108 protein-coding genes, 1 tRNA gene, 3 pseudogenes and 1 riboswitch (1 of these 113 cut by a window edge) are annotated in these 113,612 nt (G+C 71.3%); of the genes and pseudogenes, 49 read left to right on the top strand and 63 right to left on the bottom strand.

Features of this window, described 5'->3' with window-relative positions:
• Positions 1-20: 20 nt before the first annotated feature.
• Both VM636_RS07620 and VM636_RS07615 read left to right on the top strand, forming a co-directional pair.
• A complete protein-coding gene (locus VM636_RS07620) occupies positions 21-1,547 on the top strand; it encodes an RNA polymerase sigma factor (protein ID WP_030422956.1) in 1,527 nt (508 codons plus the stop codon).
• Between the two features lie 223 nt (positions 1,548-1,770).
• Positions 1,771-2,607, top strand: a pseudogene (locus tag VM636_RS07615) (serine protease); the annotation flags it as partial.
• Positions 2,608-3,087: 480 nt separating this feature from the next.
• On the opposite strand, the gene VM636_RS07610 reads toward VM636_RS07615, so the two are convergent.
• On the bottom strand, positions 3,088-3,318 hold the full coding sequence (locus tag VM636_RS07610) for a hypothetical protein (RefSeq protein WP_030422954.1): 231 nt from the start codon (positions 3,316-3,318) through the stop codon (positions 3,088-3,090).
• A gap of 442 nt (positions 3,319-3,760) precedes the next feature.
• On the opposite strand from VM636_RS07610, the gene VM636_RS07605 reads away from it, so the two are divergent.
• The 3 genes from VM636_RS07605 to VM636_RS07595 all read left to right on the top strand — a co-directional run bounded on the left by VM636_RS07605 (position 3,761) and on the right by VM636_RS07595 (position 8,239).
• Positions 3,761-5,884, top strand: coding sequence for a DNA topoisomerase IV subunit B (locus VM636_RS07605; protein ID WP_030422953.1), 2,124 nt, complete (start codon positions 3,761-3,763; stop codon positions 5,882-5,884).
• A gap of 217 nt (positions 5,885-6,101) precedes the next feature.
• Positions 6,102-6,650, top strand: coding sequence for a DUF485 domain-containing protein (locus VM636_RS07600; RefSeq protein WP_030422952.1), 549 nt, complete (start codon positions 6,102-6,104; stop codon positions 6,648-6,650).
• Positions 6,647-8,239 carry a cation acetate symporter gene (locus VM636_RS07595; protein WP_053914406.1) on the top strand — a complete coding sequence of 531 codons (1,593 nt, stop codon included), beginning with the start codon at positions 6,647-6,649 and terminating at the stop codon, positions 8,237-8,239. Before VM636_RS07600 ends, VM636_RS07595 begins: the two co-directional genes overlap by 4 nt.
• 24 nt (positions 8,240-8,263) lie before the next feature.
• Here VM636_RS07595 and VM636_RS07590 read toward each other — a convergent pair whose 3' ends face one another.
• The 3 genes from VM636_RS07590 to VM636_RS07580 form a co-directional block, all read right to left on the bottom strand.
• Complete coding sequence (locus VM636_RS07590) at positions 8,264-8,944, bottom strand: response regulator (protein ID WP_030422950.1); 681 nt, start codon at positions 8,942-8,944, stop codon at positions 8,264-8,266.
• Complete coding sequence (locus VM636_RS07585; RefSeq protein WP_078962777.1) at positions 8,941-10,704, bottom strand: sensor histidine kinase; 1,764 nt, start codon at positions 10,702-10,704, stop codon at positions 8,941-8,943. The genes VM636_RS07590 and VM636_RS07585 overlap by 4 nt, the downstream gene beginning before the upstream one ends.
• Positions 10,705-10,862: 158 nt before the next feature.
• A complete protein-coding gene (locus VM636_RS07580) occupies positions 10,863-11,834 on the bottom strand; it encodes a sucrase ferredoxin (protein ID WP_053914407.1) in 972 nt (323 codons plus the stop codon).
• Positions 11,835-12,046: 212 nt separating this feature from the next.
• Here VM636_RS07580 and VM636_RS07575 point away from each other — a divergent pair, with 212 nt between their 5' ends.
• On the top strand, positions 12,047-13,351 hold the full coding sequence (locus VM636_RS07575; RefSeq protein ID WP_199825511.1) for a GTP-binding protein: 1,305 nt from the start codon (positions 12,047-12,049) through the stop codon (positions 13,349-13,351).
• Positions 13,352-13,560: 209 nt separating this feature from the next.
• Here VM636_RS07575 and VM636_RS07570 read toward each other — a convergent pair whose 3' ends face one another.
• Positions 13,561-16,017, bottom strand: a complete 2,457-nt coding sequence (locus VM636_RS07570) for a DNA topoisomerase IV subunit A (protein WP_053914408.1) — start codon at positions 16,015-16,017, stop codon at positions 13,561-13,563.
• A 285-nt stretch (positions 16,018-16,302) separates the two neighbouring features.
• Here VM636_RS07570 and VM636_RS07565 point away from each other — a divergent pair, with 285 nt between their 5' ends.
• From VM636_RS07565 to VM636_RS07555, 3 genes are all read left to right on the top strand, one after another.
• Positions 16,303-17,664, top strand: a complete 1,362-nt coding sequence (locus tag VM636_RS07565; protein ID WP_078856251.1) for a pitrilysin family protein — start codon at positions 16,303-16,305, stop codon at positions 17,662-17,664.
• Positions 17,661-19,049 carry a pitrilysin family protein gene (locus VM636_RS07560; RefSeq protein WP_053914409.1) on the top strand — a complete coding sequence of 463 codons (1,389 nt, stop codon included), beginning with the start codon at positions 17,661-17,663 and terminating at the stop codon, positions 19,047-19,049. Before VM636_RS07565 ends, VM636_RS07560 begins: the two co-directional genes overlap by 4 nt.
• Before the next feature lie 194 nt (positions 19,050-19,243).
• Positions 19,244-19,408: riboswitch (cyclic di-AMP (ydaO/yuaA leader) on the top strand.
• 12 nt (positions 19,409-19,420) lie between these two features.
• Positions 19,421-20,185 carry a M23 family metallopeptidase gene (locus VM636_RS07555; protein WP_030422943.1) on the top strand — a complete coding sequence of 255 codons (765 nt, stop codon included), beginning with the start codon at positions 19,421-19,423 and terminating at the stop codon, positions 20,183-20,185.
• A 103-nt stretch (positions 20,186-20,288) separates the two neighbouring features.
• Here the strand turns inward: VM636_RS07555 and VM636_RS07550 are convergent, their stop codons facing one another.
• A complete protein-coding gene (locus tag VM636_RS07550) occupies positions 20,289-20,570 on the bottom strand; it encodes an HPr family phosphocarrier protein (RefSeq protein WP_030422942.1) in 282 nt (93 codons plus the stop codon).
• Between the two features lie 179 nt (positions 20,571-20,749).
• Between VM636_RS07550 and VM636_RS07545 the strand changes: the two genes are divergently transcribed.
• From VM636_RS07545 to VM636_RS07530, 4 genes are all read left to right on the top strand, one after another.
• Positions 20,750-23,590 (top strand): bifunctional GNAT family N-acetyltransferase/acetate--CoA ligase family protein, encoded by a 2,841-nt coding sequence (locus tag VM636_RS07545; protein ID WP_053914410.1) that lies wholly within the window; start codon positions 20,750-20,752, stop codon positions 23,588-23,590.
• Positions 23,591-23,661: 71 nt separating this feature from the next.
• Positions 23,662-24,249 (top strand): DUF5998 family protein, encoded by a 588-nt coding sequence (locus VM636_RS07540; RefSeq protein WP_053914440.1) that lies wholly within the window; start codon positions 23,662-23,664, stop codon positions 24,247-24,249.
• Entirely contained in the window at positions 24,249-25,442 is a 1,194-nt protein-coding gene (locus VM636_RS07535; protein WP_030422559.1) for a nucleotide pyrophosphatase/phosphodiesterase family protein, read from the top strand. Before VM636_RS07540 ends, VM636_RS07535 begins: the two co-directional genes overlap by 1 nt.
• Positions 25,443-25,489: 47 nt before the next feature.
• Positions 25,490-26,140, top strand: coding sequence for a thymidine kinase (locus VM636_RS07530; RefSeq protein WP_030422558.1), 651 nt, complete (start codon positions 25,490-25,492; stop codon positions 26,138-26,140).
• On the opposite strand, the gene VM636_RS07525 is transcribed toward VM636_RS07530, so the two are convergent.
• From VM636_RS07525 to VM636_RS07510, 4 genes are read right to left on the bottom strand one after another with little or no spacing between them, the layout of a single operon-like run.
• Entirely contained in the window at positions 26,130-26,327 is a 198-nt protein-coding gene (locus VM636_RS07525; protein WP_078962778.1) for a DUF397 domain-containing protein, read from the bottom strand. The two genes, VM636_RS07530 and VM636_RS07525, sit on opposite strands and share 11 nt — an antisense overlap.
• A 9-nt stretch (positions 26,328-26,336) precedes the next feature.
• Entirely contained in the window at positions 26,337-26,534 is a 198-nt protein-coding gene (locus VM636_RS07520) for a DUF397 domain-containing protein (RefSeq protein WP_078962779.1), read from the bottom strand.
• Positions 26,535-26,571: 37 nt separating this feature from the next.
• Positions 26,572-26,784 carry a DUF397 domain-containing protein gene (locus VM636_RS07515; protein WP_053914411.1) on the bottom strand — a complete coding sequence of 71 codons (213 nt, stop codon included), beginning with the start codon at positions 26,782-26,784 and terminating at the stop codon, positions 26,572-26,574.
• A complete protein-coding gene (locus VM636_RS07510) occupies positions 26,781-27,707 on the bottom strand; it encodes a helix-turn-helix transcriptional regulator (protein ID WP_053914412.1) in 927 nt (308 codons plus the stop codon). Before VM636_RS07510 ends, VM636_RS07515 begins: the two co-directional genes overlap by 4 nt.
• A 322-nt stretch (positions 27,708-28,029) precedes the next feature.
• Between VM636_RS07510 and VM636_RS07505 the strand changes: the two genes are divergently transcribed.
• On the top strand, positions 28,030-28,377 hold the full coding sequence (locus VM636_RS07505) for an ATP-binding protein (RefSeq protein ID WP_234340476.1): 348 nt from the start codon (positions 28,030-28,032) through the stop codon (positions 28,375-28,377).
• Positions 28,378-28,385: 8 nt separating this feature from the next.
• On the opposite strand, the gene VM636_RS07500 is transcribed toward VM636_RS07505, so the two are convergent.
• Positions 28,386-29,180: a VOC family protein gene (locus VM636_RS07500; protein ID WP_338484105.1), complete on the bottom strand. Its 795-nt coding sequence runs from the start codon at positions 29,178-29,180 to the stop codon at positions 28,386-28,388.
• Positions 29,181-29,418: 238 nt separating this feature from the next.
• Between VM636_RS07500 and VM636_RS07495 the strand changes: the two genes are divergently transcribed.
• A complete protein-coding gene (locus tag VM636_RS07495) occupies positions 29,419-30,261 on the top strand; it encodes a sulfurtransferase (protein WP_053914414.1) in 843 nt (280 codons plus the stop codon).
• A gap of 74 nt (positions 30,262-30,335) precedes the next feature.
• On the opposite strand, the gene sepH is transcribed toward VM636_RS07495, so the two are convergent.
• Positions 30,336-31,355 (bottom strand): septation protein SepH, encoded by a 1,020-nt coding sequence (gene sepH / locus VM636_RS07490; RefSeq protein WP_030422551.1) that lies wholly within the window; start codon positions 31,353-31,355, stop codon positions 30,336-30,338.
• A 467-nt stretch (positions 31,356-31,822) separates the two neighbouring features.
• Here sepH and VM636_RS07485 point away from each other — a divergent pair, with 467 nt between their 5' ends.
• Positions 31,823-32,647 (top strand): hypothetical protein, encoded by an 825-nt coding sequence (locus VM636_RS07485; RefSeq protein ID WP_030422550.1) that lies wholly within the window; start codon positions 31,823-31,825, stop codon positions 32,645-32,647.
• On the opposite strand, the gene VM636_RS07480 is transcribed toward VM636_RS07485, so the two are convergent.
• Both VM636_RS07480 and VM636_RS07475 read right to left on the bottom strand, forming a co-directional pair.
• The gene (locus tag VM636_RS07480; protein WP_030422549.1) at positions 32,571-33,908 is read right to left on the bottom strand and encodes a D-arabinono-1,4-lactone oxidase; all 1,338 of its coding nucleotides are present in this window, start codon (positions 33,906-33,908) and stop codon (positions 32,571-32,573) included. The genes VM636_RS07485 and VM636_RS07480 overlap by 77 nt on opposite strands.
• Entirely contained in the window at positions 33,850-35,109 is a 1,260-nt protein-coding gene (locus VM636_RS07475; RefSeq protein WP_053914415.1) for an MFS transporter, read from the bottom strand. The genes VM636_RS07480 and VM636_RS07475 overlap by 59 nt, the downstream gene beginning before the upstream one ends.
• Positions 35,110-35,256: 147 nt before the next feature.
• Between VM636_RS07475 and VM636_RS07470 the strand changes: the two genes are divergently transcribed.
• The gene (locus VM636_RS07470) at positions 35,257-36,384 is read left to right on the top strand and encodes a ferrochelatase (RefSeq protein ID WP_030422547.1); all 1,128 of its coding nucleotides are present in this window, start codon (positions 35,257-35,259) and stop codon (positions 36,382-36,384) included.
• An 8-nt stretch (positions 36,385-36,392) separates the two neighbouring features.
• A complete protein-coding gene (locus VM636_RS07465) occupies positions 36,393-37,211 on the top strand; it encodes an inositol monophosphatase family protein (RefSeq protein WP_030422546.1) in 819 nt (272 codons plus the stop codon).
• Between the two features lie 99 nt (positions 37,212-37,310).
• Here the strand turns inward: VM636_RS07465 and VM636_RS07460 are convergent, their stop codons facing one another.
• Complete coding sequence (locus tag VM636_RS07460; RefSeq protein ID WP_199809444.1) at positions 37,311-37,484, bottom strand: hypothetical protein; 174 nt, start codon at positions 37,482-37,484, stop codon at positions 37,311-37,313.
• Between the two features lie 454 nt (positions 37,485-37,938).
• Between VM636_RS07460 and VM636_RS07455 the strand changes: the two genes are divergently transcribed.
• The 4 genes from VM636_RS07455 (at position 37,939) to VM636_RS07440 (ending at position 41,499) form a co-directional block, all read left to right on the top strand.
• The gene (locus VM636_RS07455; RefSeq protein WP_004982445.1) at positions 37,939-38,592 is read left to right on the top strand and encodes a response regulator transcription factor; all 654 of its coding nucleotides are present in this window, start codon (positions 37,939-37,941) and stop codon (positions 38,590-38,592) included.
• A 6-nt stretch (positions 38,593-38,598) separates the two neighbouring features.
• Positions 38,599-39,846 carry a HAMP domain-containing sensor histidine kinase gene (locus VM636_RS07450; protein WP_030422545.1) on the top strand — a complete coding sequence of 416 codons (1,248 nt, stop codon included), beginning with the start codon at positions 38,599-38,601 and terminating at the stop codon, positions 39,844-39,846.
• A gap of 407 nt (positions 39,847-40,253) precedes the next feature.
• Positions 40,254-40,550 (top strand): DUF4193 domain-containing protein, encoded by a 297-nt coding sequence (locus VM636_RS07445; RefSeq protein ID WP_003993510.1) that lies wholly within the window; start codon positions 40,254-40,256, stop codon positions 40,548-40,550.
• Positions 40,551-40,563: 13 nt separating this feature from the next.
• Entirely contained in the window at positions 40,564-41,499 is a 936-nt protein-coding gene (locus VM636_RS07440; RefSeq protein WP_030422544.1) for a hypothetical protein, read from the top strand.
• 35 nt (positions 41,500-41,534) lie between these two features.
• Here VM636_RS07440 and VM636_RS07435 read toward each other — a convergent pair whose 3' ends face one another.
• Positions 41,535-41,996: a DUF3093 domain-containing protein gene (locus tag VM636_RS07435; protein WP_030422543.1), complete on the bottom strand. Its 462-nt coding sequence runs from the start codon at positions 41,994-41,996 to the stop codon at positions 41,535-41,537.
• A 56-nt stretch (positions 41,997-42,052) separates the two neighbouring features.
• Between VM636_RS07435 and VM636_RS07430 the strand changes: the two genes are divergently transcribed.
• The 8 genes from VM636_RS07430 to VM636_RS07395 all read left to right on the top strand — a co-directional run bounded on the left by VM636_RS07430 (position 42,053) and on the right by VM636_RS07395 (position 49,694).
• Entirely contained in the window at positions 42,053-42,637 is a 585-nt protein-coding gene (locus VM636_RS07430) for a PaaI family thioesterase (protein ID WP_030422542.1), read from the top strand.
• A complete protein-coding gene (gene dut, locus VM636_RS07425; protein WP_030422541.1) occupies positions 42,634-43,176 on the top strand; it encodes a dUTP diphosphatase in 543 nt (180 codons plus the stop codon). Before VM636_RS07430 ends, dut begins: the two co-directional genes overlap by 4 nt.
• Before the next feature lies 1 nt (position 43,177).
• Positions 43,178-43,933, top strand: a complete 756-nt coding sequence (locus VM636_RS07420) for a DUF3710 domain-containing protein (RefSeq protein ID WP_030422540.1) — start codon at positions 43,178-43,180, stop codon at positions 43,931-43,933.
• Positions 43,934-44,086: 153 nt separating this feature from the next.
• Positions 44,087-44,782: an ABC transporter ATP-binding protein gene (locus VM636_RS07415; RefSeq protein ID WP_053914416.1), complete on the top strand. Its 696-nt coding sequence runs from the start codon at positions 44,087-44,089 to the stop codon at positions 44,780-44,782.
• Between the two features lie 244 nt (positions 44,783-45,026).
• Positions 45,027-47,633 carry a sensor histidine kinase KdpD gene (locus tag VM636_RS07410; RefSeq protein WP_051821524.1) on the top strand — a complete coding sequence of 869 codons (2,607 nt, stop codon included), beginning with the start codon at positions 45,027-45,029 and terminating at the stop codon, positions 47,631-47,633.
• A complete protein-coding gene (locus VM636_RS07405; protein ID WP_051821523.1) occupies positions 47,630-48,346 on the top strand; it encodes a response regulator in 717 nt (238 codons plus the stop codon). The genes VM636_RS07410 and VM636_RS07405 overlap by 4 nt, the downstream gene beginning before the upstream one ends.
• 61 nt (positions 48,347-48,407) lie before the next feature.
• Complete coding sequence (locus tag VM636_RS07400) at positions 48,408-48,806, top strand: OB-fold nucleic acid binding domain-containing protein (protein WP_078856198.1); 399 nt, start codon at positions 48,408-48,410, stop codon at positions 48,804-48,806.
• 3 nt (positions 48,807-48,809) lie between these two features.
• A complete protein-coding gene (locus VM636_RS07395) occupies positions 48,810-49,694 on the top strand; it encodes a DUF3159 domain-containing protein (RefSeq protein ID WP_053914417.1) in 885 nt (294 codons plus the stop codon).
• Between the two features lie 149 nt (positions 49,695-49,843).
• Here the strand turns inward: VM636_RS07395 and VM636_RS07390 are convergent, their stop codons facing one another.
• Positions 49,844-50,515, bottom strand: coding sequence for a TrkA family potassium uptake protein (locus VM636_RS07390; RefSeq protein ID WP_030422534.1), 672 nt, complete (start codon positions 50,513-50,515; stop codon positions 49,844-49,846).
• Positions 50,515-51,186 (bottom strand): TrkA family potassium uptake protein, encoded by a 672-nt coding sequence (locus VM636_RS07385; protein WP_030422533.1) that lies wholly within the window; start codon positions 51,184-51,186, stop codon positions 50,515-50,517. The genes VM636_RS07390 and VM636_RS07385 overlap by 1 nt, the downstream gene beginning before the upstream one ends.
• A gap of 649 nt (positions 51,187-51,835) precedes the next feature.
• Here VM636_RS07385 and VM636_RS07380 point away from each other — a divergent pair.
• The 5 genes from VM636_RS07380 (at position 51,836) to VM636_RS07360 (ending at position 62,577) form a co-directional block, all read left to right on the top strand.
• Complete coding sequence (locus tag VM636_RS07380) at positions 51,836-53,902, top strand: APC family permease (protein WP_030422532.1); 2,067 nt, start codon at positions 51,836-51,838, stop codon at positions 53,900-53,902.
• Positions 53,903-54,583: 681 nt separating this feature from the next.
• Entirely contained in the window at positions 54,584-55,927 is a 1,344-nt protein-coding gene (locus VM636_RS07375) for a class I SAM-dependent RNA methyltransferase (protein ID WP_338484072.1), read from the top strand.
• Positions 55,928-56,396: 469 nt separating this feature from the next.
• Positions 56,397-58,139: a class I SAM-dependent DNA methyltransferase gene (locus VM636_RS07370; RefSeq protein WP_338484070.1), complete on the top strand. Its 1,743-nt coding sequence runs from the start codon at positions 56,397-56,399 to the stop codon at positions 58,137-58,139.
• Positions 58,140-58,174: 35 nt separating this feature from the next.
• Positions 58,175-59,434, top strand: coding sequence for a restriction endonuclease subunit S (locus VM636_RS07365; protein WP_338484068.1), 1,260 nt, complete (start codon positions 58,175-58,177; stop codon positions 59,432-59,434).
• A complete protein-coding gene (locus VM636_RS07360; RefSeq protein WP_338484067.1) occupies positions 59,434-62,577 on the top strand; it encodes a DEAD/DEAH box helicase family protein in 3,144 nt (1,047 codons plus the stop codon). Before VM636_RS07365 ends, VM636_RS07360 begins: the two co-directional genes overlap by 1 nt.
• 291 nt (positions 62,578-62,868) lie before the next feature.
• On the opposite strand, the gene VM636_RS07355 is transcribed toward VM636_RS07360, so the two are convergent.
• The 3 genes from VM636_RS07355 to VM636_RS07345 all read right to left on the bottom strand — a co-directional run bounded on the left by VM636_RS07355 (position 62,869) and on the right by VM636_RS07345 (position 66,895).
• Positions 62,869-64,632 carry an ATP-dependent helicase gene (locus VM636_RS07355; RefSeq protein ID WP_338484065.1) on the bottom strand — a complete coding sequence of 588 codons (1,764 nt, stop codon included), beginning with the start codon at positions 64,630-64,632 and terminating at the stop codon, positions 62,869-62,871.
• Positions 64,629-66,251 carry an AAA family ATPase gene (locus tag VM636_RS07350; protein WP_338484063.1) on the bottom strand — a complete coding sequence of 541 codons (1,623 nt, stop codon included), beginning with the start codon at positions 66,249-66,251 and terminating at the stop codon, positions 64,629-64,631. Before VM636_RS07350 ends, VM636_RS07355 begins: the two co-directional genes overlap by 4 nt.
• A gap of 521 nt (positions 66,252-66,772) precedes the next feature.
• Positions 66,773-66,895 carry a hypothetical protein gene (locus VM636_RS07345; protein ID WP_338484061.1) on the bottom strand — a complete coding sequence of 41 codons (123 nt, stop codon included), beginning with the start codon at positions 66,893-66,895 and terminating at the stop codon, positions 66,773-66,775.
• Positions 66,896-67,044: 149 nt separating this feature from the next.
• Here VM636_RS07345 and VM636_RS07340 point away from each other — a divergent pair.
• Positions 67,045-67,844 (top strand): IS5 family transposase gene (locus VM636_RS07340; RefSeq protein ID WP_338486324.1). Its coding sequence is split into 2 segments (ribosomal slippage): positions 67,045-67,384 and positions 67,384-67,844, totalling 801 coding nucleotides; the frame shifts between segments, so codons are not numbered across the junction.
• Positions 67,845-67,883: 39 nt separating this feature from the next.
• On the opposite strand, the gene VM636_RS07335 is transcribed toward VM636_RS07340, so the two are convergent.
• Positions 67,884-67,956 (bottom strand) — tRNA-Arg (locus VM636_RS07335).
• A 210-nt stretch (positions 67,957-68,166) separates the two neighbouring features.
• Between VM636_RS07335 and VM636_RS07330 the strand changes: the two genes are divergently transcribed.
• Positions 68,167-69,063 (top strand): DUF5655 domain-containing protein, encoded by an 897-nt coding sequence (locus tag VM636_RS07330; RefSeq protein ID WP_338484059.1) that lies wholly within the window; start codon positions 68,167-68,169, stop codon positions 69,061-69,063.
• 373 nt (positions 69,064-69,436) lie between these two features.
• Here the strand turns inward: VM636_RS07330 and VM636_RS07325 are convergent, their stop codons facing one another.
• Positions 69,437-70,105, bottom strand: coding sequence for a DUF1524 domain-containing protein (locus tag VM636_RS07325; RefSeq protein ID WP_338484057.1), 669 nt, complete (start codon positions 70,103-70,105; stop codon positions 69,437-69,439).
• An 871-nt stretch (positions 70,106-70,976) separates the two neighbouring features.
• On the opposite strand from VM636_RS07325, the gene VM636_RS07320 reads away from it, so the two are divergent.
• Positions 70,977-71,255, top strand: a complete 279-nt coding sequence (locus VM636_RS07320) for a hypothetical protein (RefSeq protein WP_338484055.1) — start codon at positions 70,977-70,979, stop codon at positions 71,253-71,255.
• A gap of 840 nt (positions 71,256-72,095) precedes the next feature.
• Entirely contained in the window at positions 72,096-72,884 is a 789-nt protein-coding gene (locus tag VM636_RS07315) for an SAM-dependent methyltransferase (protein WP_338486322.1), read from the top strand.
• Here the strand turns inward: VM636_RS07315 and VM636_RS07310 are convergent.
• From VM636_RS07310 to VM636_RS07160, 31 genes and pseudogenes are all read right to left on the bottom strand, one after another.
• A complete protein-coding gene (locus tag VM636_RS07310; RefSeq protein WP_338484053.1) occupies positions 72,881-73,771 on the bottom strand; it encodes a helix-turn-helix transcriptional regulator in 891 nt (296 codons plus the stop codon). The genes VM636_RS07315 and VM636_RS07310 overlap by 4 nt on opposite strands.
• A 178-nt stretch (positions 73,772-73,949) precedes the next feature.
• A complete protein-coding gene (locus VM636_RS07305; RefSeq protein WP_338484051.1) occupies positions 73,950-74,183 on the bottom strand; it encodes a DUF397 domain-containing protein in 234 nt (77 codons plus the stop codon).
• Positions 74,184-74,919: 736 nt separating this feature from the next.
• Positions 74,920-75,384, bottom strand: a pseudogene (locus tag VM636_RS07300) (hypothetical protein); the annotation flags it as partial.
• Between the two features lie 65 nt (positions 75,385-75,449).
• Complete coding sequence (locus tag VM636_RS07295; protein ID WP_338484049.1) at positions 75,450-76,565, bottom strand: DnaB-like helicase N-terminal domain-containing protein; 1,116 nt, start codon at positions 76,563-76,565, stop codon at positions 75,450-75,452.
• Positions 76,565-77,836: a DNA cytosine methyltransferase gene (locus tag VM636_RS07290; protein WP_338484047.1), complete on the bottom strand. Its 1,272-nt coding sequence runs from the start codon at positions 77,834-77,836 to the stop codon at positions 76,565-76,567. The genes VM636_RS07295 and VM636_RS07290 overlap by 1 nt, the downstream gene beginning before the upstream one ends.
• Positions 77,833-78,795 (bottom strand): hypothetical protein, encoded by a 963-nt coding sequence (locus VM636_RS07285; protein ID WP_338484045.1) that lies wholly within the window; start codon positions 78,793-78,795, stop codon positions 77,833-77,835. Before VM636_RS07285 ends, VM636_RS07290 begins: the two co-directional genes overlap by 4 nt.
• Positions 78,796-78,808: 13 nt before the next feature.
• Positions 78,809-79,255 (bottom strand): hypothetical protein, encoded by a 447-nt coding sequence (locus tag VM636_RS07280; protein WP_338484043.1) that lies wholly within the window; start codon positions 79,253-79,255, stop codon positions 78,809-78,811.
• On the bottom strand, positions 79,248-80,132 hold the full coding sequence (gene trpA, locus VM636_RS07275; RefSeq protein ID WP_338484042.1) for a tryptophan synthase subunit alpha: 885 nt from the start codon (positions 80,130-80,132) through the stop codon (positions 79,248-79,250). The genes VM636_RS07280 and trpA overlap by 8 nt, the downstream gene beginning before the upstream one ends.
• A gap of 158 nt (positions 80,133-80,290) precedes the next feature.
• Positions 80,291-80,983: a hypothetical protein gene (locus VM636_RS07270; protein ID WP_338484040.1), complete on the bottom strand. Its 693-nt coding sequence runs from the start codon at positions 80,981-80,983 to the stop codon at positions 80,291-80,293.
• Between the two features lie 62 nt (positions 80,984-81,045).
• Positions 81,046-81,636 (bottom strand): hypothetical protein, encoded by a 591-nt coding sequence (locus tag VM636_RS07265; RefSeq protein WP_338484038.1) that lies wholly within the window; start codon positions 81,634-81,636, stop codon positions 81,046-81,048.
• A gap of 41 nt (positions 81,637-81,677) precedes the next feature.
• A complete protein-coding gene (locus VM636_RS07260) occupies positions 81,678-82,136 on the bottom strand; it encodes an XF1762 family protein (protein ID WP_338484036.1) in 459 nt (152 codons plus the stop codon).
• A complete protein-coding gene (locus VM636_RS07255; protein WP_338484034.1) occupies positions 82,133-83,923 on the bottom strand; it encodes a TraM recognition domain-containing protein in 1,791 nt (596 codons plus the stop codon). Before VM636_RS07255 ends, VM636_RS07260 begins: the two co-directional genes overlap by 4 nt.
• 31 nt (positions 83,924-83,954) lie before the next feature.
• On the bottom strand, positions 83,955-84,731 hold the full coding sequence (locus VM636_RS07250) for a DUF317 domain-containing protein (protein WP_338484032.1): 777 nt from the start codon (positions 84,729-84,731) through the stop codon (positions 83,955-83,957).
• Between the two features lie 2 nt (positions 84,732-84,733).
• Positions 84,734-85,093, bottom strand: coding sequence for a hypothetical protein (locus tag VM636_RS07245; RefSeq protein WP_338484030.1), 360 nt, complete (start codon positions 85,091-85,093; stop codon positions 84,734-84,736).
• A 239-nt stretch (positions 85,094-85,332) separates the two neighbouring features.
• Positions 85,333-86,154, bottom strand: a complete 822-nt coding sequence (locus tag VM636_RS07240) for a DUF317 domain-containing protein (protein WP_338484028.1) — start codon at positions 86,152-86,154, stop codon at positions 85,333-85,335.
• Positions 86,145-86,498, bottom strand: coding sequence for a hypothetical protein (locus tag VM636_RS07235; protein WP_338484026.1), 354 nt, complete (start codon positions 86,496-86,498; stop codon positions 86,145-86,147). The genes VM636_RS07240 and VM636_RS07235 overlap by 10 nt, the downstream gene beginning before the upstream one ends.
• Before the next feature lie 26 nt (positions 86,499-86,524).
• Positions 86,525-87,328: a DUF317 domain-containing protein gene (locus tag VM636_RS07230; protein WP_338484024.1), complete on the bottom strand. Its 804-nt coding sequence runs from the start codon at positions 87,326-87,328 to the stop codon at positions 86,525-86,527.
• Positions 87,325-87,711 carry a hypothetical protein gene (locus tag VM636_RS07225; RefSeq protein WP_338484022.1) on the bottom strand — a complete coding sequence of 129 codons (387 nt, stop codon included), beginning with the start codon at positions 87,709-87,711 and terminating at the stop codon, positions 87,325-87,327. Before VM636_RS07225 ends, VM636_RS07230 begins: the two co-directional genes overlap by 4 nt.
• A 22-nt stretch (positions 87,712-87,733) precedes the next feature.
• Positions 87,734-88,393: a hypothetical protein gene (locus tag VM636_RS07220; protein ID WP_338484020.1), complete on the bottom strand. Its 660-nt coding sequence runs from the start codon at positions 88,391-88,393 to the stop codon at positions 87,734-87,736.
• A gap of 17 nt (positions 88,394-88,410) precedes the next feature.
• Entirely contained in the window at positions 88,411-89,070 is a 660-nt protein-coding gene (locus VM636_RS07215; RefSeq protein WP_338484018.1) for a hypothetical protein, read from the bottom strand.
• Positions 89,067-89,825: a hypothetical protein gene (locus VM636_RS07210; RefSeq protein WP_338484017.1), complete on the bottom strand. Its 759-nt coding sequence runs from the start codon at positions 89,823-89,825 to the stop codon at positions 89,067-89,069. Before VM636_RS07210 ends, VM636_RS07215 begins: the two co-directional genes overlap by 4 nt.
• Before the next feature lie 26 nt (positions 89,826-89,851).
• Positions 89,852-90,556 (bottom strand): hypothetical protein, encoded by a 705-nt coding sequence (locus tag VM636_RS07205; RefSeq protein WP_338484015.1) that lies wholly within the window; start codon positions 90,554-90,556, stop codon positions 89,852-89,854.
• A 13-nt stretch (positions 90,557-90,569) separates the two neighbouring features.
• Positions 90,570-91,418 carry a relaxase/mobilization nuclease gene (locus VM636_RS07200; protein WP_338484013.1) on the bottom strand — a complete coding sequence of 283 codons (849 nt, stop codon included), beginning with the start codon at positions 91,416-91,418 and terminating at the stop codon, positions 90,570-90,572.
• On the bottom strand, positions 91,415-92,020 hold the full coding sequence (locus tag VM636_RS07195) for a hypothetical protein (protein WP_338484011.1): 606 nt from the start codon (positions 92,018-92,020) through the stop codon (positions 91,415-91,417). Before VM636_RS07195 ends, VM636_RS07200 begins: the two co-directional genes overlap by 4 nt.
• Positions 92,017-92,454, bottom strand: coding sequence for a hypothetical protein (locus tag VM636_RS07190; protein WP_338484009.1), 438 nt, complete (start codon positions 92,452-92,454; stop codon positions 92,017-92,019). Before VM636_RS07190 ends, VM636_RS07195 begins: the two co-directional genes overlap by 4 nt.
• A 99-nt stretch (positions 92,455-92,553) precedes the next feature.
• Positions 92,554-93,045, bottom strand: a complete 492-nt coding sequence (locus VM636_RS07185; protein ID WP_338484007.1) for a hypothetical protein — start codon at positions 93,043-93,045, stop codon at positions 92,554-92,556.
• 135 nt (positions 93,046-93,180) lie between these two features.
• Positions 93,181-94,980: a hypothetical protein gene (locus VM636_RS07180; RefSeq protein ID WP_338484005.1), complete on the bottom strand. Its 1,800-nt coding sequence runs from the start codon at positions 94,978-94,980 to the stop codon at positions 93,181-93,183.
• On the bottom strand, positions 94,977-96,119 hold the full coding sequence (locus VM636_RS07175) for an AAA family ATPase (RefSeq protein ID WP_338484003.1): 1,143 nt from the start codon (positions 96,117-96,119) through the stop codon (positions 94,977-94,979). The genes VM636_RS07180 and VM636_RS07175 overlap by 4 nt, the downstream gene beginning before the upstream one ends.
• A 134-nt stretch (positions 96,120-96,253) precedes the next feature.
• Positions 96,254-96,475, bottom strand: coding sequence for a hypothetical protein (locus VM636_RS07170; RefSeq protein WP_338486320.1), 222 nt, complete (start codon positions 96,473-96,475; stop codon positions 96,254-96,256).
• A 37-nt stretch (positions 96,476-96,512) separates the two neighbouring features.
• A pseudogene (locus tag VM636_RS07165) lies at positions 96,513-97,476 on the bottom strand (hypothetical protein).
• The gene (locus VM636_RS07160) at positions 97,473-97,931 is read right to left on the bottom strand and encodes a hypothetical protein (protein WP_338484001.1); all 459 of its coding nucleotides are present in this window, start codon (positions 97,929-97,931) and stop codon (positions 97,473-97,475) included. Before VM636_RS07160 ends, VM636_RS07165 begins: the two are co-directional and overlap by 4 nt.
• Positions 97,932-98,134: 203 nt before the next feature.
• On the opposite strand from VM636_RS07160, the gene VM636_RS07155 reads away from it, so the two are divergent.
• Positions 98,135-98,326, top strand: coding sequence for a hypothetical protein (locus tag VM636_RS07155; protein WP_338483999.1), 192 nt, complete (start codon positions 98,135-98,137; stop codon positions 98,324-98,326).
• 23 nt (positions 98,327-98,349) lie between these two features.
• Here VM636_RS07155 and VM636_RS07150 read toward each other — a convergent pair whose 3' ends face one another.
• The 9 genes from VM636_RS07150 to VM636_RS07110 form a co-directional block, all read right to left on the bottom strand.
• Positions 98,350-98,928: a hypothetical protein gene (locus VM636_RS07150; protein ID WP_338483998.1), complete on the bottom strand. Its 579-nt coding sequence runs from the start codon at positions 98,926-98,928 to the stop codon at positions 98,350-98,352.
• 912 nt (positions 98,929-99,840) lie between these two features.
• The gene (locus VM636_RS07145; protein ID WP_338483996.1) at positions 99,841-101,355 is read right to left on the bottom strand and encodes an ATP-binding protein; all 1,515 of its coding nucleotides are present in this window, start codon (positions 101,353-101,355) and stop codon (positions 99,841-99,843) included.
• Between the two features lie 28 nt (positions 101,356-101,383).
• A complete protein-coding gene (locus VM636_RS07140; protein ID WP_338483994.1) occupies positions 101,384-101,845 on the bottom strand; it encodes a DUF6238 family protein in 462 nt (153 codons plus the stop codon).
• Positions 101,846-101,945: 100 nt separating this feature from the next.
• Complete coding sequence (locus tag VM636_RS07135; protein WP_338483992.1) at positions 101,946-103,418, bottom strand: SCO6880 family protein; 1,473 nt, start codon at positions 103,416-103,418, stop codon at positions 101,946-101,948.
• 82 nt (positions 103,419-103,500) lie between these two features.
• Positions 103,501-104,880 (bottom strand): ATP-binding protein, encoded by a 1,380-nt coding sequence (locus VM636_RS07130; protein WP_338483990.1) that lies wholly within the window; start codon positions 104,878-104,880, stop codon positions 103,501-103,503.
• A gap of 36 nt (positions 104,881-104,916) precedes the next feature.
• Positions 104,917-105,609: a hypothetical protein gene (locus VM636_RS07125; RefSeq protein WP_338483988.1), complete on the bottom strand. Its 693-nt coding sequence runs from the start codon at positions 105,607-105,609 to the stop codon at positions 104,917-104,919.
• Positions 105,609-105,923, bottom strand: coding sequence for a DUF6112 family protein (locus VM636_RS07120; RefSeq protein ID WP_052836973.1), 315 nt, complete (start codon positions 105,921-105,923; stop codon positions 105,609-105,611). Before VM636_RS07120 ends, VM636_RS07125 begins: the two co-directional genes overlap by 1 nt.
• 214 nt (positions 105,924-106,137) lie before the next feature.
• Positions 106,138-106,503, bottom strand: a complete 366-nt coding sequence (locus VM636_RS07115) for a hypothetical protein (protein ID WP_338483984.1) — start codon at positions 106,501-106,503, stop codon at positions 106,138-106,140.
• Positions 106,504-106,679: 176 nt separating this feature from the next.
• Positions 106,680-107,813: an NlpC/P60 family protein gene (locus tag VM636_RS07110; RefSeq protein WP_338483982.1), complete on the bottom strand. Its 1,134-nt coding sequence runs from the start codon at positions 107,811-107,813 to the stop codon at positions 106,680-106,682.
• Between the two features lie 519 nt (positions 107,814-108,332).
• Between VM636_RS07110 and VM636_RS07105 the strand changes: the two genes are divergently transcribed.
• From VM636_RS07105 to VM636_RS07065, 9 genes are all read left to right on the top strand, one after another.
• The gene (locus VM636_RS07105) at positions 108,333-109,085 is read left to right on the top strand and encodes a site-specific DNA-methyltransferase (protein WP_338483980.1); all 753 of its coding nucleotides are present in this window, start codon (positions 108,333-108,335) and stop codon (positions 109,083-109,085) included.
• 250 nt (positions 109,086-109,335) lie between these two features.
• Entirely contained in the window at positions 109,336-109,887 is a 552-nt protein-coding gene (locus tag VM636_RS07100; RefSeq protein ID WP_338486318.1) for a DUF4913 domain-containing protein, read from the top strand.
• Entirely contained in the window at positions 109,884-110,369 is a 486-nt protein-coding gene (locus VM636_RS07095; protein ID WP_338483978.1) for a hypothetical protein, read from the top strand. Before VM636_RS07100 ends, VM636_RS07095 begins: the two co-directional genes overlap by 4 nt.
• Before the next feature lie 18 nt (positions 110,370-110,387).
• Positions 110,388-111,086: a hypothetical protein gene (locus VM636_RS07090; protein ID WP_338483976.1), complete on the top strand. Its 699-nt coding sequence runs from the start codon at positions 110,388-110,390 to the stop codon at positions 111,084-111,086.
• Positions 111,087-111,103: 17 nt separating this feature from the next.
• Positions 111,104-111,847, top strand: coding sequence for a hypothetical protein (locus VM636_RS07085; RefSeq protein ID WP_338486316.1), 744 nt, complete (start codon positions 111,104-111,106; stop codon positions 111,845-111,847).
• Positions 111,848-112,027: 180 nt separating this feature from the next.
• On the top strand, positions 112,028-112,348 hold the full coding sequence (locus VM636_RS07080; protein WP_338486314.1) for an SH3 domain-containing protein: 321 nt from the start codon (positions 112,028-112,030) through the stop codon (positions 112,346-112,348).
• Positions 112,349-112,443: 95 nt separating this feature from the next.
• Entirely contained in the window at positions 112,444-112,926 is a 483-nt protein-coding gene (locus VM636_RS07075) for a hypothetical protein (protein ID WP_338483974.1), read from the top strand.
• Positions 112,923-113,366 carry a hypothetical protein gene (locus tag VM636_RS07070; RefSeq protein ID WP_338483972.1) on the top strand — a complete coding sequence of 148 codons (444 nt, stop codon included), beginning with the start codon at positions 112,923-112,925 and terminating at the stop codon, positions 113,364-113,366. The genes VM636_RS07075 and VM636_RS07070 overlap by 4 nt, the downstream gene beginning before the upstream one ends.
• Before the next feature lie 10 nt (positions 113,367-113,376).
• A protein-coding gene (locus VM636_RS07065; RefSeq protein ID WP_338483970.1) for a hypothetical protein crosses the window boundary here: on the top strand, positions 113,377-113,612 show its 5' portion. 178 nt of this gene lie beyond the right edge of the window; 236 of the gene's 414 nt are visible here — the first part of the coding sequence; it begins with the start codon at positions 113,377-113,379; its stop codon lies off the right edge, out of view.

Below are 113,612 nucleotides of genomic sequence, written 5' to 3'. Positions count from 1 at the left end.
AACGTTCCGAGAGGTTGTTCGTGTCGGCCAGCACATCCCGTACGCTCCCGCCGGAGATCGCCGAGTCCGTCTCTGTCATGGCGCTCATTGAGCGGGGAAAGGCTGAGGGGCAGATCGCCGGCGATGACGTGCGTCGGGCCTTCGAAGCTGACCAGATTCCGGCCACTCAGTGGAAGAACGTACTGCGCAGCCTCAACCAGATCCTCGAGGAAGAGGGTGTGACGCTGATGGTCAGTGCCGCAGAGCCCAAGCGCACCCGCAAGAGCGTCGCAGCGAAGAGCCCCGCCAAGCGCACCGCCACCAAGTCGGTCGCCAAGGCGGTGACCAGCAGGAAGGCAGCCGCTCCCGCCGCTCCGGCAGCGCCCGCCGCCGAGGCCGCCGAGGAAGAGGCGCCGGTCAAGAAGGCCGCTGCGAAGAAGACGACCGCCAAGAAGGCGGCGGCGAAGAAGACCACCGCCAAGAAGGCGGCGGCCAAGAAGGCGACCGCCAAGAAGGACGAGGCGGACCTTCCCGAGGACGAGGCGATCGAGGAGCCGAAGGCCGCCGCAGAGGAGCCCGAGGGCACCGAGAACGCCGGGTTCGTCCTCTCCGACGAGGACGAGGACGACGCCCCCGCGCAGCAGGTCGCCGCGGCCGGCGCCACCGCCGACCCCGTCAAGGACTACCTCAAGCAGATCGGCAAGGTCCCCCTGCTCAACGCCGAGCAGGAGGTCGAGCTGGCCAAGCGCATCGAGGCGGGCCTCTTCGCCGAGGACAAGCTGGCCAACTCCGACAAGCTCGCCCCCAAGCTCAAGCGCGAGCTGGAGATCATCGCCGAGGACGGCCGCCGCGCCAAGAACCACCTCCTGGAGGCCAACCTCCGCCTGGTGGTCTCCCTGGCCAAGCGCTACACCGGCCGCGGCATGCTCTTCCTGGACCTCATCCAGGAGGGCAACCTCGGTCTGATCCGCGCGGTGGAGAAGTTCGACTACACCAAGGGTTACAAGTTCTCCACGTACGCCACCTGGTGGATCCGGCAGGCGATCACCCGCGCCATGGCCGACCAGGCCCGTACCATCCGCATCCCGGTGCACATGGTCGAGGTCATCAACAAGCTGGCCCGCGTGCAGCGCCAGATGCTCCAGGACCTGGGCCGCGAGCCCACCCCGGAGGAGCTGGCCAAGGAACTCGACATGACCCCCGAGAAGGTCATCGAGGTCCAGAAGTACGGGCGCGAGCCGATCTCCCTGCACACCCCGCTCGGCGAGGACGGTGACAGCGAGTTCGGTGACCTCATCGAGGACTCCGAGGCGGTCGTGCCGGCCGACGCCGTCAGCTTCACGCTCCTCCAGGAGCAGCTCCACTCGGTGCTCGACACCCTGTCCGAGCGCGAGGCCGGCGTCGTCTCCATGCGCTTCGGCCTCACCGACGGCCAGCCGAAGACCCTGGACGAGATCGGCAAGGTCTACGGCGTGACGCGCGAGCGCATCCGCCAGATCGAGTCGAAGACCATGTCGAAGCTGCGCCACCCCTCGCGTTCGCAGGTCCTGCGCGACTACCTCGACTAGGTGTGCTGTCCGGACAGGTTGGTGACGCGGCTCGCGGGGTCCGGCCTGATCCAGACGAAAGACCCCAGGACCGCGGGCCACGCTCCGGCCACGGCCCGGTTCCCCCTCGCGGGGAGCCGGGCCGTGCCGCGTGCGGGGCCGGACACGGCACGGCGCGGGTGCGAGGCGGGACGAAGTGGATCACTCTGGGTGTTTGCTGGACACCCGGGAGTGAGGAGCCCGCATGTACCGTCTGCCCGTTCGCGCACTGGCCCGGCCCCTGGCCGGGCCACTGGTCCTGGCCGCCGCCGCGACCGCGATACCGCTGGCCTCCGCCGCACCCGCCTCGGCCAAGGGCGTCGTCGTCGGCGGGTTCCCGGTGGACATCGCGGACAGCCCGTGGACGGTGGCCCTCTCCAGCCGTGACCGGTTCGGCGGAACGCGGGCCGGACAGTTCTGCGGGGCGGCGGCCGTCGGACGGACCACCGTCCTCACCGCGGCCCACTGCCTGGGCGACCAGGTCCTCGGGTCCTCGCCCGAGCGGGTGAAGGACCTGAAGGTCATCGCGGGCCGCACCGATCTGCTCTCCGGCAAGGGCCGCGAGATCCCGGTACGGCGCATCTGGGTGAACCCCGACCACGATCCCGCGACCAACTCCGGCGACTTCGCCCTGCTGACCCTGTCCGAAGCCCTCCCCGCCGGATCGGCCATCGGGATGGCCGCCGAGGGCGACGACGCCTACGCCCCGGACACGGCGGCGCTGGTGTACGGCTGGGGCGACGACTCGGGCACCGGGGACTACGCGAACGGGCTGCGCGCGGCCCGGGTGCGGGTGCTGCCGGACGCGCTGTGCGAGCGGGCCTACCCGGGCGACGGCCGGGGCGGCTACCAGGCCCGGACGATGCTGTGCGCCGGCGACCAGGCCGGCGGGCGGGACGCCTGCCAGGGGGACAGCGGGGGTCCGCTGGTCGCCCGGGGCAGGCTCATCGGCCTGGTCTCCTGGGGCAGCGGCTGCGGACGCGCCGACAGTCCCGGCGTGTACACCCGGATCTCGGCGGTCCTGCGCGCACTGGGCTGGGACACGCCCTCGGAGGCGGCCGACGACGGAGCCTCGGACACCGCCCCGGACGCGGCGGGCAAGGGGACGGGTACCGCGACGCGGCCGGCGGACACACTCGCCGGCAGCGCCTCCGGCGCCCCGGCGAACGGCCCCGCCGCTCCCGGCGCGGGCCCGGCCACGCCGCCGTCCGCGGCGGTCCCCCCGGACCTGTCGACGCCGGCTCCGGGCGCCCCGCGGGAGGACGCCCCCTCGGACCCGGACGGGGGGGCTCCCGGCGGGCGGCCCGCCGAGGTCCCCGCGAACCCGCCCGCGAACGGCCCCGAGGGCGCCTCCGCGGCTCCCGGAGCGGGTGCCGCGAGCGAGGCTGCCCCGGCCCGGCGGCAGGGCGCCTGACGGGCCTGGAGCGCCTACGCACACGAGTGACGGGCGGCCGCCTCTGGGATCCAGAGGCGGCCGCCCGTCAGGCCAGAGGCGGCTCGCTCGTCGTGGGGGCGCGGAAGATCAGCGCTCGTCCTGGGGGGCGGGAGCCGACGTCGACGTCAGCCGCTCCGTCTCGTCCTGTATCTCAGCGGCGATCTTCTTGAGTTCCGGCTCGAACTTGCGACCGTGGTGGGCGCAGAAGAGCAGTTCTCCGCCGCTCAGCAGGACGACGCGCAGATACGCCTGGGCGCCGCAGCGGTCGCAACGGTCAGCGGCCGTCAGCGGGCTCGCGGAAGTCAGAACAGTAGTCACGTCGCCTCTTCTCTAGCTCGACGAGCTGTCGTACCAGGGTCAACATCCAACCAGCCTCGAAACGTTCCCGCTCGGGGCTTTTCCTCGAAAAAATCTTTTCCGTGGGGCTGGCTGCTGCCGGTTGGCGGCGAATGTGCCGTAGTGCGTGTCTCTGTGTCGTACGGTTTCGCGCGGTCGGTCGGTGTGGGTCCCGCCGGCTGGATTGCCGGTGTGTTCATGAGGACGTGCCCGGAGCCTAAATGGTTCATGCCTCGAAGGGAACGTGATGTGTACTTCACTCCCCCGGGGGATCGAACAGGTATGCGACTCTGGACTAGGGTGGGTTCCGGGCGAGGGTGGTGTGACAACGGCTCTACCAGGGCTCGGTACCCTCCTACCGGTGAACGAAGCCACGGCCTTACCCAGTGGGGCCCCATCGGAAATTCAGCGAGGAGCGAACCGCGTGACCGCCGAGACGTCCGTGCCGTCCACTGCGCTGCTGGCAGGAGCAGACCGGGACGGGTCCAACTACACCGCTCGGCACCTGCTCGTCCTGGAAGGGCTCGAGGCCGTGCGCAAGCGGCCCGGCATGTACATCGGATCGACCGACAGCCGCGGTCTGATGCACTGCCTGTGGGAGATCATCGACAACTCCGTCGACGAGGCCCTCGGCGGCTACTGCGACCACATCGAGGTCGTCCTCCACGACGACGCCTCGGTCGAGGTCCGGGACAACGGGCGCGGCATCCCCGTCGACGTGGAGCCCAAGACCGGTCTGTCCGGCGTCGAGGTCGTCATGACCAAGCTGCACGCCGGCGGCAAGTTCGGCGGTGGCTCCTACGCCGCCTCCGGCGGCCTGCACGGCGTCGGCGCCTCCGTGGTGAACGCCCTCTCCGGCCGGCTGGACGTCGAGATCGACCGGGCCGGCCACACTCACGCCATCAGCTTCCGCCGCGGCGTCCCCGGCGTCTTCGCGGCCATGGGGCCGGACGCGAAGTTCGAGGCCAAGGGCGGACTGCGCAAGGGCAAGAAGATCCCCAAGAGCCGCACCGGCACGCGCGTGCGGTACTGGGCGGACCGGCAGATCTTCCTCAAGGACGCGCGGCTCTCCCTGGAGAACCTGCACCAGCGCGCCCGCCAGACCGCCTTCCTGGTGCCCGGCCTGACCATCGTCGTCCGCGACGAGATGGGCCTGGGGGACGGCGGCAGCAAGGGCGAGGAGTCCTTCCGCTTCGACGGCGGCATCAGCGAGTTCTGTGAGTTCCTCGCCACCGACCGGCCCGTCTGCGACGTGCTCCGCTTCAGCGGGCAGGGCGCCTTCAAGGAGACGGTCCCGGTCCTGGACGAGCACGGCCAGATGACGCCGACCGAGGTCACCCGCGAACTCGGCGTCGACGTCGCCATGCGCTGGGGCACGGGGTACGACACCACGCTCCGCTCCTTCGTCAACATCATCGCCACGCCCAAGGGCGGCACCCACGTCGCCGGCTTCGAGCAGGCCGTCGCCAAGACGGTGAACGAGGTGCTGCGCGCCAAGAAGATGCTGCGTGTCGCCGAGGACGACATCGTCAAGGACGACGCCCTGGAGGGGCTGACGGCGGTGGTGACGGTCCGCCTGGCCGAGCCGCAGTTCGAGGGCCAGACCAAGGAGGTGCTCGGCACGTCGGCGGCCCGCCGTATCGTGAACAACGTCGTCACCAAGGAACTCAAGGCGTTCCTGACCTCCACCAAGCGTGACGGCGCCCAGCAGGCCCGTGTGGTCCTGGAGAAGGCGGTCGCCGCCGCCCGCACCCGTATCGCCGCCCGTCAGCACAAGGACGCCCAGCGTCGCAAGACGGCCCTGGAGTCGTCCTCGCTGCCCGCGAAGCTGGCCGACTGCCGCAGCGACGACGTCGACCGCAGCGAGTTGTTCATCGTCGAGGGGGACTCCGCGCTCGGCACGGCCAAGCTCGCCCGGAACTCCGAGTTCCAGGCGCTGCTGCCGATCCGCGGCAAGATCCTCAACGTGCAGAAGTCGTCCGTGACGGACATGCTGAAGAACGCCGAGTGCGGCGCGATCATCCAGGTCATAGGAGCCGGGTCCGGGCGGACCTTCGACATCGACGCGGCCCGGTACGGCAAGATCATCATGATGACCGACGCCGATGTGGACGGCTCCCACATCCGCACGCTGCTGCTGACCCTCTTCCACCGCTACATGCGGCCCATGGTCGAGGCCGGCCGGGTCTTCGCCGCGGTGCCGCCGCTGCACCGCATCGAGCTGGTGCAGCCGAAGAAGGGCCAGGACAAGTACGTCTACACGTACTCGGACCGCGAGCTGCGCGACAAGCTCATGCAGTTCCAGGCCAAGAACGTCCGCTACAAGGACTCCATCCAGCGGTACAAGGGCCTGGGCGAGATGGACGCCGACCAGCTCGCCGAGACCACCATGGACCCGCGCCGCCGCACGCTGCGCCGGATCAACCTCACCGACCTGGAATCCGCGGAGAACGTCTTCGACCTGCTCATGGGCAACGACGTCGCCCCCCGCAAGGAGTTCATCTCCAGCTCGGCGGCGACGCTGGACCGCTCGCGCATCGACGCGTAGCCGCCACCGCGACCACCCGGCAGGGGCCACGGGAGACTCCCGTGGCCCCTGCCGCGTGAGTGAGCCGTGGGACGGAAGGGGTCCAACAGTCCGGAGCGGCCCGCCCGTTACGGGAACGGAGGGGCCGGTGGGATCACCGACGACCTACGTCACCTGATGGGGTGAAGTGCGGGGGGATGGGACGCGGGGGATCTTTCGGTTCTGCCCATCCTTGGACATGCAGCCACGCAACGATCTCCACCATGCCGCCGGAGGGGGACCCGCGCACCCGGCCGGCCGGGACCGGTCCCTCGCCGAGGCACCCGCGGACCCGGGGTACGACGACCCCTGGTACGACGCCCTCGCCTCCAACTGGGGCGAGGCGGTGGCCCCGGGCACCCCCGCGGCGGCGGCGCCGTCGACCCGCCCGGACGGGGAGCCGGCCCCCCGGGGCGCGGCCGACGTGTACCTGGAGGTCCAGCGTTCCACCGCCTTCCGGGAGGTGCGCGGCCGGTACCGGGGATTCGTCGTCCCCGCCGTCACCGGCTTCTTCCTCTGGTACGTCGCCTACGTGGTGACCGCCACCACCGCCCCCGGCCTGATGGCCCGCCCCGTGGCCGGCGCGGTCAACGTGGCGATGATCGCCGGGCTGGGTCAGTTCCTCACCACGTTCCTGCTCACCTGGGCCTACGCCCGCCACGCGCGGCTGCGCCGGGACAAGGCCGCCCTCGACCTGCGCTGGGACACCCAGGAACTGACCCGCGCTCTGCGGGGCGGGACCTCGTGAACGCCGACCACGAGAGACTGGCCCTGGTCCTCTTCGGCAGCTTCGTCGCCGTCACGTTGGCGATCACCGCCTGGGCCGGACGCACACGCCGGGGCTCCACGGAGGAGTTCTACGCCGGCGGGCGTCTGTTCACTCCGATGGAGAATGGTTTTGCCATCAGCGGCGACTACATGTCGGCCGCCTCCTTCCTCGGCATCTCCGGCCTCATCGCCCTCAACGGCTACGACGGCATGCTGTACTCGGTGGGTTTCCTGGTGGCCTGGCTGGTCGTGCTGATGCTCGTCGCCGAACTGGTCCGCAACTGCGGCCGGTTCACCCTCGCCGACGTCGTCGCCGCGCGCATGCGCGAGCGGCCGGTGCGCCTGGCCACCGGCACCTCCTCGGTCACCGTCTCGGTCCTCTACCTGGTCGCCCAGATGGTCGGCGCCGGCAGCCTCGTCGCGCTGCTGCTCGGCGGCACCGGCGAGGCGGCCCGCACCTGGACCGTCATCGGCGTCGGCGCGCTCATGGTGGTCTACGTGTCGCTGGGCGGGATGCGGGCCACCACCTGGATCCAGATCGTCAAGGCCGTCCTGCTGCTCGGCGGCACCCTCACCCTCACCGCGCTCGTCCTGGTCCGCTTCCACGGCGACCTGGACCGGCTGCTGCGCGCCGCGGCCGAACGCAGCGGGCACGGGGAGGCGTTCCTCGCGCCGGGCCTGGCGTACGGCGGGGACTGGACCTCACGCATCGACTTCGTGAGCCTCGGACTCGCCCTCGTGCTGGGCACGGCCGGGCTCCCGCACATCCTGTCCCGCTTCTACACCGTGCCCACCGCCCGCGCGGCCCGGCGCTCGGTCGTCTGGTCCATCGGCCTCATCGGCACCTTCTACCTGATGACCATCGTGCTGGGTTTCGGCGCCGCCGCCCTCGTCGGACCGGACGCCGTCCGGGCCTCCCACGCCGCCGGGAACACGGCCGTCCCGCTGCTCGCGCTGGACCTGGGTGGCGGAGCCGACTCCACCGGCGGCACGGTGCTCTTCGCGGTCGTCGCCGCGGTCGCCTTCGCCACCATCCTCGCGGTGGTCGCGGGCGTCACGCTGGCCTCCTCCGCCTCCGTCGCCCACGACCTGTACGCGAGCCTGCGCCGCCGCTCCGGAGGCCGCTGGGGCGAGGTCGCCGTGGCGCGGATCGCCGCCGTCGGCATCGGCGCGGTCGCCATCGGCCTCGGACTGCTCGCCCGCGACCTGAACGTCGCCTTCCTGGTGGGCCTCGCCTTCGCGGTCGCCGCCTCCGCCAACCTGCCGGTGCTGCTCTACTCGCTGTTCTGGTGCCGTTTCACCACCCGGGGTGCCGTGTGGGCGGTCTACGGCGGGCTCGTCCCGGCCATCGTCCTCGTCCTGCTCTCGCCCGTGGTCTCCGGCAGCCCGGAGTCCCTCTTCCCGGGCGTCGACTTCCATCTCTTCCCGCTCCGGAACCCCGGCCTGGTCTCCATCCCGCTGGGCTTCGCCGCGGGCTGGATCGGCACGGTCACCTCGGCCGAGCCGCCGGACGAGGCCCGGCACGCCGAGGTCGAGGTGCGGTCCCTGACCGGCGCGGGGGCCGTGTAGCGGCGGATTGCCGCGGGGGGCGGGTCAGGCGCCGGACGCCCACTCGTAGAGGTGCTCCGGGCGGCCGGCCTCGCCGTACTTGAGGGTGAGCCGTGCCCGGCCGGTGCGTTCCAGGAGCCTGAGGTAGCGCTGGGCGGTCTGGCGGCTGACCCCGGTCCGGTCGGCGATCTCCTGCGCGGAGAGCGGTCCGCCCGCCTTCACCAGGCACTGCCGTACCAGTTCGGCGGTGGTGGGGGAGTGCCCCTTGGGCAGCCCCGGCTGCGAGGGCGCCGACAGCGCGCCGAAGATGCGGTCCACCTCGGCCTGCTCGGCCTCGCCGCCGCCCTCCAGCGTCCGGTGCAGCCCCGCGTACGCCTCCAGCCGGGACCGCAGCCCCGTGAACGTGAACGGCTTGACCAGGTACTGCAACGCCCCGTGCCGCATCGCGGCCCGGACGGTCGACACGTCCCGCGCCGCCGTCACCATGATCACGTCGGTCTGGAGGCCGCGCCGCCGCATCTCCCGGACCACCTCCAGTCCGGTCCGGTCGGGCAGGTAGTGGTCGAGCAGGACCAGGTCCACCCGTGGCAGTGTCTCCAGTGCGCGCAGGGCCTCCCCGGCGTTGTGCGCCTCCCCGGCGACGCGGAAACCGGGCACCTTGCCGACATAGGCGGTGTTGACCCGGGCGACCCGTGTGTCGTCGTCCACGACCAGCACCTCGATCATCGGGAACCCTCCTCGGCGGCGGTACGGAACACGGCGGTGGTGGTGGCGTCGGTGGTGGCGGGGCCGGTGCCGGCCGCACGGACCGGGGCGGTCGGCGCCTGCTCCGCCTCGGGGACCGGCTCGGGGACCGGCTCGGGGACCGGCTCGGGCTCCGGTGGGGCGAGCGCCTCGGGCAGGACCACGACGAACTCCGCGCCCCCGCCGGGTGCCCCGGCCGCCACGGCGCTGCCGCCCTGCCGTTCGGCGAGCCGGCGGACCAGACAGAGCCCGATGCCGCGCGGGCGGTGGGCGGGGGGCTCCTTCGTGGACCAGCCCTCCGTGAACACCAGTTCGCGGTGCTCGGGCAGGATGCCGGGCCCGGTGTCGCGCACCCGCAGCGTCACGGACCGCCCCTCGGTCCGCACCTCGACCTCCACCCGTGCGTGTGGCGTGCCCGCGACCGCTTCCCACGCGTTGTCGACGAGGTTCCCGACGATGGTGGCCAGCCCGCGGGGATCGACGAGGCGGTCCGGCAGCCGGGTCCGGTCGGAGACCCACAGCGCCACCCCGCGCTCGGCCGCGACGGTCGCCTTGCCGACCAGCAGCGCGGCGAGCAGCGGGTCCCGGACCCGCTCGGCGATCTGTTCCGCGGTCGCCCGGTGGTCGCCGACGGCCTCGCCGACGAACTCCACGGCCTCCTCGTACATCTCCAGTTCGAGCAGGCCCAGCAGGGTGTGCATGCGGTTGGCGTGCTCGTGGTCCTGGGCGCGCAGGGCGTCGATCAGGCCGCGGGTGGAGTCCAGTTCCCGGCCGAGCCGTTCCAGTTCGGTGCGGTCGCGCAGGGTGGCGACGGCGCCGCCGTCGTCGGTGGGCATCCGGTTGGCAACCAGGACGCGCCGGCCGCGCACCGTCAGCAGGTCGGTGCCGGTCACCCGGCCGGCCAGGACGTCGGCGGTGCGGCCCGCGCCGAGCGCCTCGTCGGGTACGCGGCCCACCGCCTCGCCGCCGATGTCCAGGAGGCGCTGCGCCTCGTCGTTGAGGAGGCGGATACGGCCGCCGCGGTCCAGAGCGACGACGCCCTCCCGGATGCCGTGCAGCATGGCCTCCCGCTCGGCGAGCAGCGAGGCGATATCGGAGAAGGCCAGGTCACGGGTCTGTCGCTGGACCCGGCGGGAGACGAGCCAGGCGGCCAGCGCGCCGACGGCCAGGGCGCCGCCCGCGTAGGCGAGCAGCCCGGGGATGGCGTGGACGAGCCGTGCCCGCACGCTGTCGTAGGCGATGCCGACCGAGACGGCGCCCACGATCGTGCCGTCGCCGTCCCGCAACGGCACCTTGCCGCGGGCGGAGCGGCCCAGCGTCCCGCTGTCGATCTCCATGACCTCGTGCCCGGCCAGCGCGTCGCCGGGGTCGGTGGAGACCACCTCGCCGATCCGCCCGGGGTCGGTGTGCGACCAGCGCACGCCGCGCAGGTCCATCACGACGACGTACTCGGCCCGCGTGGCCTTCCGGATCCGTTCGGCCTCGCGCTGCACCGGCCCGTCGGGCGTCGGCGGGGTGCGCAGGTCCCGCACGATCTGCGGCTGCTGCGCGGTGGTCTGCGCGATGGCCAGGGCGCGGCGCATTGCCTGGTCGTCGAGCTGATCGCCGAGCGGCGCGAGGAAGAGGCCCGTGGCGAGCACCGTGACCCCCGTGGCCACCGCGAGCTGCATCAGCAGCACCTGCGAGAAGGCCCGGCGGGGCAGGCACAGGCGCAGGCGCCCGGCGGGGGGTGTGGCACTCATAGCCCTGAACCGTACGTGGGTGCGGGCGTCGGGGCGTAGAGGGGTGCAGGGCCGTCTCCCGGGGTTCTTCCCGGGGTTCTTCCCAGGTCTTCTTGCCAAGGCGCGTGGCGGTCCGGTCCCCTCTCCGTGCCGTGGTCCTCGCACGGGGCGGCGACCGGTCAGCCCGCCAGGGCCGCCGTCACCGTGAGTTCGCGTACCGCGGTGACCTCCATGCGGGCGGGGGTGCCGAGGACCGACGCCCCGCAGCTCTCCGGGCGTGGCGGCCGTGCGGTGCCCTGGGCGACGCGGACCCGCCAGTGCCGGCCGTCCACGTGGGCCACGGTGACCTTCCAGCCCGGCGCGTCCCCGCCGCCGTGGGCCCCGTCCCGGACCACCTCGGTGCGGACGACGGCCAGTGCCTCGGCGGCGTCCACCCCCGCCGCGGAGCGCACGGCCAGTTCGGCGGCCTGGCCGGGGCGCTCCCACGCGGAGTTCCCCCGGCAGCCGTCGGCCACGATCCGCGCCTCCCGCGCCCCGCGCAGGATCTCCCGCACGTCGGCGGCCGTGATCCGGCCGTAGACGTAGCCGTACGGGAGCACGAGCATCGTGGGCGAGAAGCGGTGGCCGCCCAGGTGGGTCACCTCCCAGACGCCCTCGACGCCGGAGGCCGCCAGTTCCGCCGCCAGCGGACGGCCGAGCAGCGCGCAGCACCGGTCGCGCTTGCCGTTGGTGCAGACCAGGGCCAGCGGATCACCGGTGTGGGGGCCGCCGCCCAGCGCGGTGTCGAAGGTACGGCGGTCGCCGCGGCCGAGGGCGGCGAAGTCCAGCCCGAGCAGCAGGCGCGGGTCGGTGATCGTGGCGCTGCGCACCCAGACGCCGCCGGGCGTGGTGTGCGCCGCGTACACGCGGCGCTCGGCGCCGGTGCCGCGGTCGGCGGGACGGCCGGGACGCCGGATGAGCGCGACGCGCACGCCCGTCCCCTTCGCGGCGTTCTCCAGCGCGCGGCCCACCACCGGGTCCAGGTGGCTGGAAGTGAGCGCCTTGGCGCCCCACGGGCCGGGCTGTTCGACCAGGAGCCACGTCCGCGCGCTGGGCGCGGTGCCCGAAAGTGGCTCGTCGAGGTCCTGGGAGACGGTTGAGCACGTACTCACACAGGTGAGCCTAACCTGAGTTGCGGCGCGGTGGGTTCCGGCCGCGCCCGGCCACTCCTCCGCGGGGGTGGCCGTACGCGTACCCCCGCGAGCCCGTACGCCCTCGTCAGAGGCCCTGTCCGGGGCTCCGGGGAACGGGCCGGCCCGTATGCTGAACAGGTGGTTCCGCGAGGGCCGGGACCGGAACGCACGGGTGAGAGAGAGGTCGCACGGTGGGGCAGCGCCCGACTCCGCAGCAGATCCCGGTGGTCGTCCTCGCCGGATTCCTCGGCTCCGGGAAGACCACCCTGCTCAACCACCTGCTGCACCGCAGCGGGGGCAGCCGGATCGGCGCCATCGTCAACGACTTCGGCTCCATCGAGATCGACGCGATGGCCGTCGCGGGCGCGCTCGGCGACTCCACCGTCTCGCTCGGCAACGGCTGCCTGTGCTGCGCCGTCGACGCGAGCGAACTGGACGTCTACCTGGAGCGGCTGGCCCGCCCCGACACCGGCATCGACGTGATCGTCATCGAGGCGAGCGGCCTCGCCGAACCGCAGGAGCTGGTGCGCATGCTGCTCGCCAGCGACCAGCCCCGGGTGGTCTACGGCGGGCTCGTCGAGGTCGTCGACGCCGCGGAGTTCGACGCCACCCGCGCCCGGCACCCCGAGATCGACCGGCACCTGGCGCTGGCCGACCTCGTCGTGGTCAACAAGACCGACCGGGCCCCGGACGCCGAGCGCGTCCTCGGCCTGGTCCGTTCCCTCGCCGACGGCGCCGCCGTGGTGCCGGCCACCTACGGCCGGATCGACCCGGACTTCCTCTTCGACTGCAAGCCGAGCGAGGAGCGCGTCGGCCAGCTCTCCTTCGACGACCTGCACGAACCCGGCGCGGACGACGACCACGCCGACCACCTGCACGCGGCCTACGACACCCTGTCGTTCGTCTCCGGCCCGCCCCTCGATCCGCGGCGGCTGATGCGGTTCCTGGACGGCCGGCCCGACGGCCTGTACCGGATCAAGGGGTACGTCGACTTCGGCCCGCACGACCCCCGCAACCGCTACGCCGTGCACGCCGTGGGACGCTTCCTGCGCTTCCGCCCCGAGCCCTGGCCGCCCGGCGAGCCCCGCCGCAGCCAACTGGTGCTCATCGGCACCGGCATCGACGGCCCCGCCCTCGCCGGGGAACTCGACGCCTGCCGGAGCGAGGCCCCCGAGCCCGACGAGCACGCCATGTGGGGCGTCCTGCGCTACGTCCCCGACCCGGAGGACGAGGACCCGGCCCCGTCGACGGCCGGACCGGAGTCCGACGGGGCCTACGGGACCGCTGGGACCGGCGCGCCGTACGAGACCGCCGCGTCGTACGAGACCACAGCTCCGTACGCGACCGCTTCGTACGACACCGGCCCCTACGGCGACGCCGCGCCTCGCGGCACCGGGGCCCCCGACGGCCCCGCCCGGCCCCGCGGCACCGTCGTGCCCTCCGGCCCGCCCGGGGACCCCGAGGTCCGCGAGGACCCGGAGGACTACGGCTTCTAGCACGGTTGCCCGGTTGCCCGGTTGCCCTGGCCGCCCGGCCCGCTGCCCCCACGGACCGCTGTCGGAGCTGTGCCTCACGGACCGACGGGGCCCGCCGGCTCACCGGAACCGGCGTGGGACCACCGGCGGCGGGAGCCCCCCACCAGCGCACCGGTGCCCCGACTTCCCCGGGCCGCCGAGGCCCCACGCCACCGGCGGCCCGGCCCCGCCTACACCGCCCCCGTCACCGCTCCCACTGTCTGCGGCAGCGACACGCCCGAGCCGTCGCGGCGCGGGTCGAGGTCCGGGAGCCGTGCCGGGGAGCCGTTCTTCTGCGCGGCCTTGACCGGGGACGGGCCCGCCCAGGCCAGGGCGAGGCAGTCCTCGCCCTTCAGGAAGCGCTGGCAGCGCACCCCGCCGGTGGCCCGGCCCTTGCGCGGGTACTGGTCGAACGGGGTCAGCTTGGCCGTGGTCTGGACGGAGTCGTCGAGCGTGCCGCGCGAACCCGCGACCGTGAGGACCACCGCGTCCGCCGCCGGGTCGACCACCGTGAAGGAGATGACCTTCGCGCCCTGGGAGAGCTTGACGCCCGCCATGCCGCCCGCGGGCCGGCCCTGGGGACGGACCTGGGACGCCTGGTAGCGCAGGAGGTGGGCGTCGTCGGTGATGAAGACGAGGTCCTCCTCACCGGTGCGCAGCTCGGCCGCGCCGATGATCCGGTCGCCCTCCTTGAGGGTGATGACCTCCAACTCGTCCTTGTTCGACGGGTAGTCGGGCACCACCCGCTTGACCACGCCCTGTTCCGTGCCGAGGGCGAGTCCGTGCGAGGACTCGTCCAGCGTGGTCAGGCAGACCACGCTCTCGTCGCCCTCCAGGGACACGAACTCGGCGAGCGGTGCCCCGCCCGCCAGGTTCGGGGTGGGCATCGGCTCGGGGAGCTGCGGCAGGTCCACGACGTTGACCCGCAGCAGCCGCCCGGCGGAGGTGACCACGCCGATCTCGCCCCGGATGGTGGCGGGCACGGCGGAGGTGATCAGGTCGTGCGGGACGCGCTCGCCCCCGGAGCCCGGGGCCGCCGGGCGGGCGTCGGCGGTGCGGGCGAGCAGACCGGTGGAGGAGAGCAGCACCCGGCACGGGTCGTCGGCCACCTGGAGGGGCACGGCGGTCACCGCGACACCGGCGGACTCCTGCAGGACCGTACGCCGGTCGGTGCCGAACTTCTTGGCCACCGCGGCCAGTTCGCCCGAGACCAGCTTGCGCAGCTCCGTGTCGGAATCGAGGATGCGGGTCAGCTCCGCGATCTCCTCGGTGAGCCGCTCCTTCTCCGCCTCCAGCTCGATCCGGTCGAACTTGGTCAGCCGGCGCAGCGGCGTGTCCAGGATGTACTGGGTCTGCACGTCGCTCAGTCCGAAGCGCTCGATCAGGCGCTCCTTGGCCTGTGCCGAGTTCTCGCTGGAACGGATCAGGCGGATGACCTCGTCGATGTCGACGAGCGCGGTGAGCAGGCCCTCGACCAGGTGCAGGCGGTCGCGGCGCTTGCCGCGGCGGAACTCGCTGCGGCGCCGCACCACCGTGAAGCGGTGGTCGAGGTAGACCTCCAGCAGTTCCTTGAGGCCCAGGGTGAGCGGCTGGCCGTCCACCAGGGCCACGTTGTTGATGCCGAAGGACTCCTCCATGGCGGTCAGCTTGTAGAGCTGTTCCAGGACCGCCTCCGGCACGAAGCCGTTCTTGATCTCGATGACCAGGCGCAGGCCGTGCTCGCGGTCGGTGAGGTCCTTGACGTCGGCGATGCCCTGGAGCTTCTTGGAGCCCACCAGGTCCTTGATCTTGGCGATCACCTTCTCCGGGCCGACCGCGAAGGGCAGCTCCGTGACGACCAGGCCCTTGCGGCGGGCGGTCACCGTCTCCACCGACACCGTGGCACGGATCTTGAAGGTGCCGCGGCCGGTCTCGTAGGCGTCCCGGACGCCGGAGAGGCCGACGATCCGGCCGCCGGTGGGCAGGTCGGGGCCCGGCACGTGCTTCATCAGCGCGTCGAGGTCGGCGTGCGGGTAGCGGATCAGGTGCCGGGCGGCGGCGATGACCTCGCGCAGGTTGTGCGGCGGCATGTTGGTCGCCATGCCCACGGCGATGCCGGAGGCGCCGTTGACCAGCAGGTTGGGGAAGGCGGCCGGCAGGGCCCCCGGTTCCTGCTCCTGGCCGTCGTAGTTGGGGGCGAAGTCGACCGTGTCCTCGTCGATGGACTCGGTCATCAGACTGGTGGCCGCGGCCATCCGGCACTCGGTGTACCGCATCGCGGCCGGCGGGTCGTCGTTGCCCAGCGAACCGAAGTTGCCGTGGCCGTCCACCAGCGGCACGCGCATGGAGAAGGGCTGCGCCATGCGCACCAGCGCGTCGTAGATCGAGGCGTCGCCGTGCGGGTGGAGCTTGCCCATCACCTCGCCCACCACGCGGGCGCACTTGACGTAACCGCGCTCGGGGCGCAGGCCCATCTCGTTCATCTGGTAGACGATGCGGCGGTGCACCGGCTTGAGGCCGTCGCGGGCGTCCGGCAGGGCGCGGGAGTAGATGACCGAGTACGCGTACTCGAGGAAGGAGCCCTGCATCTCGTCGACGACGTCGATGTCGAGGATCTTCTCCTCGTACGCGTCGTCGGGCGGCGGGGTCTTCGTACTACGGCGGGCCATCGCTGCCGGCTCCTTGCTGAAGCGTGGACGGGGATCTGACGCGGACCATTGTGGACCGGGGCACCGACAGGGACAGACGGGGTGGGGTCACGGTCGGCCCGCCCGGCGCCGATCCGCAGCGTACGCCCTCGGCACCGGCGCCCTCGCCACGGTCATCTCGCTGAGGGCGTACGAGGAGCGGGAACTCCACCGGCCGCCCGCGCGCTTGCATACAGTGGCGGGAACGGCGGGAATGCCGCAGTTCCACGCGGTTCCGCACGAGATTTCGCGAGCGAAGGGACGTACATGCCCATGGGTCACACGGCCACAGCCCAGGCAGGCTCCGGGGGCCTGACAGCGACCGAGCACCGCCTGGCCAACGGCCTGCGCGTGGTGCTCTCCGAGGACCACCTGACCCCGGTCGCGGCGGTGTGCCTCTGGTACGACGTCGGTTCGCGCCACGAGGTCAAGGGGCGCACCGGTCTGGCTCACCTCTTCGAGCACCTGATGTTCCAGGGCTCGGGTCAGGTCAAGGGCAACGGGCACTTCGAACTGGTGCAGGGGGCCGGCGGCTCGCTCAACGGCACCACCAGCTTCGAGCGCACCAACTACTTCGAGACCATGCCGGCCCACGAGCTGGAGCTGGCGCTCTGGCTGGAGGCGGACCGGATGGGCTCCCTCCTCGCCGCCCTGGACGAGGAGTCGATGGAGAACCAGCGCGACGTCGTCAAGAACGAGCGCCGCCAGCGCTACGACAACGTGCCCTACGGCACCGCGTTCGAGCGGCTGACCGCCCTCTCCTACCCGGAGGGCCACCCCTACCACCACACGCCGATCGGCTCGATGGCCGACCTGGACGCGGCGACGCTGGAGGACGCGCGGGAGTTCTTCCGCACCTACTACGCGCCGAACAACGCGGTGCTCTCGGTCGTCGGCGACATCGACCCCGAGCAGACCCTCGCCTGGGTCGAGAAGTACTTCGGCTCCATCCCCTCCCACGACGGCAAGCCCGCCCCCCGGGACGGCGCGCTGCCCGACGTGATCGGCGAGGAGCTGCGCGAGGTCGTCGAGGAGGAGGTCCCGGCCCGTGCCCTGATGGCCGCCTACCGGCTGCCGCACGACGGCACGCGGGAGTGCGACGCGGCCGACCTCGCCCTCACCGTCCTGGGCGGCGGCGAGTCCTCCCGCCTCTACAACCGCCTGGTGCGCCGCGACCGCACGGCCGTCGCCGCCGGCTTCGGCCTGCTGCGGCTGGCCGGGGCGCCCTCGCTGGGCTGGCTGGACGTGAAGACGTCCGGTGACGTGGAGGTCCCGGTGATCGAGGCCGCCGTCGACGAGGAGCTGGCCCGCTTCGCCGCGGAGGGCCCCACCGCCGAGGAGATGGAGCGCGCCCAGGCCCAGTTGGAGCGCGAGTGGCTGGACCGGCTCGGCACGGTCGCCGGCCGCGCCGACGAACTGTGCCGGTACGCCGTCCTGTTCGGCGACCCGCAGCTCGCCCTCACCGCCGTCCGGCGGGTGCTCGACGTGACGGCCGAGGAGGTGCGCGAGGTCGCCGCGGCCCGGCTGCGCCCCGACAACCGCGCGGTCCTCGTCTACGAGCCCACCGCAGCCGACAGCGACGCCGCCGAGACCGGCGCCACCGACGAGAACGAGGAGGCGGCCCAGTGACCGACCTGGCCACCATGGAATTCCACCCCCGCCCGCAGTCCGGCGCCGCCCGCCCCTGGGCGTTCCCGGCCCCCGAGCGGGGCTCCCTGGGCAACGGCCTGACGGTGCTGCGCTGCCACCGCCCCGGCCAGCGGGTCGTCGCCGTGGAGGTGCTGCTCGACGCGCCGCTGGAGGCCGAGCCGGCCGGACTCGACGGCGTCGCCACCATCATGGCGCGGGCCTTCTCCGAGGGCACCGACAAGCACACCGCCGAGGAGTTCGCGGCCGAGCTGGAGCGCTGCGGCGCCACCCTCGACGCCTACGCCGACCACCCCGGCGTCCGGCTGAGCCTGGAGGTGCCGGTCTCCCGGCTCGCCAAGGCGCTCGGCCTGGTCGCCGACGCCCTGCGGGCGCCCGCCTTCGCCGACGGCGAGGTCGAGCGGCTGGTGCGCAACCGGCTCGACGAGATCCCGCACGAACTGGCCAACCCCGCGCGCCGCGCCGCCAAGGAGCTGTCCAAGGAGCTGTTCCCGGCCGGCTCGCGCATGTCCCGGCCGCGCCAGGGCACCGAGGAGACGGTCGCCGCCGTCGACTCGGCCGCCGTCCGCGCCTTCTACGAGCGCCACGTCCGCCCCGCCACCGCCACGGCCGTGGTCGTCGGCGACCTCACCGGCATCGACCCGGACGCGCTGCTCGCCGACACCCTGGGCGCCTGGACCGGCTCCACGACCGAGCCGCGTCCGGTGCCGCCGGTGACCGCCGACGACACCGGCCGGGTCGTCATCGTGGACCGTCCCGGCGCCGTCCAGACCCAGCTCCTCATCGGCCGCACCGGCGCCGACCGGCACGACCGCGTCTGGCCGGCGCAGGTGCTCGGCACGTACTGCCTCGGCGGCACCCTCACCTCCCGCTTGGACCGCGTCCTGCGCGAGGAGAAGGGCTACACCTACGGCGTCCGTGCCTTCGGCCAGGTGCTGCGCTCCGCGCCCGACGGCACCGGCGCCTCGATGCTCGCCATCAGCGGCTCCGTCGACACGCCCAACACCGGCCCCGCCCTGTCGGACCTGTGGACGGTGCTGCGCACGCTCGCCGCGGAGGGGCTGACCGACGCCGAGCGGGACGTGGCCGTGCAGAACCTGGTGGGGGTGGCGCCGCTCAAGTACGAGACGGCGGCGGCCGTCGCCGGCACCCTCGCCGACCAGGTCGAGCAGCACCTGCCCGACGACTACCAGGCCGCCCTGTACCGGCAGCTCGCCGCGACGGGCACCGTGGAGGCCACGGCGGCGGTCGTCAACGCCTTCCCGGTGGACCGCCTGGTGACCGTCCTGGTCGGCGACGCCGCCAAGATCAAGGCCCCCGTGGAGGCCCTCGGCATCGGCGAGGTGACGGTCGTCCCGGCCGAGTGAGCGGTCCCGGACGCGTGCGGCGGCCCCGGTGGCAGGACGTCACCGGGGCCGCCCCGTGTCCGAATTGAGGGGGAGGCTGCCCGTCTGCCCTGTGGCGTACGCTACAAAAACCTTGGTGCGTTTGAGGATTGACGCCGGGCCCGTTTAGCTTCGTCCGGGCTGTTCGTCAGGCAGTGCGCCGCGCCCGCGGCACCGGACAGCCATCGCCGAGTCCCCGTACGGCGCGAGCCAGGGGAGCCGGGGACCCGTGTGCAGTCCCTGGGGTGAATCGGACGCCCGCGCGCAGGCGAGGGGGTCCGTAGGAGACCTTCCTGCTCCGAACCCGTCAGCTAACCCGGTAGGCGAGAGGGAAGGAAAGGACCAGCCTCCACATGGCGTTCACGCGCGCCACCGGGAAGCATCGCCGCCCCGGCAAGATGCACCGCACCACCGCCCGCGCGGCGGGTGTCGCCGCCCTCGCCACCGGCGGAGTGGTCGGGAACCTCGCGGCCCCGGCGCTCGCCGACGAGCCGTCCCCGGAGCAGACCGGGCTCACCCCGGTCGTCACCATCGGTGACTCCGTCGCCGGGGAGATCGACGCCCAGGCCGAGTCGCAGAAGCAGGCCGCGCAGCACGCCGCCGCCCGGGAGGCCGCGCAGAAGGCCGCCCGCGAGCGGGCCGCCGAGGCCGCCGCGGAGGCCCGCGAGGCCCAGGAGCGCGCCGCCCGGGAGGCCGAGCGCGAGCGTCTGAACACCTTCGTGGCGCCGATCGCCGGCTCCTATGTCTCCACCGCCTACGGGGCCGGCAGCGCCCTGTGGTCCTCCGGCAGCCACACCGGCATCGACTTCCACGCCGCCACCGGCACCCCGGTGCGGTCGGTCGGCACCGGCACGGTCGTCGAGGCCGGCTGGGGCGGCGCGTACGGCTACCAGGTCGTGATCAAGATGCACGACGGCACGTACACCCAGTACGGGCACCTGTCGTCCATCGGCGTCTTCGCGGGCCAGGCGGTCACCCCCGGCCAGCAGATCGGCCTGGCCGGCGCCACCGGCAACGTCACCGGACCCCACCTGCACTTCGAGGTCCGTTCGGGCGCCGACTACGGCACCGACATGGACCCCGCCGCCTACCTGCGCGGCCACGGCGTCGCGATCTGACGCCGCGGACCGCGCCGGCGCCCGGCGAAGCGAGGGCCCGCCCGAGTCTCCTCGGGCGGGCCCTCGCGTGTCGTGGGGGCGGCGCGGTCCGCGGCGTCCCGGGTCAGACGGTCTCGGGAAGCTCCTCGAGACCCTCGGCGACCAGCTTGGCCAGCCGGTCCAGGGCGATGTCCGCGCCCTCGGCGTCGGAGGCGAGGACGATCTCCTCGCCCCCCTGGGCGCCCAGGCCCAGGACGGCCAGCATGGAGGCCGCGTTGACGGGGTCGCCGTCGGCCTTGGCGATCGTCACCGGGACGCCTGTGGCCGTGGCGGCTCGGACGAAGAGGGAGGCGGGGCGGGCGTGGAGGCCCTCGGCCCAGCCGACGTTGACGCGGCGCTCAGCCATGTGATGCTGCCCTTCGGAGTTCAGGGGTTGTCTAGACCAGTTTCCCATATCGTGAAGCGGCTCCGGACGGGCGTGCGGCGCCCGCCGGGGTGGCGCCCGGACCGCGGCCTCGGTCCGGTCTTCCGTCCTCCACGGCCTGCCCGGCGCCCCTGTCGTACGCGAGCCGTACGCTGGGGCCCATGCAGACCTCGCCGGACCGGCACGAGTACCCCGCCCACTGGGAGGCCGACGTGGTGCTGCGCGACGGCGGCACCGCACGCGTCCGCCCCATCACCGTTGATGACGCGGAGCGCCTGATCAGCTTCTATGAGCAGGTCTCCGACGAGTCGAAGTACTACCGCTTCTTCGCGCCGTACCCTCGCCTGTCCGCCAAGGACGTCCACCGCTTCACCCACCACGACTTCGTGGACCGGGTGGGACTCGCGGCCACGATCGGCGGCGAGTTCATCGCCACCGTACGCTACGACCGGATCGGCGCCGGCGGAACACCCGCCTCCTCCCGCCCCGCCCCCGGCGGCGGTCCCCCGCCCCCCGTCTCCGACGAGGCCGAGGTCGCCTTCCTGGTCCAGGACGCCCACCAGGGCCGCGGCGTCGCCTCCGCCCTGCTGGAACACATCGCCGCCGTCGCCCGCGAGCGCGGCATCCGCCGCTTCGCCGCCGAGGTGCTGCCCGCCAACACCAAGATGATCAAGGTGTTCACGGACGCCGGCTACACGCAGAAGCGCAGCTTCGAGGACGGCGTCGTCCACCTCGAATTCGACCTCGAACCGACCGACCGCTCCCTCGCCGTGCAGTACGCGCGCGAGCACCGCGCCGAGGCCCGCTCCGTGCAGCGCCTGCTCCAGCCCGGCTCCGTCGCCGTCGTCGGCACCGGCCGCGCCCCCGGCGGCGTCGGCCGCGGCCTCCTGGACAACCTGCGCGGGGCCGGCTTCACCGGCCGCCTGCACGCGGTGAACCACGCCTTCCCCGAGGACCTGGAGGAGCTGGACGGCGTCCCCGCCCACCGCTTCGTCCGCGAGATCGACGGCCCCGTCGACCTCGCCGTGATCACCGTGCCCGCCGCCCAGGTCCCCGAGGCCGTCGCCGACTGCGGTGAACACGGCGTCCAGGGCCTCGTCGTGATCTCCGCAGGATACGCGGAGAGCGGACCCGAGGGACGCGAGCGCCAGCGCGCCCTGGTGCGCCAGGCGCGCTCGTACGGCATGCGCGTCATCGGGCCCAACGCCTTCGGCGTGATCAACACCGCCCCCGGCATCCGGCTCAACGCCTCCCTCGCCCCCGAGATGCCCCGCGCCGGCCGCATCGGCCTGTTCGCCCAGTCCGGCGCCATCGGCATCGCCCTGCTCTCCCGCATCCAGCGGCGCGGCGGCGGGGTGACCGGCGTCACCGGCGTCTCCACCTTCGTCTCCTGCGGCAACCGGGCCGACGTCTCCGGGAACGACGTCCTCCAGTACTGGTACGACGACCCGGACACGGACGTCGCCCTGATGTACCTGGAGTCGATCCGCAATCCCCGCAAGTTCACCCGCCTCGCCCGGCGCACCGCCGCCGCCAAACCCCTGGTGGTGGTGCAGGGCGCCCGGCACGGCGGCGCCGCGCCCCAGGGCCACGCCGTGCGCGCGACCCGGCTGCCGCACGCCACCGTCTCCGCGCTGCTGCGGCAGGCCGGTGTGATCCGCGTCGACACCATCACCGAGCTGGTCGACGCCGGCCTCCTCCTCGCCCGGCAGCCGCTGCCCGCCGGCCCGCGGGTGGCGATCCTCGGGAACTCCGAGTCGCTCGGCCTGCTCACCTACGACGCCTGCCTCTCGGAGGGACTGCGCCCGCAGCCCCCGCAGGACCTGACCACGGCCGCCTCGCCGGCCGACTTCCACGCCGCGCTCTCCCGGGCCCTCGCCGACGACACCAGCGACGCCGTGGTGGTCACCGCCATCCCGACGCTGGGGGAGGGCTCGGCCGGGGACGCCGCCCTCGCCGAGGCCCTGCGGTCGGCCGCGGCCACCCTCCCCGGCAAGCCGGTCCTCGTCGTCCACGTCGAGCTGGGCGGCCTCGCCGAGGCCCTGTCCGCCGCCGCGAGCACCGCCCCGCAGGCCGCCGCCCCCGACGACTCCCGCCCCGCCCCCGCCGGGCACCCCGCCGTCCCCGCCCCCGACGGCGCCCACCTCATCCCGGCCTACCCCGCCGCCGAACGCGCCGTCCGCGCCCTCGCCGAGGCCGTCTCCTACGCCCGGTGGCGGCGCGAGGCCGCCGACCCCGGCAAGGTGCCGGAGTACGAGGACATCGACGAGAAGGGCGCCGCCGCCCTGATCGAGGGCCACCTCGCCCGCGGCCAGGGGCTCACCCTCTCCACCGACCAGACCTGCGACCTCCTCGCCCGGTACGGCGTCCACGTCCACCGCGCCCTGCCCGCCCCCGCCCCCGACGCGGCCGTCGCCGCCGCCCGCGCCCTCGGCTACCCGGTCGCCCTCAAGGCCACCGCCCCGCACCTGCGCCACCGCGCCGACCTCGGCGGCGTGCGCCTCGACCTCGCCGACGAGGAGCAACTGCGCCGGGCGTACACCGAGCTGACCGAGCTGTTCGGCCCGCCCGGGGAACTGCGGCCGGTGGTCCAGCGGATGGCCCCGCGCGGCGTGGACACCGTCGTCCGCGCCGTCATCGACCCCGCGGCCGGGGCGGTGCTCTCCTTCGGCCTCGCCGGGGCCGCCACCCAGCTCCTCGGCGACACCGCCCACCGGCTGATACCGGTCACCGATCGGGAGGCCGCCACCCTGGTCCGCGCCGTCCGCACCGCCCCGCTCCTCTTCGGCTGGCGCGGCTCCGCCCCCGTCGACACCCCCGCGCTGGAAGAGCTGCTGCTGCGCGTCTCGCGGCTGGTGGACGACCATCCGGAGGTCGTCGCGGTGACCCTGGAGCCCGTCGTCGTCGCCCCGCACGGGCTGAGCGTCCTCGGCGCCGCCGTCCGCCTCGCACCCCCGCCGGCCAGGGACGACCTCGGTCCCCGGACCCTCCCGGCGTACTGAGCGCACACGGACGGGCACGGAGACGGCACGAGCGTCCCGCGCAGTCGGCACGCCACCGTAGGATGGACCGCATGGCCAAGACCAGTACGACGACCCAGGGGCTGCGCGCGGCGATCGAACGCAGTGGTTACTACCCGGCCCTCGTGGCCGAGGCGGTGGAAGCCGCCGTGGGCGGCGAGCCGGTTCGGTCGTACCTGGTCCACCAGGAGACGACGTTCGACCAGAACGAGGTGCGCCGTCACGTGACGGTGCTCGTGCTCACCGGCAACCGCTTCATCGTCAGCCACACCGACGAGCAGGCCGCCGACGACACCTCGCCGACGCCCTACGCGACCACGTCCACCGAGTCGGTCAAGCTCGGCCGGATCTCGTCCATCGTGGTCAGCCGCGTCGTCGCCAACCCCGAGCAGTACACCCCGGGCACCCTGCCCCGGGAGATCGTGCTCACCATCGGCTGGGGCGCCGTCTCCCGCCTCGACCTGGAGCCCGCCGCCTGCGGCGACCCCAACTGCGAGGCCGACCACGGCTACACCGGCAGCTCCACCGCCGACGACCTCAGCCTGCGCGTCAGCGAGGCGGGCGACGGGCCGGAGACGGTGCGCCAGGCGCTCACCTTCGCCCAGGCCCTGTCCGAGGCGACCACGGACCCCGCCCGCTGATGGCGCAGCCCGCCGCCTGGGACACCCACCCGGAACCGCTGCCCGTCGCCTCGGCCCCGGTGCCCGAGTACGGCACCGGCTCCCTCGCCGACCTGCTGCCGACGCTCGCCGCCGGCATGGGCGTGCCCGGCATGACCGCTGGCATCACGGACCTGGCCCCCGCCGACCGCAACTGCGTCTTCCTGATCGACGGCCTCGGCTGGGAACAGCTCCGCGCCCACCCCGCCGAGGCCCCCTTCATGACCTCGCTGCTGGCGAGTTCCCGGGGCGGCACCGGCCGGCCGGTCACCGCCGGGTTCCCGGCGACCACGGCGACCTCCCTCGCCTCCGTCGGCACCGGCCAGGTGCCCGGCGCGCACGGCCTGCTCGGCTACACCGTGCGCAACCCGGACACCGGCGCGCTGATGAACCAGCTCCGCTGGCAGCCGTGGACCGAGCCCGCCCTCTGGCAGCCCCACCCCACCGTCTTCCGGCTCGCCCACGCCGCCGGGGCGCACGCCGCCCAGGTCTCCTCGCCCGCCTTCGAGACCACCCCGCTCACCCGGGTCGCGCTCAGCGGCGGCACCTTCCACGGCCGCCTCTCGGGCGAGGACCGGATGGATCTCGCCGCCCGGCAACTGGCCGACGCCGACCGCGCGTTGGTCTACACGTACTACGCCGAGGTGGACGGCGCGGGCCACCGCTACGGCGTCGACTCCGACGAGTGGCGCGGCCGGCTCTCCCACGTCGACGGACTGGTCCGGCGCCTCGCCGAGCAACTGCCCCCGCGCAGCGCGCTCTACGTCACCGCCGACCACGGCATGGTCGACGTGCCCTTCGACGAGGACCACCGCCTCGACTTCGACGAGGACTGGGAGCTGCGCGCCGGCGTCGCCCTCCTCGGCGGCGAGGGCCGTGCCCGGCACGCCTACGCGGTACCCGGTGCCGCCGGCGACGTGCTGGCCTGCTGGCGCGAGGTGCTCGGCGAACGCTTCTGGGTCGCCTCCCGCGACGAGGCGATCGACGCGGGCTGGTTCGGCCCGCGGGTCGAGGCGCGGGTCCGCGACCGGATCGGCGACGTGGTCGCCGCCGCCCGCGACGACGTCCTGATCATCGCGTCAGAACGGGAGCCGAACGAGTCGGCGATGGTGGGCAACCACGGCTCGATGACCCCCGCCGAGCAGTTCGTCCCGCTGCTCGAAGTACGCTCCTGACCCTGCCCCGGCCGTCCCCTCCCACGCCGAAAGGTGCCCGACCTGTCATGCCCGAGCTGGTGTTCTTCTCCGGAACGATGGACTGCGGGAAGTCGACACTGGCTCTCCAGATCGAGCACAACCGCTCCGCGCGCGGACTGGCCGGGCTCATCTTCACCCGCAACGACCGCGCGGGCGAGGGCAAGCTCTCCTCACGCCTCGGTCTGGTCACCGACGCGGCGGAGGTCGAGGAGGGCCAGGACCTCTACGCCCACGTCGTCGACCACCTCTCGCGGGGTGGCCGCGCGGACTACGTGATCGCGGACGAGGCGCAGTTCCTCGCGCCGGACCAGATCGACCAGCTCGCCCGCGTCGTCGACGACCTCGACATCGACGTCTACGCCTTCGGCATCACCACCGACTTCCGCACCAAGCTGTTCCCCGGCTCCCAGCGGCTGGTCGAACTCGCCGACCGTGTCGAGGTGCTCCAGGTGGAGGCCCTGTGCTGGTGCGGGGCCCGCGCGACGCACAACGCCCGTACGGTCGGCGGGGTGATGGTGGTCGAGGGCGCGCAGGTGGTGGTCGGGGACGTCACCGACTCGGTGGACGAGATCGGCTACGAGGTCCTGTGCCGCCGCCACCACAGCCGCCGCACCACGGCGGCCACGGCGCGGGCGGCGGCCCTCTCCCCGGACGTCCTCCCCATCGTCACGGACTGACGGGCCCACCCACCGCGAGCCGGAGAAACCGACGCCACACATTCCGCGAGACGACGAGGACGGGCCCGCCGACATTCTTGGAATCCCGCACACGGACGCCCACTCCGGCGGCGACCTCGACACAATCCCCACCTTCGGTGCCGCTGTGGCTGCTCTTGAACCAGGACGTACCTTCGGCGGTCTCCATACCTCTCCCTCACCCGCGCGGCTGCGACGACACAAGCCCGAGGAACCCCGCCCAGGCGCTACGCGAGACGGCAACAACGGGCCCACCGACGGCTTTGGAGTCCCGGACATGCACAACCGCCGTGGCAGCCGCAACCTCTACGCATTCGCCGCCTTCGGTGCCGCTGTGGCTGCTCTTGAACCATGCTGAGGGCTCGGTGGTGTTCATGACTTCCTCCGGAGCGTTTCGGCGGACGCCGCGTGTCTCAGTCGCGGTGCGGTGGCGGTATGAGCGCGAGGAATCCCGTCCAGGCGTCCCGCGAGACGGCGACGACAGGCCCGCCGACGTCCTTGGAGTCCCGCACACGGACGTCCGCTCCGGCGGCGACCTCCACGCAATCGCCCCCTTCCGCTCCGCTGTAGCTGCTCTTGCACCAGGTGGGGCCGGAGGCAACTGTCGAGGACTCAGCGGTGTTCATAGCTCTCCCAGCAACCCTTCGATGAACTTCAGCGACTCTCGCGGGCTGAGAGCCTGCGATCGGATGATCCCATAACGGGCGGCGGCAAGAGCCGCCTGATCCTGGTCGGTCTGAAGAGCACCGTTTCCTTGGGCTTCTGCGTACACGAACTTCTTGCCGCCCTTCTGCGTGACAACCGTGAACGGACCGTCGACGCCTGCGCTTTCCTCGCTGTGCAGTGGCATCACTTGGATCTCGACGTTGCGCTTCTGGCCACTCAGGAGCAGATGCTCCAATTGACCCTTCAACACGTTCCGTCCGCCGTACCACCGTCGTAACACCGACTCGTCCATCACGAAGCTCAGGAGCGGAGCCGGCTGCCGCTCGAAGATGACCTGCCGAGCGACTCGGGCTGCTACTCGCTGTTCAATGGTCTCCTGGGGCAAAGGCGGACGTCGCATATTGAGCAGCGCCCGCATGTAGTCCTCCGTCTGAAGCAGCCCCTTGACCACCAAGGTGTCGTAGGCGACCAGCTCGATGGCCTCCTTCTCCAGCGCCGCCATGCCCTGGAAGAACACCGGGTACTGGGCCCGCTCCACCTGTTCCTTCCACACGCACAGCAGGCCGCCGGCCTCCAGGACCTCGTCGGCGCGTTCGATCGTGCGGGGCGACGGGATGCGCCGCCCCTGCTCGAACGCGGCCACCGTGGACGCCGAGTAGCCGAGCCGTCTGCCGAACTCCTCGCGTTCCAGGCCCTGGCGGAGCCGCAGCGTCTTCATGGTCCGCCCGAAGGCCGCGACGACGCCCCGGCCTGTCTCGTCCTCCGGGCGCCGCGCGGCGCCGCCGTCGTTGTCCCAGCCGTCTCCGGCGCTCACCAGCGCGCCGTCACCGCGCTCCGCCGGAGCCGTCCCGGCGCCCGCTGCCGTATCCCCGTGTCCCGTCATGTCCTCACCGCCTCCTCGGCCCAACGCCCCCGTGCCGAACGCGTCACGGCCCACCGCTCCTACGACCCGGCGCACCCCGCCTACAGACGGCGGATGTCGCTGCGTAATCACTGGTCACGCTACGCGACCGGCGGGACCGTGGTCGGCATGACGACCGAACCCATGAACCCCGTAGACCTCACCGGCATCACCGGCCCCGCCGATCACACCGAGGGCCCGGCCGCCGGTTCCGCCCCCGCATCGGACCGCAGCTTCGGGATGCGCTTCACGTCGACCCCGCGCGGGGCCCGGCTCGCGCGGCGGCTGGCGGCGGCTGGCGGCGGTGCGGCTGGAGGCGTGGGGGGTCCCGTACGGCACCGTCCCGCACGACGCGGTGGTGCTGATCGTCGCGGAGCTGACGGCGAACGCCGTGCGCCACGGGTGTGTCCCGGGCCGGGACTTCCGCCTCGCGCTGGAGATCCCGCCGGGAGGCCGGCTCGTACGGATCGAGGTCACGGACGCCCGCGCCGAACGCCTGCCCCGCCGTCCCGGCGCTCCGGGGCCCGCCGAGGAGCCCGTGGAGGGCGGGCGGGGCCTGCTGATCGTGGCGCACCTCGCCACCCGGTGGGGGTGCGACCCCCGGCCCGGCGGGCCCGGGAAGGTCGTCTGGGCCGAGTACGCCCTGCCCTGACCGCCGCGTCAGCGGCCCGCGCTCTGGAGCAGCACGAAGCGGGCGCCCTCCGGGTCGGCCGCCCTGGCGAGGAGGCCGCGCGGGGTTTCGGTGACCGGGGTGAGGACCCGGCCGCCGAGGTCGAGGAGGCGGCGGACGGCGTCGGCGGCGTCGGCCACCTCGAAGTACGTCACCCAGTGCGGCCCCCGGTCGCGGGGCAGGCCGGAGCCGATGCCGCGGATGCCCGCCACCGGACGGCCGCCGAGGCGCAGCGTCACCGCGTCGTCGCCGAGCGAGCGCTCCGCCTCCAGGCCGAAGACGCGCTCGTAGAACTTGGCGACGCCCGCCGACTCGAAGGTCAGCAGTTCGTTCCAGACCGGCGCCCCGGGCACCCCGGAGACGTCGGTGCCCAGGTGCGCCGCCGCCTGCCAGACGCCGAAAACCGCACCGGAGGGATCGGAACCGATCAGGAGGCGACCGGCTTCGTCCGCGTCCAGTGGCCCCACGCCGACCGTGCCGCCGCACACGCGGACCGACTCCGCCGTCTCGTTGACGTCGTCGGAGGCGAGGTAGGGCGTCCAGGCGACCGGCAGCACGCGGTCCGCGGGGAGCCGGCCGATCCCGGCCACCACCCGTCCGTCCAGCACGGCCCGCGCGTACGGCCCGAGGCGCTGCGGGCCGGGCCGGAACTCCCAGCCGAACAGGGCCCCGTAGAACTCCCGGGCCGCGGCGGGCCGGTGCACCATCAGGCTCACCCAGCAGGGCGCGCCGGGCGCGCGCCGGGCGGGTGCCCCGTCGCCGGCCGGTTCCCGTGCGTCGGTCATCGTCACTCTCTTCCCGGCCCCGCGCGGGCCGTGCGTCCGCTTCCGCCGTGCCGGAGCCCCGCCGGTGGCGACACCGGCGCCGGTGCGTCCCGATCCCCGTGTGTCCGGGGTGTGGCCGAAGGGGATCGTTCGGCAGCACAGTACGTGCCCGATCCCGCACATGCCGTGATCGGACCTGTTCGGCGGGAGAGTAGTCCGACATCGCCCGGTCGGCCACTCGGTGCGCCAGGATGGGGCCATGAACGCCATCGTCTCCGCGCCCGGTCTCGCGGGCGCCCTGGCGGGCCCGCGCCCGCCCGTCCTGCTCGACGTCCGCTGGCAGCTCACCACCGCCGGGGCCCCGCCCTTCGACGGCCGGGCCGCGTACGAGGCCGGGCACATCCCCGGTGCCGTCTACGTCGACCTGGACCGGGAGCTGGCCGGACCGCCCGGCGCCGGGGGACGGCACCCGCTGCCCGGCCTCGACGCGTTCGGTGCCGCCATGCGCCGGGCCGGTGTGTCGGCGGGGCGTCCGGTCGTCGCGTACGACGGCGGGCCGGGGTGGGCGGCGGCCCGCGCCTGGTGGATGCTGCGCTGGACGGGTCACCCGGACGTGAGGGTCCTCGACGGCGGGTTGACGGCGTGGGACGGGCCGCTCGCCACGGGGGCCACCGTGCCCGAGCCGGGCGACTTCACGCCGGAGCCGGGCGGACGGGGGCTGCTGGACGCGGACGGGGCCGCGGCGCTGGCCCGCTCCGGGGTGCTCCTCGACGCGCGGGCGGGGGAACGGTACCGGGGCGAGGTCGAGCCGATCGACCCGGTCGGCGGACACATCCCGGGCGCGGTGTCGGCGCCGACGACGGAGAACGTCACGGAGGGCGGCACGTTCCGGCCCGCCGGCGAACTCCGGGACCGTTTCCGGGGGCTGGGCGCGGCGGAGGGCACGGAGGTCGGCGTCTACTGCGGTTCGGGGGTCTCCGGTGCCCACGAGGTGCTGGCGCTGGCCGTCGCGGGGATCCCCGCGGCGCTCTACGTGGGCTCCTGGTCGCAGTGGTCCGCGGACCCGGCACGCCCGGTGGCGGTCGGTCCGGACCCGCACTGAACCCGGCCCGGCGCGCCGGCGCGAGCGGGGCCGCGACCACGCCGGCGCGGCCCCGGCGGGGTGAACGGGTCCTTTTAGTCCGGCTTCTTGCGCCGGGTGCCGAAGACGATCTCGTCCCAGCTCGGCACCGCGGCCCGCCGCCCCGGGCGGACGCCGTCGGCCTCCGCCTGACGGTCCGTGGAGCCGATCAGCCGGTCGCGGTGGCTGCCCACCGAACGCGGCATCAGCACGTCGGCGTAGGCGGACCCGGCCGACGCGGCGGGCGCCGGGGGCTCCTCCGCCTCCGGCTCCTCGTCCGGTTCCTCCGCCGGCTCGGCGGGACGCTCGGGCACCACCAGGTCGCCCCGGAAGCTCGGCACCGCCTCCAGCAGGCTGGTCAGGGAGTCCCGCTCGCTCTCCTCCGCGGGGTCGGGCGGCAGTGCGGGCAGGCCCGGCCGGTCGCCGGAGCGGTCCATCGGACGGTCGCGCGGCAGCCGGGCGATGCGCGGCACGAAGGGGGAGCTGGGCTCGGGCGCGGCGAGGTCGTCGGACTCGCCGATCAGCGCGCGCGCCTCGTCGTCGACGGCCTGGACCAGCCGCCGGGGCGGGTCGTAGGTCCAGCTCGCCGAGTGCGGTTCGCCCGCGACCCGGTAGACCAGGAGCACTTCCCAGGTGCCGTCGTCGCGGCGCCAGGAGTCCCACTGGACGGTGTCCTTCTCGGCGCCGCGCAGCAGCAGCCGCTCCTGGACGGCCTCGCCGAGCGGGGGACCGGAGTTCTCGCCGGGACGGCGGACGGGGGTCTTGCGGGCCCGCTCCGCCATGAAGGCGCGCTCCGCCAGCACGGGTCCCTCGAAACGGCGTACCCGGTCGACCGGGATGCCCGCCATCTGGGCGACCTCTTCCGCGGTGGCCCCGGCTCGTATGCGCGCCTGGATGTCGCGGGGGCGGAGATGGCTCTCCACCTCGATCTCGATCTGGCCGAGGCGCGGACGGTCGCCGCGCACGGCGGCGCGGAGCCGCTCGTCGATCGGAAGCGTGTACTCCGTGCTGTCCGCAGCCTTCAGCACCAGCCGTGTGCCGTCATTCGAGACGGCCACGACACGCAGTTCGGGCATGGGGACCTCCCGGGTGGTGCCTGCCGACGTCACGTGCGTCGCTGCTTCCGCTCTGTCGAGTGTGGCCTGCCCGGGTGCAGCCTGCCACAACCTTGCCGAGTTGCCCGGCGTGTCGGACGCGGGCCCTGGAACGCCGTTATGGCACGGTTACCTGTTCGCAACGCTCAGTGACCGGCTCCGTCACCCTGTGCAACCACCCTTCCGGCGATCCAGCGAGGCCCGAACTCCCTGTCGGGGGACCGGGCCCAGGGCTCGCCACACTACTCCATTAGGGCCACGTGCGTGGATTGGCGCGCCGTCCAACTTCCGGCAAGGCGTGGCGGTTGGCCGCCCTGGCGGGTTTCCCCCGATCCGCCGCGTGGCGTACTTCACGTCATCACCAGAACCGGAACTTATGGTTTCGCCCGCACGTCCCTTTCTCATGGAGTTGCTCGATCACGTACGGGAAAGACAGGCAAGGTCCGGGGATGCGGGAAAAGCCCGATAGTGGCCAGGAAGCGGACATACGTGCGGAGGGGGAGTCCCGGCGCATCGAACTGAGCGTGCCCCAGGTCGCCGGCAGCGCCCTGGCCGCGGTGCTGGCCGCCAAACTCGCCTCCTCCTTCGGCGTCTACGGCACGATCCTCGGCGCCGGGGTGATCAGTGTCGTCGCCACCTGCGGCGGACCGGTCTTCCAGCACTTCTTCCGCAGCACCGGCGAACGGCTGCGCGCCGGACGCCCCGTCGCGACCGACGTCACCGCGCGCACCGCCACCGGCCCCGCCGCCCTCGGCACCCCGCCCGCCTACGGCGAGTACACCGAGGGCACCCTCCACCGGGCGCGGGTCAAGAGCTGGAAGCGGCCCCTGGTCGCCGCCGCGGTCGTCTTCGGCGTCACCATGGGCGGCGTCACCGCCTACGAACTCGCCTCCGGCGAGAGCCTCAGCGGTGGCGCGAACACCACCGTCGGCGGCGCCCTGTCCGGCGAGAACCGCCCCGCCCCGGACCGGAAGGGGCCCGCCGGCTCCGACGAGTCGCCCGCGCCCGGCGACTCCGCCACCCCGGGCCCCCGCGAGGACCCCGGCACCTCGGGCGACCCGGATCCCGCCCCCTCCGCCGACCCCGGCACCACCGCCCCGGACGGCGGCGCCGAGACCGGGCGGGCACCCGCCCCGGACGCCTCCGCCGAGGGCGACGAGCCCGGCGGCACCGGACCGACGGCCCCCGCGCCGGCGCCTACGGACCCAGCACCCTCCGCAAGTGGTCGTTCTGGAACCGGCGATCCGGATCCAGCCGGTCCCGCAGCGCCGTGAACTCGCCGAAGCGCGGATAGACCTCCGCCAGGTGCTCCGCGGTGCGGGTGTGCACCTTCCCCCAGTGCGGGCGCCCCTCGTAGGCGGTGAAGACCCGCTCCGCGGCGGTGAAGTACGACCGGTACGGCGTGCCCCGGAACATGTGGACCGCGATGTACGCGGTGTCGCGGCCCGACGCGGTGGACAGCGTGATGTCGTCCGCCGGGGCCGTGCGCACCTCGACGGGGAAGCCGACCCGCAGCCGCGACCGGTCGATCACCGCCTTGAGTTCACGCACCGCCTCCACCGCCGCCTCGCGCGGCAGGGCGTACTCCATCTCCACGAACCGCACCCGGCGCGGTGAGGTGAAGACCTTGTAGGGGATGTCGGTGTAGGTCCGCGCCGACAGCGCCCGGCTGGAGACCCGGGCGATCGCCGGGACGGTGGCGGGCACCGCGCGGCCGGCCCAGTTGGCCGCCTGGAAGACGCCGTTGGAGAGGAACTCGTCCTCGAACCAGCCCCGCAGCGGCGGCACCGGCCGCTCCGGGCCCGCGCTGCGGTTGTTCCGCTTGGTGATGGTGCCGTCCGTGTGCGGGAACCAGTAGAACTCGAAGTGCTCGTTCTCCGCCCACAGTTCGTCGAAGCGGTCCAGCACGCGCGGCAGCGGCATCGGCTCCTCGCGGGCGGTGAGCAGGAACAGCGGCTCCACGGCGAAGGTGAGCGCGGTGACGATGCCCAGCGCGCCGAGGCCGATCCGGGCGGCGGCGAAGACCTCGGGGTTCTCCCGCGCGGAGCAGGTGAGCACCGACCCGTCGGCCGTGACCAGTTCGAGCCCCCGGATCTGCGCGGCGATCGAGGCGGAGTCCCGGCCGGTGCCGTGGGTGCCGGTGCCGACGGCGCCGGAGACCGTCTGCTCCATGATGTCGCCCATGTTGGCCAGCGACAGGCCCTCCCGGGCGAGCGCCGTGTTGAGCCGCTTGAGCGGGGTGCCCGCCTCGACCGTGACCGTCATGGCCCGCCGGTCGATCCGGCGTATCCCGGTCAGCAGCCGGGGGCGTATGAGGAGCCCGTCGGTCGCGGCGATGGCGGTGAAGGAGTGCCCGGTGCCGACCGCCTTGACCCGCAGCCCCTCCTCGGCGGCCCGGCGGACCGCCTCCGCCACTTCGCCGACGGAGGCCGGGACGGCCTCCCGGGCGGGGCGCGCCGAGACGTTGCCGCCCCAGTTACGCCATGTGCCGCTCCTGCCGCTCCTGCGGTACGTGCCGTTCGTCGTGCTGCCCAACGGTCCCTCCCCGACGCGGAGCCGGCCGCGCGAGCCGGCGGTACCCGAGGAAACCGACCGCCACCGCGACGGCCCCGGCCACCGCCGGAACCCCGTACCCGGCGCGGGCCCCCGCCGCGTCGATCACCCAGCCCCCCGCGGAGGAGCCGAGCGCGACCCCGACCGCCAGACCGGTGCTCACCCAGGTCATGCCCTCGGTGAGCCGCGCGCGTGGTACGTGCTGTTCGACGAGGGACATCGTCGAGATCATCGTGGGAGCGATGGAGAGCCCCGCGACGAACAGCGCCGCGGCCAGAAACGGCAGGTTTCCGACCAGTAGGAGGGGGATCATACTCACGGCCATCGCACAGATGCCCAGCAGCCAGCGGCGCTCGGGCCGGCCCGCGAAGCGCAGCAGCCCGAAGACCAGCGCCGCCGTGCAGGAGCCCGCCGCGTACAGGGCGAGGACCAGGCTCGCGGCGGCCTTGTGCCCCCGCTCCTCGGCGAAGGCCACGGTGACCACGTCGACGGCGCCGAAGATCGTGCCGGTCGCCACGAAGGTGGCCACCAGGACCCGGAGCCCCCGGGAACGCAGCGCCGAACCGCCCGCCCGGTGCTCGTCCCGCGCGTGCGGGGCGGGTTCGGTGGCGCGCTGGGAGGTCAGCCAGAAGACGCCGGTCGCCAGGAAGCAGGCGGCCAGCAACGGTCCGGCCTCCGGGAACCACGCCGTGGACAGCCCGATGGACAGGATCGGCCCGAAGACGAAGCAGACCTCGTCGAGCACCGACTCGAAGGAGTACGCGGTGTGCAGCCGCGCGGTGCCCCCGTACAGGGCGGCCCAGCGGGCCCGGACCATCGCGCCGAGGCTCGGCACGCAGCCGATGCCCACGCAGGCCGCGAACAGCACCCAGTCGGGCCAGCCGTGGTGCGCGGCCGGCAGCAGCACCGCCGCCGCGGCCAGCGAGACGAGCGTCGCCGGGCGCAGCACCCGCCGCTGGCCGTACCGGTCGACCAGCCGGGAGATCTGCGGGCCGGCCACGGCGGCGGAGAGCGCGAGGGTCGCGGAGAGCGCGCCGGCCAGTCCGTACCGGCCGGTGAGCTGGGAGACCATCGTCACCACGCCGATGCCCATCATCGACAGCGGCATCCGGCCGAGGAGGCCCGCGGCGGAGAACCCCTTGGTGCCGGGAGCGGCGAACAGGGCGCGGTAGGGGCTGGTCAACGGGGTCTCCGGAACGGCTCGGTAAGCGGCGTACGCAGTCGATACAGATTACCGGCCCATACCGCCCGGGAGTACCCTCCGGACCCGGCCGCCGGGCCACGTGGCCCTTCGTTTCCCGTTGTCGGTGCCGGGTGGCAGGATCGAGGCATGCCTGACCTGTTGGACGCCTCCCCCTACGACGCCCTGCTCCTGCTCTCGTTCGGCGGCCCGGAGGGCCCGGACGACGTGGTCCCGTTCCTGGAGAACGTGACCCGCGGGCGCGGCATCCCGACGGAACGCCTCAAGGAGGTGGGCAGCCACTACTTCCTGTTCGGCGGGGTCAGCCCCATCAACGACCAGAACCGCGCCCTGCTCGACGCCCTGCGCAAGGACTTCGCCGAGCACGGCCTGGACCTCCCGGTCTACTGGGGCAACCGCAACTGGGACCCGTACCTGACGGACACCCTGCGCGAGATGGTCCGCGACGGACGCCGCCGCATCCTGGTCCTCGCCACCAGCGCGTACGCCTCCTACTCGGGCTGCCGCCAGTACCGCGAGAACCTGGCCGACGCGCTCGCCGCCCTGGAGGCCGAGGGCCTCGACCTGCCCCGCGTCGACAAGCTGCGGCACTTCTTCAACCACCCGGGCTTCCTCGAACCCATGGTGGACGGCGTCCTGCGCTCGCTGGCCGAACTGCCCGAGGAGGTCCGCGACGGCGCGCACATCGCCTTCTCGACCCACTCGATCCCCACCTCGGCCGCGGACACCTCCGGCCCCGTCGAGGACCACGGCGACGGCGGCGCCTACGTCCGCCAGCACCTGGACGTGGCCGGGCTCATCGCCGACGCGGTCCGCGAGCGCACCGGCGTCGACCACCCCTGGCGGCTCGTCTACCAGTCCCGCTCCGGCGCCCCGCACATCCCGTGGCTGGAGCCCGACATCTGCGACCACCTGGAGGAGCGGCACGCGGCCGGAGTCCCCGCCGTGGTCATCGCCCCCATCGGCTTCGTCTCCGACCACATGGAGGTCCTCTACGACCTCGACACGGAGGCCGCGGACAAGGCGCGCGAACTGGGCCTGCCGATGAGCCGCTCGGCCACCGTCGGCGACGACCCGCGCTTCGCCGCCGCGGTCCGCGAACTGATCACCGAGCGCGCCGCCACCGAGCGGGGGCAGGAGACCGCGCCCTGCTTCCTCGGTTCGCTCGGCGCGTCCCACGACCTCTGCCCGGTGGGCTGCTGCCCCGCCCGCGCCCCCCGTCCCGCCGCCGCGGGCGCCGACAGCCCCTACGCGTGAGGAGCCCCGTGACCGACGCCCCGACCGATCCGCTCCACGCCGAGCTGCTGGCCCTCGCCCACGAGGCCGCCCGCCGCGCCGGCGAACTGCTGCGCGACGGCCGCCCGGCCGACCTCGCGGTCGCCGCCACCAAGTCCAGCCCGATCGACGTGGTCACCGAGATGGACATCGCGGCGGAGAAGCTGATCACCGGCCTGATCGCCGAGCGCCGCCCGGACGACGGCCTCCTCGGCGAGGAGGGCTCCTCCAGCGCCGGCACCAGCGGCGTGCGCTGGGTGATCGACCCCCTCGACGGCACCGTGAACTACCTCTACGGCCTGCCGACCTGGGCGGTGTCCATCGCCGCCGAGCAGGACGGCGAGACCGTCGCCGGGGTGGTCGCGGCGCCGATGCGCGGGGAGACGTACCACGCGGTGCGCGGCGGCGGGGCCTGGGCGACGGGGACCTGGGAGGGGGAGCGGGCGCTGTCCTGCCGCTCCGCCGCGCCGCTCGACCAGGCGCTGGTCTCCACCGGCTTCAACTACGTCGCCGAGGTCCGCGCCGAGCAGGCCGAGATCGCCCGGCGGCTGATCCCGCTGGTGCGCGACATCCGGCGCGGCGGCTCGGCCGCGATCGACCTGTGCGACGTGGCCGCCGGCCGGCTCGACGGCTACTTCGAGCGGGGGCTGCACCCCTGGGACCGCGCCGCGGGCGACCTGATCGCCCGGGAGGCCGGCGCGGTGACCGGCGGACGACCCGGCGAGCCCCCCTCCGGGGAGCTGGCCATCGCCGCCACCCCGGCCGTCTTCGCGCCGCTGCAGCGGCTCCTGGCGGACTTCGGCGCCTGACCGGCTCCCGCGGTGCCCCCGGCGACGACCGCGCGACGACCGCGCGACGAGGGCCCCGGCGCGCGGTCGTCGCCGGGGCCCTCGTCGCTCACGGGCCGGTCAGGCGTTGGTGGCCTCGACCTCCACGCCGTGCTCGGCAGCGAGGCGGCGCAGGTCGTCGAGTTCGCCCAGCTCCACGTCGACGAGGAAGTCGTCGCCCTCGTCGCGGGCCCGGGAGAGGTCGGACTCGGTCGTCTTTATGCGCTGCAGAAGTCCTGCGGTGAAAGCGTCCATGCTGCGCCCCCTCGTCCTGGGTCGTGGGTCGGTGGCACGGGGGTGTGCCAGGGGAAGGTGACGATCACGTCTTCGTGGGATGCCCCGCGCAGCCCCGCCGGGGGCGGCGACCGTGCCGGACACCCCCACCCGCTCCGCGGCGGCGGACCGCGTGCACCACGTGGTCATGCGGTACGGGCAGAGCGTGATCGTGGGGTGTAAACCCGTCCTCCCCCGCGTTCCTTCCCTGGAAACCTCACCCACACGAGAAAATTTCGTCCCCCCGGGCCCCCGGCCGCGACGGTCCGCCCCACCCCGCCGGGACGCCCGGCCTGGCCCGCCTTACCGCCGACTTATGGCCGAAAAGGGCAGGATGGACGCCGACACCCCACGCGTCCGCCCCCGCGCACGCCGCGACGGCGCCACGAGGGCGGCCCGGGGGAGACCCGAACCAGACACAGGAAGGACCAGCGACGTGCGCGTACTCGTCGTCGAGGACGAGCAACTGCTCGCCGATGCGGTGGCCACCGGACTGCGCCGGGAGGCCATGGCCGTCGACGTCGTGTACGACGGTGCGGCCGCCCTGGAGCGCATCGGCGTCAACGACTACGACGTGGTCGTCCTCGACCGCGACCTCCCCCTCGTGCACGGCGACGACGTCTGCCGCCGGATCGTGGAGCTGGGCATGCCGACCCGCGTGCTGATGCTCACGGCCTCCGGCGACGTCAGCGACCGGGTCGAGGGACTGGAGATCGGCGCCGACGACTACCTGCCCAAGCCCTTCGCCTTCAGCGAGCTGATCGCCCGCGTGCGCGCCCTGGGCCGGCGCACCAGCGTGCCGCTGCCGCCCGTCCTGGAGCGCGCCGGCATCAAGCTCGACCCCAACCGCCGCGAGGTCTTCCGCGACGGCCGGGAGGTGCAGCTCGCGCCGAAGGAGTTCGCCGTGCTGGAGGTCCTCATGCGCAGCGAGGGCGCCGTGGTCTCCGCCGAACAGCTCCTGGAGAAGGCGTGGGACGAGAACACCGACCCCTTCACCAACGTGGTCCGCGTCACCGTCATGACCCTGCGCCGCAAACTGGGCGAGCCCCCCGTCATCGTCACCGTCCCCGGCTCCGGTTACCGGATCTGATCCCCCATGGCGTCCACCCCCACACCGCCCCAGGCGCCGCCCAAGCCCACCTGGGACCCCCGCCCGGCCACCCCGCCGCCCTGGCTGCGCCCGACCATCCGGATACGGCTCACGCTGCTGTACGGGGGCATGTTCCTGATCGCCGGCATCCTGCTGCTGTCGATCATCTACCTGCTCGCCGCGCAGGCGCTGACCACCGGCAACGAGCCGTTGTTCAAGATCGTGGACGGCCAGGCGATCAAGGTCGCCAGCGACAAGTGCCCGGCGGTCAACAACGCCAGCAACCTGTCGCTGTCCGCCTTCAACGCGGCGATCAGCGAGTGCGTCGACCACCAGCGCCAGGTCGCCCTGGACACCCTGCTCAGCCGCTCCCTGCTGGCCCTGCTCGGGCTCGCCGTGATCGCCTTCGCCTTCGGCTACGCGATGGCCGGCCGGGTCCTGTCGCCGCTCGGCCGGATCACCCGCACCGCCCGCGCCGTGGCCGGCTCCGACCTCTCGCGCCGGATCGAGCTGGACGGCCCGGACGACGAGCTGAAGGAGCTGGCCGACACCTTCGACGACATGCTGGAGCGGCTGCAGCGGGCCTTCACCGCCCAGCAGCGCTTCGTCGGCAACGCCTCGCACGAACTGCGCACCCCGCTCGCCATCAACCGCACCCTCCTCGAAGTGCAGCTCTCCGACCCGAACGCCCCGGTGGAGCTCCAGCAACTCGGGAAGACGCTGCTGGCCACCAACGAACGCAGCGAACAGCTCGTCGAGGGGCTGCTGCTCCTCGCCCGCAGCGACAACCAGATCGTCGAGCGCAAGCCGGTGGACCTCGCCGAGGTGGCGGGCCAGGCCATCGACCAGGTGCACGGCGAGGCCGCGGAGAGGGGCGTGCGCATCGGCGGCAGCCGGGAGGCGGCGGTCGTCCAGGGCAACGGGGTCCTGCTGGAGCGGATCGCGCTGAACCTGGTGCAGAACGCCGTGCGCTACAACGTGCCCGAACAGGGCTGGGTGGAGGTCGACACCTCCGTCGAGAACGGCAACGCGGTCCTCGTCGTCAGCAACACCGGCCCGGTCGTGCCGGCGTACGAGATCGACAACCTCTTCGAGCCGTTCCGGCGGCTGCGCACCGAGCGCACGGGCAGCGACAAGGGGGTCGGACTCGGCCTGTCCATCGTCCGCTCGGTCGCGCGGGCGCACGGCGGCCACATCTACGCCCGGCCGCGTGAAGGTGGTGGACTCGTGATGCGTGTCACCCTGCCCCTCTGAGAACCTGGGCGCGGTAGGGTGCCGAATCTTCGAAATTGTTCGCTTCGAGCGGAATCCCCGGGGCGTCGGACCCGAGTTCACGTGTGTGATCGATCACAGTGTGTGCTTTCCGGTCATGCACGCTCGGTGACCGCATACCCCGTGGGGGAGTCGGGAAAATCCTGGTTTTCAGGGCTCCCGATCACGGGAAGTACAGGGTGAGACGCCTTTGTGGTGCGGCAATCGAACCGTGTACGGTCCCCATCGCCATCCCAGCCGATCACTCATGAGGGGTCCGGTTGGGTGTCGATTGAGTAACAGACCTTGATGTGAGGCAAAATCTCCGCCTCGGGTCGGGCACAAGCCCGGCCTCTCACGCGTTACGTGCGCTGGAGACACCCGCAGACACCCAGAGGGGGAGAGCGACCATGGCCACCGATTACGACACTCCACGCAAGACCGACGACGACGTCGACTCGGACAGCCTCGAAGAGCTGAAGGCCCGGCGGAACGACAAGTCCGCCTCGGCCGTCGACGTCGACGAGTTCGAGGCCGCAGAGGGCCTGGAACTTCCCGGCGCCGACCTCTCGAACGAGGAACTGGCGGTCCGTGTACTGCCGAAGCAGCAGGACGAGTTCACCTGCATGAGCTGCTTCCTGGTGCACCACCGCAGCCAGCTGGCCCGCGAGAAGAACGGCCAGCCGATCTGCCGCGACTGCGACTGAGGCGGGGTCGGCCGTGACCGGCTCGACCCCTCCCTGGAAGCGCCGCCCCTTCCTCCGCGAAGGAGCGGACCAAGGGCCGCCGGACGGCCCCCACAGCGCGCGTGACGACGAGCGAGGCCGCACCGATACGGGTACGGCCTCGCTCGAAGCTGTGAGCGGCCGGGGCGACCTCCCGGCCGGCCGGACACCGACGCCCGCTGCCCGGCGCCGGGCAGCGGCGTTCCGGGAGCGGGCGGGCGACGGCGCCCGCCGCGGTGTCCACCAGGCCAGGGCCGCCCTCGGGCGCCTCGCCGACCGGATCGTCGAACTGGCCCCGCGCGTGCCCGTACGCGACCTCGACACCCTGCGCGCCCACTTCCCCGGCCTCGGCCCGGAGGAGATCGCGGACCGGCTCGTGGCCGGCGCGGCCCGCGCCACCGCGACGGTCGGAGCGGGCGTCGGCGCCGCGGCGATGTTCCCCGTACCGCCCGCGATGCCCGCCGAACTGGCCGCCGAGATCACCGGCGTCGCCGCGATCGAGCTGAAGCTGATCGCCGAACTCCACGAGGTCTACGGCCTGCGTCCGCCCGGCACCCTCGCCCAGCGCAGCACCGCCTACCTCACCTGCTGGTCCGACGAACGCCGGATCGAGGTGACCAGACCCTCCACCGTCGCCGCCGCGATGAACGGCCCGATGAAACGGCAGCTCCGCCAGCAGATCATGAAACGCACCGTGCGGGACCTGCCCAACCTGATGCCGTTCCTGGTCGGCGCGGCCGTGGGCGCCGTCATGAACCGCCGGGACACCCGGAAGCTCGCCGCCCGCATCCGCGCGGACCTGCGCCAGGCCCAGGTGCCCTGGGACGCCCTCGGCGCCCTCCCGGGGCTGGAGACCCCGCCGGACGCCCTGGACGTCGACGCCCTCACCCACGACCCCCTGCGCCGCCCCGGCGGCCCCGCCCGGCCCTGAGCGGCACGGCGGGCCCGGGAGGCGCCCGGAAGGTCCTAGACGGCCGCCTGGGCCGCCCGCAGCGCCTCCACCAGCCGCTCCGGCTCCCGCGTCGACAGGTACAGGTACGGCGTCGGGTCCGCGGGGTCGGTCACCGGCACCCGCACGGCCGTCGGGATGTAGGCCCGCAGCAGCAGGAAGGCGCGCGTGTCCGCCTTGTGCGTGCGCCAGGCGCGGGCCTCCTCCGCGTCGAGGACCTCCGCCTCGCCCAGGGCCGTCACCGGCACCTTCGCCTCACCGGCGATCAGCGCGCCGCCCACGACGCGGATGCGCACCGCGCCGTACGAGCTGGCGGCCACCGCGGCCACCGCCGTGCCCCCGGCCAGTCCGCCCAGCATGGGCAGCTTGCCGAGCGGCGTCAGGATCAGCGCGAACGCGAACCCCACGAGGCCGCAGACGAGCCACCAGGAGCGGGGCGCGGTGAGACGTTCTTCGTACGGGACGGCGGAGAGCTGCATGGAACCAGCTTGGCAGGTATCCGCGTTCGCCCGACGCGCGGGTAAGGTCTGCGCCTGTGAGTGGTACTTCCCCGGTTCTTCAGCCCCCCGCCGACGCCGTGCCCCCCGTACGGCACCCCGACGCCCCCGCCCCCGGCGAACCGCTCGGCTCCCACTACGCCGAGTGCTTCGGCTGCGGCGACGGCCTGCCGCACGGACTGCGCCTGGAGGCCCGCGCCGGCGAGGGCGTCTCGGTCACCGCCGAGTTCACCGTCCGCCCCGCCCACCAGGGTGCCCCGGGACTGGCGCACGGCGGCGTCCTCGCCACCGCGCTCGACGAGACCCTCGGCTCGCTGAACTGGCTGCTGCACACCATCGCCGTGACCGGCCGGCTGGAGACCGACTTCCAGCGGCCCGTGCCCGTCGGCACCACCCTCCACCTGGCCGCCGAGGTCACCGCCGTCTCGGGCCGGAAGATCTACTCCACCGCCGTCGGCCGCATCGGCGGCCCCGACGGCCCCGTCGCCGTCCGTGCCGACGCCCTCTTCGTCGAGGTCAAGGTCGACCACTTCGTCGAGCACGGCCGCGAGGAGGAGATCCGCGCCGTGCTGGACGATCCCGACCAGGTCCGCCGGGCCCGCGCCTTCGAGGTGAACCCGTGAGCCTCGAGGTCCTGATCCGCCGCGTCGACCCCGACGTACCGCTTCCGTCGTACGCCCGCCCCGGCGACGCCGGGGCCGACCTGAGCACCACCGTCGCCTGCGCGCTGGCACCCGGGGAACGGGCCGTGCTGCCCACGGGCGTGTCTGTCGCGCTCCCGGAGGGGTACGCGGCCTTCGTGCACCCGCGATCCGGACTGGCCGCCCGCTGCGGTGTCGCCCTCGTGAATGCCCCGGGGACGATTGATGCCGGGTACCGTGGGGAGATCAAGGTGATCGTGGTGAATCTCGATCCGCGCGAGACGGTGCGGTTCGAGCGCTTCGACCGGATTGCCCAACTGGTCGTCCAGCAGGTCGAGAGGGTCCGCTTCCGCCAGGTCGCGGAGCTTCCCGGATCGGCGCGGGCCGAAGGGGGCTTCGGGTCCACCGGCGGCCACGCCGGGACGGACCCTGCGAGCGGCACAAGCGGTCAGGTCGCCGACGGCGGCCCGACGGGTGGGAATCGATACGCTTCGGTCGTATCCGACCGGGAAGGACAGTGACGTGTTCGGACGTCGCAAGAAGAAGGGTGCCGCCGACGACGCGGCCGGCGAGGCCGAGCAGGTCGTCGACAGCATCGACACCCAGGCGGACGACAGCGGGACCGAGCGGGTGCGGCTCGAACCCGAACCGCGCCCCGACGGGCCCTGGGACAGCTCCGAGGTACGCGACCCGGCCGAGGGCCGGGTGGACCTGGGCGGCCTCTTCGTCCCCGGGGTCGACGGCATGGAACTGCGCGTGGAGGTCGCCGGCGACGCGATCGTCGCGGCCACCGTCGTCCTGCACGACAGCGCCATCCAGCTCCAGGGCTTCGCCGCCCCCAAGCGCGAGGGCATCTGGGGCGAGGTGCGCGAGGAGATCGGCTCCGGCATCACCCAGCAGGGCGGCATCGTCGACGAGGTCGAGGGCCCCCTCGGCTGGGAGCTGCGGGCCCAGGTGCCCGTGCAGCTCCCGGACGGCACCGGCGGCTTCCAGGTCGTGCGGTTCGTCGGCGTGGACGGCCCCCGCTGGTTCCTGCGCGGGGTGATCTCCGGCCAGGGCGCCGTGCAGCCGCAGGCCGCCGGACTGCTGGAGCAGATCTTCCGGGACACCGTGGTGGTGCGCGGCGACGGCCCCATGGCCCCCCGCGACCCCATCGTCCTCAAGCTGCCGAACGACGCGCAGATGGTCCCCGAGGGCGTTCAGCAGGAGGAGGGCTCCCGCTTCTCCGGCGGCATGGGCCAGCTCCAGCGCGGCCCGGAGATCACCGAGGTCCGCTAGAGACCCACCGACCCTCCACCGCGCGCCGGGTGCGCGCGGGGCCGGGGCCGCGTCCCGCGTCCGGGACGCGGCCCCGGCCCGGTCCGGGCGCGCGCAGGCGTTGAACACCGGGTGCGCGCTGGCCATACTGGCGCCCGGACCCGGGGGAGGATCATGAGCGGCCAGGTCGCCACGAAGGCCATGGTGCGCGTCGCGGACGTGCACAAGTCGTACGGCCGCGGGGACGCCGCGGTGCACGCCCTGCGCGGTGTCTCCTTCGAGGTGCCGCACGGCGAGCTGGTCGCCCTCAAGGGGCGCTCCGGCTCCGGCAAGACCACCCTGCTCAACATCGTGGGCGGCCTGGACGCCCCGGACGCCGGACGCGTCGAGGTCGACGGCGCCGACCTCGCGCGGCTCGACGAGGACGGGCTCCTCGCGCTGCGCCGGGACCGGGTCGGCTTCGTCTTCCAGTCCTTCGGGCTCCTGCCGGTCCTGACCGCCGCCGAGAACGTCGGCGTGCCGATGCGGCTGCGCCGGACCCCGCCCCGGGAGCGCGAGGAACGCGTCGCCCTGCTGCTCTCCCTGGTCGGCCTCGCCGACCACGCCGCCCAGCGGCCCGGCGAACTGTCCGGCGGACAGCAGCAGCGCGTCGCCGTCGCCCGCGCCCTCGCCAACGAGCCGGCACTGCTCATCGCCGACGAGCCCACCGGGCAACTGGACGCGGAGACCGGCCGCGCCGTGATGGAACTGCTGCGGGCCGTCGTCCGCAGCGAGGGCCTCACCGCCCTCGTCGCCACCCACGACGCCACCCTGCTCGGCCTCGCCGACCGGGTGCTGGAACTGCGGGACGGCACGATCACCGAGGGGTGAGGGCCCGCCCTCTCGGGAGTCCTCGGTCCACCACCTCGGACCGGCCCACCGGGTCAGCGCGCGGCCTTCGCCGTGCGGCCGGCGTGCGAGGCGCGCCAGGCGGGTGCGCCAGGCGCGCGTCAGGGGCGCGTCAAGGGAACCGGCCCCGGCGCCCCGGCCCCGGCCGGGTTTGTCATGATGCCCCGGCGCGAGGGGCGCGGGGCCGGCGCTGCGCGGGAGGCGCCGACCGGAAGACAATGGGGCCATGGGACGCGGCAAGCTACGGATCTACCTCGGCGCGGCGCCGGGCGTGGGCAAGACCTACGCCATGCTGGCCGAGGCGCACCGCCGCGTCGAGCGCGGCACCGACTGCGTCGTCGCGTACGTCGAGCACTACGGCCGCCCCCGCACCGAGGTGCTGCTGCACGGGCTGGAGCAGATACCGCGCCGGGAGCTGGAGTACCGCGGCACCGCCTTCACCGAGATGGACCTCGACGCGGTCCTCGCCCGCCACCCCAGGGTCGCCCTCGTCGACGAACTGGCCCACACCAACGTCCCCGGCACCCGCAACGGCAAGCGCTGGCAGGACGTCGAGGAACTCCTCGCCGCCGGCATCGACGTGATCTCCACCGTCAACATCCAGCACCTGGAGTCCCTCGGCGACGTCGTCGAGTCGATCACCGGCGTGCGCCAGCAGGAGACGGTGCCCGACGAGGTGGTCCGCCGCGCCGACCAGATCGAACTGGTCGACATGTCGCCGCAGGCCCTGCGCCGCCGCATGGCGCACGGCAACATCTACCAGCCGGACAAGGTCGACGCCGCCCTCTCCAACTACTTCCGCCCCGGCAACCTCACCGCCCTGCGCGAACTGGCCCTGCTGTGGGTCGCCGACCGCGTCGACGAGTACCTCCAGCAGTACCGCAGCGAGCACCGTGTCTCCCGGATCTGGGGCTCGCGCGAACGGATCGTGGTCGGGCTGACCGGCGGACCCGAGGGCCGTACCCTGATCCGCCGGGCCGCGCGCCTGGCCGAGAAGGGCGCCGGCGGCGAGGTGCTGGCCGTCTACATCGCCCGCGGCGACGGGCTGACCTCCGCCTCGCCGAAGGAACTCGCGGTCCAGCGGACCCTGGTCGAGGACCTCGGCGGCACCTTCCACCACGTGCTCGGCGACGACATCCCCGTGGCCCTGCTGGACTTCGCCCGCGGGGTCAACGCCACCCAGATCGTGCTGGGCTCCTCGCGCCGCAAGTCCTGGCAGTACGTCTTCGGCCCCGGCGTCGGCGCCACCGTCGCCCGCGAGTCCGGACCCGACCTCGACGTCCACATCGTCACCCACGAGGAGGTCGCCAAGGGCCGCGGGCTGCCCGTCGCCCGGGGCGCCCGGCTCGGCCGCTCCCGGATCGTGTGGGGCTGGGTCGCCGGCCTCGCCGGCCCGCTCGCGCTGACCCCGCTGCTGGCCACCGTCCAGCTCGGCCTCGCCAACGACGTCCTGTTCTACCTGGCGCTCACCGTCGCCGCGGCCCTGCTCGGCGGACTCTTCCCGGCGCTCGCCTCGGCTGCGGTCGGCTCCCTGCTGCTGAACTGGTTCTTCACGCCCCCGGTCAACCGCATCACCATCGCCGACCCGCGCAACTTCCTCGCCCTCGCGATATTCGTCGGCGTCGCCCTCTCCGTCGCCTCGGTCGTCGACCTCGCCGCCCGCCGCACCCACCAGGCGGCCCGGCTGCGCGCCGAGTCGGAGATCCTGTCCTTCCTGGCGGGCAACGTCCTGCGCGGCGAGACCAGCCTGGAGGCCCTGCTCGAACGGGTCCGCGAGACCTTCGGCATGGAGTCGGCCGCCCTGCTGGAACGCGCCGGCGACCTGGAACCCTGGACATGCGCGGGCCGCGCCGGACTCGGACTGCCCGTGGAACGCCCCGAGGACGCCGACGTGGACATGCCCGTCGGGGACCACATGGCGCTCGCGCTGACCGGCCGGGTGCTGCCCGCCGAGGACCGCCGGGTGCTCGCCGCCTTCGCCGCCCAGGCCGTCGTCGTCCTGGACCGGCGCAGGCTGCGCGAGGAGGCCGACCGGGCCCGCGCCATGGCCGAGGGCAACCGCATCCGCACCGCGCTGCTGGCCGCCGTCAGCCACGACCTGCGCACACCGCTGGCCGGGATCAAGGCCGCGGTCACCGGCCTGCGCTCCGACGACGTCGCCTGGTCCGAGGAGGACCGCGCCGAACTGCTGGAGGGCATCGAGAACGGCGCCGACCGCCTCGACCACCTCGTCGGCAACCTGCTGGACATGTCCCGCCTCCAGACCGGCACCGTCACCCCGCTGATCCGCGAGATCGACGTGGACGAGGTGGTGCCCATGGCGCTCGGCGGCGTCCCCGACGGCACCGTCGACCTGGACATCCCCGAGACGCTGCCCATGGTCGCCGTCGACGCCGGGCTGCTGGAGCGCGCCATGGCCAACCTGGTGGAGAACGCGGTCAAGTACAGCCCCGGGGGCAGCCACGTCGTGGTCGCCGCCAGCGCCCTCGCCGACCGCGTCGAGGTGCGCGTCGTCGACCGGGGGCCGGGTGTGCCGGACGACGCGAAGGACCGTATCTTCGAGCCGTTCCAGCGTTACGGGGACGCCCCCCGCGGCGCCGGCGTCGGGCTCGGCCTGGCCGTCGCCCGGGGCTTCACCGAGGCCATGGGCGGCACCCTGAACGCCGAGGACACCCCGGGCGGCGGCCTCACCATGGTCCTCACCCTCCGCGCGGCCGGCTCCGCCCCGCGCCCGGCCCCCGACACCGCGCCCGGCCCCGGCCCCGGCACGGGCGCTCCCGGCCCGGCGCCCCGGCCCGCGCGCCCCGCGACAGCAGAAAGGCAGGTCCCATGAGCCCGACCGGGGGCAACCCCCAGGCACAGGCCCCCACGAGGGTCCTGGTGGTCGACGACGAGCCGCAGATCGTGCGCGCCCTGGTGATCAACCTCAAGGCACGCCACTACGAGGTCGACGCCGCCCACGACGGCGCCACCGCCCTGCGCCTCGCCGCCACCCGCCACCCCGACGTCGTCGTGCTCGACCTCGGCCTGCCCGACATGGACGGCGTCGAGGTGATCAGGGGCCTGCGCGGCTGGAGCCGGGTGCCGATCCTGGTGCTCTCCGCCCGGCACTCCTCCGACGAGAAGGTGCAGGCCCTGGACGCCGGCGCCGACGACTACGTCACCAAGCCCTTCGGCATGGACGAACTGCTGGCCCGGCTGCGCGCCGCCGTCCGCCGCGCCGAACCGGTGCCGGGCGGCGACGAGGTCCTGGTCGAGACCGCCGACTTCACCGTCGACCTCGCCGCCAAGAAGGTCCACCGCGGCGGCAAGGACGTCCGCCTGACCCCCACCGAGTGGCACCTGCTGGAGGTCCTGGTGCGCAACAGCGGCCGCCTGGTCAGCCAGAAGCAGCTCCTGCGCGAGGTCTGGGGCCCCTCGTACGGGACCGAGACCAACTACCTGCGGGTCTACATGGCACAACTGCGCCGCAAGCTGGAGGCCGACCCCGCGCACCCGCGCCACTTCATCACCGAACCGGGCATGGGCTACCGGTTCGAACGGTGAGCCGGACGGCCCTCTTCCGGGGGACTGCGTGCCCGTCACCGCTCCCCGGTACGCTTCACTCATGAGTGCTGTTCCCCGTTCCGGCAAGGCGGCGGGCCGGTTGCGGCGCATGTTCGACCGGCTCTCCTCGTCGAGGGAGGACCTGGAGTCCGAGGAGCTGCGGGAGGACACCGAGACCACCGGCTGCATAGCCATCGAGGACTGCCAGGACCGGCAGATCGTCACGGTAACTGGTACGTTGCGCACGGTCACCCTGCGACCGCGTGCGGGCGTCCCGGCCCTGGAGGCCGAGCTGTTCGACGGCACCGCCGCCCTGGACGTGGTGTGGCTGGGCCGGCGCTCCATCCTCGGCGTCGAACCAGGGCGCAAGCTCATCGCATCGGGACGGATCTCCATGAGCCGGGGCCGCCGGGTGCTCTTCAACCCGAAATACGAACTGAGACCCCTCGGACGGGAGTAGCCGGTGACGTCGCTCGACAAGCCGACCGACCAGACATCTGCGGACGAGGCACGGACGGTGACCGAGGCTGCCCTGTTCGACGCGTTCGGCGGCGTGCGGGGCATGGTCGAGACGGTGCTGCCGGGCCTCCTCTTCGTCACGATCTTCACGATCGGCAACGATCTGCGCCTGTCGGCCCTGGCCGCACTGGGCGTCTCGGTCGTGCTGCTCGTGGTCCGCCTCGCCCGCAAGGACACCGTCAAGCACGCCTTCAGCGGGGTCTTCGGCGTCGGCTTCGGCGTGGTCTTCGCGATGATGACCGGCAACGCCAAGAACTTCTACCTGCCCGGCCTGCTCTACACGCTGGGGCTGGCGCTCGCCTACCTCGTCACGGCGCTGGCCGGGGTGCCGCTGCTCGGCCTGATCCTCGGACCGGTGTTCAAGGAGAACCTCTCCTGGCGCACCCGCAACCCGGGTCGCAAGAAGGCGTACACCAGGGCGAGCTACGCGTGGGGACTGATCCTCCTCGCCAAGTGCGCGATCCTCTTCCCGCTCTACCTGTGGGCGGACCCCACCCGGTTCGGCTGGGTCCTGGTCGCCCTCAAGATCCCGCCCTTCCTGCTCGCCGTCTGGCTGACCTGGGTCTTCCTGGCGAAGGCGCCGGCGCCCATCGACGTGTTCGCGGAGATGGAGGCGGCTGAGCGGGCCGAACGGGAACGGACCGCCGAGCCCGCGGCCGGACGCGCCGCCGAACACGGGCGGGCGGAGCCCGAGTGGGCGGGACACCGCCCGGCGGACGGCCTGGCCGGCGAGGCGACGGCCCCCGTCGCCGACCCCGCGCCGCACGGCTCCCCGCTGGGTGACCGCGGCGCGGCGGACGGCCACGGCGGACGGCACCGCCGGGGCTGAGCGGAGGCACGGCCCCGCGGAGGGACGCCCCGGCAAGGCGTGGGTCCGCACACGAGGGGGCGCCCGGAGAAGATCTCCGGGCGCCCCCTCGCGTACCGTCGGCGGCGGCCGTACCGGACGTCACGGCCGCCGCTGCGGACCGCCTCGCCTCAGCGCGGCGTCCGCCGCGCCGACAGCAGGTCCTCCAACTGCTCCTCCCGGGCCTGCGCCGCGACGAACAGCAACTCGTCGCCCGGCTCCAGGGAGTCCTCGTGGGACGGGGTCAGCACCCGGTTGCCCCGGATGATGGTGACCAGCGAGGTGTCCTCCGGCCACTGGACGTCCCCGACCCGGGTGCCGGCCAGCGCCGACTCCTCCGGCAGGGTCAGCTCGACCAGGTTGGCGTCGCCGTGGCTGAAGCGCAGCAGCCGGACCAGGTCGCCGACGCTCACCGCCTCCTCGACCAGGGCCGACATCAGCCGCGGGGTGGAGACGGCGACGTCCACGCCCCACGACTCGTTGAACAGCCACTCGTTCTTCGGGTTGTTCACCCGGGCGACGACGCGCGGGACGCCGTACTCCGTCTTGGCCAGCAGGGCGACGACCAGGTTGACCTTGTCGTCGCCCGTCGCCGCGATGACGACGTTGCAGCGCTGGAGCGCCGCCTCGTCCAGGGACGTGATCTCGCACGCGTCGGCGAGCAGCCACTCCGCCATCGGCACGCGCTCGACCGAGATGGCCGTCGGCGCCTTGTCGATCAGCAGGATCTCGTGCCCGTTCTCCAGCAACTCGCCCGCGATCGAACGGCCGACCGCGCCGGCTCCGGCAATGGCGACCCTCATCAGTGACCGGCCTCCTCGTCGGGACCCTCGGCGAACGCCGCCTCGACCTTGTCGACCTCGTCGGTGCGCATCATCACGTGCACCAGGTCGCCCTCCTGCAGCACCGTCTGCGAGCTGGGCAGGATCGCCTCGCCCAACCGGGTGAGGAAGGCCACCCGCACACCGGTCTCCTCCTGGAGCCGGCTGATCTTGTGTCCGATCCAGGACGCCGAGGTGTGCACCTCGGCGAGCTGCACCCCGCCGGTGGGGTCGCGCCACAGCGGCTCCGCCCCCGAGGGGAGCAGCCGGCGCAGCATCTGGTCCGCCGTCCAGCGGACGGTGGCCACGGTGGGGATGCCGAGCCGCTGGTAGACCTCGGCGCGGCGGGGGTCGTAGATCCGGGCGGCGACGTTCTCCACGGCGAACATCTCGCGCGCCACCCGGGCCGCGATGATGTTCGAGTTGTCGCCGCTGGAGACGGCGGCGAAGGCGCCCGCGTCCTCGATGCCCGCCTCGCGCAGGGTGTCCTGGTCGAAGCCGATGCCGGTGACCCGGCGCCCGCCGAAGGCCGAGCCGAGCCGGCGGAAGGCGGTGGGGTCCTGGTCGATCACGGCGACCGTGTGGCCCTGCCCCTCCAGGGTCTGGGCGAGAGCGGAGCCCACACGCCCGCAGCCCATGATGACAATATGCATCGCCTCACACCGCGCTTTCCACGGGCCTGCTGACCTCTGCTGACGTCGTGCTCATGTCTCTCTTTCGGCTCGCCTGGCGACACGTCGCGGCCAGCGTGCGGGGCCGCAGGGGACATCATGCCGGTGGGCACCCACGGTGCCGCCGCTCGGGGGCCCGGCAAGCCGGGTTCCCCCGCCCCGGCCCAACGTACCCGCCGTGCCGCGCGGCGCCCCCGGACGTCCCGCGCGGGCCGCCGTCGCCGCCCGGCTCACCCCCCGGCGGACGACCGGCGGCCGATGCTGCGCACGCTGGCGAGGGTCAGCAGGGCGAGGCCGGCCAGCGTGGCGGCCCCGCCGATCAGCTCTGCGGTGAGATGCATGGGGACTCCTGGGCGGGGCGAGGGCTGGGGCGGGGCCGTGGGACGGGGCCCGCAGGCCGGTTTCGGAGGACGGTCCCGGGGGGTCGTCCCGGGCGCCCCGCGGACGGGTTCGTCCGCCCCGCGGACCGTGTTCGTCATGGCGGACCGTGTTCGTCATATAGGCATGGGAACTCCGCGCCCGGCCGATTCCGCAGCCGCGGCGATGCCCGATTTCACCCGGAGAGCAGAGGGCGTCAAGATCTGGGGTGGCGGGTGGGATGCCCCCGGTCCGAGGGCTACGATGCTCAGCTGTGTCCAAACTGACCGACGTGCCCAAGCGGATTCTCATCGGGCGCGCATTGCGCAGTGACCGGCTCGGCGAAACGCTCCTGCCGAAGCGGATCGCCCTCCCCGTCTTCGCCTCCGACCCGCTGTCCTCCGTGGCCTACGCGCCCGGCGAGGTCCTGCTGGTCCTGTCCATCGCCGGGGTGTCCGCGTACCACTTCAGCCCGTGGATCGCGGCAGCGGTCGTCGTGCTGATGTTCACCGTGGTCGCGTCCTACCGGCAGAACGTGCACGCCTACCCGAGCGGCGGCGGCGACTACGAGGTGGCCAACACCAACCTGGGCCCCAAGGCCGGCCTGACCGTGGCGAGCGCCCTGCTCGTCGACTACGTCCTGACCGTCGCCGTCTCCATCTCCTCCGGCATCGAGAACCTCGGCTCCGCCATCCCCTTCGTCGTCGAGCACAAGGTCCTCTGCGCCGTCGCCGTGATCGTGCTGCTGACGCTGATGAACCTGCGCGGCGTCAGGGAGTCGGGCACCCTCTTCGCCATCCCGACGTACGTCTTCGTCACCGGCGTCTTCATCATGATCGCCTGGGGCGCCTTCCGGGGCCTGGTCCTCGACCACAGCATGCGCGCCCCCACCGCCGACCTGGAGATCAAGGCCGAGCACCAGGGGCTGGCCGGCTTCGCCCTGGTCTTCCTGCTGCTGCGCGCCTTCTCCTCCGGCTGCGCCGCGCTCACCGGCGTCGAGGCCATCTCCAACGGCGTCCCCGCCTTCCGCCGGCCCAAGTCCAAGAACGCCGCGAACACCCTCGCCCTGATGGGCCTGCTCGCCGTCACCATGTTCTGCGGCATCATCGCGCTGGCCGCCACGACCAAGGTCCGCATGGCCGAGGCCCCCGCCACCGACCTCCTCCACAACGGCGTGCCCGTGGGCCCCGACTACGTACAGGACCCCGTGATCTCCCAGGTCGCCGAGGCGGTCTTCGGCCGGGGCAGCTTCCTCTTCGTCGTGCTGGCCGCGGCCACCGCCCTGGTGCTGTTCCTCGCCGCGAACACCGCGTACAACGGCTTCCCGCTGCTCGGCGCGATCCTCGCCCAGGACCGCTACCTGCCCCGCCAGCTCCACACCCGCGGCGACCGCCTCGCCTACTCCAACGGCATCGTGCTGCTGGCCGGCGCGGCGGCCCTGCTCGTGGTCGTCTACGGGGCCAGCTCCACGCGCCTGATCCAGCTCTACATCGTCGGCGTCTTCGTCTCCTTCACGCTCAGCCAGATCGGCATGGTGCGGCACTGGAACCGGCACCTGGCGACCGAACGCGACCCCGCGGCCCGCCGCCACATGATCCGCTCGCGCACCATCAACACCTTCGGCGCCTTCTTCACCGGGGTGGTGCTGGTCGTCGTCCTGGCCACCAAGTTCAGCCACGGCGCCTGGGTCGCGCTGCTCGGCATGTGCATCTTCTTCGTGACCATGTCCGCCATCCGCCGCCACTACGACCGGGTCGCCGAGGAGATCGCCGCCCCCGAGGCCCCGGACGAGACCTCCGGCGACGACACGGGCCGGCCCTCCCGGGTCCACTCCGTCGTCCTCGTCTCCAAGATCCACCGGCCCGCGCTGCGCGCCCTCGCCTACGCCAAACTGCTGCGCTCCGACAGCCTGGAGGCGCTGAGCGTCAACGTCGACCCGCAGGAGACCAAGGAACTGCGCGAGGAGTGGGAGCGGCGGAACATCGACGTCCCCCTCAAGGTCCTGGACTCGCCCTACCGCGAGATCACCCGCCCGGTGATCGAGTACGTCAAGAACCTCCGCCGCGAGGCCCCGCGCGACGCCGTCTCCGTGATCATCCCCGAGTACGTGGTCGGCCACTGGTACGAACACCTGCTGCACAACCAGAGCGCGCTCAGGCTCAAGGGCCGGCTGCTCTTCACGCCGGGCGTCATGGTGACGTCGGTGCCCTACCAGCTCCAGTCCTCGGAGGCGGCCCGGCTGCGCGCCCGCCGCCGCCAGGAGTGGTCGGCCCCCGGCGCCGTCCGCCGCGGCCCGGCGAAAGCCGGCCCGACGAAAGAGCCGCAGCCGCCGCCGAAGTAACCGGCGGCGGGGTGGCGCCCCGGGGACCTAGGAGCCGGGGCGGGCCGTGGAAGGGCGGCGCCCCGGGTGGTGGTCTCGCCGTCGGAGGCCGCCGCCCGAAGCCCGGCACGAGGCCGGCCACCGGCCGGGCGGCGGGTTCCGCCGACCGGCCGGGCGGCGGGTTCCGCCGTTGGCCGGGTACCGAGGTTGGCTTTTGGTCCGGGGGTGGGTTTCGGTGTCGGCTGGGTACCGAGGTTGGCTTTTGGTCCGGGGGTGGGTTTCGGTGTCGGCCGGGTACTGGGATCGGCTTTTGGTTCGGGGGTGGGTTTCGCTGTCGGCCGGGTACTGGGATCGGCCTTTGGCCCCGCGGCGAGTTTCGCCGGCAGCAGGGCACCGAGGTCGGCCGTCGGCCGGGCACCGGGATCCGCGGGCTGAGGTCCGGCGGCGAGGTCCGGCACGGGGGTCCGCCGTCGGAGGCCCTGGCACGGAAGTCCGGCGGCGGAACCCGGCGGCGGAGGCTGCCGGTGCCGAGGTCCCCGCGCGGGGAGGTCCCCGCGCCGGAGGCTTCCGTAGCGGAGGTCCCCGCGCCGGAGGCTGGCGGTGCGGGAGCCTCCGCCGCCGACGTAGACTCGACGGCTGCTGGCCGCGACCGGACGGCTGTTGTCCGCACGTTCCCCCTCGTCGTACTGGAGTCACCCCGCCATGCAGGCAGAACCGAAGAATCCGCAGGCGGGAACGTCCCTGGTGGGGGAGGAGTACGAGGTCGAGGTCGGCCCCGTCGCCCACGGCGGCCACTGCGTCGCACGGACCGCCGAGGGCCAGGTCCTCTTCGTGCGCCACGCGCTGCCCGGCGAACGGGTCGTGGCCCGCGTCACCGAGGGCGAGGAGGGCGCGCGCTTCCTGCGCGCGGACGCGGTCAGCGTCCTCGACGCCTCCAAGGACCGCGTCGAGGCCCCCTGCCCCTTCGCCGGCCCCGGCCGCTGCGGCGGCTGCGACTGGCAGCACGCGAAGCCCGGCGCGCAGCGCCGCCTGAAGGGCGAGGTCGTCGCCGAGCAGTTGCAGCGACTCGCCGGCCTCACCCCGGAGGAGGCCGGCTGGGACGGCACGGTGATGCCGGCCGAGGGCGACAAGCTGCCCGCCGGCGAGGTCCCCGCGTGGCGCACGCGGGTGCAGTACGCCGTGGACGAGGCGGGCCGCGCCGGTCTGCGCCGGCACCGTTCGCACGAGGTGGAGCCGGTCGACCACTGCATGATCGCCGCCGAGGGCGTCAGCGAACTCGGCATCGAGCGGCGGGACTGGACGGGCATGGCCTCCGTCGAGGCCATCGCGGCGACGGGCTCGCAGGACCGGCAGGTCATCCTCACGCCGAGGCCGGGCGCACGGCTGCCGATCGTCGAACTCGACCGGCCGGTGTCGGTCATGCGGGTCGGCGAGAAGGACGGTGGCGTCCACCGGGTCCACGGCCGCCCCTTCGTACGGGAGCGCGCCGACGGCCGCACCTACCGGGTGGGCAACGGCGGTTTCTGGCAGGTCCACCCGAGGGCCGCGGACACCCTCGTGACCGCGGTCATGCAGGGCCTGCTGCCGCGCAAGGGCGACACCGCCCTCGACCTGTACTGCGGTGTCGGCCTCTTCGCCGGTGCCCTGGCCGACCGCGTCGGCGACCAGGGGGCGGTGCTGGGCATCGAGTCCGGCAAACGCGCCGTCGAGGACGCGCGGCACAACCTCGCCGCCTTCGACCGGGTCCGCGTCGAACAGGGCAAGGTGGAGTCCGTCCTGCCCCGCACCGGCATCACGCGGGCCGACCTCATCGTCCTCGACCCCCCGCGGGCCGGCGCCGGCCGCAAGACGGTGGAGCACCTCGCGTCCCTGGGCGCCCGCCGCATCGCCTACGTCGCCTGCGACCCGGCCGCCCTCGCCCGCGACCTCGCCTACTTCCGCACCGGCGGCTACCGCCCCCGCACCCTGAGGGCCTTCGACCTCTTCCCGATGACGCACCACGTGGAGTGTGTCGCGATCCTTGAACCGGCAGCAAAGGGCTCCTGACCTGCTGTTTTGTGCGTGCGCATTATGTGCGTTGTGGGCGCTATGGGCGATATCTTGACGCTGAAATGACGCTCGTGACGCTCATTTGACGCTCGTTCTGATGGAGGGTCAGTTGGTTCTTCCTGCGGTGACGGTGGGTCGGAGTCCTCCTGCGGGAGGTGAGGGCACGAACGACCCGCAACTCTTATCCGGCCACTGTCCAGTGCACGCTCAGGAGCAGTTGCTTGCCCAGAGGTGCTTCGGTGTCGTGCCGGCGCATCTTCATCTCGCCGTAGTGGAAGTCCGACGAGCCTGGTTCGCTTTTGCCATCTTCCAACGCTTAGGCAAGTTCCGCTCCGGCAGCACGCGCAGGCTCCGGGGCCGATCGGCAAGAGCACGTCGAGGAGGTCCAATAGGTGAACCATGGGACGCTGGCTGCTGCCTCTGGCAGAGTGATCGGCACTGCTAGACGATTCTCGTGAGGAACCTTGTGAGCACGCTCGGTAGCTTCATCTGGTCAATCGCTGACCAGCTTCGGGGCCCCTACCGCCCCAACCAGTACGGGACGGTGATTCTCCCGTTCACGATCTTGAGACGGCTCGACTGCATCCTCGAGCCGGACCGCGCGGCGGTACGGGAGCTGGCTGCGAGGCACGAGAACCCGAACCGGCTCAAGGTCGAGGTCAAGAAGGTCACGGGCCGAACGTTCTACAACACCTCCAACTACGAGTTCGCGAACCTGCTGGCCGACGCGGACGGGCTGGCGGACAACCTCGCCGACTACATCGACCGGTTCTCCGCCGACGTGGACGTGTTCGAGTTCTTCGACTTCAAGAAGGAGATCCTGGCCCTGGAGAAGGCCGGGCTCCTGCGCGAGATCGTCAAGTCCTTCGGCGCCATCGACCTGCATCCCGGCGTGGTGTCCAACGCAGACATGGGGGATGCGTTCGAGTACATCATCCGCAAGTTCAACGAGGCCGCGAATGAGACCTCAGGAGACCACTACACGCCGCGCGACGCGATCCGGCTGCTGGTGGACCTGCTCTTCGCGGAGAAGGACGTCGACCTCACCGAGGGCGGCATCATCCGGTCGCTGTACGACCCCACCGCCGGCACAGGCGGCATGCTCTCCCTGGCAGAGGAACACCTGCTCGCCGAGAACCCCGAAGCGAAGCTGAGCCTGTACGGCCAGGAGTACAACCCGCAGTCGTACGCCATCTGCAAGTCCGACCTACTCGCCAAGGGCCACGACGCGACCAACATCGCCTTCGGTAACACGCTCACCGACGACGCTTTCAAGGGCCGCCAGTTCGACTATTGCATGTCCAACCCGCCCTACGGGGTGGACTGGAAGCAGTACGCCAAGGCAGTCAAGGAGGAGCGCGACTCCGCCGGCCCCTACGGCCGCTTCGCGCCGGGACTCCCCGCGACCTCGGACGGCCAGATGCTCTTCCTGCTCCACTTGGCCCACAAGATGCGCGCACCTGAGGACGGCGGCGGCCGCGTCGGCATCGTCATGAACGGCTCGCCGCTGTTCAACGGTGCCGCCGAGTCGGGCCCCTCCAACATCCGCAGGTGGCTGCTGGAGAACGACCTGGTCGAGGCGATCGTCGCGCTGCCGACCAACATGTTCTTCAACACCGGCATCGCCACCTACATCTGGATCCTCGACAACACCAAGCACCCCGACCGCGAGGGCAAGGTCCAACTCATCGACGGCACATCGTTCTGGACCAGGATGCGCCCGAGTCTCGGCTCGAAGAACCGCGAGATCAGTGACGATGACCGGGCCAAGATTGTGCAGTTGTACGCCGATTTCGAAGAAGCTGATCCCGATCTCTCCAAGGTACTGAGAAGCAACGAGTTCGGTTACTGGAACATCACCGTCGAGCGCCCGCTAATGGAAGACGGTAAGCCGGTCGTCGACCGAAAGGGCAACCCAAAGCCAGACTCGAAGAAGCGCGACACCGAGAACGTGCCATTCACCTACGGCGACTCGATGGCAGACGCGGAGGCGGAGCGCGAGGTCATCCAGGCGTACTTCGACGCGGAGGTGAAGCCGCACGTCCCCGATGCCTGGATCGACTGGGCGAAGACAAAGGTCGGATACGAAATCCCCTTCACCCGCCATTTCTACAGGTACGTCCCGCCCCGGCCGCTCGCCGACATCGATGCCGATCTGGAGAAGCAGGTCGCCAAGATTCTTGACCTCCTGCGAGAGGTGGAGCAGTGACCGGTCCTCTTTGGGAGGCCCTGCCCGATGGATGGATGGCAGGCCAGGTCAAGCACGCCGCGACGGTCACGCTCGGTAAGATGTTGCAGGGCAAGGATTCGGGCAGTGACACGCGTGCGCCCTACATGCGCGCTGCGAATGTGCAGCCCGATGGCGTATTGGCCCTCGACGACGTGAATGAGATGTGGTTCGGTGAGGGCGAACTTGAGCAGTTGAGTATCCGCGCGGGCGACGTGGTCGTCGTCGAGGGCGGCCAGGGCGGATTCGGCCGTGCCGCGTATATCGATCAGGATATTCCTGGCTGGGGATTCCAGAACTCGATCAACCGACTTCGGCCGCTTGGAGACTTTGACGGGCGCTTCATCGCTTTCTACTTGATTGCGTTGCGGGCTAGTGGCTTCATCCGTGCCTGCTCCAACGTTGTCTCAATGCCGCACCTCACGGCAGAGAAGCTTGCCAGGATTCCTATCCCGCTTCCGCCAGCGGAGGTGCAGCGCGCCATCGCAGACTATCTCGACCGCGAGACAGCCCGCATCGACACGCTCATCGAAGAGCAGCAGCAGCTGATCAAGATGCTTCGTGAGCGTCGGTTTGCACTTCGCGTCAACGTGGCTTTACACGGAACGACATCGACGGAGGAGACCGAAAGTCCCTTGCCGTGGGCAAAGACGCTCCCAGCTGCTTGGCGTGTCGTCCCACTCACCTCCGTTGCAGCACTCGAAAGCGGACACACTCCGAGCCGCTCCCGGGAGGACTGGTGGCAGGACTGTTATATCCCGTGGGTAAGCCTCCACGATGTTGGGATGATGCGAGGTGTCAAGTACCTAAACGACACGACGCAGCACATCAGTGACGCTGGAATTGCCAACAGCTCCGCCCGTCTCCTTCCAGCACGGACTGTTGTCCTCTCTCGGGACGCCACTGTCGGCCGTACTGCGATCATGGGTGTTCCGATGGCAACATCTCAGCACTTCGCGGCGTGGGTGTGCGGACCGGATCTTGATCCCGAGTACCTCTGGGTCTTGTTTGAGGATGCGATGCAGCCTTTCTTCGACTCATTCCAGAATGGCTCGACGATCCGAACGATTGGGATGAGAGACCTAAAGGCATTTCGCATTCCGCTGCCGCCTCTCGACGAGCAGCGCCGCATCGTCGAATTCCTGGACGAGGAGACAGTGAAGATCGACTCACTCATCACTGAGACGGAGCGGTTCGTCGAACTTTCCAGGAAGCGCCGATCTGCATTGATCACGGCGGCGGTGACGGGCCAGATCGACGTGAGAGAGGGGGCGTGATGGCCGACCATAACGAGCCGGTCTTCGAGAAGGAGATCTGCGAGTACCTGCGGGATCACGGCTGGCTGTACTCGAAGAACGACCGCGACGGTGGCAAGTACGACAGAGAGCGGGCATTGTTCCCCGCTGATCTGTTCGCGTGGCTGGAGGAGACGCAGGGGCCGGCGTACGAGAAGGCGTTGAAGGCGGCGGGGTCGCAGGCGAAGTTTCTCGACGTGCTGACTGCGGCGCTCGATCGGCCGCTGGAACATGGCGGTGGGACGCTGAACATCCTGCGTAACGGGGTGCAGTACATCGGCGGTGGCCGGTTGAAGATGGCGCAGTTCCGTCCGGAGACGTCGCTCAACGAGACCACGACGGCGCACTACGAGGCGATGCGGGTGCGGGTGGTGCGGCAGGTGCACTTCTCGACCGCCGACCAGCGCAGTATCGATCTGGTCTTCTTCGTCAACGGGCTCCCGGTGGCAACGGTGGAGTTGAAGACCGACTTCACCCAGTCGCTGGACGAGGCGGTCAACCAGTACAAGCGTGATCGCAATCCGTTGACGAACGGGCGGCCGGAGCCGTTGCTGTCGTTCGGGCACCGGGCGCTGGTGCACTTCGCTGTCTCGAACGGCCTGGCGGCGATGACCACGAGGCTGGAGGGGGAGAAGACCCACTTCTTGCCGTTCAACATCGGCTTCGACAGCGGTGCCGGTAACCCGCCCGGCGCGAACGGACGGTCGTCGACGGCGTACCTGTGGGAGCGGGTGTGGGAGAAGCACGCCTGGCTGAACATCATCGGGCGGCTGATGATCGTGCAGACCAAGGAGGAGTGGGACGTCACCGCCGGCACATCGGTGCGGCGTACGAGCATGCTCTTCCCGCGGTTCCACCAGTGGGAGGCCGTCACGAGCATCGTCGAGGCGGTGAAGGAGGAGGGTGTGGGGCAGCGGTACCTGATTGAGCACTCGGCCGGGTCGGGGAAGACGAACACCATCGCCTGGACCGCCCATCGGCTGGCGCGGCTGCATGTCGATGATCGGAAGGTCTTCGACTCGGTCATCGTGGTCGTCGACCGCACCGTTCTCGACTCCCAGTTGCAGGATGCGATCCGGCAGATCGACGGCTCCGGCAAGATCGTCGCGACTATCAGCCCCGAGGACGTCCGCAAGGCCGGCGCGAAGTCGAAGTCGGGTCTGCTGGCACAGGTGTTGAAGAACGGTGAGCTGATCATCGTCGTGACGATGCAGACCTTCCCGCATGCGCTGGACGAGATACGGACCGACGCTGGCCTGAAGGGCAAGCGCTTTGCCGTCATCGCCGATGAGGCGCACTCCTCCCAGTCGGGTCAGATCTCCTCGAAGTTGAAGCAGGTACTGACCGCTGAGGAGGTGAAGGAGATCGAGGATGGTGGCGAGATCGATGTGGAGTCGTTGCTGGCCTCGGAGATGACCGAGCGGGCCGAGTCGGAGAACATCTCCTACTTCGCCTTCACTGCGACGCCGAAGAACAAGACGCTGGAGCTGTTCGGCCGCAAGGGCGCCGACGGGAAACCGTACGAGTTCCACCTGTATTCGATGAAGCAGGCGATCGAGGAGGGCTACATCCTCGACGTGCTCAAGGGCTACCAGCACTACGACACCGCGTTGAAGATCGCCGGCAGGGCCGAGAGTGGTGACGGAGGGGAGGTCGAGGAGGGTGCCGCCCGGAAGGGCCTGATGCGGTGGGTGCAGCTCCACCCGACGAACATCAGCCAGAAGGTGCGAATCATCGTCGAGCACTTCCACTCCAACGTCGCTTACCTCCTCGAAGGCAAGGCGAAGGCGATGGTGGTGACCGACTCGCGCAAGTCCGCGGTGAAGTACAAGCGGGCCATCGACGCCTATATCGCCAGGCGCAGCGCCGAGGACGCCTCGTACAACTACCGCACCCTGGTCGCCTTCTCCGCCGGGGTAACGATGGCCGAGGAGGAGACGTGGCACAGTGACTGGGGCCCGCAGCCGTCTAAGGATGACGAGTTCACCGAGGCCAACATGAACCCCGGTGCCGGGGCTGATCTGGCGGCCGCGTTCAAGGGTGATACGTACAAGATCATGCTGGTCGCCAACAAGTTCCAGACCGGCTTCGACCAGCCCTTACTCTCGGCGATGTACGTCGACAAGAAGCTGTCGGGGGTCGCCGCGGTACAGACGCTCTCGCGGCTCAACCGCACCCACCGAACCGCTGGTGGGGAGCAGAAGCGCAAGACGTTCGTCATCGACTTCGCCAACAAGCCCGAGGACATCAAGGCGGCCTTCGAGCCGTACTTCAAGAACGCCACCCTGGAGACCGAGACCGACCCGTACGTCGTCGTCCACCTGGCTAACAAGCTCGCCCAGGCCGGAATCTACACCGAGGACGACGTCCGCAAGGTCGCCGAACTGTGGGTGACACGGAAGGGCAACAACGCACTCTCGGCGGCGATTAGCCCGGCGCAGCACGACTTCCGGCGCCGCTACGCGCGGGCGATCGCGGAAGAGGACAAGGTCACGCTCCAGGCGCTCGACCTGTTCCGCAAGGACGTCTCCACCTACGTACGCCTCTATGACTTCATGTCCCAGATCGTCGACTACGGCGACCCCTACATGGAGATGCTCTCGATCTTCCTGCGCCTGCTGGAGAAGGTCATCGCCGAGTCCGCGTGGGCGGCCGACGTCGACCTCTCCGACGTGGTGCTGGTCGGGGTCAAGCACAACAAGGCAATCGCGGTCGACATCTCGCTCGTGGGTGACGGGCAGCTGAAGGGCATCAGCGCCGCCGGCACAGGAACGAAGAAGGACCCGAAGTACGTCGCGCTCCAGGTCGTCATAGACAAAATGAACGACCTCTTCGGCGCCGAGTCGTTCGCCGAGTACCAGATCAGGGAATTCGTGCAGGGCCTCGTCCAGCGGTTGCTCGCCGACCCGAACTTGGTAAAGCAGACCAAGGTGAACTCCAAGAAGCAGTTCGTGGAGTCGCAGGACTTCCAAGCAGCCGTTACGGAGGCGGTCGCAGACAACCAGGACGCCCACAACACGATGGCCGACTATTTCTTCACCGACGGGCCGGCCATCAACTCGATCATCGTCGCCCTCGCGGATGCCTTCTACGAAGCAGCGGTCGATCAGCACGTGGATTCTTAGATGCGGCAGCACGCATATCCCGCATGTCCCGCCCCAGCAGACCACACCTCTGCGGGAGTGAGGCCAAGGAACCATGGCCCTGCTGCCCGAGCGCGGACCTAGTAGGTCGCGCCTACCACTGCGCCGAGCGCTGGCCGTACCCGGCACGGCAGCAGAGCCCCGATACGGCAGCACGGCCCGGACTGCGCCTCGCGGTCAGGGCCGTGCCCCGCGTGGTGCTGCCCCGGCAACCTGCTGCGGTTGCCGGTCCTCGTGCTGCTCGGGGCGGGATGTCGATGAAGTGCGAAGGGATCATTTGCCTACTGTGCCAGTGGCCACCGAATCCTCCGCGACCTCGGTTCGCACCTGTTCTGACGCTTGTGGCGGTGCGGACACGGACTCATCCCGAGGGGCTCCCTGGGATACCAGTTCGGAGATGTGCTGGGCGAGGGTGTTGGCGTTCATTGGGCATGCCTCGACGATTATGGGCCACCACTGGCTCTCGCGCGTGGCGTAGGGATTGCCTGACTTGGAGATGAGGGACCGCGCGCGGGTGATGACGATGCCATGGCGTGCCCTGGAGACCATGACGAGGACGACCCGGAGCTCTTCTGCCAGTTGCTCGGCGGTGTCGGCCCGACCATCTGGGATGTGCCAGTCCTCGAAGCCGGGCACGAATACCCAGTCGAACTGCTGCCCTTTTCCTGTGTGGGCGTTGAGCAAGTGGACGCCCGGCTCGATTGCCGAGCCCTGCTCCACGATGCGGAGTTGGGCTGCCGCCGCGGCGAGAGATCCTGCCTGGATGGCCAGGCGTTCGAACTCTGATAGGGCGTTCGTCGCCTGTTCCATCGTGTCGACATCGCCCGGGTCGATGCCTCCAAGCACCGCGCTTCGCAGCCTCTCCATATCGGCTTGGCGCGGCAGCTGGGCAACCGTGGCCACCAGCCGCTGAACCATGGTGTTGTCCTCGATCGCGAGGTCCCAGCGCTGGCACCGGAGGTGGACTGCGTTCGAGAACGCCGCATCCACGTACTTGCGGCGCCACCCAGACCGGGTGATGACGCCGATGGTCGCCTTGGGAAAGGCAGACAGGATTTCGGTTGACCGGTCCACAATCCACCCTGCTTCCTCCGCCCCGCTGTTGAAGCCCGCGGTGGCTGCGGCCCCGCCCTGAGGCCAGGCATCAGGCCGGACTGACCGGAGATCCGCGACATCGTTGAGCCGGGCTGCGACATGGTTCACGACGTCGAGCACGGCGGGGGAGGACCGATACGAGAGAGTGAGCCGGCTTGGTTCGCCGCAGATATGCCTCAACTCCCGTTCCACCTCAGCGGGCCGTGCGCCGGCCCAGCTGAAGATCCCCTGAAGGGGGTCGCCGACGAAGGTCCGGCTAGCCGAGCTGCTCGCGAGGGCGATCTCCAGCTGCTGCGGTGACATGTCCTGGAACTCGTCGACCAGAACCGCACCGTAGTGCAGTTGGTACAGGCGGGCGATCTCCTCGACCCTGAGCAGCCGTTGGGCGTGCCGGAGCAGATCCTCGTAGTGGAAGATCCCTTCTGCGAGACGCTTGGCCTCGATCTGCTGGGCGAAGGTGTTACCGCTGGCGGCGAGGGCTTCGCGCACCTCATCGTCGTCGTATGGGCCCTGCTTTGCGGCGGTCAGGGCCGCTTCGATGGCCTTCCTGCGGTTGATGGCAGGGCCGATGTCTAGGCCGTCGGTGAACAAGGAGATCGCGTCGGTGAGGGTTGAGCGGCCAGGCATCGGAGTGTTCGGATCGAGCCCGAGAGTCCGGCCGTGGGCGCGGATGATGTCAGCGGCATGCCCGTGGAAGTTGGTAACTCGGACGTGGCGCGAAAAACGTTGCGGTCCCAGAGTGCGCAAAAGGCGCTCACGTAGGTTCTGCTTCGCGCGATTGGAGAACGTCAGTGCGAGGATGCGCTGGTGGGGCTGTAGCGCACCGAGTAGGTGAACCGCGCGTCGGGCGAGCAGCTCCGTCTTGCCGCAGCCCGGCGGTGCGATGGCCAGGAGATTCGCCGCTGGGCTGTAGGCCAGGTCCTGTCCCGTGTCCTGATTCATCCTCCGGCCAGTTCCTTAGCCCGGGTGAGGATTCCAGCGACGCTACCTATCGCCTCCGCTTGTTCACGGGTTATCGCGTCCGCGATGGCTGTGGCCGCATCGGTCTTGTTCCTGCGGCAGTAGGCCGCGACGGCTTCGGACGTGAGCTCATCCTCGCTGGAGGCACCACACGCCTGGAGGAGCCCCTCGAGTCGGCACACGCCTGCGTCGATGAGGATGCGGCCGGCGCCAGGCCCGGTCAGCGCTTTGCAGTACTCATCCTCCAGGTCGCTGTCGCTGGACCAGACCTTCGTTCCGATCAGATCCTTCGGCCGGCCCCCGATAGCACCGAGGAAGATGCCTTCCTCGGCCTTGTCTACGAGGCCCAGGACGTGCACGCCGAAGCCGTTTGGTCCGAGCATTTTGTAGACGTGCCGGAACTTGTCGGCACCGTCCAGTTCGAAGACGACTACGCCGAGACGGTCGAGCCCGATACCGAGTGCCCGTGCTGCCGCTTCGACGATGATCCTGTCGGCGACGCCTTCGACCGCGATGACGTAGCGGGCGGTCAGGGCTTCTAGCAGGCGCGGGGACCACCATTGGGCGCGGAGCTTCTCCACCGCACCCAGGCCACCATCCGGCACCTGGTGCACATCCCCACCGGGGGCAACCACCAGCACCTGGGCCGGCTCGAAGCGCTGCAGAACGTACGGCGAGTGCGTGCAGACGATCTTCTGGTTTTCGGCCGCGGCGAACAACTCGGCGATGGTCCGCTGGCTGGCAGGATGCAGGTGGAGTTCCGGTTCGTCGACCGCGATGATGTTCGCGGCGTTCTCGGCAAGGTCGAACAGGGTGAGCGCCATCAGCTGGCGAAGACCATCCGACTGCTGGGCGATCGGCACGTACTGGTCATCGCGATGGAGAAACATCGAGACGCCCTCCAGCACGGACGCACCCGGGTCGGCCGCGGTGCGCACAGCCAGATCGTTGGCGGTGACCTGGCGCGGCATAGCCTTGGCCAAGTGCCCCGCGATCTTCTTGCGGAGCTTGGTCAGACTCTCGCTGACGTGGAGCTTGTCGTTGAAATCGCCGAGGATCGCCGTGAGGGCGGCCCGCTCCGCGCCCATGTCGAGGCTGTCGAACATCAGCTGCAGGGCACTGTTCGGGCCCCCAAGCTGCGCCCCGTTCGTCCCGCGCGTGGCCGGCAGGTAGCGCCAGCCGAACGCGTCGAGCTGCTGGCGAGTCGGCGCGCGACGGTCTGCCGTACCGGTCAGGACCCGGTGGATGACCACAGCCTCCACGTCATCCTCGTTGGGCTGCACATCGAGACGGACCGTCAGCGATGCGGCGTCGGAGCTGGCATCGATGTCGATCTCACGGTGGAACAGGGCTTTCTCGATGATGGAGAAGTCGGCCAGAACCGCCTCCACGGTCAGTGGCTGATCCTGGTCCCGAAGATCCGCTCGTGACAGACTCTGGTACAACTGGCCGAGCGTGGCGCCTAGCGTGAGGTTAAGCATCCGCAGGAGCGACGTCTTGCCGACATCGTTTGCGCCCACGACGACAAGGTGCTTGCGAACCTCGATGTCGAGGTCTTGCAATCGGGCGTAGTTGACGACTTTCAGCCTGGTGAGCCTCACCGTCGCTGACCTGCCCGTCGCAATACGGGCTTCGGACGCCGAACGACGGTGCCGGAATGACTCACGGGCGGATTCAACAGGGCGCTGAGGTTCACCCGGTTAGAGTACGACGATTAGGGCTTCCGGGCTCCGGAATTTCGGGTTTCTGATCCGGGATGATGGTTGGAAACCGGTGCTCCAGGCTCCTGGCGGGGCACGAAGCTGTCCGAGTCGAGAGCACGGTGCCACCGCCCGAGCGTAATAGTCGGGTGCGCGAGGACGGGTAAAGGAATTCTGCGCGACCACTGATCGGGAGGCGGGAACCAGGGGGCGGAGGATGGCGGGCTGCGTGGTCAAGCGCAGCCCGGTCCGGTCTGCTCTTCGGCGCCGATGGCCGTGGGCGAGCTGGAAGGGAATGTCTTGGAGCAGGGCTGTGAGCGTGTGCGTCTGGCTCCCCGAGGAACGACGGCCCAGGCAAGCAAGTTCCGACTTCTCGCCTCACCGCTCGCCGAGAAATTCGCAGGCACCGTGGACCCTGGTGGTCAGCCGACGCTTGTGGTGTGGCTGTCGATGCGCACGTCGAGGGCTCCTGGCGAGCGCGTGTCCGCCCGCCGGCCGACGCGCAGCCGGGAGGCGTTGAGGCCGTCACGCTGGGCGATGAGCACCCCGAGGTCGTAGCGGCTGATCGCGTCGGATCCGGCGATGTGGCCGTGAGCCGGGGGTTGCGGATCCGAGCGCCGGGCTGTTCAGCACACGTTTTCACAGGCTTAGATGTCATCTCATTTGGCCCAGTAGGCTGTTGGTCGTGGCGGGGATTGTTGAGCGGCTGGTGCCGGACGAGTTGTGGGAGCTGTTCCAGCGCGTGGTGCCGGAGGCGCCATCGCGGCCGCAGGGCGGCGGCCGACGTCGGCACGGTGACCGTGAAGGGCTGGCCGCGATCGTGTTCGTGGCGACGTCGGGCTGCACGTGGCAGCAGCTGCCCGCAGCGTCGTTCGGGCCGTCCGGAGCGACGGCTCACCGCAGGTTCACCGAGTGGTCAAAGGCCCGGGTCTGGGCCAAGCTACACCGCCTGGTCCTCGACGAACTCGGAGCCCGCGGCGATCTGGACTGGTCGCGGTGTGCGATCGACTCGGTGAACATGCGGGCCTTGAAAAGGGGGACCTGACGGGTCCGAATCCTGTGGACCGGGGCAAGTTCGGCTCGAAGATCCACCTGATCACCGAGCGGACCGGTCTGCCCCTGTCCGTCGGAATCTCGGGCGCCAACGTCCACGACAGCCAGGCCCTGATCCCGCTCGTGAAGGGCATACCGCCCATCCGCTCCCGCCGGGGTCCCCGCCGGCGCAGGCCCGGCAAGCTCCATGCCGACAAGGGCTACGACTACCGCCACCTGCGGAAATGGCTATCCCAGCGGGGTATCCGGCACCGCATCGCCCGCAAAGGCGTCGACACCTCGCAGCGGCTCGGACGGCACCGGTGGACCATCGAACGCACCATGTCCTGGCTCGCCGGCTGCCGACGGCTCCACCGTCGCTACGAGCGCAAGGCAGAGCACTTCCTTGCCTTCACAAGCATCGCCTGCACCCTCATCTGTTATCGCAGACTCGCCAAATGAGATTACTTCTTAGTGCCCTGGTTGGGGTATGGCGGTGGCACCCCCCGGCAGGACTCGAACCTGCGGCCAAGCGCTTAGAAGGCGCCTGCTCTATCCACTGAGCTACGGGGGCTGACCTGCGTAAACGCAGCCTCCGGGCGCTGTCCCCCAAGTGGCGGGGGACACATGGGGGAAGCGCGGATTCCCGGTGACCGGGGGACGCGAGCGCTCCCCGGTCGGGCAGCACGCAGGGTCTCACACTATCTTCACGCCCCCGAAGGCTCTCGCGGAAACAATCCCTCACTGCGTCGGCGTTGGTGATGTCCGAGCCGAGGAGGGGAAGGTGTCGGGCCTGAAGCTGTTCCGCATGGACACGGCGAATAGCGGCATGATCCAGGTTATGCCGCGTCTTGCTGAGATCGAGGCCGATGTGCAGGGCCTTGTCGAAGCGCACATGGAGACGCTGCTGGGCGTCCGGTTCCTGGCGAGCGAGCACAGCACCGGACCGGTGCACGGGGGTCGGATCGACTCGCTCGGGCTGGACGAGAACGGATCGCCGGTCATCGTCGAGTACAAGCGCGGCACGGACGCCGGCGTCATCAACCAGGGCCTGTTCTACCTGGCCTGGCTGATGGACCACCGGGCGGAGTTCGAGCACATGGTCCGCGACCGGCTCGGGGTGACGGCCGCGTCCCAGGTCCTGTGGGGCGGCCCGCGCCTGATCTGTATCGCCGGCGACTTCACCCGCTACGACGTGCATGCCGTGCGCGAGCACCGGCGGTCGATCGACCTGGTCCGCTACCGACTCTTTGGCAGGGACCTGCTCGGGCTTGAGACGGTGGCCTCCGTGAGCGGCGGGGTGCAGGCGGCCCGCCGGGCGCGGCGCCGGCCTGTTACCCGGGCGGCTGCCGACGTCCAGGGCGCGGCGATGGTGGAGCTGGCGGGCGCGGTCGACGAGGTCCTGCTCGGACTCGGGGACGGTGTGAACCGGGTGGAGCGCAAGACCTACCGGGCGTATCAGCGGCTGCGAAACTTCGCCTGCCTGTGCCCGCCGCAGCGGACTAAGCTGCTGGTTTACCTGAAGGTTGACCCGCAGGGCGTCGACCTCGTTCCGGGCTTCACCCGGGACGTGTCCGGTCTCGGTCACCACGGCACGGGTGATCTGGAGGTGCAGCTCCGTACGCCGAGGGACGTGGAACGCGCGCAGGATTTGTTCCGGGCGAGCTACGCCGCGGCGTAGCGGATACCGCTGCACGGCACCTGGTGGGCTGTGCTTCGAGTCGTGTCTGTGGCCGTGAGCGGGTCCTTCCGACAGTCCGGGCAGGGGGGTGGCGGTGGACTATCTATGGTCTGTGGGATCGCCGGTTTGGCCAACCGGCGTTCCCACGCTATGCTGCCTCGCCTGGGTGGGCGACTGATCAGCATGAAGGGTTGGCAGCTGGCCAGCCGTCACCGCAGGAGACGTCGCGCCGGAGCGGTAGGCCGCCTGATGACTGGGATTTCCCGACTGCCTGCGCGAGGGTTTGAGCTGACAGCCTGACCGGATTCAGAGGCACAGCACTCAAGATCCAGGCTCATGGCTTCTACCGGTCGCCGTCTCGGGTCGGCGTCGTCTACCGGGCCAATAGCACGGTAAATTCTTCGTTCGGGCACTGGATCAACTCGTCGCCCAGCGCCTTCCTCTCTGCCGGGTCGACCGACAGCCGGAACCGGGTCTTCACCACCACCCACTGGGTGTTGTACTCGCACCGGTTGACCTCGGCCGGTGGCTGCCACTGCGCCGGGTCCTTTCCTCCTTTGGAGCGGTTGCTGCTCGCGGACACCATCACCAGGGAGCGCGGGTCGTCGAGGTCGTTGGCGAAGTCCTGCCGTTCCTGGGGCGTCCAGGCGGGTGCTCCGCTGTCCCACGCCTCAACCAGCGGCACACGGTGGTCGGCGTCCAGTCTGCTGGGCCCGTCGATGTAGGTGTTGTCGTAGGCGCTGTACCAGCGGCCCCCGGTCAGCTTGCAGCCGGCGCCCTGATCCGGCGCTTCGACGGCTTCTTCCAGAAGGAGTTCCTGTCGGGTGTTGCAGCCGTCGTGGTCGGCGTCGATCCAGTGCTTGAAATAGCTACGCTTGTACGGCGTGGTGTCCTCGGGCGCGACGACCAGTGCGTCCAGCGCCTCGCGGACGGTCAGGGTGACGGTGCCCCCTGGGGCTGCGGCTGGGGCCGGGACAGCGTGGGCGGAGACGGGAAGGAGCAGAGTGGCCGCGGCGGCGGCGAGCGCGAAGGTACGGCGCATGGGTGTCCCTTCGAAGAACTGGTCGCGCTCTTGCTACCAAGGGACGGCGCCGACGCGCCCGGGACCGGTGGCACGGTCACCGGATAGAGGGAGAACCCGAGGGAAGGGCGCCCGGCCCGTGCACGCTCCCTGCGAGGGCGAGGGTTTGCCGGAGTGGGCCCAGGCAGGTATCGAGGGGGCGCTGCTGCGCTGCCATCGGAACTGACTGCCGATGGCAGCGTAGACGTACCCCGGGCTGACCTGCCCCTGGCGGGGTCTGCATCGAGTGGCCGGCGGCTACCGTTCGGCGAGCATGCGCTGAAAGAGCACGGCGGCGGTGTCGTCGGCAGCCGCGCCATCGAAGACGTCCAGGCCCGGCTCGGGGGTCGCCCGTCTGCATGTTCCGACGCAGTCCAGCCGCTTTCCGTCCAGTACTCGCTTCTCCCAGTCACTTGCACGACAGGGAGCGCCCTCGGCGAGGCCGTTGTCCCCGAGGCCCGAGTGGACGTCCAAAGCGTGGGTCAGCCGGATGGGATATCACCGGCCCTCTGCCAGCGCCTCAGAATTTCACTCGAAGGAGTGACTGCGAGTGAGTGTCGAATAAGGACTTTCACCACACGAGTGAAAGGCCATCTCTCAGGTTTCGAATGACTTTGATCGGCTTCGGAAGTGTTGTGGACACACTTCGTCGTGCTGGCGGTGCTTGGGGGTGATCGTCCATCCCCAGCGACGGAGTGCCTGGATCCGCTTTCGCGGTTTTCGCCCACCCCAGGCAGGCCCGGGAGTGCGATTAGCGTGCTGCTCGGCACTGGGAAGGACCCCGAGTTGGTGTCGAGTCAGCATCAGGGCCCTTCCCGACGTGCCGGACCGAAACCCCATCTGAGGAGGCAGCATGATTCAGCACGTTCGCCAGCAGGTTGCAAAGCTCCTGCCAGCAAACCCCGAGATTAGCATCCCGGTTTCCACCGTTCTTGAAACCGGAGTCCAGAGCGTCACCGTGGTGACCTTGCGTTGGGGCACCGTTGCGTCGGCTGCTGCTGTGGCGACCGTCCATGTCTGGCCGGAGCCCCTCCCGGTGAGGCTTCTGGCCGCGGTGCTGGCCGGGGTGCTGGCCGCGGCGGCGATGGACCGCAGCAGCCTGACACATGTCAGGGTCCGCCGCACTCTTTGACGCTCCCCGGCGCTTTTCGTCTGGCTGCCGCCTCCCTGGAGGCGGCAGCCGCCCGTCGTTGCCTCAACACCGGGTCTGCGTGTGCGTCTTGTCGCGTCTCTGCCGTCGTCGTTAATCTTGATCCGTGAGGTGATCACTATGGTGGGTTCCGAGCAGCGTGGACCCGGGGGCGATCCGCAAAGTGGCGACCACCCAAGCCACTGGGTCGCGCTCGTGGGAACCGATGCAGGTGCCGTGCAGGCGTACGCCGCCTTCTGCCGCGACTACGGTCAGGTCTACCGGCGTTATGCGGGTGCGGTGATCGGAGATGCCGCCGTGGGGAGGACCCTTGCTGACGCGGCTCTGCAGGAGCTGGGGGCTCAGTGGCCACACGCCCTGCGCAGCGCGGATCCGTGTGCTCTCGGCTGGGTGCTACTGCGAGCGGCCACGGCCTTCCGCCGCACATCTACGGTGAGGGCGCTTCAGTGTGCTCTGCGTCCGCAGGAGGTGGATGCCCTGGTACTGCACTACCGTCTGGGGCTGTCCGCAGCCCGAGCAGGCGGTGCGATGGGTGTGTCTGCGGGCATGTTCGATTCGCTTCGTCATGACGCTCTGCGTAAGGCGGCACGGCTGGACTGGGGGCTGAATATGCCACCAGCGATTGCGGTCTGACTGGGAAGAGGTGCGCCGGAGCAAGTTCCGGTCGTTGTTCCTCTCGATCTGCTCCGATGGCGTTTCGCTCGTTGGTAGGAGCGGGTAGCAGTCAGGGCGACCAGCCTCCTAACATGACACCCCTGTCCTCGGAGTTCCGTGGCATCCGAGGGGGACCTGTGTGTCCCAGAGCGTGGGGAGCGGCCCATCATTGATGTCAGTAAGCCCAGTGTTGCCAGAATGTACGACCACTTTCTCGGCGGAACCGACAATTATCGGGCTGACCGGGACGCCTGTGAAGAACTACTTCGTATCGCTCCGAGTACACGCGAACTTGCCCTGGTAAATCGGGCGTTCCTGGTGCGGGCGGTTCGTTACCTTGCCCGTGAGCACGGAGTGCGTCACTTCCTCGACCACGGCTCTGGCCTGCCAACACGGCCCAACGTGCACCAAGTTGCGCAGTCGGTCGATGCGTCGAGCGAAGTCGTCTACATCGACAACGACCCCGTGGTCCTTGCCCACGGGCGCATGATGCTCGCCGAGGACCCGGCCACCACGGCAGTTCTCGACGCGGACATGCGTGACACGGAGGCGATCTTCGACAGTCCCGAAGTCCGGAGGCTGCTGCGGAGCGGGGAACCTGTCGCCGCCCTTTTCGTGTCGGTCCTGCACTGCATTCCCGGGCGGGATGATCCGTGGGCTCTCGTCCGTCGCGTTGCCGAGCGTCTTCCTGCCGGGAGTTATCTGGTCATCTCGCAGCTTGCCAGCGGCAACCCAGAACTTCGCAAGAAGATCACCGACTTCATGGCCGAGATTACGGGTAATCAGTGGGGAGAGGTCCGGGGGATAAACGAGGTGGAGCGGTTTTTCGACGGCCTTGACCTGCTGGAGACGGAAAAGCCCGTGGAGGTTTCACGCTGGCTGCCTGACAGTGACCTGGCTCCCCGTCAGCGCACGGAGGAATGGATCGAGTACGGCGGAGTGGCCAGGATCGTCTAGATATCCTCCTGCTTCGCACGGAACTCTGCGAGAAGCGGTTCGATGTACTGCTCAAGGAGATCCAACGACTCGGTCTTTGACAAGGCCCTCGTCCACAGGTCCTCCAGAGACGCCTGGTACTTCTCGATTTCCTCGTCGTCGACCAGCAGGTTGCCGCTGCTGTTCCGGGTCTCCAGGTACAAGGCACGGCCGACCGTGTTCTCGTACGGTTTGAGCAGCATCATCGACGGGTGGAAGGCCACGCCCTCGTGGCTGGCCGACCACGGCAGGATACGGATGTGGATGTTCGGCCGGGTCGCCGCGAGAGTGAACAGGTGCAGCAACTGTTCGCAGTGCACGGCCGGCCCACCGACCGGCGCGTGGAGCACGCCCTGCGACAAGACGGCCTCGTACATCAGGGAATCGTCCGATCCGTCTGTCGCGTCGAGGAGGGCCTGGCGCTGCAGCCGAATCTCCAGGCGCCGCTTCACCAGCTTGCGGTAGGTGCGCCGGCCCTCCTCGGTGGGCTGCGCGTCGGCCACGCCCATCATCAGGGCGCGGGCATGCCGGCGGGTCTGGAGCATGCCGGGGACGCCGTTCTCCTGGTAGGTCCGGATCATCTTGGAGGTGGCCTCCAGGGCGAACAGTCCGGCCAGGGGCTCCGAAACCACGTCGGAGGGGTTGGCCCATGACGGCGAGTTCTGCATCCGCTGCAGGGACCGCGCTGCCTCCTCCCGCACGGCGTCCGTGGCTCCGCAGGCACGGAGGAAGAGGTCGACTCGGGCCGGGTCCTGGGCCTGCCTCCCGGTCTCGTACTTGCTCAGGGCGGGGGCCGACCCCATCTCCGGGACGTGAGAGACGGCTTCGGCCTGCGTCCAGCCCATCTGATCCCGGTGCTGCTTCAGCATCGCGCCGACGGCCCGCGCCACGGGGTGTGGCGCGGGCCGGGGCTTGCTTCCTGGCCCTGGAAGCGCGGAGAGGCGAGCGGACACGGTGCGGACTCCTTCTGCGTGAGCGGCACCCTCGCCGCAGCGGCAACAGGATTGATCGCCCGATCAACTCAGAGCAAGTCCAGGCCAGGATATTTCAGTCGGTCAGATGCCGAAACTCGCCCTTGCTCACTCCGTCGGCGAAAGCGGACAGTTCGCCACGCGTGAAGACCAGCGCGGGCCCCTGGGGGTCCCGGGAGTTGCGCACGGCGATGTTTTCGCCGACCTCGGCCACCTCGATGCACTCGTTGACCCCGTCGCTGCGGGACGCCTTGATCCAGCGCACCCCCTTCAGTTCGCCGGAGCTAATTCCGTTGTAAATCGCAGACATGCCCTGCCCGCCTTCCTCTTGTGACCAGCGACAACTCCCCGCGTCGGCCGGTCTGGACTCCACTCCTCCGTTTTCACCGAGGCCGTGAAAATTTCACGGCCAGAAGTGAATGGGTGAAAGTCTAGCGATATCCCAGGGGTGCGCGTCGTCCCTCGAAGGGGTGTTTTCAGGTGCCGGAGAAAGAAAAATGCGAAAAGCATATTGATGCGGTAAGTGACGGCCCGCCTTCTCAGAGAATGGCCGAAGCCCACCCCTCCCACGGCGGGGCGGGACGCGGGTCGCAGGCGAGTGCTGTCACGCGCTTCGGCGCGATGTTCAGGAAGGCTTGCAATTGCACAGAGGGACCCGTCGAGTGGGCAGCCGTGGTGGTGCGGCGGGTTGGCACGGGGGCGCGAGTCGCGCGCGATTGCTGTGGCGGGCGCCGCCCCTACGGCTAGCGGGTGCCAAGAGACTGGAGGCCGGCGAGAGCGCGGCATGCGCAACGACGAGCTGGCACGGGTTGTCGGCCTACGCCTATATGCGGCGGCAGATACGGTCGGCCGCTGTGATGAGTGAACGCCACAAGCTGTGCCCGGGCCCTGTGCCCGATAGACATTGCTCGGGCACGGCGGGAACCAGGTGGAGCGCACGATCTGCCGGCCGCATCGGGGGCTGCGGAACTTCGCCTGCCTGTGCCCGCCGCAGCGCAGCAAGCTGCTGGGCTCCCTGAAGGCGGACCCGAAGGACGTTGCCTCTCGACGTACTCCTCGCCGTGCAGGTAGACGGACTTGCCGCCCCGGTGGAGATATGTGCCGACCGCGACGGTGGTGTGGCCATCGTGGGCGTGGGCGTGGATCAGGAGGCGGCCGTTGCGGAGGTCGTCGTGGATCTTCTGGGCCTCGCTGGAGACCTCGCGGATTTCGCTACGGCTGAGCCAGGGCATCGGATAGTTCACCCAGGTCCATTCCTCGTCGATGGCCTCCTGGAGCCGTGGGGTGATGCCTTCGGCGATCAGGTTCTGGGCGGCGTCGGCGGCCCGGTAGGGCTCCTCGTGATCGATGCGGGCCAGGACCAGGACGCCTGTGGTGGCGACACTCCAGCCGGCAGCCTCCAGAGCCATGGAGGCGACACGGGCCTGAGTGCCGGTCAGGACGGCCTGCACGGCGCTCGGGTGCGTGGGGTGGGTGTCGAGGCGGACATGGGCGTCGATGGAGGCAGTCACGTGGGGGCCTCATCCGTTCTGCCGGTGGCCGGACCCGCTGGCCCGGCCACCGGCGTAATCGGGAGTTATCGGGTTGCTCGTGTGGGCCGGGCGGCGTGTGCGGCAGTGGTGGTCGGCGGGCCGGCGCGGGTGGCAGGCGCTGCTCGCCGCTGCTGCGGCGGAGTGGCTCCGGCGGCGTGCTGCCAGCGGGTGCGGACGGCGGCGATGTCAGCGAGAGCGCGGCGGGCCCCGGCGACGAGCTGGAAGGGGGTGTTCGCCGCGTCGCCGACGTACGTCTCGACGCGCCGTCCGGTGTGTTCGGCCGTGGCCAGCAGGGAGCGCCGCAGGGCGCGTTTGGCCCAGTGCTCGACGGATCCGGCCGGTTCGGCCAGCATGCGCAGGACCTCGGCTGGTTCACGGCCGTAGTCGAGCAGGCCGCGCTGCTGGGCTTCCCACAGGACGGTGACGGGGTCGATGGGCTCGTCGCGGCGGGCGAGGGTGGTCAGGCACTGCCACAGGCCGGCGTGCAGGGGCAGGGTGAGGTCGTGAGGGACCAGCCACCGGACGGCGTCGATATCGTCCGGGCGGGCGGTGGCGGTCGCGAGCAGGAGCTGCTCCTCCTCGACCGCCTCGGTGTCGTCGGCGGCGGTGGGAGGAGGTGCCGGGGTGCGGGGAAGGACACCGGAGCGCGGGGGGAAGCGGTTCGCGATGTCGTCCACGACCGCGGCAAGTGCATCCGCCTCGGCGAGCGCTGTCTGGACGGGGTGCGGGAGGGAGGCGTCGTGGACGGTGTGGACGAGGCGTTCGGCGGCCGTCAGCAGGCGGCGGCGGGCGTGCTCGGCCTCGACCATCCGGGCGTACGCGGGGGCGTGGCGGGGCCAGGGGCAGACCTGAACGAGGGCGTGCAGGTAGGAGGCGGTCAGTCCGCGCGCCTCCTCCAGGGCGGTGGCGAGTACGCGGTCGAGCCACCTGGTGTTCTTCGCGTGCTCGACGGGGTCGGGCCGTGGCAGGGTACTGATCGCGGCATACAGGGCGGCGTGCGCGGCGGTGGAGAACGAGTCGGCGGCGATGCCGTTCACGTCGTCCAGGCGGTGCGGGTCGAGGAGGAGAGCCCCCAGGAGGGCCTGCTCGACGTGGAATACCGGCTGGGGCGGTGTGATGGTGTCGAGATTGTCTTCGTCGGGTTCGGGGGTGTGGGGCATCAGGCGGCGAGGGTGAAGTCGTCGGGGTCGAGGGTGACGCCGAGGTGCGGGGCGAGGAGGTGGCCGGCGAGCAGCGGGGGCACGGCGTTGCCGATCTGGGAGAACTGCTGGCCCTTGTTGCCGGCCCAGGGGTAGTCGGCGGGAAAGGTCTGCAGGAGGCCCGCCTCGCGGGCGGTGATCCGGATCGGCTCGGGAACGGCCGGCGCATCGGTGTCCGTGGCCGAGGGTGTGACGGGTTCGGCGACCCAGGTGCACTCGTTGGCGCGGTGCCCGAAGAACAGCGTGCCAGCCGGCTCCTGGATGGACCGGACGGTGGCGTTGGCCTGGTTGTTGCTGCGCAGGGACCAGGACCAGCGGTGCGCCTCGGCGGTGAACGTGGGCGCCGGAGCGTCGGCCGCACGATTCTCGCGCGTGCCGTGCCGGGCCGCCCACCCCGCGCCTTCCCGGCGGGACTGCAGAACCACCCCGTCCGGCCGCGGCATCCAGGTGCCGCGCTCCCGCGCGTCGGACAGCGTCTTGCGAGAGCCCGACGGGAACGGCTCGGGGCCGCCGCCAGGCCCACCTCCTGCACAGACGGTGGGGACGGGCCGGTCGGTCGCGCCCCATCCCAGGGCTTCGGCCATGCTGACCCAGCGGGCACGGCCCGGACCGAACAGCGATTCCGGCTCGGCGAGCTGGGCGTGCGTGGGCGTGGGCGGCTGCGCCGTCCGGACGCGGGAGGCCAGGAGGATTGCCCGCTTCCTGGTCTGCGGGACGCCGAAGTTGGCGGCGTTGAGGATCCCGCACCAGACGGAGAACCCCCACCCTCGCAGGACGGCAGCGTACTGCTTCCACAAGGGCAGCACGTCCGGTGCTTCCTCCATGGCCACCCAGTCGGGCTCGCCGACCGCGTTCAGCGCGTGCAGGTAGCGCATCGGCTCGGCAGCGAGCAGGGAGCGCTCGTCACGACAGGCGGAGAGGAGGCGTTCACGGGTGTCGCGCCCGGCGGCCAGGTCCTCGACCGCCGCGTGCACCAGCGGCTGGTCGACCAGGCCGAGGCGCTTGCCGGCCATGCTCCACGCCTGACACGGCGGCGAAGCGATCACACCGCGGGTGCGGCCGAGGAACGGCCAGGCCGGATACCTCGCCACGTCGCACCGGATGGTCAACTGACCCGCCGCAGCGCGGGTCTTACATGCCCACGGGTCCCATTCCAGGCCGACGTCGCGCACGCCCAGGACGTGCAGTGCCCTGCTCCAGCCACCCGGCCCCGCGAAGAGATCGAGTATCACGTGGCCAGCCCGAAATCGTCCTGCGTCAGCGCGTCGGCGTCGCCCCGGCACGCCCAGGGCGAGCAGCCGTCCTCGACACCGTTCTCCAGGACCTCGGCCTCGTCCGCGCTGATCCGCAGGGCGGCCCGCTCGGCAGCCGTGACGTGATCGATGGGGGCTTCGCTGAGCGGGACGCGGGAGCGGTGCAGGAACGCCTCGCCGAGCAGTCTGTTGCCGGTGGCGTTGGCGCGGGCATTGCCCTGCCGGATGGCCGCGTCGAATTCGACGACGTCCGCCCACTCGGACGGAGAGGTGTCCCTGATATGCCGCCACTGCGCATTTCCATGGAACGGGCATCCCAGGCAACTCGACTTCGGGGTATCGGCGAGACCGAGGGAAGTCAGGTAGCGCGCGCAGTCGGCCCTGCTCCAGGACATGTCCAGAAGGGGATGCCGGTTACGCATGTACTTGACGTCCGCGTCCTTCGCGCGGTGGAATTCATCCGTGGAGATTCCTACCCACTGCTCGACGAAAACACCCTTCGGGATGCGTGCCGGATAGGGGTAGCCGAGCAGTTCGCGGACCTTCTGCTTGATTGGCTTAACCTTATATTCGCCGGTGCACTGCCGCCGGGTCATTCCAGGTCGCCCGTCCTGATTGAGGATGTGGAGCGGCATGGAGGCGAACCGGTGTTCCGGGTTCAGGGCGTCGTCTCGGATATTTCCGGCCGACACGCGCAGTACGGGTATCCCGGCGGGGGCGGCTATCTCTTCTTCCAGGCGGTCAAGGTGTGCATAGACCGCTGCGGGTTCCCATCCGGTGTCGGCGAAAATCGCGTAGTCGACCTTGGGGAGAATGCCCTCGGCTGACAGTGCAAGGAGCGTGCTGGATTGAACTCCCGCGCCGAGGGAGAGGGCGCGGAATCGGGGCTGATCTGAAATGGTCTGTCCTGGGTGTAGGGGAAAGGGGGGCGCTCGCATCGCGGCTGTCGCGTCACTGGCAGGGGGATTCCGGCCACTCGCGGGCGTCGCAGAGGGCGGGGATGCGGTCGAGGAGGTCGGCGGCCGACTCGATGGACTGCTGCGGTGTCGGCCCGATCAGGACGACCCGCCGTGATGTGGCGGCGGCCTGGCGGCGCTGGTTCTCCACGGCGCGGGCAAGAGCAGCCGTCAGTTCGGCAGCGGCGTCCTGGGCGGCCTTGGTGATCTGCGCGACACGGTGAAGAAGCAGCAGGTCCGTAGGGGAGGGCCGCGACGTCTGGCGGCTGCGGGTGAGAAACAGCCGCAAAGCGATGCCGGCGAGGTCCTGGGCGTCAGTGATGCGCGCGGCCAGTGCGGATGCGTCCCGTTCGGCGGGCAGGGCACGCAGGGCCTGGTGCAGACAGGACGCGTCGGAGGCGATGCGGGACAGGATCGGGACCGGGTTGGTGGAGTCAGGCACGGGTCTCCGTGGCGTACGGGTACAGGGCGTGGGCGAACGCGGTGGTGAGCACCGGGGCCTGCTCGGGGGAGGCCATCAGGGCGCGGACGACGGGGGTGCCGATGACGACGGCGTCCACCAGTGGCGCCATGCGTTCCGCGAGGGCCGGGGTGGAGATCCCCACGCCCGACACGATGGGCAGGGGGCTCGCGGCACGAAGGCGTGTCGTGAAGTCGGCGAGCGCGGGCACGTCGAGCGGGCCGCGGTAGCCGGTGGGGCCGGTGCTGGCGGGTGCGTAGAGCCATCCCGACGCACCGGCGGCCACGGTGGCGAGACCGGTGTCGGCGAGGTGGCGCGGGACGAGGCGTGGGGTGGAGAGGTTCGCGTCCTTCGCTGCGGCCTGCCAGCGCTCTGCCTGGTCGTCGGGCAGGTCGACGACCATCGCCCCGGCGGCGCCCGCGTCAGCGAGCAGTCGGGCCAGGTGTTCGGGGTCGTGCCGGTGGACTGGATCCCAGTAGGTCATGACGACGGTCGGCCGAAGGCCAGCGGCGTGCTCGACCGCGCGCAGGGCGCGGGCGAGGACGTTTCCGCGGCTTAGGGCGCGGCGGTAGGCGGCTTGGATGACGGGCCCGTCGAGGCCGGCGTCATGGTGGGCGAGGCCGATCTCGAACAGATCGGCGCCGGCCCGAGCGATCTGGTCGAGCTGACGGCGCTCGGCGCGGGCCGGATGCAGTCCGGCGGCAACGAACACGCCGAGCGCGCACCGAGGTTGGGCAAGGAGGGCGTGGAGGGAGTCGGTGGCGGCCAGGAGATGCCTTTCTCGGAGGGCGGGCTGTCGCGGCAGGTCAGCGGTGGCGTGGTGCCAGCGTGGGCGGGGAGGCCACGGGGGTGGTGGCACTGCCGTGGGCGGCCTGGGCACGGGGCGTGGTGGGCTGGTGGCTGAAGGCGGAGGCCACGCGGTCGAGGGCCTGGGCGATCTGCCGGGCCTGGTCGTGAGCAGTAGCGAGCTGCCCGGCGACATCGGTGGGCGGGCTGCTGTGGGCTCCGATGGGTCAGTTAACGGCTGCGGGCGGCCGTCTTCGCAGCGGTGGGTGCGGGCGCGGGTGTCGTGCCGGGCGCCCTGCGACTGGGCGGGCTGCTGATGGCCGTGGCCAGCGCGGTGGTGCCGGCGGGAGTGAGGCGGACTCGGTCCTGGAGCGGGCCGCCCACATAGGCGGCAGGCGCGGACTCCGGAACGCGCTCCGCGAGCCCCTTTGCCTCCAACGCCCGCAGTGTGCCCATGAGCACGCGCTCGTCGCGGTAGTGGACGTTTTGCCGTCCCAGGGAGCTGGTGACCACCACGTTCCCGCAGGCGATCTCCCACAGAGCGGTGTGGTGAGCGGCGGTCAGGGTGTGCTCCGGACCGTCGCCTGCTGCCGTCCCCCGGCGGCGTCGGATTTCGTAGGCGAGGGTGTTGGCGCAGCCCATCGCGGCTTCGGGTGCCAAGGCCGTCAGAGTGCGTGCCATCGGGAGCTGCTGGTCCGCGGAGGCACTGCTCAGGAAGGCGAGCTGCTCAAGGCGGACCACTGCGTCCGACAGATCGGGACTGCGGAAGAGACGTCCGTCGGTGACCGCTTTGAGGGCGGTGCGGGTCGCAGAAGCGAGTCGCTGGGCGGAGGCGGCGTGGGCGTTGGGCTCGGATGGCGGATGGGCCCGCAGGAGACGGTCGAGCATGTCGTTGTGCTGCACGTACTGGTCTGCGAGCAGCAACAGGCGCTCAACCGGCGTCGGCGGGGCGGCCACGTCGAACAGGAAGCCCTCGGGCGGCGTCGTCATACGCGGCGCCGGGCAGCGAGCACGGGCGGTGTGGAGGGCGCCTTCTGCGGGCTGGGCCTTTGGGCCTCGGCGATGAGTTGCCGGTCTTCAGCGCGCGCCGAGAATGAGGCGAGGCGTCGGGAGAGCCGTCGCGCTACGGCGCGATAAGTGGTGGCCGCTTGCTGCATCTCGACACCGGCACGGCGAAGCTGATCACGGCTGGTCGCCGGGGTGGGATCGGCGTCCTCGTACAGCAGGATCTCGGTGCGGTGATGGATGGCGAGGTTGCACAGGGTGGCGGCCAGTGAGATCTGGGAGCAGGCGCCGGCGAGGAGCGCCAGGTTGTCGGCCCCGTCCTTCATCGCGGGGTACTGGCTGACCGACAGGTCGTGCACCTGCCGCGTGCACTTCATCGCCAGCTCGTGCACCCGCAGGCTCAGGAGTGCGATCTCTCGGACGGGCTTGGCGATCTCGCCCTCCCGGATGCGTGCCGCCTCCACGGACAGCTCCTTCAGGGCGGGGGCCACCTCGCCGAGAAGGCGGGTGTGTTCGGTCAGGTCGACGGTGTGCAGGACAACTCCGGGAGGACGCGGGGCGGTACGGGGCAAGGTGAGATGTTCGGTCCGTTGCTGTGCAGGAACGGGCTCGGTCAGAGGGCCTCCCACAGCAGGCGGGCGACGTGGTCGTTGCCGTGGCCGGCTCGTGGGCGAGACGGGGTGTGCCATCCGGCACGGGGCGGCCGGCTGGCGATGACGCGCCACCCGGCGCCGCGCAGTGATGCGCCGCTCTCGCCGTCCTGTGTGTAGGTGACCAGTCGCCGGTAGCCGAGGGCTTTCGCTGCCCGCCACGCGGCCCCATAGAGCAAGGAGTTGGTGTTGGGCGCGCCGTCGGTGGCGGTCCGGGTGACTTCGAGGGTGGCGCCGTCGTCGAGGTGACGGGCCACCGGCCGGCCAACAATGGCCACGGCGCGCAGCGTGCCGGTCTCGTCGGCGGCGCCGACCGCGAAGATCTGTCCTGCGGGCGGCGGGTGGTGACGGTGCCAGGCGCGCACGAAGTCCTTCGCCTCACGGGAGCGGACCGGCACCAGGTGCAGCGAGGTGTCGTTCACGCGGCCGTCCCGAAGTCGGACTGTGTCGGCGCGTGCTTCGCGATGGCGCGGGCGGTGATTGCCTTCGAGGCGCGGGCGGACGCCGTGGACAGCTCCTCCGCTCCTGGCTCCCGGTACCACGGCCGCAGGTCGAGCATCGCGGCCCGCATGCCGGTGGCGAAGCACAGCGCGGTGCCCTTGGGCAGGGCGCGGATCGCGTCGGCGGGCAGGATCCGTTCCTGGCGCATGCTGACTGAGGTCGACTTCCCGGACTCCGAGTGTGAGGTGGACGTGGTCTCCACGTCGTGGTCGCCGATCAAGCGGCTGAGCTTGTCCGCGAAGTCGGGGTCGTCGATGCCGGAGCCGATGACCTTGACGGTCGAGGCGGACCACATGGCGTCCATGCCCGCGTCTCCCCAGACCTTCTGGCCCTGACGGTAGGACTGGAGGATGGTGATCGGGATGATTCCGCGGCTGCCGAGGTGGGAGTACAGGTCCGGCAGGTCGCTGATCTTGCACACGTTGGCGGCCTCGTCGAGGATCGCCAACATGGGCGGGTCCAGGCGTCCGCCGGCGCGTTCAGCCTGGGCGGTGGCCGCGCGCATGACGGAGTCCGCGCACGCGGCGATCAGTGCCGAGGCCCCGCCTCCGCCGTCCTTGCTCAGCAGGAACAGCGTGTCGGTGGAGGTGACGAACTCCGACGGGCGGAACTCGGGAACGTCCTTCTGCGGGGTGACCCAGGCGGCTATCTCGGTGTTCAGCAGGGCGGCGGCGTACTGGCGGGCGGTCTCGTAGATGCCGTCGCGCGTTTCCGGGGGGCCCTCGACGGTGCCCTTGAGCTGTGCTGCGACGGCGACGAAGTCGTGGTCGCGGAGGATGTCGAGCGGGGTGCGGTCGGCGGGGAAGGCGAGCCACTGCATGATGTCGGTGATGGGCCGCTCGTCGAGAGCTGCGGCCAGTAGTAGTTGGGAGAGGATGTTGCTGCCGGCCTTGGACCAGAAGTCGCCCTGCTGGGAGGCGTCCACCGAGGCGGCGAGGAAGTGTCCGGCGAGCCGGTTCGCCCCGTCCAGGGTTGTCGCGCTGGTGAGGGGGTTCCACCACATCTCGCGTGCGGCGTGCGCGATCTGCTGGGGGTCCATGGTCCACACCTGCCCGACGCGGGAGCGGGCCTCGTATGTGGTGGTGAATGCGTCGCCTGCGGCCTTGTTCGAGGTCAGCAGGACGGGGCCGGGCGCGGCGAGCATCGAGGGGATGGCGAGCGAGGTGGTCTTGCCCGAGCGGGGCGCCATGATGGCGACGGCCACATCTTCGTAGCCCATGCGCACCTCGTGCCGGGTGTTCTGCAGGTTGCCCAGGAGGATGCCGGTGTCGCGGGCTTCGATGTGCTTGGCGTCTTTCAGGCTCGGACGCAGCGAGCGGGCTTTGTCGGTGATCGCCTTGGCCATCAAGGGCTCGATGTCCCGGGCCTTGGCCATGCCGGTGATCTTCTTCCGGCCGCCGCCGCGGTTCTTGTGCCGGAGCCACAGGGCGACCGCCGTCACCCCGAGGGCCAGGAGAAGCAGAACGGGAATGATGCGTGTCCCGATGAGCAGGGCGTTCTCCCCGGCCTCGGGCCAGACCTGCTCGGGGTGGAGCAAGGCGTTGGTCGGCTGGTAGGGGGCCCAGCTGCCTCCGGTGAGGGAGGCGGTGATGTTGCCGCACAGCCAGGCCAGGTGGGACAGGGGGACGGCGACGGCGAGCACGCCGAGCAGGAGGCGCAGGACAAGGTCGTATCCGTCGGTGTTGCTGCTGGAGGGGGAGGGGGGCAAGGGCTAGGTACTTCCAGGCGGGGACGGAGAATCAGCGCAGGCGGTGGCGCTCGGCCTGCGGCCGTTGCGGAGGGTGCGTACTCCTCGCCGGTGGGCCGGATCGGCGTGCGGTGAGGGAGCGGATGCGTTCTTCCAGGGCGCCGGCGACCTGCGTGGCGGGTACTTCCCGGTGCGAGAGGGTGATGAGGTCCGGGTTGCGAGTCGGGAGGCTGGAGGGGCCTGCGGAGCGGGGCACCGGTCGGGGATCGGTGAGCGCGGCGGTGAACGCGGTGATCAGGTGGGGTGGGGTGTGCTCGCTGAAGTGGGCTTGCCACAGGAGAGTCCGGAAGTCGCGGAGGGCGGTGTCGACCCACCAGGCCCCGGTTGTCTCGTCGGCCTCGACGCGGACGGTGCCGTCGGGTGAGGCGAGCCGGTGGTGGCTGTAGGCCGGAGACCAGCCCGCTGTCAGAAGCGGCTCCTGCGGATCCCAGTTGTCTGCTGGATCGGCCGTGGGATCGGTCAGCGCATCGGTGAACGCAGCGATCATCTCAACGGGGGTGCGAGCATCGAAGCAGGCGAACCAGGCGGGCCGGCCCGGCGCGGGGGCGTGCTGCAGAGTCCACCACCGTCCGTCGGGGTCGGGCTCCAGCCGCAGGAGAGCCTTCTGGTCGGGGCTGGAAAGCAGGACGCGGGGCATCAGGGGGTCGTGACCGAAGCTCCAGCCGCAGGCACGGTGGAGAGGGACGGTGATCCAGGCTGCATCGCCGCCGCCGGCCAGGTGACGCGGGGCGACGAAGTCGATGTCGACGTTGGCGGGGCGGTCGGGCATGGTCACCATCCCCTCGCACCGTGTCCGCTGCGCCGGGACGTCAGGGCGGGGAACTGCGGGCGCTTCGGCCGGGACGGTGCTCGGCGTGCGGCGGCCTGGATGTCGAGGATGACGCGGCCGTGGCAGGCCCAGTCGTCCAGATAGCTCCAGCACTCTGCGTGGTGCTCGTCCAGCGCGTCGACGTACGCTTCGCTGCCCGGTCCGGCGCCCTCGGGGAACTGGGCCTGGGTCTGGCGCCACTGCGCGTCCAGGGCGTCGAGATGGCTCAGTGCCTCCTCCAGGATGGTCAGTTGCCCGGGCCAGGTATCCCGCGTGAGGTGTGCGGGCAGGTGCTGGAGCTGGAGCCGGGCGGTGGCCAGCAATTGGCGGGCGCCAGGGCGGATGCCAGCGAACGCTGCGGCGGTGTCTGCGTCACGGACGGCGGCCCGGTAGCCGTAGGCGTCCTCGTCGAGGGGCCAGCCGTCCAGGTCAGTGTTGAACTCGGTGAAGGCGTCCCAGGACGCCAGGATCCGTTCACTGTGGCGCAGGTAGCGGTTGAGGCGCCGCAGTGAGGCGCGGCGGCCGTGGTTCGTGGTGCGGGAGATGGAAGCATCCTTTGAGGTCAGCGGCGGGCGGCCGGCTGGACGGCGGTGGTGGGCGCCGGGGCTATCGCGGAGGCGGTCTGCTGACGGCGCCCGGCGCGGGCCTGTGCTCGGATCGTCTTTACCCGGGCGGTATGCGCGTCGACTACCTGCTGTGGGCGCAGCGGACTGGGCTCCTGGACGGCTCGGTGGTGAGCGGTGCGGTCGAACATGCCGCGCTGCAGGGGCCGGAGGTCGGCCAGGGCACCGAGGAAGGCGCCGGCCAGGTGATCGGGAACGTGCTCATCAAGGTAGGCGTGCCAGATCCGCGGGCCCGGGAATGATTCGTCGCTGCTTGTCCTGACCTCGATGTGCCAGTACGGCCCTTCATGGAACTCACTCATGGCGCGGTGTTCGATGCGGCACCGTGCGTCCGGAGAGAGCGCTGTCCCGGCATCGTCGCGCTGCCAGCCTGCGCTGGTCACCGGCTGCCAGGGGTCCGGCTGGGGTGAGGGTGGTGTGATGAGGGCGTCGGTGAGGCCGGAGAGGACCTCGGCCGGCACGAGTTCACCGAACTCGGCGTACCAGCCGTAATCGTTGTCGCCGGGGGCGGCCCGCAGCCGCCACCAGGCGGAGGTGGCGGACTGCGGGTCGAACTGCAGACGGTAGCGGTGATCGGGGCTGACCATCACGATCTCGGCGCTCAGCGGGTCGGAGACCGTGGCCCATCCGGCCGCGGCCAGGCCGTGGGTGACGTGGCGGGCGTCGCCCGGACCGGCGAGGTAGCGAGGGCTGGTGTCGAAGAAGATCTGCCTAGCGTGTTTGTCGGCGAAGGCGTCGAGCTGGCGTTCGCTCAACGGCACCGGCTGCACCCCTGCTCGCTCTCGGCGTCGTCGTGCAGCGCACGCAGCTCGTCCAGGACGTAGTGGAGGGTGTGCTGGTCGGTCTGCTCCCAGGCAGCGGAGCGCAGCTCGGCGAGCAGGAGGTTGACGTGCGCGGTGCGGGGGATGGCCTGGTGCTCCTGGATGGTGCGGGCGAGGGCACGCAGGGCGTCGGCGAGTTGGACGGGCAGGCCCGTGTACTCGTCGAGGAGCGGCTCGACGAGGGTGAGGGCTTCGGCGGGGTCGGGGCTCTCGCGCAGGTACTCGGTGACATCCGACAGCGTTTCGGTCAGGGTGCGCAGGGATTCCGGGGTGGGGACGGGCATCGGGCTCCTTGAGACGGGGATTCAGGTCAGCGGCGGGTCCGGGCGCTGCCGGCCGGGGTGTAGGGACGGGCGGTGGCGCGTGGCCGGGAGCTTCCGGCGGTGGTGCGGGCCCAGGTAGCGGCACGGGCAGCGGTGATCCGGGCCTGTCGCCAGGCACTGAGCTGGGAGGGCTTGACGGAGACCGACCAGGTACGGATCTGGGCGCTGTGCGGGACGCGTCCGCGTGGGCGCATCACGGGGTCCGGGCCGGCGAGTTCGGCTGAGAAGGCTTGGACCAGGTGCATTGGCGTGTTCGGCGTGAAGTTGGCAGTCCAGCCGTTACCCTGCTTGTCCTGCGCTCCGGTCCACCACATCGCCGAGCCGTCGACGTCCTGGTGGTAATGCATCCATGCGGTGCCGTCGGGGCTGGTCGCCGTGTAGTCCTGGCCCTCGAACCGCGTGTGCCAGTTCTGCTCCTGCAGAGGTGCCCAGACGTTGGGGGCGTGTGCGGAGCGGGGGCGGGTGAGGGCGTCGGTCAGACCGGAGACGATCTCCACCGGAGTCTGCTGGCCCAAGTGCGCGGACCACTCGGCGTTCGCCCCGTTTGCCCGGCCGTGGATGGTCCATCCACCGGGCAGGACGTAGGGATCGTAGGCGACACGGACGGCGCGGTCCGGGCTCTCCATGAGCAGCGGGCCCCCCGTTTTGGACTTGTCCCGCCAGCCCGAGGCGCGCAAAAACTCCGAGACGTGCCGGACATCGCCCCCGCCGGCCAGGGCGCGGGGCTGGACGAGGTAGTGCTGCTCGGCCTGCTCGTCCGGCCCCCAGCCCTGCCACTGCTTCTTCTTCACCGGCGCCGCCGCACGACGAGCGGTGCGGGCGCCGGGGGCTTCGCCGCCGCAGTGGTGGCGGGCTGGGTGCCGACGCGATGAAGGGTGCCTTGGTGTTCGTCCAGGTCGAGGGTGATGTCGTGTAGTTCGTGCGCGGCGCGGCCCAGAGCGAGCCACACCTCCGCAGGGAGAGTGCCTTGCTCGGCCTGGTCCTTGGCGAAGTAACTGCCGGTGGCGACGAGGTGAGTGACGCCGCCGAGAACTCCGTTGTCCGGGTCGAGGACGCGTGCGATGACCTGCGCTGCCTGGGGCGGGGGAAGCTGAGAGAGGTGGTCGGAGAGCTGGCCGAGCTGGCGGGTGATCTCGTCGGCCAGTCTCACCGGGTAGGGGGCTGGGTGGGACATGCTCCTCCGGGTGCGTGGACGTTCAGTGGTGGTGGCGCTGCCCGACGCGTTGCGCCTCGGTGGGGACGGCGTCCGGGCGGGCGCCGGCCAGTGGGGAGGCGCGGTCGGGGCCGGCCGTGATGCAGGCGCGTAGATAGCGGCGGAACAGGGCGGTTGCGAGCCGGGGTTTGAGCCGATGGCTGATCGGTGCGGGTGTGCGTTCTGCTACGGGTTTCTCCGTGGAGTTGGGCGGCGGGGAGGTGGGCGGCCCCGGGGCGGTGCCGGGGCCGCCCGGGCTCACGGGGTGCGGCGGGCCGGTGCGGGGGCGCGAGGGGAACTGGCGGGCGCCGGTTGCTGCGGGGCAGGGCGGGCCGCGCGCCCGGAGACGGTGCACGGCCTGCTGGTAGAGGGCCTCGTCGAAGACCTCGGGGTCGCAGTTGACCGTGTATCCGGCCAGGAGCAGGGCGGGGATGGCGCGGTTCGCCAGGCGTTTCTGCTCCTCGGCACCGAGGTGATCGGGCACGGTGTGCCAGAGGTAGAGCGGCTCGCCTGTGGGGTATTCGTGGCGTTCGAGGCCGAGCTGTTCCAGCAGGTCGTGGAGGCCGGCGGGAGCGCCGGTGGGGGTGTCGGTGCGGATGGTGGTCGTCAGGGCCTTGATGTAGATCTCTACGTCTGTGCCGTACTCGTCGGCCAGATTGGCCATACGTTTCTTCTCCGGGGTCAGCGGCGGCGGGAAACCGGGGACTGTGCACGGCCCGCTGCCGGTGTCGGGGCCGGTGCGGTCACTGGCCGCTGCGCCGGGCGGGCGGCGTGGTTGCGGGCGTGCAGGATGACGCGGGCGGCTTCGCTCAGGGAGTTGGCGGTGCTACCGAGCCGTGCGATGGGCTCGGGTTCCTCGCCGGGCGCGGCGCCGTGTAGATCACTGGCGGCGATCCAAGCGCGGACGATCACTTCTCTCGTCAGGGGCAGCAGCCCGTGCACGGGGGCCGCGACCTCGGTCAGGACTTCGGCCATCTCGCTGCTGGTCTCGGCGGCCGAGGCCCGCTCGGCGAGTTGGGTGACGTAGCGCAGGGCTGCGTCACGGTCGCCGTCGGGGGCGGCCAGCATGTTCAGGGCGGGGTCGAGGTGGACGCTGTGGCCGGCGGCGAGCAGGGCGTGCGAGGCGGTGGTCGCCTTCAGGCGCTGCTGCTCGATGGGCAGGCCGTGCGGAAGACGGTGGTAGTCCCCGCGGGGCCCGGGAGAGGTGAGGAAGCCGCCGGTCCGCTGAAGGACGTCTGCTGCCTGCTCGGTGCCGCCGATGGCCACGACCAGACCGGTGCGGGGGTCCTTGGTGATGGTGACGTACTCCAGGACCCAGAAGTCGGGCTCCGTCTGGTTCATCGCGTCCTGGCGGTGGATGTGCGGGCGCCAGCGGGGGCCGGCGGCATGGAGGCTGGGGCGGAGGTGGGCGCGTGGCGTCCGGCGGGGTGCTGGAGGGCGGTGCCGATGCCGAGCGCGTCGAGCTGCGGGCCGATCTCGCGCAGCGCGCGGGCCTGAGCCTGGGTGTCGTCGCCACTCAGGCGGTAGATGCCGCTGTGCGGGTCCTGGATGAAGCCGTGGGCGGCGAGGATGGTGCCGGCCCGGTCGTCGGCGGCGGCGGTGGCGACGCTGCCATCCGGCTGCCAGGTCAGGACGACCCGGTCCGGCTGGGAGGGCTGGATGCCGTCCAGGGTGTTGTGCCGGACCTGGGCGAGCGCACGGTCGTAGCGGACGAGGAGATCGCCGGCGACCTGCTCGGCGCCGAGGAACGGGTCGTCGGGCAGGGCGATGCCGTTGGGCTCGGGGACGCCGCGGTACGCCTCGTCCGGCAGGGCGTGCGGGGCGACGGCGGCGAGGAGGAAGCCGTCGCGTTCGTCGTGCCGGTCGATCAGGACGAGCTGGGCGCCGTCGGGGCGGCTGAGGACGGCTGCCTGCTGCAGGGGGCGTTCGGCCAGGGAGGCGGCGACCAGGTCCAGGTCCCAGATGCGGTCGGTGAGGTCGGCGAGGTCGTCCTTGGCGTCGCCCGTCAGGTGGGTGCTGGTCCAGGTGTCGGGGAGTTCGCCGGCGAGGACGTCTGCGTAAGAGGCAAGGCGCTCGGAGTTGACGTGGTCGTGCATGGTGTCCTTGGGCAGTTGCAGGGGCGTTAGCGGCGCAGGTGGGTGGCACCGACGGGTGGCGGTGCCGGGGCTGGCAGGACACGCGGCGGGGGCGGGCAGGCGCACACCGCGGAGCGTTCGGGCTCATGGTCGGGAACCTGCTCTGTGCAGGCGCGGCGGCCGGGGTGAGGGGCGTGTTGGTCGGCCAGCCGTCCGCGGGTGTGCGCGAGGTCGGAGCGGATGACGCGGACGTATGCGTCGGCGAGGTAGCGCAGGCGCCCGGCGGTGTACGGATCGCTCGCGTCGCCGAGGCCGTCGAAGAACTCCGCCAGGGCGCCGAGGGTTTCCTCGAACCCGGCGAGGATGCCGTCGTGGGGCGCGGTGAGTTCGGTGAGGATGTCGGCTGCCTCGGCGGTGTCGGTGGCCTCGCGCAGGCGTTCGGCGAGGTGGGAGACCGAGGCGCCGAGCGTGGGATAGCTGGCGGGGCGGGCTTCGGTGTCGAAGCGCTCGTCGCAGTCGACGTGGTACCCGACGGCCCGCAGGCGCCCTACGGCATCGGTGGCGAGACGGGACTCCTCGTCCTCGGTCAGGCCGGCGGGGGCGCGGTGGTAGCTCTCGTGGAGGCGGACGACAGCGACGAATCCCGCGCGCTGGAGAATGCTGTGCGCCTCAGCGTCGCCCCCGCGGGCGAGGAGTTCGCCGGAGTGGGGGTCACAGCGGATGTCCAGCAAGCGGCCGGTGGTGCGGGGCAAAGAGACGTTTCTCCTACAAAGATCGGTGGGCGGTGCGCCGGGCCGCAGCCGGTGCGGCGGCGACCCGGGGCTGGGCCAGATGGGCCGCAGTGGCGTACAGGTCCTGCTGAATCGCATGGAGGCGGCGGGCGATCAGCTCCAGACGGTGCGCCGTGTCCGTGCCGGCAGCCCCCGGTTGGCGGGCGATCCGGTAAGCGGTGTGCTCGGCCAGTCCGCGGACCGTGGCCAGCGGGCCGGCCTGTTCGTCGGCGAGCTGCGTGAGGACGCCGGCGAGCTGCGCCGATGCGCTGGGGACCGTATGGGCAGCGGACCACTGCGTGGTGCCGGTGCGGACGGGGAGCAGGTTCAGGTCCTGCTCGATGCGGCGTGCTTCGTCCACAAGCCGTCGCAGGATGTCGGCGGGAGGGGTGCGCCAAGTGCCGTCGAGGTGGATCAGGGTGGCGATCAGGTCCAGACGTCCGGGCTGGCCCTGGACAGCGATCCACCGCCAGCCGTGCTCTGCGGCACCGGGTACCTCGATACCAGCGGCCCGCGCGAACCGGTGGGCAGTTTCGGACCACTCGGGACCTGTCAGCTCCCGGTCGTCCGGATGGAGCCGGACGTCGAGATGGAGGATCGCGTGCCGGTCGTCGTCCGGGCTGGCGGCGAACGGATGCTCCAGGTAGGGATCTTCGAGGTGCTCGGCCCACTCAACCGATGTCCAGGTCCTCTGCTCGTCGTCCGGGGTGTAGTAGTCCAGGCCCGGCCAGTGGGCGACCACGGTGTACTCCGTCAGGCCCTCGTTCGGGGAAAGGGGCCGCCCGAGCGCCTCGGCCAGCGGTTCGCGCGGCGAGTGGGCCCTTGCATGCAGGCGGGGGATCACGACGTCGCCCCGCTCGACGTGCGGGTGGGTGACCGGTGCTGATGAAGGTCGCGGGCTGCACAGAGCAGCGAGCGCTCGCGGACCAGGTCGGCGTGAACCGAGATGTCTCCCGGCGGCAGACAGTCGATCGCCCTGTCGATGGCGCTCAGCCCCTCGTCGTACCGGCCCAGCCGGCGCAGGGCACCCGCCACGCGGAAGAGGACGATCGGGTCGGTGCCGGTGGCGAGGGCGGGCCGGGAGCTGAGGGCCAGACGCGCGGGCTGCGCGAGCTGTTCGACGAGGCGCTGGAGGGTGGGGCAGCGGAAGTCGAACCGAAGGGCGCTCAGGTACAGATGGGCCAAGGTGCGGGTGGTGACCGGATCGCGGTTCGTTGCGTGGACATCCTCCGGGGACAGCAGGTCCAGGACGCTGCGGCCGGCTGACCGTGCCGCCCAGGCAGCATCCGCGCACACCTCGGCTGAGGTTTTCCAGTCGGCCCGGATGCCGTGGAGGTCTTCGGCCAGGTGCAGCGGCCAGGAGGGATCGTCCGGCGTTGCGGTGGCTCGGGCCCTGGCCTTGTGGAGCGCAGCGGCACGGTCGGGGCGGTTCATGGGGGGAGTCACCGGCCGCCCCTGCTGTCTGCGGTGTGCACGAACTGGCCCAGAGCGGTGGTGGTGTACCAGCCGCAGTCGATCAGCTCGTCGCGGCCGGCGAACCGCGTAAGGAGGGCGTCTTCCATGGCCCGCAGGTAGATCAGGCAGTCCGGGCAGCGGCGCGAGAGGTGCACGAGGTAGCGGGGGTGAGCGGTGACGTAGGACTGGGCACCGCCAGTGGGATCACGCAGTCGCCATCCGTCCTCGTCGGTGGGGGTGTGCCAGGAGGGGGCGACGATGCGCATGGAGTCTCCCCACAGTTCTCCGCCGGCCACCCCCTTGAGGACGACGACAGTGTCCCCGGCCTGGAAGTGGGCGTGGGTGATATCTCGGGTGGGAGTGAGCGGGTCGGGGGTGAGGGCGGTGACGGGGGTGGGTTGATGGTCCCAGGACGGAGGGAGCACGCGGTTCCTTCCACGCGATGGCTGGCGGGGTGGGAGCATCAATAGTCCGGAGGAACGCCGGTTTGGCTAACCGGCGTTTCCCGGCTATGTTGCCCGCCGTCAGCGGAACGGGTTCTCAGATCCGCGGTCCGCCTCGGTGGCTGCGTCGAGGAGTTCGAGCAGGTCAGTGCCTTCGGCGTCGCGCTGGTCGATCCACCATCCGGCACGGGTGATAGAACGGGCCTTCTCCTCCAGCTCCGCCCAGTCCGCCTCGTTCCAACCGCCCTCGACCACCAGGGCGGTGTGCGCGGCCGTCATCAACTGATGGCGGGAGCGCTCACCCCAGTCCAGGGCCTTCTCCGGGCCCTCCAGTTGCGGCATGTCGAACTGCTTGGCCCAGGTGGCGGCTGCCTCCTGCTCCTCGGCGCGCTTCGCCGCGAGCCACTCCTGCTTGGACTCGGAGTCGGCGGCGCGCGCCGCCTTCCAGCAGTCGGTGCAGTCCTTCGACGCGAGCCAACGGGCGAAGCCGGCCCGCTTGTCGGCGGGGCGGTTGGACAGGTCATGATCTACCCGGTGGGAGCAGGCGTGTTCCACGGTCCAGTGCGTACTCACCCCCGGAGAACTCCGTTTGATGGGTGTCACGTTCGAGGTCGGGCTGCTGGTCTGGGGCTTCAAATCGAGTGCCTTTCGTAGTGGTCTGGAGTGCTTGGCGGTGGTCTCGGGGATGCTTGCGCCTTCTGCGTCGTCTCAGCGGGTCCTGCGGATGGCGTCTGTGGCCGCCTTGGCGATGGCGGCGGGAGCGCTGGAGGGCTGGGGCAGGTGCAGCAAGGTGGTCCCCGGCAAGTGGCGGGATTCCGCGCTGAGGGTGAGCTGGAGTACAGCGCAGCCGGCGGTCGTGAGCTGCTTGACGCGGGTGACGGCTTGAGCGGTTTCGTCGCTGCCGTACCGGGCGTCGGTGACGATCACGAGGAGGCGGCCGGCGCCGGGGCGGCTGAGTTCGAGGCCGTGGTCGAGTGCGTCGATGGCGTCGCCGAGGTTGTGGTGGCCGCCGGTGGCATCGAACGTCGTCACGCGCTCTGGTGCTCGGTGGGTGGGTCGGGTCAGCGCGGTCAGGTGCCTGTCGTAGGCGATGGTGGCGGTACGGGAGTCGGGGTCGGTCAGGGCGGCTGCGCGTGCCACGATCCAGGCAGCGGACGCGACGGGCGCGCAGGCGGCACGCATGGAGCCGGAGACGTCGACGGCGATCCCCACACGCAGCGGTGGGGTGGGGGAGTTCCGGCGGCGGGTGTGGGTGAACGGTTCCGCGGTGGGGACCGACCCGGCCGCGCGCTGAGCGTCGCGGGCGAGGGCCGCGCGCATGTTGAGGCGGCCGGGCGGGGTGGGGCTGGTGGTCCGCTCCTCGGTCCGCTCGCGGTAGGCGGCGGCACGCAGGGCGCGGCTCAGGCGCGCGGCGGTACTCTGCTCGGCGGCGGTGGGCCTGCGGGTGCCGGTGACCGGGTTGCCGGAGGGCGCCGGTGTGCCGTCGGGGTTGACGGTGGTGCCACGGGCGTTGAACACCGACTTGGCGGTGGCGGCGGCTTTGCGTCGCTGGCCGGCTCGCTGGGCGCGGTCCTGAGCCTGCGCCTTGGACCGCGACGCCATGGCGTTGGCCGCTGCGTCCTGTGCCGCGAGATCGGCCGCGTCGGTGGCTGCCGTGCTGTCCATGACGACCCCCACGGCGCTGGACAGCAGATCGGAGAGGCCCTCCGGCACGGGCAGGGCGGGGGCCGTGGCGTCCAGAGCGTCGCACCATTCTTGGCCGTGCGCGAGCATGGTCGTGGCGTCGTGGTCGGCGCACTGGTGAGCTGCGGTCCAGATGCGGGTGAGTGTGGCCAGCAGGTCTGCGCCCAGCACCTTTTCGCACAGATCGGCGACGGCCCGGGTCTCGCCGGCGTCCAGGATGCCGACGTCACGGCGGCCGAGGATCAGGGCCGCCACGACGGCGGCCTGCTCGATGCCCTGGAGGGTGGGGTGGGCGATGTCGGGCATGACCAGGGTCCGGGCGCTGGTGCGCAGGTACGTGCGGTCCGTGGGCCGCGTGATCAGGTGCGCGCCTTCGACGCGGCTCTCCTCCAGCAGGAGCGCGGCCTCGACGACGCGGGGGTTGGCTCCGGCAGGCTGTGTCCAGACGGAGTGGGCCGCGTGCGCGGCCTCGTGGACGAACACTCCCCAGGCGGCGGGATACCGCTCCTCGTCGCCCACGATCCGCGGATGGATCTCGTGGGGCTGAAGCGGGGCGAACAGACGGGCGTCGAACTCGACCTCGCCCAGCGTGGGGAAGTAGGCGGCCGGTGCGCCGCTGCGCGTGCCGGGGCGGCAGGTGACGAGGAGGTCCTGGCGGCCGGAGAGGGCGACGAGCCGGTCGCCGAGTTCGGCTCCCACGCGCAGCCACGCGGCCGGGGAGGAGCGGGGTTGCGCGGGCGGGGCGCCGTCGTCCTCCCAGCGCGCGAGGTCGGCGTCGTCGTCCGGCGTGGTGGCGGGGGACTGGACATGGTGGTGGGCGCTCATCGCGGGCGGCCCCGGTGTGTGGAGCCGGTGCTGCCCGGGGGCTGCCGGGCAGCCGAGGCGGGGAGCTGCTTGCCGAGGGTGAGAGGAGCGATCTTTTTGACGCCGACAGCCTTCATGACGGCGTCGGCGACGGCGTCGCGATCCTCCACAGGAGCGATGCCTACCAGGTTCGCGAGCGCGGCCTTGGTGCCGAGGACGGCCTCGGTCTTCTGGTAGCTGAGCAGTTCCCGCAGTTGGGGGGCCCAGCCCAGCTCGCCGAGTTCGACCTGACGGGAGAGGTGTCGGGCGACCCGGACCACCCGGGCATCGATCCTCAGGGCCAGGGCGAGGTCATAGTCCGTGCCGATCTGGATCTGCACGCTGAACCGGCTCGCGAGCGCCTCCGTCAACACCGCGCCGTGGACGCCGGGATTGTGGCCCGCCACCACGTAGAAGCCCGGCTCGGCCTTGATGGTCTCGCCTTTGTGGGCCTTGATCTGGATCTGCCTGCGCCCGTCCATCGCGGGATACAGCGCCGCCAGGACCTTCGGTGAGATCAAGGTGGCATCGTCGATCAGCAGGGCGCGGCCCTCGGTCATCGCGGTGACCAGCGGACCGTACTGGAAGACGTAGGCTCCGGCGTCGTCCTGTGTGTACTCGCCGATCAAGTCGCCGACCGTGGTGTCGCCGTCGCCGGCGACGGTGAGCAGGTCCGGGAACGCCGCCTCGACCAGACTCGTCTTGCCGGTGCCCGGAGGGCCGTAGAGCAGCACCGGCACGTCGGCGTCGCGCAAGCGATTCAACGCCTCGACGTCGGGCAGATCGGCCAGCTCCCGGGGGTGGTAGAGCTGGCCCCCCGCGCGGCGGATCGGGCCAGTCTGCCTGGGCGTGGCTGCTGCGGTGTAGGTCGTACGGGCCGTGGCCGCCTGAGCGCGGGGAGAGTGGGTGCCCGGTGGGCTGATCACAGCGGTCTGCGCGGCGGCGGCGGTTTTCCCGTTCGCGTGGAACTCCGGTTGACCGGTCCCGCTTTGGTCGGCCTCGCCGCGTCGCACCAGGGTGAGGGCGGCGTTGCGGACGGCGCCGTGGGAGTGGCCCAGCTGCCTGGCCATGTCCCCGATAGTGAGCTTGTCCGCCGGCCGGTCGGCCAGCAGTCGGGCCACCTTGGCCCGTAGTTCGCCGCCCTTGGTACGCGCTGGTCTGGTAGGCCCGGGTGTGGTCAAAACGAGAACCCTTCAACAGGTGTGGGTGGGGGAGGAGTGGGCGATGGGCTAAAGAGGCCGGCCGCCGTCGGCGCTCACCGGCCGGCCGAGGGCTCGGTCCAGGGGCACGGGATGGCTGGCGATGAGCAGCTGGCTGGCTGGCGAGCAGGCCCGTTCGTGAGCTCGGTACCGGGTCCCGTTACTCGGCAGGCGCAGCCGGGCGTTTCTTCGAAGCCGTCCTGGAGCAGGATCCGCCGGGCGGCGGCGTTGTAGCCGGTGGTGGTGATCTCGCCGGTGATGGTGTGCCGGATCGGTATGAACGGCACTGCTGGTGCTTCGGGCAAAGCGGATCTCCTATCGGTGGCGGGCGGTCATGCTGGCGCGGGGCGGCGGCGCGGGCGGTGTGGTGCCCACGGCCGGGCGAGGGCGGGTGCGCAGCACGGGGGTGCGGTGCGGGGGCAGGACGGCGACGGTCGCACCGAGGTCTTCGGCTGCCTCTTCGACTTCGCGGGTGAGGAACTCGATCTGCCGGCCCAGCGCTGAGAGGCGGGCGGCGATCTGGCGGCCCTGCACGGTCTCCAGGGCGCTGGCGAACTGGCCGCTCGTCTCAAGAAGTTCCTGCAGGCGGACCATCGGGCCGGCGGCGTAGCCCCGCTGGGCAGCTCCCAGGAGTGCGTTCGATGCGTCACCGGCACTGTGGCCTTCGACGACGTCGCGGATGAGGTCCTGCAGGGACAGCTCCGGGGCCGGTGTCGGGCGGTTAAACCGCGGCCCGGGCCCTGTCGGTCCACAGCTGCTGATCCTTGTCGGTCAGCGGAGCCCTGTGGTGCTGGCCGTCGCGCTGGCCGGCGAGGTTGCTGGCGATCGGGCTGTGGTCCGCCCAGGCGGTGAGGTGCGGCCACAGGGTCGCGTGCTGAGCACGTTCGGCGGGGGAGCCGGGCGCGGCCGGCCGGTCGAGGGCCCGGCGGATCTCGGCGGCGGACGATGCCAGGCCGTCCAGGACGGCCCGCCACCCGGTCAGGTACCGGGCGGGCGGCAACTCGTCGAGCGCGAGTCGGGCGGCATCGAGGAGAGCCTCGGCGTGCGGGGCGAGGTGGGTGGTGTACGCCTCCAGCGCCGCCTTGTCACGGTGGGCTCGTGCGGCTGCGGCGGCGTCTGCGTGGACGGTGCGGCCGTGGCGGTCGCGTGTCATGTCGAGGGCGGCATCGGTCTCGCAGTCGATGACGGCCATCCGCAGCCGGAAGTCGCGTGCTTTGCTGGCCAGTGCGGACGCTGTCGGCAGCGGACTGTCGGGGGCCGGGCTGTTCGCGGGTGTCATCGGGACCGCCCGGCGGCTGCGGCCGTCAGGTGGACGGTGGGAGCGTAGGTGGGCTTCGGCGGGATCGGCCGGGCCGACGGCGGGGTGGTGGTGGGCGGTGTGGAGCGCTGCGTCGTTCGGCCGGCGGCGGCCTGGGCGAGCCTGCTGCGTCGCTCCTGGAACCCGTGGGGCCGGACGGGGCGCAGCGAGCCGGTGGAGAGGGCCGGGTTGAGGCGGATGTCGGCCTGCACGGTGTAACCGTGGCGGCGCAGGTCGTGGACGGCCTGGCGGGTGCGGCGGACTCCGTCGCGCTCGGGCTCGCTGAGGCGGTACAGCCCGGGTTCACCGGGGACGGGCTCGAACTGCTCGCGCTCCAGGAACCAGTGGGCGAGGTGCTGGGGAATCGAGGAGGTGAAGGAGGCGACGAAGCCGTGTTCCTTGTGGTCGCCGAAGGAGAAGTGGGTGTCAGGGTGCAAAGGGGCGGAAGTCTCCGGACGTTGTCGGGGTGGAACGGTCAGTGGCAGCGAACCAGCGTTCCTGCCCGTCGGCCCGGTGAGGCGGCTTTCGGCGATGTCGGCGGGAGGACCCGTGGCGGGAGGGGTGACGCCTAGGCCGGGCTGGAGGGCAGTCGTGGTGCTGGCGCGAGCGGAGTGAGGGCTGGCATGCGGTCCTCGGCCACGTGCAGGACCTCGGAGAGGTTGCGGATGTCGGCGGCGGCGTCGGCGAGGTCGAAGGACAGGTCGAAGCCGTCGTCTTCCTCGGCTTCCTTGGCCTTCTCCCCGGCTGCTTCGAAGAACTCGCCGAGCTGCGCCAGCAGGCCGTCGGTGGGTTCCAGGATCTGGTGCAGCAGGGCAGCGGCATCCGCTGGTGACTCGGGTGCGTTGAGCCGGTCGGTCAGATCGCGCAGCGCGTCGCCGTAGACGTAGCGGGGCCAGGGTGTGGTGTGCTGGGGACACTCCGGGCCTCGGGCGGGGCTGACGGCTGGGCTGGGGGCACGTGTGAGTTTTCGTGGGGCAAGACGGGGTGCGGGAGCAGCCCAAGCTGGGCGAGGCGGTGGTCGAGCGCCTCGATCAGGGGTTCGGCGCTGCCGCCGTGGCGGGCTTCGGGCCGCTGTGGAGCACTGGGATCGACGGAGGGCGCCGAGTCGTAGATGACCTCGAACAGCGTCTGGTCGTCGGGGTGCTCGCGAGTGGCGATCCAGCCCCCCGGCTCATCGGGCGGTCGCTCGGAGGGCGGGTCGTGCGGCGGACTGATGATCAGGTAGCTGTCGTCGGGGAGCGAGACGCGTACGTTGTAGGTGCTGAGGCCGAATTCGATGTCGCACTGCAGCCCGCGTGCCCGCAGTGGAGTGATGATGTGTGCGTGGCGACGCCACAGCTCCCGCCACCCCGGCGTGTGCACGTTGCGGTGGTCGGGCAGTGGCGCGAGCGGTACCGGGCGGGGTTCCGGGGTGGTCGTTTCGTCAGCGGCCATGGCTCCTCCTGCGGCTGCCGCCGCTTGCGGCCCGCAGGTAGGCGTGCGGGTCGTCCGGGCGCAGGGGAGAGATCAAAGGGTGTGCTCCTTCCTGCCGGCGGGCAGAGAGGCGACGGCTGTGGCGTCGGGTTGGTCCGGAGTGCAGTGGGTCAGGGCGCGCACGGGCACGGCCGATGGAGAAGAGCTAACGGCGAGGCGCCGGGCCGCTGGTGGGGGGAGCGGGCGGCAGGCCCGCGGTAGCTCCCCGCGAGGCGTCGGCTGGCGCGGTGGGGGCTGGGGCTGGGTCATATTCGGCGCGCAGCCTCTTCAGACCGGCTTCGTCGGCGAGGGCCAGGACCGACAGCGCTCGGCTGGCCGCTGTCATCAGCAGGTGTGAAGGTGATCCCTTGGCCGCGTCGCGGTTCTCCTGCTTCCACCGGGCGGCGGCGACGAGGAAGTCGCTCAGGACGCGCAGTGTAGGTTCGGCGGCGTCCAGGACGTGGTCGGTGACCGCGTCGATCTCCGCTGGGGTTCGGGCTGCGGCGAGGGCGTCCAGGTATGGGGTGAGGTCGGGCGCTGGCCAGGGCTGGTCGGGTAGGGGGTGCGCGGCGCGGAAGGGCTGTGCGTCGCGTCGTGCCCACCGCTTCAGGTCGCTGCGGGTGGCGAGGTTGTACCGGGCGGCTTGGATCTGGTCGGCGTCGCGGCCGACGTTGTCGTAGAGCTCGAAGTCTGGGTCGCGGGAGATGATGCAGGAGTCCTTCGGGCTGGTGCGGGCTGCAGGTCGTTGCGGTCGAACTCCGCCGGGGTGGCGATCTGCCGCACGAACAGTTCACGGCTCCGGCGCGGTCAGCGGTGGAGACCGCCAGGCCGGGACGGCGGAGGCTCCGGCGGTCCCTCCCAGCGGGTCAGAGGCGCAAGGAAGCGCTGAACCTTTCAGTGCATCCGGGCGTCGGTGTCGAAGAGCGCCAGTTCGTGGCTGTGCAGGAGGTGCTGCACGATGAAGGATCGGCCGGCGACCTTCCACAGGCCGCGCCCTCGGTTGAGGTGGGCGATGGCGTCCATCTCCACGGAGGTCAGGCCGAGCAGGGAGGCCGCGGCGTGGAGCTGGTCGGTCTCTTGGCGGTAGATGATCCGGGTGGAGCAGTCGGCGAGGAGGCCCTCGGCCAGGGCGCGGCCCTGTGATCCGACGTCGCCGGCGGTGAGCAGGTCGGACAGCCGGTGGATCACCATGAGGTTGGCGATGCCGAGGCCGCGGCTGAGCTTCCACTGAGCCTGCATGCGCTGCAGGAGGCCGACGTGCCGCATCAGGCGCCATGCCTCGTCGTACACGATCCAGCGCCGGCCGCCGCCGGGGTCGGAGAGGGCGGATTCCATCCAGGCGCTCGCGCAGGTCATCGCGAGGACGAGGGCGGTGTCGTCTCCGGATCCGCCGAGGCGGGACAGATCGATGGTGAGCATCGGCGCGCTCGGGTCGAAGGCGACGGTGGAGGGGGCGTCGAACATGCCGGCCAGGTCGCCGTGAACCAATCGGCGCATGGCGTGGGCCAGGTCGCGGGCTGCGTCGCCGAGTTGGCCCGACATCATCCCGGCGGCCTCGTCGAGCGCGTTCGGGTTGTTGAGGGTGGCGGCGATGTCGCCGAGGAGCGGGGTGCGGTGTGTGTCGACGGCGCGGGTGACGACGGAGTCGAGGGCGACGTCCAGGGCGGTGTGCTCCATGGGCATCAGGTCCCGGCCCAGGACGGTCCGGGCCAGGGAGCCGAGCAGGAGCAGGCGCCGCTTGCGGATCTCGCCGACCCAGTCGGCCTCGGCCACGCTGTCCGGGCGCGGGGCCGCGTCCAGGGGGTTCAGGCGTCCGGGCAGTCCGGGCCCGAGCGCGACGGACCGGCCGCCGAGGGCTTCCGCGACCGGAGTCCACTCGCCCTTCGGGTCGCACGGGACGTAGACGCGGTAGCCGAAGGCGACCGACCGCAGCGCGAAGGACTTGGCCAGCGCGCTCTTGCCCTGGCCGATCACACCGGCGAGGAGCAAGTTCGGGTTGGTGAACCCCTCGACCTTGCCGTACAGAGCGAACGGGTCGAAGACGAATGACGCCTCGGCGTGGACGTCGCGTCCGATGTAGATGCCCTCAGCGCCGAGTCCGCCTTCGGCGAGGAAGGGATAGGCGCCGGCCGCGACCGCGGTGGTCATGCGGTGGGCGGGCAGCTTCAGCCGGTTCCCGCGGGCGGAGGCGGGACCGGGACGTCCGCTCGGTGGGTAGAGCGGGGCGGGCATCTGCTGCTCGGGGCAGATGCTTTCGCTCTGGTGGGCGCTGGCTTCGGCTCGTGCTTTGGCGGTGGCCTCGGCGAGCTGGCGGCGGGCGGCCTTGCGGCTGGCGCGGTCGGTGCCGTGGGGGGTGAACAGCGGGCTGGCGGACGCGCGGCGGGCGCGGCGGGCGGGCCGGTGGCTCATCGGGGGCCCTCGATTCTGCGGGTGGTACTCATCGCACGCAGGCTGTGATGTGCGGGCGGAGGTCGGTGGGGGTGGTCTTGCGGCGGACGACGTGTCCGGCGGCGAGGTGGCGTTGGCAGATCGTCAGCACGGGCGGGCCGTCGGGGAGCCGTTCCGGATGACAGGCGCTCGTCGCGGTGGTGGCCTCGGTTGTGCCGGGCAGCAGGTGGAAGGCGGCGTGGACTTCGGTGGTGGCCTGCCAGAGCCTGGTGTGGGCGGTGGCCAGGTGGCGTCCGGCGGCCGGGTGCAGGGGCCGGGTGTGGTTGGCGAGCCGGTCCAGGAGCTGGAGCAGGGCGGTGAGGTGGGCGTGCAGGACGTCGAGGTGCAGACGGTCCACGGGCCGGGGCGGGTCTGCGTCCGACGGCGCCAGGGATCGTGCGTGGTAGCGGATGCCGGCGCTCGCGGCGCGGAGGTAGGGGTGCGCGTCGTCGGGGCGCGGGGGAGAGGTCAAAGGTGGTGGTCCTTCCTGCCGGTCGGCAGGGCGGCGACGGGCGTCCCGTCGCGGGTGATCCGGAGGGCAGTGGGCCAGGGCGCGCACGGGAGCTGCTGGTTCACAGGGCGGTGCGGGCGAGCGGGAGCGCGGAGAGGGCGAAGGCGTCCGGCTGCTGGTAGTTGAGTCTGCGGAGGTCGACTCCGGAGGTGACGGCGTGTGTCTCGATCTGTGCGCAGGCGGCGTCCAGGAGAGCGTCGGTCTCGGCGGTGACGGTGACCAGGCCGGTCAGCGCCACGTCCGCGTGCCCGGCGATGAGCTGGCGCTCGCGGGTTTTGACGTCGGCGTACTCGACGGAATCCTCTTCGGAGTCGACCTGCCCGCGGCGGGCGCGCTCGTTGGCGTCGGCGATGATCGCGGCCTTCTTACGCTGGACGTCTCGCAGTGCGGACTCAAGCCCCTGCGGCACGTAAACAAGGGACAGGGTGCGGCGCACGCCGGCCGTGAACATGATCCCGTGCAGGAACCCGGCCCCCATCTCGGTTCTCGGCCAGTTCTCCACCCAGTACGTCGCGTGCCGCGCGCTGTCGGTGGCGAGGCGGTCGTACTCCTCGAACTGCACGACGGGACCGGCGGCTGCAGGGTCGGCCTCGGCACTGCCGGTCTCGGACCACTGCTGGAGCGCGGCGAGCGCCTTGGGGTCGTAGGCGGTGCGGATGACGGCGGCGATCTCCCGCGCGCTCAGCCACCCGGTGACCAACAGGCCGGCGTTGCGGGCGGCCTGGGCGATGGACGCGGTGGTCTGCTCCATGACGGTGAACGCCCCAGGCAGCCCTCCCCCGGCTTGCGAGATCAGGCGCCGGGCGGCCCTGAGGTCGAGGGAGATGGCGAGGTAGGTCTCGTGCGGAGCGGCGGCCGGGCCGGCCGAGGCGACCAGTTCGGAGTAGATCTGTCCGGCGACGGGGGCCTGGGGCTGCCCGTTCTGGGTCCAGTGGCGGGTGAGCGTGTCACCGCTGTCGGGCACGGTGCGCTCCAGCACCTGCACGGTGGCGACGTGCCCGGTGCGGGCGATACCTGCCAGCGCGCGCCCCCAACTGCTCACGTTGTGGTTCTGGGTGGCCGGGTCGAGAAGGGCGAAAGCACGGCTGCTGACGCGGGCGATGGCGGTCAGGGTCTGCTGGTGCGGGTCGTGGACAGCTGCGGCTCCGTTGGCGGAATCGCCGGGGGTGACAACCTTGAGGGAAGCGGCGGTGCCGGGAAGGTGGAGGACGCCGTCCTGCCGGGGCCGAGTGACGGGCCGGGCGAGCCAGAGGGTCTGGCCGGTGCGGCGGCGGAGCGCGTACCGGGTGACGATCGGTGCCCAGTCGATGAGGGAGCGGCCGTGGCGGCGGATCGCGACGAGTGCACCGGATGCCGCCCACAGCGGTGCCAGGGCAACGGCGCCGAGCAGCCCGGTGGAGATCACCGTCACCAGCAGCAGGGCCAGCGTGCAGGAGACGAGGACGAGCTGGGGCAGGGCGAGGCCGAGGAGGATGCCGCGGCGGCTCCGGTGCGGGAACTTCACCGTGACCGGGGCGATAGAAAGATCAGTCATGAGGGGCGGGTCCTGGAGGCGCGGGTGGAGTCCGGGGGCGGGAGGTGGTGTGCGCGTTCCGCCCTCGGGAGTCGGGCAGGGGTCAGAGGCCGGTCGGCGGCGGCGGAGCCGACCCGCTCGACGCGGCGCCCTGTGAGCCGGAGGACGGGGGTGCTCCCTGCGGAGGCGGTGTCGTCGGCGGAGTGGCCTGCCACCCGCCGCCCTGGCCGGACGCGGCATTCGCGCCGGATCCGCCTGGACCCGGGCTGCCTCCAACCTGGCCACTGGTGTCGTCGGACACACTGGTCGGCGCGGGCTGGACGGTCTTCTCCAGGCCGGACTTGACGGGGCCGCCGCCGGGCGAGCCTCCCGTACCACCGCCCTGCGAACCGTCCTTGTCTTCGCCGCCGCCGGTCGGGTCGGTGGCGACGTCGCCGGGGAATCCGCCGCCGTCGGGGCCTTGCGGTGCGGCACTCCCCATGGCGGCAGCGCCACCTGCTCCGGCTGCGGCGCCACCGGTTCCGGCGGTGGCCGCGGCTGCGGCGACCTTGCGGGCGGCCTTCTCGGCGTGGGCCTTGGCGATCTGGGCCCCGGTGCCACCGGCACGGTGGATGGACTCGCCGTCGGTGCCGTCGGCTGCCCAGTGCACGAACTTGAAGACCGCGTACGGACACAACAGCACCAGGACCATGATCACGATGCCGGACATGACGTCGGCGAGCGCGGCGATGCCGTCATTGGCTTCCGTCTTGCCCATTGCGGCGATACCGAGGACGAAGATGACGGTCATCAGGAGCTTGGAAACGACGAGGGTGGCGGTGGCTTCGATCCAGCCCTTGCGCCAACGTCGGGCGACCTCCCAGCCTCCGCCGGCGGAGGCGAAGACGGCGAGGGTGACCATGACGAGGATGCCGACCTTGCGGACCATCATCACGCACCAGTACAGGACGGCGCCGATGGCGGCACCCAGACCGGCGACGACCGCCACCAGCCAGCCGAGGCCGGCCAGACCGGGGATCTGGTTGACCTTCACGATGCGCCGTACGGCGGAGGCGATGTCCAGTTGCGCGGCGTGGAACAGTCCGTCGGAGAGCGCGTCGACTACTTCGATGGCGACTGTGGTCAGGGCGATGGCGCAGAAGGCGAACAGGACGCCGCTCATGGTGCCGGTGAATGCTTGTGTCAGTGCTTGTCCGTCGCGTCGGATGGCGGCTCGGACGAGCTGTGCGCAGAAGGTGGCGACCAGCAGGACCAGGCCCAGTGGCAGCAACATCTCGTAGTTGTCGCGGAACCATCCGGCGTTGAGGTCCACCTTCGTGGTGGTGTTGACCGCCTCGGCGGCCAGATCGGCGGATGCGGCTGCCAGTTCACCGGCAGACTTCGCCATCCAGTCACCGATGGCCTTGCCGGGGTCCGAGGCGAAATCGACGGCGTCGCCGACAGCGCACAGCTTGTCGGCCAGGGGGATGTCGCAGAAACCCACGGGGAGTTACGCCTCCTTTCTTGTCTCAGGTGCGGGTCACTGCGTGACACTGGGGGCGATAGCGGCCAGGGTGCAGTCGTGGTTTGGGCGGCACTGGACGGCGAGGGTCACGGCCCGTTCCTCGGTGCCGCCACCGCCCTTCTTCCAGCTGAGGGTCTGCTTGCCGTTGACGGTGACTACGTAGACGTACGCCTCGGTTATCGCGGACGGATCCTCGGCCAACGCCTGCTTGAACGCACCGGGGTAGTGGCCCTCGGTGACGTGGGCGGTGGCGTGCTGGTCCTGGTCGGCCATCCGCGACCACAGCACCGGGTCGGGCACCTGCCCGGCGACCGAGGCCCAGTCGGCGTACTTGGTCTCAGTGGTCATCCAGGCACGCATGCCGGCGAGCTGCTGGTCGCGGCTGGTGTCGCGGGTGTCGTAGGACCACAGCATCTGAGCCGCTGCCTTGGCGTAGGCGACCGGTTCGGCGATCTGCGGAGGCTTGGGTACCGACCCGTACCCGGAGGAAGGCTTGGGAGCAGCCTCGGATTGGGACGGGCTGCCCGTGGGAGCCGGTGGCGCGGCATCGGGAGTCTGGTGGCCGTTGCCACCGTCGGTCAGCAGGGCAACGACCCCGGCGAGGGCGAGCAGGACGGCGACAATGGTGGCGCCGATCGCGATGCGTCGGTTCGTCGACCAGCCCGAGCCGTACGAGGACAGCGAAGAGGCGGGGAAGCGTTTCCGCATCAGTGGACCTGCGATCCCAGGCCGGAGAAGAAGGCCACGATGCCGTTCGCGGCACCCAGACCGAGGGCGGCGCCGGCGGCGACGACGGCGCCCTTCTTCCCGTTGGCCTCGGCCTGGTGACCACCGGTGTGGTGGCCCCAGGCCCATACGCCGAGCGAGACGGCGAGGGCGCCGACGACGGCGATGATCCCGAACATGTTGATGCTGTTGACCACGTTCTTCAGCACGGCGAGGCCAGGCAACCCGCCGCCCTTGGGCGAGATACCTGGGTCGTAGGCGAGCTGGATGACGCGGTCTGCGAGAGGGACGGACATAGGCGTGGCAGGCTCCTTGCATACGCGGGCCAGGTGAGGGCCGGCGGGAAAAGCGAAGCGGAGGGGGACGTGCGCCCGGGGCGCGAAATTGGCCGCGGCGGCGGCTTGCCCCGACCTGCGTCGGGCAGAGGCGAGGAGAGCCCACTCCTCGGGCCGGGGCACGGCTTCGAAGCAGCCTTTTCTGCTCGGGGCCAGGGAGGGCTGCCGGGGCGCGCTACTTCGGAATCGGCGGCTTCGGTGCCGGGTTCAACGCGTACGGGTTGGCGCAGTCGTAGATCATGTAGCCGCGGATCTTCTTGCCGTCGGACTTCCGGGTCACCGCACCGCGGGTGTACCAGGTCTTCTCTGCGCGCTTGTACGCGAACTGGTTATAGGCGACCTTGTCGTGCCGGTAGGCGATGCCCACGACGGCGGACTTCTTCGAAGGATCCTTGTGGACCTTGTCCGCCTTGCACGAGATCGTCGTGTGGCCCGTGTCGTGCGCCTGGGCTGTGGAGGCGCTGGCCAGGCCGCCGGCGGCAACAGCGAGGCCGATCGAGCTGGCGGCGAGGGCACGCCGGACGCGGGAGGGGATTGTCACGTGGATGCTCCGGGGGCAGGGAGATAGAAGGTGGGCCGTTCGACTCGTCCTGCTGGGCGGTTCGTCGGGCGAGACGGCCATCGCGGAGGGGGTCGGCCTCCGAGCCCGGCTATCGGGCAGACCACTGGCGAGGTATCGCGGCGATGGCGGCTCACGGGCCTACGGTCTGACCGGGATCAGAGGACGCGGCGGACGGCGAGAATGTCCCAGTCCTTGATCGGGGTGATCCGGACCGGTTTGGTGGTGCGCGGCGCCTCGATCACGAGGCCCTCGCCCATGTACATGCCGACGTGCTCAGGCCGTGCGGCGCTGCCGCGGCTGAAGATCAGGTCGCCGGGCTTGAGGCGAGCGGGCGAGACCGCCTTGCCCTCGTTGACCTGCGTGAACGTGGTGCGGGTGAGCGTGATGCCGGCATGGGCGTACGCCTGCTGCATCAGGCTGGAGCAGTCGCAGCGGCCCATGGGGTCGGGGCCGTGCGCGTTCGTGCAGGATCCGCCCCACTGGTAGAGCGTGCCGAGTTGGTGCATCGCCCACTCGATGGCCGTTCGGGCCTTCGGGTCGGCGTCCTTGGGGATCGAGTAGCCCTTGGGGACGCTCCCTTCGGGGATGCGGCCGAAGCCTGACCCGTCCTGGCCCGGCGCACAGCCGGTCGTGCTGGTCGAGGGCTTCTCGCCCTGGTTCGTGTCCTTGCCGTCCGCGTCATCGCCTGCGCCGGGGAAGGTCTTGGCGATGGCGCTCTGCAGCGCGGTGGCCAGGCTTTCCCACTGCGCATACGCGTCCGGAAGACCGGACTTCTGCACGGCTTGGGCAGCCTGGGTGACGGTCATCTGCTGCCAGCCGTCCACCTTGAGCAAGTGCTTGTAGAACTGCTCGGAGGCGTAGACCGGATCACGGATCTGCTGGGAGCTGCCCCAGCCCTGGGAGGGACGCTGCTGGAAGAGGCCGAGGGAGTCGCGGTCGCCGTAGTTGAGGTTGCGCAGCCGGCTCTCCTGCATCGCCGTGGCGAGCGCGATGATCTGTCCCTTCTTGGGGACGTCGAGGGAGAGGCCGGCGGCCACGATCGTCTGGGCATTCGGGACCTGCTCGGCGGGCAGGTCCAAGCCCTCGACGTGCACGTCTTTGCCGGAGGCGCCGTCGAGGATCTTGGTTACCTGCTCGGCGACCTTGTCGCTGTCGATGTCGCTCAGGCAGTCGCTGAAGGAGCCGCTGCTCTGCACGGCATCGGCGGAGGAAGCCAGCATCATGCTGGCGCCGGCGAGCAGGATCGGGGAGAGGAAGACGACGCCGATGCCAGCGGCGAGCCCCTTCAACCTGAGCGGACCGCTCGCCGGTCAGCGGGTTCGGGCATGGATGGGTAGCGAGACGTCATGAACGGCTCCTTGAGGGTGCGGTGTCCGGCGTGTCGCGTGCGCGAGGCGTGGTGGAAGGGCGCAGCGGCCGGGTGGGCGATCGGAGACGGGCCGGCGCGGGGCGAGTTGCCGCTCGCTCCGTGTGTGGCCGCGCCGTGGGCTAGGTGTGCCGGGGCAGGGGGGTACCTCCGTGAGGTGTGGCAGGGGAGTAGCCAGCGGCGGTGTGCGCCGGGCGGTTCAAAAACAGTAGGCGCGGATCGGCGGTTGACCAAAAATTGCGGCGTGAGGTGCCGGAAACCGGCACCTGAGCACGGCACTTCTTGGTCGTCGGCGGATTCGGCTCTACAGTTTTTGGACTCCCCCCTCGCCTTCCTCCGCCTGTGGCCATGGGCTCTTGCATGCCCGTTTCCGGCCCGCGAGGACTCCTGTGCGAGGCGGGGGTTTCCCTCCGCGTTTCCGCACCCGAATTGGGGTTCCTCTTTGCCTTTTTCCCTGCATCAGGGCGACGCTCTGGCCGTTCTCTCCGGTCTCCCGGACGGCTGCGTCGACTCCGTCATCACCGACCCGCCGTACAACAGCGGTGGCCGGACTGCGAAGGAGCGCACCACCCGCTCCGCGAAGCAGAAGTACACCTCCGCCGATGCGAAGAACGACCTTGCCGACTTCACCGGCGACAACATGGACCAGCGGTCCTACTCGTTCTGGCTGACGCAAATCATGACCGAGGCCCACCGGCTGACGAAGACCGGCGGGACCGCGCTGCTGTTCACCGACTGGCGTCAACTCCCCACGACGACAGACGCCATTCAGGCCGCCGGATGGCTGTGGCGCGGTGTGCTGGCCTGGCACAAGCCGCAGGCAAGGCCCCAAAAGGGCCGGTTCACCCAGAACTGCGAATTCATCGTCTGGGCGTCCAAGGGGCCAATCGACGGCTCCCGGAACCCGGTCTACCTGCCGGGTATGTACTCGGCTTCACAGCCCTCAGGGTCCAAGCGCCAGCACATCACGCAGAAGCCGGTCGAGGTGATGCGCGAGCTGGTCAAGATCAGCCCCGAAGGCGGCACAGTCCTCGACTTCTGCGCCGGCTCCGGCTCCACGGGCGTCGCCGCACTGCTGGAAGGCCGGGACTTCATCGGCGTGGAGAAGACCGAGCACTACGCGTCGATCGCGGCCGACCGGCTCACCGAGACGATCTGCGCAACCCTCACCAACGACGTGGTTCTCGCCGTCTGATCCGGGCCCCCTCCTGCCGCCAACGCAACCGGCTCCCTGCTGAGCCGCCGGCGGAGCACCGCCGGAGCGGACGTGTGATTTCGCTGCCCGGTCCGTGCAGGACGCTTTCGCCCTTCCCTTATCCCGTGTCTCGTAGGAGGCCGAACTTTCAATGTCCGAAACCGCAAAGCACTCCGGCGATGGCGAGTTGGAGCCGGTTCGCATTCCGGATCCGCAGCTGGAGGGAATCGAGGCGAGCGTGCGGCGGCTCATGGAGCAGTCGGCGCAGCAGGCCCAGCAGCTCGACCACCTCGCATCCGCGCCGGCGCCGAGCGGGTCACCGTTCGCCGCGTTCGGCATGCCGGGACTCGGCGGGCCTCCAGCCGCCGCTCCGCCGGAACCCCGCCCGATCCTGGAACTCGACGGGGAGGAACGGGAAGACGAACTCGACGCCCTCTCGGACTGGGTCGACGACTTCTTCCTCCCTGTCTACGGGGCAGAGGTCACCACCGCGGCACCCTGGTGCCTACGGTGGCAGGAACACGACGACGTCGTGGCCTGGCTCCACGCCCTGTGGCTCGCCTACCAGCAGCACAAGGACCCCGAAGCCGGGCTCTCCGGACTGTTCGTGTGGCACCGCGACTTCCTCACCCATGCCGTCGCCGCAATTCGCGCGCCGGGCGGACCGCTGTCGGCCTGCATGACCTCTCCCGACCGGCCCGCGCACCGTCTCCTGCCCGGCCCGCCGCCGTCCGTGCGCACCGAGACGGCGGCCACGGCGGATGGCGCCGGTACCACCGAGCAGGATGAGCCGGCGCCATGAGCGCGGGAATGGGAGAGCCCGCCTTCGCCCTGAGCTTCGACCCTCGCGCGCTGACCGATCTCCTACAGGCCCCCAGCGAGATCCGCGACCTCACCCTCGCCTACCTGCAGGAAGTGGTGAACGCGCAGCGCTCCGGCCTGCGCCTCGACGGCGACTTGGAGGGGTACCGGAAGCTGTTCGTGGACCGCCGCAAGGACTGGCGCGTCGTCTACGGCGTCCGCCCGGCGCCCGCGGAATCCGCCCACCCCAACGAGATTCACGTCGTCGCGATCCGGCCGCGTGCGGGCAACGACGTCTACGACGAGGTCGGCCGCCGCCTGGGGATGACCCGCCGGCCGCTGAGCGCTCGGACGCACGCGGCCCGCTCGCGTTCCCCGCAGCTGACCACCCGTGCTTCCGTGCCCCGGCCCGGTCCGCCGCCTGCCGCACTGCCGGGTCTGCCCCGTCCCGCCCTCAACCCCGCGCACCATCCCACCCGCTGAACGCACGGAGCGTCGCCCATGCCCCGTCAACCTGCGCCGACACCCGCCCGGCGTGCGGTCACGCAGCTCGACCACCGCCTCGAAGCGGTCACCGGCCACGACATCGACACCCTGTGGACCTACCGCGACCGCGGCGCCCTCGACGAACCACACGCCCAGCTGGTCGATCGGCACCGCACGCTGACCAACGCCCAGATCGGCGTCACCTTCTACCTCAAACTGCTCAACCGGCTCACGACCGGTGAGTTCCCTGTCGACGGCGCTCTCTTCGTACGCATCGACCGCACCGTGGACCAGCTGGAGGTAGCCACCGAGGCGCGCGACGCCGCCGTCCAAGAGGTGCTTGCTGCCCTGGAGCCCATCGAGGCCGCCACCGCAGCGCCGACGCCCGACGCACCACCGCTTTCGACCGATGACCGGGCGGCACTGCTCGCCATCGCCGGCGGTGCCAAGCTCCACGAACACCTCCTGACCGGCCGCGTCTCCGTGACCGCCTCCTCCGGCATCCGCATCCCCTATCCCCAGATGCAGCAGCTGGAACGCGCCGGCCTGATCGTCCGGGACACCAGCCACCCTGTGCACGCCGGCCAGCCCGTCTTCCTCACCGACGCCGGACGAGCCGCACTGCTCGACGCCCGCCGGACTCCCACGACGCATCCGCCGACGAGCCCGGCTCGCCCCAGCGCCTCGCCGTCCACTCCCGCGAAGCGGCGCTGAACTCCACCGAAAGGCTCCTGTTGACCCCCACCGAACCGGCGCCGACCTCGAAGATCATCCTTCACGTCGACTTCGAGTTGGACGACCTCAATGCCGACGAGGAGAGGCACCTCGACTTCTACCGCAAGGTCGCCGTCCACGAGGACATGCTCGTCCCCCTCGCCGAACACCACGATGGCCCGAACAGCTACTACGTGCTGTTCGACCGCACCGCCACCTGGGGACACCCCGGCATGCCCCAGGTGCTCGCCGTGCATCTGCAACGGGACTACGAGAACCGCACCTTCAGCTACGAGCACGCTCCGCTGCCGCTGCCCGCGATAGCGCAGTCGTGGCTCATACACCGCGGCTGCCCGCACGACGCCATCGGCCTCGACCCCGAGCTGGGACCACCACCGGCGGACGAGGCTACGCGAGCACTGGAGCGACGCCTCGTCGGCGACGGCGACCGTTACGCCATGGGCTACTCCTACACCAGCGACGACCCCAACGACATGGTCATCGTCGTGGTACTGCGGCCACGGGACGAGCAAGCCCCCAGCCCCTTCCGCGTGGTGGTCGAGGAAGTCGATACCGAGACGTGGACGCACACCCTGCGCGAGGGCGGCTTCGACACGGCCGGTGAGGCCCTGAAGTGGTGCAACGACCGCCTCACCGGCGAGGCCGGCCCACTCCCACCGGTCCGCCCGACAGCCACCACCAGCCGTCCGGCTCAGGTCACCAAGTCCCCCGCCCCGCGCCCGCCCGGCCGTACACGCTGAGCGCTCAGCCCGACGCGGGCGGCGCAACATAGCCGACGATCGCCGGTTAGCCAAACCGGCGATTCTCCGGACTCTTATACAGCCGCCGGGACAACTCCCGCGGCTCCTTCCCTGCATTCCCTGTGCCTTCACGGAGGTTTCTTCCGCATGCGCTCCACCCGAATTGCCATATCCGCGGCGATGCTTGGCGCGCTCGCGCTGCCGGCGCTGTCCGCCACCCCCGCCAGCGCCGCGACCGTACCCACCGCAGTAACCGCCACCCCCGCCGTGAGCTGCCACAACCGGCCGCCGCTCCCCTACACGGTGCACGCCAGTGCCGTGACCATTCGGTCGAAGACCAGCTCGAAGTCCACCGCGCTCGGCGTGCTCTACAAGAGCCACGCGTTCAGCGTGTCCAAGAAGAGCGGCAACTGGCTCTACATCACGGACAAGACGACTGGCGTCAAGGGCTGGGTCTCCGGCACGTACGTCTACCGCGACGTCCGAATGTGCCTGGCCTGACAGAGCCCAGCAGGTGGCCGTAAGCGGCTCAGCCACTGGGTACGGCAGCCCCTCCCACCCCAGGGATCGGCCTTTCCAGAACAGGAGATTTCCCTTTGCCCGATGGCATATCCGATGAGTCTGAGGATGTCGTGGGCGTGCTCACCGAACGGATCGAAGCGTGCTTCGACATGGGCATGGACCAGTTGAAGGCCGCGGTCGCCGCCGCGCCGACCGCGAATCCCGATGCCACCGACGTCGTCAAGTGGCATGGCCTTCTCGTCGAGGCCCAGTCCGTGCTGGAGCGTGCGGAGGACGACCTCCTCGCTGCGCTGCAAACCCAGCCCAGCGAGATCGACGATCCGACGATGGGCCTCGCCCACCGGGTGAACGCGGCCGTCACCGCCCGCGACGGCCGAGCCATGGTCGTGCGCTGGCTCCTCGACCCGGACGCCCCGGGGAAGAAGGACCTCGCCGCCCAGCGCCTCGCCCGCCTCCGGCCCCGAACCGGCCCGGCGGTGCAGACCAGCGCTCCCCACCGGCCCGCCGGCACAGCCGCTCCGGCATCGGCGTGGCGGCCGGCAAGGACCGCCCGATGAGCCGGGACAAGGCCAGCACCATGGACGCCGACCTGCAGAAGGTCTTCGGCAACCCGCTACCCGAGCTGTACGAGACGGCTGCCAGCCCAGGTGCCTCGCCCGCGCTCGCCCGTGCCCTGGAGCTGCGCTCGTTCCTGGCGCTCACCGAGGAGCAGGTCGCCCGCGTCCGCGACCGCGTCCACGCCGACATGGATCCCGACCGCGACATGGACGAACTGTCGGCGGACAAGCTCCGATTCGACGCGCAGTGGCTGGAAGCAGCACTGGAGGCCCGCGACGGCTACCGCGCAGCCCTAGGCGAGCTGCTGCGCACCATGCCCCCGCCCGCCCAGCAGTCCCGGCCCGTACGAACGGCTCAGCTCAGGGCCACCGCCACCCTGCCCCCGTCTGCCGCCCCGGCACCCCAGCGTGCCGGGGCGGCCCGGGCCCGCCGACCGTGAAAGCCCCTGATTGCCCCACCTCACGTCCACCGACATAGCCGGACGGATAGAGGACCTGTACGGCGCACCGCTCGCCGACCTCGAAGCCCACGCACAGGACCAGCCACCCGGCATGCTCTCCGCCCTGCTCGGCATGCACGACACCCTCGCCCTGGCCGAGCGCAGCATCGACTTCCACCGCGACCACCTCACCCGTCTCATCCACCCCGAGCAGCAGATCGGCCCGCACGAGGTCTCCCACCTCCT

Source organism: Streptomyces sp. SCSIO 75703, assembly GCF_036607905.1.
GTDB lineage: Bacteria > Actinomycetota > Actinomycetes > Streptomycetales > Streptomycetaceae > Streptomyces.
The sequence above is the reverse complement of the archived record's forward strand: the minus strand, read 5'-3'. Positions and strand labels throughout refer to the sequence as shown.

What these genes read in the sequence shown, in the direction of transcription:
- VM636_RS07600 (WP_030422952.1), top strand. Translation starts at nt 6,102, where the DNA reads ATGCAGCCACGCAACGATCTCCACCATGCCGCCGGAGGGGGACCCGCG.
- VM636_RS07590 (WP_030422950.1), bottom strand. Translation starts at nt 8,944, where the DNA reads ATGATCGAGGTGCTGGTCGTGGACGACGACACACGGGTCGCCCGGGTC.
- VM636_RS07585 (WP_078962777.1), bottom strand. Translation starts at nt 10,704, where the DNA reads ATGAGTGCCACACCCCCCGCCGGGCGCCTGCGCCTGTGCCTGCCCCGC.
- VM636_RS07570 (WP_053914408.1), bottom strand. Translation starts at nt 16,017, where the DNA reads ATGGCCCGCCGTAGTACGAAGACCCCGCCGCCCGACGACGCGTACGAG.
- VM636_RS07565 (WP_078856251.1), top strand. Translation starts at nt 16,303, where the DNA reads ATGCCCATGGGTCACACGGCCACAGCCCAGGCAGGCTCCGGGGGCCTG.
- VM636_RS07555 (WP_030422943.1), top strand. Translation starts at nt 19,421, where the DNA reads ATGGCGTTCACGCGCGCCACCGGGAAGCATCGCCGCCCCGGCAAGATG.
- VM636_RS07550 (WP_030422942.1), bottom strand. Translation starts at nt 20,570, where the DNA reads ATGGCTGAGCGCCGCGTCAACGTCGGCTGGGCCGAGGGCCTCCACGCC.
- VM636_RS07545 (WP_053914410.1), top strand. Translation starts at nt 20,750, where the DNA reads ATGCAGACCTCGCCGGACCGGCACGAGTACCCCGCCCACTGGGAGGCC.
- VM636_RS07540 (WP_053914440.1), top strand. Translation starts at nt 23,662, where the DNA reads ATGGCCAAGACCAGTACGACGACCCAGGGGCTGCGCGCGGCGATCGAA.
- VM636_RS07535 (WP_030422559.1), top strand. Translation starts at nt 24,249, where the DNA reads ATGGCGCAGCCCGCCGCCTGGGACACCCACCCGGAACCGCTGCCCGTC.
- VM636_RS07530 (WP_030422558.1), top strand. Translation starts at nt 25,490, where the DNA reads ATGCCCGAGCTGGTGTTCTTCTCCGGAACGATGGACTGCGGGAAGTCG.
- VM636_RS07525 (WP_078962778.1), bottom strand. Translation starts at nt 26,327, where the DNA reads ATGGAGACCGCCGAAGGTACGTCCTGGTTCAAGAGCAGCCACAGCGGC.
- VM636_RS07520 (WP_078962779.1), bottom strand. Translation starts at nt 26,534, where the DNA reads ATGAACACCACCGAGCCCTCAGCATGGTTCAAGAGCAGCCACAGCGGC.
- VM636_RS07515 (WP_053914411.1), bottom strand. Translation starts at nt 26,784, where the DNA reads ATGAACACCGCTGAGTCCTCGACAGTTGCCTCCGGCCCCACCTGGTGC.
- VM636_RS07510 (WP_053914412.1), bottom strand. Translation starts at nt 27,707, where the DNA reads ATGACGGGACACGGGGATACGGCAGCGGGCGCCGGGACGGCTCCGGCG.
- VM636_RS07500 (WP_338484105.1), bottom strand. Translation starts at nt 29,180, where the DNA reads ATGACCGACGCACGGGAACCGGCCGGCGACGGGGCACCCGCCCGGCGC.
- VM636_RS07495 (WP_053914414.1), top strand. Translation starts at nt 29,419, where the DNA reads ATGAACGCCATCGTCTCCGCGCCCGGTCTCGCGGGCGCCCTGGCGGGC.
- sepH (WP_030422551.1), bottom strand. Translation starts at nt 31,355, where the DNA reads ATGCCCGAACTGCGTGTCGTGGCCGTCTCGAATGACGGCACACGGCTG.
- VM636_RS07485 (WP_030422550.1), top strand. Translation starts at nt 31,823, where the DNA reads ATGCGGGAAAAGCCCGATAGTGGCCAGGAAGCGGACATACGTGCGGAG.
- VM636_RS07470 (WP_030422547.1), top strand. Translation starts at nt 35,257, where the DNA reads ATGCCTGACCTGTTGGACGCCTCCCCCTACGACGCCCTGCTCCTGCTC.
- VM636_RS07460 (WP_199809444.1), bottom strand. Translation starts at nt 37,484, where the DNA reads ATGGACGCTTTCACCGCAGGACTTCTGCAGCGCATAAAGACGACCGAG.
- VM636_RS07450 (WP_030422545.1), top strand. Translation starts at nt 38,599, where the DNA reads ATGGCGTCCACCCCCACACCGCCCCAGGCGCCGCCCAAGCCCACCTGG.
- VM636_RS07445 (WP_003993510.1), top strand. Translation starts at nt 40,254, where the DNA reads ATGGCCACCGATTACGACACTCCACGCAAGACCGACGACGACGTCGAC.
- VM636_RS07435 (WP_030422543.1), bottom strand. Translation starts at nt 41,996, where the DNA reads ATGCAGCTCTCCGCCGTCCCGTACGAAGAACGTCTCACCGCGCCCCGC.
- VM636_RS07415 (WP_053914416.1), top strand. Translation starts at nt 44,087, where the DNA reads ATGAGCGGCCAGGTCGCCACGAAGGCCATGGTGCGCGTCGCGGACGTG.
- VM636_RS07410 (WP_051821524.1), top strand. Translation starts at nt 45,027, where the DNA reads ATGGGACGCGGCAAGCTACGGATCTACCTCGGCGCGGCGCCGGGCGTG.
- VM636_RS07405 (WP_051821523.1), top strand. Translation starts at nt 47,630, where the DNA reads ATGAGCCCGACCGGGGGCAACCCCCAGGCACAGGCCCCCACGAGGGTC.
- VM636_RS07400 (WP_078856198.1), top strand. Translation starts at nt 48,408, where the DNA reads ATGAGTGCTGTTCCCCGTTCCGGCAAGGCGGCGGGCCGGTTGCGGCGC.
- VM636_RS07390 (WP_030422534.1), bottom strand. Translation starts at nt 50,515, where the DNA reads ATGAGGGTCGCCATTGCCGGAGCCGGCGCGGTCGGCCGTTCGATCGCG.
- VM636_RS07385 (WP_030422533.1), bottom strand. Translation starts at nt 51,186, where the DNA reads ATGCATATTGTCATCATGGGCTGCGGGCGTGTGGGCTCCGCTCTCGCC.
- VM636_RS07375 (WP_338484072.1), top strand. Translation starts at nt 54,584, where the DNA reads ATGCAGGCAGAACCGAAGAATCCGCAGGCGGGAACGTCCCTGGTGGGG.
- VM636_RS07365 (WP_338484068.1), top strand. Translation starts at nt 58,175, where the DNA reads ATGGCAGGCCAGGTCAAGCACGCCGCGACGGTCACGCTCGGTAAGATG.
- VM636_RS07360 (WP_338484067.1), top strand. Translation starts at nt 59,434, where the DNA reads ATGGCCGACCATAACGAGCCGGTCTTCGAGAAGGAGATCTGCGAGTAC.
- VM636_RS07355 (WP_338484065.1), bottom strand. Translation starts at nt 64,632, where the DNA reads ATGAATCAGGACACGGGACAGGACCTGGCCTACAGCCCAGCGGCGAAT.
- VM636_RS07325 (WP_338484057.1), bottom strand. Translation starts at nt 70,105, where the DNA reads ATGCGCCGTACCTTCGCGCTCGCCGCCGCCGCGGCCACTCTGCTCCTT.
- VM636_RS07320 (WP_338484055.1), top strand. Translation starts at nt 70,977, where the DNA reads ATGATTCAGCACGTTCGCCAGCAGGTTGCAAAGCTCCTGCCAGCAAAC.
- VM636_RS07310 (WP_338484053.1), bottom strand. Translation starts at nt 73,771, where the DNA reads ATGCTGAAGCAGCACCGGGATCAGATGGGCTGGACGCAGGCCGAAGCC.
- VM636_RS07305 (WP_338484051.1), bottom strand. Translation starts at nt 74,183, where the DNA reads ATGTCTGCGATTTACAACGGAATTAGCTCCGGCGAACTGAAGGGGGTG.
- VM636_RS07295 (WP_338484049.1), bottom strand. Translation starts at nt 76,565, where the DNA reads ATGCCCCACACCCCCGAACCCGACGAAGACAATCTCGACACCATCACA.
- VM636_RS07285 (WP_338484045.1), bottom strand. Translation starts at nt 78,795, where the DNA reads ATGCGAGCGCCCCCCTTTCCCCTACACCCAGGACAGACCATTTCAGAT.
- VM636_RS07250 (WP_338484032.1), bottom strand. Translation starts at nt 84,731, where the DNA reads ATGCCCGACCGCCCCGCCAACGTCGACATCGACTTCGTCGCCCCGCGT.
- VM636_RS07235 (WP_338484026.1), bottom strand. Translation starts at nt 86,498, where the DNA reads ATGCCCGTCCCCACCCCGGAATCCCTGCGCACCCTGACCGAAACGCTG.
- VM636_RS07225 (WP_338484022.1), bottom strand. Translation starts at nt 87,711, where the DNA reads ATGTCCCACCCAGCCCCCTACCCGGTGAGACTGGCCGACGAGATCACC.
- VM636_RS07220 (WP_338484020.1), bottom strand. Translation starts at nt 88,393, where the DNA reads ATGGCCAATCTGGCCGACGAGTACGGCACAGACGTAGAGATCTACATC.
- VM636_RS07215 (WP_338484018.1), bottom strand. Translation starts at nt 89,070, where the DNA reads ATGAACCAGACGGAGCCCGACTTCTGGGTCCTGGAGTACGTCACCATC.
- VM636_RS07210 (WP_338484017.1), bottom strand. Translation starts at nt 89,825, where the DNA reads ATGCACGACCACGTCAACTCCGAGCGCCTTGCCTCTTACGCAGACGTC.
- VM636_RS07180 (WP_338484005.1), bottom strand. Translation starts at nt 94,980, where the DNA reads ATGAGCGCCCACCACCATGTCCAGTCCCCCGCCACCACGCCGGACGAC.
- VM636_RS07150 (WP_338483998.1), bottom strand. Translation starts at nt 98,928, where the DNA reads ATGGCCGCTGACGAAACGACCACCCCGGAACCCCGCCCGGTACCGCTC.
- VM636_RS07145 (WP_338483996.1), bottom strand. Translation starts at nt 101,355, where the DNA reads ATGAGCCACCGGCCCGCCCGCCGCGCCCGCCGCGCGTCCGCCAGCCCG.
- VM636_RS07135 (WP_338483992.1), bottom strand. Translation starts at nt 103,418, where the DNA reads ATGACTGATCTTTCTATCGCCCCGGTCACGGTGAAGTTCCCGCACCGG.
- VM636_RS07125 (WP_338483988.1), bottom strand. Translation starts at nt 105,609, where the DNA reads ATGCGGAAACGCTTCCCCGCCTCTTCGCTGTCCTCGTACGGCTCGGGC.
- VM636_RS07120 (WP_052836973.1), bottom strand. Translation starts at nt 105,923, where the DNA reads ATGTCCGTCCCTCTCGCAGACCGCGTCATCCAGCTCGCCTACGACCCA.
- VM636_RS07100 (WP_338486318.1), top strand. Translation starts at nt 109,336, where the DNA reads ATGGAGCAGTCGGCGCAGCAGGCCCAGCAGCTCGACCACCTCGCATCC.
- VM636_RS07095 (WP_338483978.1), top strand. Translation starts at nt 109,884, where the DNA reads ATGAGCGCGGGAATGGGAGAGCCCGCCTTCGCCCTGAGCTTCGACCCT.
- VM636_RS07090 (WP_338483976.1), top strand. Translation starts at nt 110,388, where the DNA reads ATGCCCCGTCAACCTGCGCCGACACCCGCCCGGCGTGCGGTCACGCAG.
- VM636_RS07080 (WP_338486314.1), top strand. Translation starts at nt 112,028, where the DNA reads ATGCTTGGCGCGCTCGCGCTGCCGGCGCTGTCCGCCACCCCCGCCAGC.
- VM636_RS07070 (WP_338483972.1), top strand. Translation starts at nt 112,923, where the DNA reads ATGAGCCGGGACAAGGCCAGCACCATGGACGCCGACCTGCAGAAGGTC.